This window comes from Sorangium sp. So ce204, assembly GCF_051526795.1.
In the GTDB taxonomy this organism is placed as follows: Bacteria; Myxococcota_A; Polyangia; order Polyangiales; family Polyangiaceae; genus Sorangium; species Sorangium cellulosum_B.
In genome coordinates this window covers 4,354,216-4,469,558 of record NZ_CP150317.1, presented here as the reverse complement: position 1 = coordinate 4,469,558, position 115,343 = coordinate 4,354,216, and the positions used below count along the sequence as shown (strand labels likewise).

Sequence of the window (115,343 nt, the reverse complement as noted above, 5' to 3'; positions counted from 1 at the left end):
TGCCGGACGCGGCGCTGGTGCCCGCGCCGCTGCCGCTGCCGCTGGACGCCGCGCCTGTCGCGCCGCCGCCCGTCCCGGCGCCCTCCCCGCCGGCCCCGTCCGAGCCGGTTCCGGGTTCACCGCTCGATCCGCATGCCAGGTGAGCGGCAGCGAGCGAAAAGCAAATCAAGAAAATAGGTCGTCTCATGCATACCTCGCGCGGCCCCTCATCGTCCGGTCGGCGCCTCGCCTCCCGGCCGTGAGCGGAATGGTGGCCTCGTTTCTCACCCAGGTTGTGAGAGCAGGGCGAAGTCAGTCATGAGAATTGCACGGGACGCACGATTTCTCGGGCGTTGAAAATTTACCGCCACGCACCTGAGGACAACGGGCCCGACTGGCCCGAGCCCCTTCAGGGCAGCAGGTGCTCGCGCTCGAACGGTTCGCCGCGAGACCTGTTGTGGCGGGGATGGGGGCTCCTGCCGTGAAAGCACGCGGAGGCGCTCGCGGCGCCTCTAGAGCGACAAACGGGTTGAAACCACGAGAAAAAGCAGGAATTTCACAGGGAGGCGGGGAGGCGGGGAGCGAGAGACGGCAAGAGGGAGAGAATCATTTTTTTCTTCCTCCCCGCCTCCCCGCCTCCCTGTGAAAATTCTCCGGGTTTCAACGTGATCGTTGTTCTAGGTCTGCCGAGCGACCGTGAGGACGCGGAATGTCTGGTCGGCGGCGGCGCCCGGCTTGCGCCGGGAACCCCACCCCACCGCGGCCCGGTAGCTCCCGAGCAGCCCGGACGCCTCGAGGCGTCCCTCGTCCACGGCGGCCGGCCGCTCCGCTTCCGGGGCCACGTAGAGCGCGTCTACAGGGCAGTAGGCCTCGCACATGAAGCACGTCTGGCAGTCGCCCTGCCGGGCGATGACCGGCGCGCCGCCCGGGACGCGGTCGAACACGTCGGTGGGGCAGACCTCGACGCAGAGATTGCACCCGATGCACCGGGCATCGCTGACGAGCTCGATCATGGCGCCTGCGCCTCCGCCGCGGCCGCGCCGCGAGGCCTGCCGCACCTCCCGCCACAGCCCATCGAGCCTGTCGAGCGAGGCCACGAGCCCCCGCGCGGTGCGGAAGAGGTTCTTGTCGTACGGGAACACCTCGTCTTGCACCGACCGGATCACCCCCTCCGCGTCGAGCGGCCTCGTCCCGCCCGCCGCCGGGAGCGCGGCGCGGCCGGCCCCCTCGACGACCCGCCGGCCGGCGCGCGGGCCGACGCTGCGCGCGAACAGGGCGGCTCCCTCGCCGGCCCACTGGCCCGAGGAGATGGCCCAGGCAGCGTTGTGGCTGCCGCCGCCCGTGAATCCGCCGCAGATGAGCTCTCGCGTCGCGGCGTCGCCAGCGGCGTAGAGCCCCGGCGCCGATGTGGCGCAGCCGTGGCTGGTGATGCGGATCCCGCCCGTGCCGCGCACGGTGCCCTCGAGCCGCATCGTGACGGGGAACCGCTGCCGGAAGGGGTCGATGCCGGCGCGATCGAAGGGAAGGAAGAAGTTCGGCTGGGCCGTGCGCATCCACGCCTGAAGCGCCTCGTCGGCCTTGTCGAGCTGGGCGTAGACCGGCTGCGTGAGGAGGGTCTCCGCGATCACGGACCGGCCGCGCTGCGAGCCGGCCCCCTCGATGACGCGCCCGTCCTCGTAATAGAACGTCGCCCAGTTGTAGAAGAGGGTCTTCGTCACCGACGCGAAGGCCGGGGCGATCGCGTAGGCGTGTCGGCGCCCGCCTCGGCGGCCATCAGCCCTCCGTCGCCGGTGAGGACGTTGGTGCCGAGCGCCTTGCTCAGGAACGCGCAGCCGCCGGTGGCGATGACCACGGCCCCGGCCCTCACCACCCACCTGTGCCCGAGCTGCCGGCAGATGCCGGACGCCCCGGCGACCACGCCGCTCGCGTCGACGAGGAGCTCGATCGCGGGGCTGTGATCGAGGATGCGGACGCCCGCGAGCTTCACCCGCTTGCGCATGAGGCGCATGTACTCCGGGCCTTGCAGGCTGCGGCGGACGGGCTGCCCGCTGTCGTCGACAGGAAACGGATAACCCCAGGTCGCGAGGTCGTTCACGCTGGCCCACGTCCTGTCGAGCACGCGGTCCATCCAGCCCCGGTCCGCGAGGAAGCCGCCCAGCCCCTCTCGGCTGGCCTTGGCCGCCTCGCGCATCTCGGGGACCGGGGGCACGTACCACACGCCGACCCCCGAGGGCGCCGTGGCGCCGCTGCTGCCGCAATACCCCTTGTCCGCGAGCACGACGCGCGCGCCCTTCGCCGCCGCGGCGAGCGCGGCCCAGGTCCCGGCGGGCCCGCCGCCCAGCACCAGGACGTCGGCCTCCAGCGCCAGCGTGTCGCTCCCGTCGAGGACGCGTCCGACCTCGCCCTCAGGCTCCAGTTCCTCGCTCATGATGGGAAGGCTCCCTTGTTCAGGCCAGCTGCCTTGTCCGCCCCACTTCGCTTCGCTGTGATTGCGATTGCAGCCGACATGCCATGGCCCGTTTCCCCGCGTCGATCCGGCGGGCGGCGCCCTCGTTGCTGAAGAGACACCAGGGGCTGCTGCCCAGGTGCTGCTCCGGGCGCACCTCCGCGGCACCTCGAGCGCGCCAGGGCGGCCCGGGCCCGGCTACTGAAGCCGGAACCCCATCGCCAGCAGCGCCGCGCGCAGCCGGTCGCGCCCGCGCAGCGCCTGGGCCGACTCGACGCGCGCGGCCGAGTGGCGGCTCCAGCTCCCCTGCACGCCCATGCGCTCCTTCGCGTAGAAGCGGTCCATGAGCTGGTCGTAGGCCTCGATCGCGCCGACGGATCGCTCGAACGCGCCGTACTGCTCGTTGTGCAGGACGACCTCCCGCGGGAGCCGCGGCTTGATGTTCGCGGGGACGCTCGGATCGGGCCAGCCCACACACAGGCCGAACGTCGCGAACACCTGGGGCGGCAGGCCGAGCTCGGCCGCGACCGCTTCGGGGTGGTTCCGCAGCGCGCCGATATACACCGTGCCGAGGCCGAGCGACTCGGCCGCGACGAGCGCGTTCTGGGCCGCGAGCGCCGCGTCGACCACCGCCATGACGAACATCTCGAGGTAATCGAGCCCCTCGTGCCCCACGCCGCGGTGGCTCGCGACGTCGCCGAGCCGCCGCAGATCGGCGAGCCAGACCAGGAACAGCCGCACTCGCGGACATGCGCCTGGCCGCCGGCGAGCTCCGAGAGGCGCCGCCGCCGCTCGGCGTCCTGCACCGAGAGCACGCTCCAGAGCTGCAGGTTCGAGGAGCTCGGCGCCGACTGCGCCGCGGCCACGAGCAGATCGAGCGTGCCCTCCGGGAGCGGCTTCTGCGCGTACCGGCGCACCGATCGATGGCCGAGCAGCGACTCGATCACCGGGTTCCACTGCTCGAAGCGGGGCGCCGCCCCATCGCTTCCGTATCGCTCGCCAAGGTGCTCGAGGGCGCGGTTGCTCATCGGATCTGCTCCTTCCAGACTCATCCAATAAAACGGATGAGTATTCCGCAAAAACGGACATGTCAACAGCGCGCGCACAGCTGCGCTCCAGGTGTGGCGAAAAAGCGGAAGGTGACGAGCTCCGCTGCCTCGTTTTCGGCGCATGCGGGCCTGATTTCCGCGGCCCGATCGCGCTCAGGGCGGTTGTTCGCCGGCGATGGCCCGGTCCTGGCTTTGCGCCACGATCATGAAATATTCCGTTGTAGCCATAGCCGGGGTTGGCCTCGCCGTGCTCACGACGGGGTGTGGCAAGGAGGAGCGTGCGCTCGCGGAGGAGCGCTCGGCGCAGCCGGCGGTGGTCGACGTCGACAGGCGCGTGGTCGATCCGCCGCCCGTGGCGACCGAGCTGGCGGTGCCCGGCGATCTGCCGGCGTTCGTCGTCACCGGGCCGGGCGGCGCGTGTCCGCGGATGGTCTTCCTGCACGGCATGTGCGGGCACGGGCTCGGCTACGTGCAGGCCATGCCGAAAGCTGCGCGGGAGCACGGCGGGGTGCTCGGGCTCCAGGGCAACGTCCCGTGCGGAGCCGACGGCGTGTTCAGCAGGTACTCGCCCGACCCCGAGGAGCAGGACGGTCGCATCCGGGCCGCCCTCGCGGCGTGCGGCGGCGAGGCGGAGGACCTCGTGCTCATCGGCACGTCACAGGGGGCGTACATCGGGGAGCGGCTCGCGGAGCGCTGGCCGGAGCGGTACGCGCGGCTCGTGCTGATCGGCGCGCCCACGACGCCCTCGGCGGCGCGGCTCCGGGGCATCCGGGGCGCGGTGATGATCAGCGGCGAGCTCGACGCGAAGCACCGCATGAAGGAGGGCGCGAGCGGCCTCGTGGCGGCGAAGATCCCCGCGATTTACCGGGAGATGCCCGGCGCGCACCACGGCGAGATGCCGGACGCCGAGCGGGTGATGGACGAGGCGCTCGACTGGCTCGACGCGAACGCGCTGCCGCCGCGCCGCCCGGCGCTGCCATGAGCGCCGCGCTGCCCCCCGGGCGATCTGCTCGGCGAGCTCGACCAGCTCTTCCTCGACGCCTACGCCGCGCGCCGGGAGGCCGTGCTCGCCAGCATCGAGCCGCGCTCCTCGACGAGGCGAGCGCGGCCGGCGGCGTCGCGCCCGAGGCGCTGGCCGCGTTCACGCGCGCGCAGACCGAGGACGTCCTGCGCAACGCCGAGGACGCGGCGCGCGGGGCCCGGGCGGCGCGCCGCCGGCTCACGCCGACGTGATCCCCCCCGTCGCGCCCGTGGCGCCCCGCGGCTCGCCCTCTCCCCCGAGCGCCACGCGCGCCCGCGGGAGGTACCGCCCGCCCTCCAGCGACGTCAGCCACTTGACGAGCCCCTCGCGCACCACGCAGCGCAGGTCCCAGAGCTTGCCGGCCTCGGAGGCCGAGACCAGCGCCCGGAGCGCGATCGTCTGCGCCGTCGCGTCGACCACGACGAGGCCTGCGACCTTCCCGTCCCAGTTCGCGTCGGCGGCGCACAGCCGCGCGACCTCCGCGCGCATCTCGTCGACCGGAACCGTGTAGTCGGCGTGGACGAAGACCGTGCCGAGCAGATCCGGCGACACCTTCGTCCAGTTCTGGAACGGCTTCTCGAGGAAGTAGGTGATCGGCACGACGAGCCGGCGCAGATCCCAGACCTTCACGACAACGAACGTCAGCGTGATCTCCTCGATCCAGCCCCACTCCCCCTCGACGATCACGGTGTCGCCGATGCGGATCGGCTGCGAAAAAGAGAGCTGCAGGCCGGCGAGCAGCGTGGCGATCGACTTCTGCGCCGCGAAGCCGACGACCACGCCGGCGATGCCGGCGGAGGCGAGCAGCGAGACCCCGACCTTCCGGACCACGTCGAACTGGAGGAGCATCAGCGCGACGGCCACCACGCCCACGAGCACGTTGGCGATGCGCCGCAACATGGCGACGCGGGTCTTGCTGCCCCGGACGAGCGCCATGTCCGCGGCGCTCGCGGTCAGGCGCTCGGTCACCGTGTCGCCGGCGAAGCGCACGATGCACGTCGTGAGCCACGCCGCGGCGGCGATGAGGAGGGTCTGGAGGAGCGTGTCGACGACCTCCTGCGCCGGGGCGGCCAGGCGCAGCGGCCTGACGAGGCCGCTCGCGAGCGCCAGCGTCAAGAGCGCGCGCAGCGGCGTCCGGATCCCGTCGAGGAGACGGTCGTCCCATTGCACCTCCGTCCGCCGCACGAGCCTGCCGACGGCGACGGAGACGAGGCGGCCGAGCAGCAGGCCGCCGAGCGACGACGCGGCGATCGCCGTCACGAGGCCGAGCCACTGCCAGGCGGCGAGCCCCAGGAAGCGCACCCGGGAGAGCACCGCCGGCAGCCGCTCGGCGATCGGCCCCGGACCGAACGCCTCGTGGAGCTCGGGCACGGCCGCGACCGTCGATCGCGAGACGAGCCAGATCGGCGCGCCGCCCGGGCCGGCCGCGCGGCTCATGACGATCGGGATCGCGGTGTCCCCGAGCGGGATGCGCCCGACCTCGTCGCGGCCGGGCCCGTCGGCCGGGGCGCCCTCGGGCTCGTCCGAGAGCTCCTCCCACACGTTCCAGAACCGCTGATCGAGGACGAACGTGAGCTGCGCGGCGAGCTCGGGCCCGCGCTCCGCCTGCGCGGCGCGCGGGATGGCGGACAGGTCGAGCGCGTACGCCGCGACGTCGTGGCGCCCCTCGCGCGCGGCGTCGACGAGCAGCCGCAGGGCGCGCCGGGGCGTCGAGCGGTCCGCATCCGCAGGCGCCGGCGGCAGGCCGTCCTGCGGCCCCGCGGCGGCGCGCGTCGAGATCATGAGCAAGGCGACCAGCAGCGCGAGCAGCGCCGCCATCGCGATCCCCGTTCGGGTTCGCTTCACTTCGTCAATCTCCGGGATCTGGTACCGAGCGCGCGGCGGCGGGACACGCGCGCGTCCCGCGCCGAACCGGCCGGGATGCTTCGCGCAGATTGCTTTGAAGTCAAACAAACTCGAGCGCGCCGCCGACCGCGGTCACCCCGGCGGCGCGCCGCCGCCGACCGCGGTCACCCTGGCGGCGCGCCGCCGCCGACCGCGCTCCGGCACCGCTCGACGTCTTCCCAGAACGTCGGATACGTCTTCGCCACGCAGGCGGGGTTCTCGATCGTCACCCCGGGCCGGCACAGCCCCAGGATCGCGAAGCTCATCGCCATGCGGTGGTCGCTGTAGCTGTGCACGAGCGCGGGCGTCAGCGGGCGCGGCTCGATGCGCAGCCAGTCGTCGCCGTGCGTCACCTCCTGCCCGAGGCGGCGGAGCTCGGCGACCGTCGCCGCGAGGCGGTCCGTCTCCTTGATCCGGATGTTCGCCACGTTCCGGATCGTCGTCGGCCCGTCGAGCAGCGGCGCGATCGCCGCCAGCGTCATCACCGTGTCCGAGATGTGGTGCATGTCGACGTCGATGCCGCGCAGGCGCCCGTCGCTGCGCACCGTGGTGGCATCGGCCTGCCGGCTCACGCGCGCGCCCGCCTGCTCCAGGAGCTCGACGAACCGGTAGTCCCCCTGCAACGCCCCCTCGGCAAGCCCTGGCACGGTGATGGAGCCGCCCGCGGCCGCGGCGAGCGCGAACGGATAGCTCGCGGACGACGCGTCGGGCTCGATCGGGTACGCCCGCGGGCGGTACCCCGCGGCGGGATGGACCGTGAACCCGCCCGCGGCCTCGTCGATGCGACCGCCGAAATCCGCGACCATGCGCCGCGTGATCTCGACATAGGGGCGACTGACCAGCTCGCCGGCCACGCGCAGGTCGATGGCGGACTCGGCGAAGGGGCCGGCCATCATCACGGCCGAGAAGTACTGGCTGGAGCGATCGCCGCGCATCGTCAGCGTGCCGCCCTTCAGCCGGCCGCCCCGGATCCGGAGCGGCGGGCACCCGGTCGCGCACTCCACGTCCGCCCCGAGCTGCCTCAGCCCGTCGACGAGATCGGCGATTGGGCGCTTCGCCATGTGCTCGTCGCCGACGAGCACCACCTCGCCGGGCACGAGGCACGCGAGCGCCGCCAGGAAGCGCACCGTGGTGCCGCTGTTCCCGATGAACAGCTCGCGCTCCGGCGCGCGCAGCCGGTGCCGCCCGCCCTTCACCACCAGCGTCGTCGGCCCGGCGTCCTCGATCCCGATCCCCAGCGCTTCCAGGGCGGACCGCATGTGCCGCGTGTCGTCGCTATGGAGCACCCCCTCCAGCGTGCTCTCACCGTCGGCGAGCGCAGCCAGCACGAGCGCGCGGTTCGTGATGCTCTTCGAGCCAGGGACCCGCCAGCTCAGATCCGGCGGTGAGGACAGCGGGGTGATGGGCAGAGGACCGGCAGGGATCATGAGGGCGGCGGACTATAGCGGCGCGCTTCTTCGTGCGCCACGGGCTCATCGCGTCGCGCGACGGAGCCCGGATCACACGAATCTTCGCGCCGCCGCGCCGCCGCGCCTCACTGCGGCGCGTACGCCTTGAACTCGCCGCTCGCGTGCAGCAGCGCCATGAAATACAGCATGCCGTCGTAGTAACGGTACTGCCCGCTCGGGGGAGCGAGGTCCCAGAGCGCCTGGACGAAATCGGCGGACCGCGGGTCTTTGGCCGCCAGGCTGGCGACGGCGTTCATCGCGACGAGCCCCGAGGAGTGGTCGGCGCTCAGCGCCTCGCCGTCGAGGGTGAACTGGTTCCCGTACTCCGCTCCTTGCGCCTCGAAGAACGCCTGGATCCGATCGCTGAGCTCCTGCTGGCGCTCATCCTTGGCCCACCACGCCCAGTCGACGGACCAGTTCATCGCGGTGCGCCACGCGTCGAAGCGGAAGTCCACGGACTCGGGCTTCCAGGACGCCGCCTTGGGCGTGCCGTCGAAATTCGCGTAATCGGGCGTGAGCCCCGTCTCCGGGTGGGCCGCGAGGTGGAAATAGCCGCGGCTCACCTCGGCCGCCTCGCTCCAGAAGGCGCGGTCCGCCTCCGGACCGTACTTGGCCCAGATCTCGTAGAAGGCCGGCAGGTGATAGGACGGATCGGTGTGGTCCCCGTTGGTCTCGAAGTTCCCCGTGTCCGGCGTGAAGCGGATCTGGTGGTTCTCGGTGTTGAAGAGCGTCGACCCGGTCGTCGTGCGCGTCTCGCCGTTCCCGAAGGACTCCCCGGTGATCTCCGGTCGGTTCTTCATCAGGTCGAGCAAGCGATCCGCCTCCGCCCGGTAATTGTAGATGCCCTCGCCATTGCCCCAGCGCCCCGACGCGAAATAGAGCGCCGTCGCGAAGTACTCCTCGCCGTCCGGCGCCGGCATCTCGTCGAGCGGGGTGCCGTCGAAGCTCATCTGCCACGAGAAATACCCGTACGCCGGGTGCGTCTCGTCGGCGTGGAACATGTAGGTCTTCGCCCAGTTCCAGAGCGCGTTGAACTCCGCCTGATGGTCTGTCTGGACGGCGATCATCATGCCGTAGCTCATGCCCTCCGAGCGCACGTCCTCGCTCGCGATGTCGCGGATCTGCGCGAGCGGGCCGTTGTCGTTCTCCTCTTGCTCGAAATAGACGGCCTCTTCGGCCGGATCCCCCTTGAAGAGATGGTCCCAGGCGGCCGCGATCTTGGCATTCACCTCGTCCTGCGTGCGCCCGTTCTCGACGAAGAGGTTGCGGTACTCGCCCGTATCGACAGCCCCGCTCCCGCCAGGCGTCGACGCGCCGCCCCCACCGTCGCCGCCCCCGCCCCCGCCCCCGCCCCCGCCTCCGCCATCGGCAGAGCCGCCGGTCCCCCCTGCCCCGCCCGTGCCCGAAGACACGCTCCCTGCACCGCCGGAGCCACCGTCGTCATCGCCGCACGCGACGGCCGCCAAGAGCAGACCCACCGAGAGAAACCGCAGCGAATTCCGATTCATAAGATAGACCTCCTGGTGACGAAGCCCAGCGTGATCCCCGTGGATCGGGCACCGTTCAGGCCGCCTCGCCGTGCAGGACACGCCATGATCCGACGCGCGCAACAGCGCCGCGGCTTGGTTGCGAACACCCCAGCTCAGGACGAACGCGGTTTGACAGTGAGGCTCACGACCGCGTACGCGAGAGCGCCCGGGGCGTCACGCGATGAACAGTGACCATGGAATAATTGTGGTTCTCTGTAAAGAGAATTCACACACCGCTTTCCTCGCCCCAATCGCCGACCGCCGCCCACGACATTGTCGCGGTCGATCGCGCCAGCCCGAACCGCCCAGCCCGATCGAGCGCGATGACGCCCCCGGTGATGTCGAGGCGCTCCGCCAGGTGCGCGATGATCCCGCTCGCCGCGTCGACCGCGCCGGTGCCCGCGCGCATCCGCTCCACGGCCGAGTGCGCCACGACGAGCCGGATCATCCCCTCGCCGTGGCCGGTCGTCGACACGGCCCCGGCCTCGTCGTCAGCGTACGTCCCTGCCCCGATGAGGGGCGAGTCCCCCACCCGCCCGACCCGCTTGTTGACCGTGCCGCCCGTGCTCGTCGCCGCGGCGGTGAGCCCGCCCTCGTCGAGCGCCACCGCGCCGACCGTGTTGCCCGCCCAGGACGTCGCGCGGATGCCTTGCTGGGCCGCCGCGAGCGCCTCCCGGGCCGCCTCCGTGACGAGCGCCGCCTCGCCCACGGGCGTGAACCCCTTCATCCGCGCGAACCGCGCGGCGCCGTGCGCGGCGTACAGCACGTGCCGGCCGTCCTCCAGCGCCGCGCGCGCGATCGCGATCGGCTCGGCGAACTCCGAGAGCGCGCAGACCGCGCCGGCCCTGAGCCCGCGGCCCTCCATGATCGACGCGTCGAGCTCGACGTGGCCCTCCTCGTTGAGGCACGCGCCCGTGCCCGCGTTGAAGAGCGGATCGTCCTCGAGGACGCGCACCGCGCGCTCGACCGCGTCGAGCGCGCTCCCTCCCGCGGAGAGCACGCGTGCTCCCTCGCGCGCCGCGCGGAGGCACCCCGCCGCATGCAGCGGCCGCCGCTCCGGAGCGACGTTGCCCGCGCCGCCGTGGACCAGGACGGTGCGCCGCCCGCCGCGCCCGCCCAGAGAATGGATGACGTGCTTCACGACCGTGGAACCCTACCGCGGCGCGCGCCCGGAGGTCCACGCCCAGCCGACGCTCACTCGGGCGGGAGCGCGCTCCGCTTGGCCTTGAGATCGTAGGTCATGCCGCACGGCAGCGCCGCGACCACCGGCGCGACGCTGAGCTCTCCGGCGACGAGGTCCTCGCACCGCGACCCCGCCGTGGGCACGAACTCGAAGGACATCGTCGCCTTGAACCCCGCGACGTCATCCCCTCTGCCGCCGAGCTGCCCGAGCGCCCGGTCGCGGCGCTCGACGGAGCACGGCGGCCCCGGCGGCGCGTCGCCCGCGCGCATGTCCACCACCACGCGCCCGTCGATCGAGAAGCTCACCTCGTCGTCGTCGATGACGCCTGCGATCACGCTGGCGCCGTTGTTCCAGTACAGGGCGCCGTCGCCGCGCGCGAGCGCGACGTCGAACTCCCACAGGCGCTTCGCGCCGAGCGCCCCCTCCCCGCACGTGTTCGCCGTCTGTGTCCCCACCACGTGGAACGCGCCGAGCGCGGTCCCCCGCTCCGGCGCCTCCTGATCCCCGAAGGCGTCGGCGCACGCTGGAAGCAGGGGCAACGCCGGCAGCAGCGCGAGCAGCAGCATCCGCATCGAGCCCGCGTACCAGACGGGCACGGCGCAGGACAAAAAAGCGCTCGCGGGCAATGGAAATAAAAACGGGTCGGGTGCTTCGTTCGCACCCGACCCGTCCCGTGGGCCTCTACCGGAGGCCTTCTGGACCCCGCTTGATCCCGCCTGTGCGGCGCCCCCCCTGTCCCATCGCGACGAGCGTTCAGCCCCGGAGCGCCGGTGAGAATCGTTGCCGGAAGACCTGAGTCTTCCTCGATTCCCTCTCTGCCGGCCTCGCGGAGGTCGCGATGGCAGTCAACAGGTTATCGAGCGCCGGACCTGGCCGAGCGCGGTAGCGTTTTGCAAGGCCCCGATGACCCTGCGTCCACGCTCCACGAGGGTCAGCCGTTCCCAGCCTCCGGTATAGAAGAGCCACTGGTACTGTGCATGGTGTCCATCCCTCCTCCGGCTTGCCGGCACCCCGCGCCGGATCGAAAGAGATCGTCCGGCATGGCAAGGGTGTTCGATTGCGGATCAGCGGAGAGCCCGCCGATCTGGTGTCGACCCCAGCACCGTGGTGCTCCACGGCAGGACCATCCTGGAGCTGATGCTCCGTCCGAGGCCGAGGACCAGCGTATCACCGCTGTTCAGGCGAGCAAGGGGCTCACGCACCGAAACATCGAAAGTGATTCTCTTCCATTCCATCCATGTCCACCCACGGTCCACGCACGGTCCACCCACGGTCCGCATCGTCCCACCGCTCCCACCGCGTCTCGCAGCGCAGCCGGGCAGGCGTCGAACGTCGAGCGTCGCCGCACGCCGCACGTCGCACGTCGCACGTCGCACGCGGCCAGGCAGGCGTCACCGGAGGGAGCAGCCAGGCAGGACGAGGCGCAAAGCGCGTCTCCAGGGCGAGGCGCAGAGCGCTCCAGCGAGACGACGTGCCGGACGCAAGCGCGCAGCTGCCGGAACAGGTCCGGTGGAACGAGGGCGAGGACATCGCGCGGCGGGCCGGCGCGCCGTGACCGGCCCCGCGCGCGTCAGACGTGTGCGAACCAGCTCGCCTCCTCGCCCTCCGGCAGCGCCGTGGCGAGGACCGCGAGCATCGCGTCGATCTCTTCCTTCGTGTGGACCCCGCTGCGCAGGATGGCCGCCGGGCCGTCGCCCCCGGGCACCACGACCGACTCCACGGCGAGCGCGGTGTTGACCCCGTAGCCGTAGGACGCCAGCGTCACGACCGCGGTGGCTTCGCGGTCGTCGAGCAGCCGGCGGATCGTCAGCGTGCGGCGCACGCGCTCGCTGTCCTCGGCCCACGACGCGAGCCACGCGCGCGCCGCCTCGTCGAGGCCGACGAGCACGAGCTGCGCGGGAGGCAGCGCGTCAGGATCGGCCGCGGCGACGGCGGCGCGGTGGAAGCCCCGCACCTCCCGGCACCAGAGCGGCGGCGCACCGTCGACCCGCACGAGAAAGCCGTAGGGGCCTCGGGCCCCCTCTCGCTCCGAGCCCCCCGAAGAAGAGGAAGAGAAACTGTCGTTCGACACGAAGGGAGACGATACACGAGCTCTGCTCGGCGGAGGAAGCCCGCTCAATTGCGCAGCATGTCGAGCCGACACGGCTCCGCCCCGGTCACACCTGTCACACGCACGCCACCTGGGTACGCCCGCCGATGCCCATGGCGGCCACAACGAGAGCGCCACACTCCTGGGATTTCGGCTAAGGTGGCGCCGCCTCCCCCGTGGAGCCCGTCCGGGACGGGGTGCGTCCTGCACCTACGGCGTCGCCCCGGCCGACGGGCTCCAGCCCGCAGCGACGGGTCGGGGCGGCAGCAGCGCCCGACGCCGGGCGTGCTGCCGCGGAAGGCCGGCGAAGAGGCCCGCCGGCGCGTCCCGCGTCACCTCGATCCCGATCCGAACCGCAGGCAATGAAGCTCACGTCACAACAAGTCATCGAGATCGTCATCGCGCTCTGCGCCTACTTCGGCGTCGCGTTCGCGCTCAACTGGTTCGTCCCGTCGCGGCTCCGCGTGCTCGCGCGGTACAGCACGGTCGCCGCGGGCATCGCGCTCTTCTTCCATGGTCTGGACCGGTACATCGACGAGCACGCTCGCGCCGTGGACATGGCGAAGGTGGCGATCGCGATGGGCGCCGCGCTCTGCGTCTTCTACGAGACGCACCGCGAGGGGATGCGCCGGCCGATCGCGGAGCGCTGGAAGCGGTTCGCCGGCGTGGCGCTCGGTGTCGCCGCCATCATCGCGTACTTCAACGGCTTCCGCTTCGGCTATCCCAAGTATTACCACCGCTGGGATCAGTTCCATTATTACATGGGGGCCAAGTACTTCCCGGAGATGGGGTACGACGGCCTCTACAAATGCGCGCTGATCGCGCAGGACGAGCTGGGGCTCGTCACGTACACGAACGAGGACACGGGGCGGCAGGTCAAGCTGGACATGGCGAAGGAGGTTCGCCACCCGGACAAGAAGATCCGGAACCTCGGTGGCGACAACCTCCTCATGCCGGCGAGCGAGGTGCTCAGCACGCCCGAGATCTGCAAGGCGCACTTCTCACCGGAGCGCTGGGACGCGTTCAAGGCCGACGTGCAGTTCTTCCGGACGGCCTCGGACAAGGGCTACTGGGAGGACATGCAGAAGGACCACGGCTACAACCCGCCGCCGGTCTGGACGATCATGGGTAAGTTCTGGGCGGACCTCCAGCCGGCCAGCACCCGCTACCTCCAGTTCCTCGCCAGCTTCGATATTTTCTATCTGCTCGGGATGTTCGCCGCCCTCTACTGGGCCTTCGGGTGGCGGGTCTTCGCCGTCGCGGCGATCTTCTGGGGCTGCCAGTCGTCGGCGCCGTTCTACTGGACGGGCGGCGCGTTCCTCCGGCAGGACTGGCTCTTCTACCTGGTCCTCTCGGCCTGCCTCATCCGGAAGCGCTACTTCAAGCTCGCGGGCGCGAGCATGGTCTACGCTGGCCTCCTGCGCATCTTCCCGGGCCTGCCCGTGATCGGCTGGCTCACCGTCGCCGGGATTCACCTCGTCCGCCACAAGCGCATGGCGAGGTCGCACGTGCAGGTGCTGATCGGCGGCGTGCTCGCGGCCGCCGTGCTCATTCCGGTGAGCATGAAGGTCTCGGGCACGGACTCGTACCGGCAGTTCTACGAGCACACGCTCAAGGTGCACGACCAGACGCCGCTGACGAACCACATGGGCCTCCGCGTGCTCGTCGGCCACGAGCCCGGCACGGGCGTCGAGTCCGGCCGCATGAAGTACACGAAGGACACGAAGCTCGTCGATCCGTTCGAGGTCTGGAAGCGGATGCGCAACGAGCGCTACGCGAAATACCGCTGGATCGCCTACGGGATTATCGCCGCGACCCTGGCGGGCTTCGTCTACGTGTGCCGGCGGGTCCGCTCGCTGTGGGTGGCCCAGTGCCTCGCCCAGATCTTCGTCATCCTGCTCTCGCAGCTGACCTGTTATTACTATTCATTCATGATCTTGAGCGCGCCGCTCACCCGGGTGAAGCGCCAGATCGAGGTACCCCTGTTCGGCCTGGCGGCGCTCAGCCAGTTCATCTGGATCACGTTCAACTACAACGACGACAAGTACACGGTGCTCACCGCTGTCTCACTCGCCTTCTGCTATTACCTGCTCTGGATCTTCTCGGGTAAGACGATGCCGTGGGCGCGGCAGCCCGAGCCGGCGAGCGAGGACGGCGGAAAGCCGACGGCCCAGCAGGCCTGAGGCGCTCGCCTCCCGCCGGGTCGCCACGGCAGCGCCTCCCATGCCTGGAAGTGCCTGGAAACAAACGATGACAGAAGTAGAGCGAGAGCATCCCGACGAGCGAAGCGACGTCCAGGGAGACGAGGCCCGGCCCAGCGATCCCGGGGCGGCGGGCGACCGGGGGAACACGCCGGCTCCGCCGCGCGGCGACGACCGGGCGGTCCACGCTTTCCGGAAGGTCCCGCGGACGGGCGTCATCTACGTGACGACCGAGGCCGCGCGCCTGGGCTTTAACCCGGGTCGGGACTCCGCGTCCGCGGGTCCCTCCGAGCCGGGCGCCGACGAGGGGACGGACGGCTGGTGCAACCTCGGGCAGGGCCAGCCGGAGACGGGCCCGCTCCCGGGCTCGCCCGCGCGCTGCGCGGCGGTGCCGATCTCCGGAGACGACCAGGAATACGCGCCCGTGGCCGGCCTCTGGGAGCTGCGCGAGGCGATCGCGTCGCTCTACAACCGCGCGTACCGGCGGGGCATGCCGTCGCGCTACACGGCCGAGAACGTGGCGGTGTCGGGCGGGGGTCGCATCGCCCTCACCCGCGCCGCGGCGGCGCTCGGGCAGATCAACCTCGGCCACTTCCTCCCCGATTACACCGCCTACGAGGAGCTGCTCGACGTCTTCCGGCTGTTCTCGCCGATCCCGATCCTGCTGGAGGGCGAACGGGGCTACTCGTTCTCCGTCGGCGACCTGCGCCGCGAGATCCTGGGCCGCGGCCTGAGCGCGATCCTCGCCTCGAACCCCTGCAACCCGACCGGGAAGCACGTGCGCGGCGAGGAGCTCGCCGCCTGGGTCCGCACCGCGAAGGAGCTCGATTGCGCGCTCCTGCTCGACGAGTTCTACTCGCACTACATCTACGGGATGGGCGACGTCGCCCCGATGGAGAGCGCCGCGCGCTACGTCGAGGAGGTCGACCGCGATCCGGTCGTGATCTTCGACGGCCTGACCAAGAACTGGCGCTACCCGGGCTGGCGCGTCACCTGGACGCTGGGGCCGCGCGAGGTCATCGAGGCGGTGGCGAGCGCCGGCAGCTTCCTCGACGGCGGCGGCTCCAAGCCGATGCAGCGCGCCGCGGCAGAGCTGCTTACCATCGAGCACACCCGCGCCGAGACGACGGCCATCCACCGGACGTTCTCGCGCAAGCGTGAGATCATGCTCGACGGGCTGCGCAAGATCGGCGTCACGGTCGACGCGGAGCCCGAGGGCACGTTCTACGTCTGGGGCTCGGTCGCGGATTTGCCCCCGGGGCTCTCCGACGGCTACGGCTTCTTCCGGGCGGCCCTCGGGGAGCGGATCATCGTCGTGCCGGGCGAGTTCTTCGACGTCAACCCCGGCAAGCGCCGGGCGGGGCGGCCGTCGCGGTTCCGCCACCACGTCCGCTTTTCTTTCGGCCCGAGCGAGGACGTCCTCGTCCGGGCGCTCGGGCGGCTCGAGCGCATGGTAGGCGAGCGTCGCCGGGCCTGACACCGGCGGCGCCGCGCAGGGGAGCGGGAAGACGGGGCCGAGCGCCAGGTCTTGTCGCGCTGCACGTCTTCCGACATGGTGGGGGAGCGCGTGGCCAAAGATCCGTGGAGTGATTGGAACGACGACGACCCCGGTAACTTCCAGCCGGGCGATACGATCGGCCCCTACGAGCTGCTGTTCCCGGCAGCCGTGGGCGGCATGGCCGCCGTGTGGGCTGCGCGGCTCAGGCGGCCCAACGGCTCCGTCCAGATCGTCGCCGTCAAGCTGCTGTCGGACGCGATGCGCGGGGATGACGACGCGCGGGCGATGTTCCTCGACGAGGCGTGCACCGCGTCGCGGATCCTCCACCCGAACGTCGTGCACATCCTCGCGTACGGCGAGGTCCGCGATCGGCCGTACCTCGCGATGGAGTGGATCGACGGCGCCCCGATCGCGAAGATCTTCTCGAACCAGAAGGCGAAGCGCGCGCTCCTGCCGCTCGGCTGGGTGCTCCACGTGATGATCGACGCGTGCGCCGGGCTGCACGCGGCGCACGAGGTCCGCGACGACACGGGCGAGCTCCTCAACCTGATCCACCGCGACGTCACGCCGGAGAACGTGATGGTGACGTTCGACGGCATGGTCAAGGTCGTCGACTTCGGCGTCGCGAAGACGCGGGCGCGCGCGCAGACCAGCCGCGTCGGCGCGATCAAGGGCAAGACCGGGTATTTCTCGCCCGAGCAGGTCATGGGCGGGGCGCTCGACCGCCGCAGCGATCTCTTCTCGATGGGCGTGCTGCTCTACCTGCTGGTGACGGGCCACACGCCGTTCCGCGGCAAGGGCCCGCTGGAGGCGATGCAGCAGATCGCCAACCGCAACCCGCAGCCGCCGCGCGAGATCATGCCCGAGGTCCACCCGGAGCTCGACCGCATCATCATGCGGGCGCTCGCCAAGAACCCGAACGAGCGGTACCAGACGGCCGCGGAGCTGCGCCGCGATCTCGAGCAGGTGAGCGCCGCGGTCCGCGAGAGCTACACCGACAAACAGGTGGGCCAGCTCGTGCGCGATCTGCTCCCCGGGGTCGCCGAGGCGCGCAAGGAGCGGATCGATCAGGCGCTCGACGAGCTCGACCGGATCCTCGCCGAGCGCGCCCACCCTCAGAAGCCGCAGGCCTCGCGCCCCGAGGACGCGACCGAGGTGATGCTGCGGCGCATCTCCATGCTGCCGATCCTGCAGGACGGCCCGGAGGCGACGGAGGGCGGGGGCGCGGCCGACGCGGCGCCCCCCTCGTCCCCGGCGGGCCCCGCGAGCTCGCGCATGTCGGGGCCGGCCAGCTCGCGCATGTCGGGACCCGCAAGCTCGCGCATGTCAGGACCGGCCAGCTCGCGCATGTCGGGGCCGGCCAGCTCGCGCATGCCGGCGCCGACGAGCCCGCGCCGCGCGAACGCCGACCCGATGCGCAAGTCGAATCCGGACGCGACGCGCAAATCGACGCCGGATGCGACGCGCAAGTCGAACCCCGACGGAGCAGGCTCGCCGCTCGATTTCCCGGCGGGGCTTTCGCCGCTGCCGCTGCTCCCGCCGCCGCTGCACGTCGGGCCGCCGGTGTCCCCGGGGCCGGCGGCTTACGTCGGTCCGGCGGCGCACGCGAGCGGCCCCACGAGCGCCGTCGCGTCCGCGCCCGAGCGCCGCGCGTCCCCTCCCGCGAAGGGGTCCTTCGTGCGCGTGGCGTTGCTCGCGCTGATCGTCCTGGGCGTGGTCGCGGCCGTTGCGTTCCTGCTGCTCGCGCGTTCCGGCCGCATATCGCTCGGCGGTGTGGTGGTGCCTTCCGCCAGCCCCAGCGCGTCCGCACCGGCGGTGCAGGCGCCCGATGCCGGCGCCGATGCCGCGGCGACGCCGAGCGCGGCAGCGACGGCGTCGACGGTCGCGAGCGACGCCGTCGCGGACGCCGCGGCCCCGAGCGATGCAGCCGCGGCCGAGCTGATCGCCGACGCGGCCGCCCCCGCCGACGCCGCCGCCCCGGCCGACGCGGCCGCGGATGCCGCGGTGCCCGCCGATGCAGCCGCCCCTGTCCCGGGCGGGCAGCCGGCGTACGTCCCGGGCGCCGTACCCGCGCCCGGGACGCCGTCCCCGGGCTCCTCGGTCACCCCTGCGCCGCGCGTCCCAGGGCCCCTGCCCGCGCCGTCCGTCACCGGGTGGCCTCCGCCACGGCCCGCGAGCCAGCCCGGACTGCCGGCGACTCCGCCCGCCTCCACGCTGCCGCGCGGGCCCGTCCCCGGCCAGGCGCCGCCGCGGCCGCGCCCCGCTGCGCCCCCCCTCGACCTCGCGCCGCGGTAGCGCCTTCGGACCGGGCGCGGCTGCCTCCCCCGCAGCCCGCGCGGCCGGCGCATCGCTCAGTCCTCGTCCGGCTTCTCGGGCTGCGCCTCGTCGGGCGGCGGGGGCGGGGTGGCGCGGGCCGCGGCTTTCTTCAGCGACGACTCGGCGAGCGACACCAGCATGGCGAGGTTCACCGGCTTCGAGAGCAGGAAGATCGCGTGCCGTCGCAGCGCGCGGATGCGCGCCTGCTGCGACTCATCGGCCGTCACGACGAAGACGGGCGTGTCGCGGTTCAGCGCTCCCTTGGCCGAGAGCGACTCGAGCACGCTGAAGCCGTCGATCAGCGGCATGTGCAGATCGAGCACCACGAGATCGAACTTGCGCGCGGAGAGCCGGCGCAGCGCCGGCGCTCCGCCGTTCGCCTCCTCGACGTCGCCCAGCGTACGGAGCGAACGCGCAAACATGGCTCGGATCGCGGCGTCGTCGTCGATGACGAGGATGCACGTCACAGCGTCATGATCGCACGGACGCAGGAGCGCAGGAAGCCCGCCGCCAGCCCCCGCATCGCCCGGAGCGCGCGTACGCGACCGTGCGCAACGCCGGTGGCGCGCGCAGCGCAGACGGACGCGTCGCCAGCGCAGATCCCGCGCTCAGCGGCGCGGGTCGAGACATGGACGCCACGTACGGGCTGCGGTAAACGCGGAGCTATACGTCATCGACCCCGCGCACCGCAAAGGAACGATCCCATGGGCAAGTTCACCCTCACACACGAGATCAACTGCAACCTCGAGACGTTCTGGAAGCTGTTCCTGGACAAGACGTTCAACGAGGAGCTCTACAGGAAGGAGCTCGGGTTCCCCGAGTTCACGATCACGGAGCAGGTCGAGACGGCGACGGAGATCATCCGGAGGTCGGCCGGGAAGCCGAAGATGAATTTGCCCGGCCCCGTCGAGAAGCTGCTCGGCTCCGGTTTCCGCTACACCGAAGAGGGCAGGCTGAACAAGGCGACGAACGTGTGGACCTTCAAGCTGACGCCCAGCACCCTGGCCGACAAGATGCGCAACGAAGGCGTGGTGCGCGCCGAGGCCATCGGCGACAACAAGGTGCGTCGGATCGCCGAGATCACGATCGAAGCGAAGGTGTTCGGCGTCGGCGGCATGCTCGAGAGCAGCGCCGAGAAGGAGCTGCGGCAAGGGTGGGAGGTCAGCGCGGTCTTCATGAACAAGTGGATCGCCCAGGGCAAAGCGGCTTAGCCGGGCTGGAGGCGATCGGCCGGTCCCTGCCGCGCGCCGCCTGGGGCGCCTGACGCCGGCGCTGCCCGACGAACGGACGGCGACGCCGACGAGAGGGGGATGAGAGGGGATCGCGAGCGGCCGTCTCGCGGCCTCCATCTCGCGAACGAGCGAGGGCGCACCCCTGCACGTCCAGGGTCAAAGCGGGAGATCTGCGGCTCCGGCTCTTGCTGCGGTGGCGTACGGGAACCAGGGCCACGGCATGGAGCACGTCGTCATCATCGGTGCCGGCTTCGGCGGCCTCTACGCGGCGCGGGCGCTCCGGCGCGAGCCGGTGCGGGTGACCGTGATCGACCGGCACAACCATCACACGTTCCAGCCCCTCCTGTATCAGGTCGCGACGGCGGGCCTGAGCGCGAGCGACATCGCCACGCCCATCCGCCACGTGCTGCGCAAGCAGAAGAACACGAGCGTGATCCTCGCCGAGGTGAAGGCGATCGATCCCGTCCAGAAGCGGGTGATCTTCGAGGACGGCGAGCTCGGCTACGACAAGCTGATCGTCGCGGCCGGGGCGTCGCATTCGTACTTCGGGAACGACGCGTGGGCGGCCGTCGCGCCCGGGCTCAAGACCGTCGAGGACGCGCTCGAGATTCGCCGGCGCGTCCTCCTCGCCTTCGAGGCGGCCGAGCGCGAGCCGGATCCGGCGCGGCGGAGCGCCTGGATGACGTTCGTGGTGGTGGGCGCGGGCCCGACGGGCGTCGAGCTCGCCGGCGCCCTCTCGGAGCTCGCGAGGCACACGCTCGTGCGCGAGTTCCGGCGCATCGATCCGAGCAAGGCCCGCATCCTCCTGCTGGAAGGGGCCGGGCAGGTGCTGCCGTCGTACGTGCCGGAGCTCGGCGAGAAGGCGCAACAGCAGCTGGCCGCGCTCAACGTGGAGGTGCGGACGAACTGCCGCGTCACCGACATCGACGAGGAGGGGGTCTCGATCGGCGACAAGCGGATCGAAGCCAGGACCGTGCTCTGGGGGGCCGGCGTGGCGGCGTCCGCGCTCGCCCGCAGCCTCGGAGCGCCGCTCGACCAGGCAGGGCGCGTGCTGGTGGCGCCGGACCTGACGGTGCCGGGTCACGAGGACATCTACGTGATCGGCGACCTCGCGTCGGTGAAGCAGGAGGACGGGACGCCCGTGCCCGGCGTGGCGCCCGCGGCGATCCAGGGAGGGCGCCACGCCGCGCGCTGCATCGCGCGCACCCTGCGGGGGCTGCCGCGGCTGCCGTTCCGGTACAACGACCGGGGATCCCTGTCGACGATCGGGCGCGCCGCGGCGGTCGCCGACTTCGGCAGGCTGAAGCTCTCCGGGTTCCTGGCGTGGCTCGCGTGGCTGTTCGTCCATATCCTCTTCCTGATCGGCTTCCGTAACCGCTTCCTGGTGCTGTTCTCGTGGGCCCTGTCCTACGTGACCTACGAGCGCGCCTCGCGGTTGATCACGGGCGAGATCCCGCCGCTCCTGGAGGACCACCACGCGCCGGAGCTCGAGGCGCGCATGGACGGTGGCGCCGTGAGGCGGCACCCGCCGATGGAGCCCGCGCGCACGCGCGCATAGCCGCCGCCCGGGAGCACACACGCAGCCCGCCGGCGTACTGCGCTCGTCTGGACCTCGGCGACGGAGCTGCGTTAGCGTCGTTGACCATGACGACCCATCCCGGACAGGGCGCCTCGACGCACCCATGGCGAGCGCTCCTCGCCAGCGCAGCACCCCTCGCCGCACTCCTGCTCAGCGCCCCCTCCGCCTTCGCGCAGGCGCCTCCTGCGTCCTCGCCGCGCGCAGGCGCCGAGCCGCAGCCCGCGCCTCACGGGGCCCCTGCGCCGTACGGCGCGCCTGCCCCGTATGGGCAGCAGCCCGGCTACTACCCGCCTCCGGGATACGCGCCGCCCCCGGGATACGCCCCGCCCCCGGGATACGCCCCGCCCCCGGGGTACGCGCCGCCTCCGGGGTACGCGCCGCCTCCGGGATACGCCTCGCCTTCCGGCTCGTATCCTGTTGGCCCGAGGATCATGAACTACGAGGAAGGGCAGGCCGTCCCGGAGGGTTACCGCGTCGAGGAGAGGGCGCGCCGCGGCCTGGTCATCGGCGGCGCCGTGACGTTCGGCGTCACCTACATCCTCTCGGCGATGGTCGGGCTCGTGGCGGAGAGCGCTGACAGGGCGAGCGGCGGAAGCGGCGAGAGCTACCTCCCGCTCTACATCCCGCTCGCCGGCCCCTTCATCACCGTGGGCACCGCGGATGCGAAGGGCGGCGGCGTCTTCGTCCTCATGGTCGACGGGCTGGCGCAGGTCGCCGGGGCCGCGATGTTCATCGGCGGCCTCGCCGCGCCGGAGAAGAAGCTCGTCCGCAACGACGTCGCCCTGTCGGTGAAGCCGATCGTCACGGGCGACACCGTCGGGCTCGGCGTCTCCGGCTCGCTCTGAGCGCGCGCCGCCCGCGGCCAGGCGTCACGGCGCGACGGGCGGCGTCTCATCCATCGTCTTGACGGCGCGCTTGGCCCTGCGGCGCACGTCGACGTGCAGCGACTCGTCGAAGTTGATGGCCGAGAACGCCGCCCGCGCCTCGATGTTCTTGCCGAGCGCGGCGTACGCCTCGGCCTCGTTCCACCGGAGCTTCCAGTCGCGCTTCGCGAGGTCCGAGAGCTTCGCGGCGTCGGCGATGATGTCCGGGTACCGCTGCTGCTTCCCGAGCTCGGTCCAGTACTCGGCCCGGAGGTCGTCGTCCCCGGGCGCGAGCGCGACGGCCGCCGCGAAGCCCGCGAGCGCGTCGTCGATCCGACCTGCGACCAGCTCGGCGCGGGCGAGCGAGCGGCGCGCGCCGGCGCTCTCGGGGTGAGCCGCGACGAAGGCGGCGAGCGCGGGGATCGCCTCGTTGACCTTCTGGATGTCCGCGGGATCGCTCGGCCAGAACCGGAGCGAGAGCGCCGCGAGGTCGCCTGGGTCGCTCTCCAGCGCGCGCTCGACCGCGGCGGGCACCTCCGCGCCGCGGCCCGCCTGGGACAGGCACTTGGCGAGCTCGACCCAGGCGCCCGACGAGGACGGCGCCGCCGCGGCGAAGGCCTCGGCCGCGGCGAGCGCCTCGTCGGTGCGCCCGAGCGAGCGGAGCGCGGCGATCCGCGCGAGGTGCGCGCGCTCGCGGCTCGCCCCTTCGCTCGAGGCGGCGACGGCGCGCTCCGCTGCAGCCAGCGCGACGTCGTGGCGGAGCTCGCGCTCGTGGTAGGCGAGCTGCTCGAGGTAGAAGGCGCCGTCGCGCGGCGCCGCGTCCCACTGGCCCGCAAGGTACTCGAGCACCGCGTCGGAGCGCACGTAGACGAGCGAGGCCGCGTCGCGCGGGTTCTCGTAGATCGGCAGGAGGACCCCGAGCTGGACCATCGCGTCCAGCGCCGGCTGGCAGTCGGGCTTCGCCTCGAGCGCGAGCACCATCTCGTCGAGGGCGGCGTCCTTCTTCTGCATCGCCAGGTGCACTTGCCCGACCGCCACGTGGTAGTCGGCGTCCCCCTGGAACGTCTTTCGGATCGCCTGGAAGCTCTTCAGCGCCGCGGGGTGATCGCCCATGTTCGCCTGCGCCGATGCGAGGTTCAGCCGCGCGGCGTGATCGTCGGGATCCATCGTGATGATGCGCTTGAGCGCCGAGATCGCCTTCTCGTAGTCGCGCTCGCCGAACGCCTTCTGCGCGCGCTCCCAGACCGGAGCCTTGTCGAGGAACGCCTCGAACTGCGAGACGAGCGTGCTGTTCTGCTTGCGCCAGACGCCGCTCTTGCCGGGCTCGGAGTTCGTGAGGAAGTCTTTGATCCACTTGCGGGCGGCGTCGATGCTGAGCCCCTTGTCAGCCAGCCCCTCGAACTCCCCCCGAGGCACCGGCATGCGCGCGGGGATCCCCTGCCGGCGCGCCGTGGTCTCATCCAGGCCGATCAGCACCCAGTCGCTTTGCTCGCTCATGATCCAAGGACGGTAGCCGCCGTGCCCCGCCGGGATCAAGCGACGTCTCGGCGCGTCGGGCGCGCTCGCGCGCTGCCCCGCCAGCGCGCGCAGCGGCGCTTCAGGAATAGAACCAGGCCAGCAAGACGAACGCCATGAAGGCCGCCGCCGCGACGGCGAGCGCGAGCGCGCGCGGCACGCCGAGGAGCATCGGCCGGAGGCTGGCCTGAAACGCGACGGCGTCCGCGGCGGTGGGCGGGCCCATCGCGTCGCCGGCAGCGTCGACCCGGACGGCGAGCGCGGCGGATGGCGCGCATGCCGCGTCGCTCCTCGCGGGGTCGGCGCCCATGAACGGCTGGGCCGCGCCCGCATCCCAGGGCGTCGGCGTGCGCCGATGCGGGGCCGCGCTCGCGTCCCCGGGCGCCGGAGTGAGCCGATGCGGGGCCGCGCTCGCGTCCCCGGGCGCCGGAGTGAGCCGATGCGGGGCCGCGCTCGCGTCCCCGGGCGCCGGAGTGAGCCGATGCGGGGGTGCGCCGAAATCCGAGGGCCGCGACGCGGTCGGTGACGCCAGGTGCTCGAGGCCGAGCTGGGCGAGGATGGCCCGCTGCTCGTTGCCCCACGCGAGGGGCAGCGCCGTCGCCTCGGGCGCGAGCGTGAGCGGCGCGGACATCACCTTGTGCATCGCCCGCTCGAGCGCGAGCGCCTCGTCGAGGCGGTGCGACGCGCGCTCCGGGGCGGCGCTCGCGGAGAGGCGCAGCGCCTCGGTGGCCATCTCGGAGAGGTGAGCGGCCACCTTGGCCAGCGCCAGCTTGCGCTCGGCGTGGGCGACCGCGAAGCGCGCCTCCTCGCGGAGCCGGAGCGCCTCGGTGGTGAGGCGGTCGACCTCCGCGTGCAGCGGCCTCGCCACGCCCGGCGCGCCGTGCGCCGTGAGCGGTGTGTCGGCGTCGTGATCCACGGAGAACGCGGCCACGGGAGAGATCGAGGGCGTCGCCTCGTTCCCGGACGTCGCGCGCAGCTCGTTCCCCGACACCGGCAGCGGCTCGCTGTCCCGATCGGTGAGGGATCCGTACGAGGGCAGTCTGCTGCGGCGCCGTCCTCCGCTCGAGCTGGAGGACCCGGGGTCTGCGCGCACCCTGCCGCTGCTGCCGACGACGACCGTCGCCTCGTCGGCCGTCTCGGAGGCCATCGGTCCACGCCGGCCGAGGTCGTCGTCCGCGGCGTCCGCCTCGCGCGGCGTGAGGCCGGTCGGCGACGGGGACAGCGTCGCGCGGCGCGCCTCGATGTCGGTCGCGTCGTCGTTCTGAGCGCGCGCGCCCCCGCCGCCGCGGAGCCGACCGAGGGCGTTCGCCCCCCTGCCCCGCGGATCGGCCGAGGGCCGGCGCGGGATCGCCTCGGCTGTCGAGAGCGAGGGGCGCGGCGCCTTGGCGACCCCGGCGAAGCCGCCGGTGACGGCGCGCTCGAACCAGCGCATCTGCCTCATCGCGTTGCGCCGCACGAAGCGCCCGAGCGCCTCCTCGTTCCCCTCGTGGTACCCGTGGCTGTGCAGCCAGCCCTCCAGCCGAGCGAGGATCTCGTCCGCGCTCTGGAAGCGCGACGGCGGGTCCCTCTCGAGACAGCGCATCACGATCGACACGAGCTCCTTGTCGATCTTCGGCCGGAGCTCCCGCAGGTCGGCCGCGGGCTGCGTCGACATGCTCCGCAGGAGCTCGTAGTCGCTCGTCGACGGCCACGGGTGCTTGCCGGTGAAGAGCTCGAACAGCACGACGCCGAGCGAGAACAGGTCGGAGCGCCTGTCGGCGGGGCCCCCGCGGGCCTGCTCCGGCGCCATGTACGTCGTCACGCGCCGGCGCGCCCCGACGGCCGTCGTCATCACGCGGAGCGACGATTTGGCGAGCCCGAAATCGGCGATCTTCACCTCGCCCTGGAACCCGACGAGCACGTTGCCCGGCGTCAGATCGCGGTGCACGAGGTTGAGCAGCGCGCCGGCAGGCGAGCGGAGCTCATGCGCCGCGCTGAGCCCGCGGCAGAGCGTCGCGCCGACGTGGACGACGAGCCGCTCGGAGAACATCTCGCCGGTGTCGAAGACGGTCTTCATGAGCCGCGCGAGGCTCACGCCCTGCACGAGCTCGACGGCGAAGTACCACCCCTGCTCGTCCGTCCCCCAGCCGGCGACCTCGACCACGTTCGGGTGCTTGAGCGCCGCGGTCGTGCGCACCTCGTCGAGGAACCGCGTGGAGACGTTCTGATCCTCGGCGAAGTGCGGGTGCAGCCGCTTGACGGCGAGCAGCTCCCCAGGCCGGTGCGGACCTGCCGACCTGCAGAGATCAACGCGGGTGGTGGCCCCGGATGCGATCTCGGCAAGGAACTGGAGCGAGAGCGCAGCCGGCGCGGGCTCGGGGAGCCGAGACATGCACGGAGAAGTCTAGCGGGCGACGACCCCCACCGGAAAGAGCCTCAGAGGCCCGCGCGCACCGCGGCGATCGCGGCGGCGACCCCGGAGGGGGTGGCCTTGAGGTGCACGTCCAGGTGGTCATCCTTGGTCTTGAGCGCACGGACACCGAGCACCGGCGCGCAGATGCGCAGCGCCCGCACGACCGTCGGATTCCCGCTGAGGGCCGGGATTTTGAGGAGATCCAGGGTAATCCTGTCACCCTTGGCGTCGATCAGCGCGGCGGGCCGCTTGGGCATGAAGGAGACGAGATCGCCCGGCTTGTTCAGGTCGATCGCCCCCGAGCCGATCAGCCCGGCGATCGGCGAGGCCTCGTCGCCCATCACCTGCAGCTTGAGGTCGGCGATCCGCAGGCCGACCTGGATCGCGTCCGCGCGCACGTCGAGCTCCTCGGCGAAGGCCGTGAACGAGGCCCGGATCGGGGCGCCCATGATCTTCACGGTCAGGGCGAGGCGCAGGCCCGGGGGCGCGGCCTCGATCACGATGTCCTTCGGCGCGCGCTTGCCGCCGCTGAGCTCTCGCGCCAGATAGCGCAGCGCATCGATCGGGACGCCGAACCGCAGGCGGAGCGCGCCGCGGAGCGCCCTCGCGAGCTCCTCGGGGTGCGCCTTGAGATAGCCACCGGCGTGGCGAAGCAAGACCTTCGGATCGGGCTTGGGCATCGTTGGGGGCGCTACGATTGCCCGGAGTCGAGCCAGCGCGCAAGGGGCGAGCGCGGTCCGCCGGGAGGCCCTCGACGACCGGAGGTCGCTGTTCGAACGGGGGCGACTCGGTCACACTCGGGCCCGATGCAGACCAGGATCCTACTTGTCATGGCGACAACAGCGCTCGCGATCGGCTGCGGATCGGCCGACGCGGCGCTCGATTGGACGTCGAGCGGAGGCGGGGGCGGTGGCCAGGGAGGTGATGACGATGGCCGGGGCAGCGATGGCGACGGCCAGGACAGCGGCGGGGGCCAGGACGATGGCGGCGGGGGCAAGGGCGATGGCGGCGGCGGCGCGCTGAGCGGCGAGGACGGCGGTTCGAGCGGCGGCGAGGCGCCGGGAGCCTCCTGCGACCCACCTCCGGCGTGCGATGCGGCGCCGCCCGATCCGGGCGAGGAGCTCGCATGGAATCACCCGTCTTCGTACCTCATCGCCGGCGCTGGGAGCCCCAACCACCGCGGACGCGACCTCTACCTGACGCCGGACGACCCGCAGTGGATCATCGGAAAGTTCGCCTACGGGATCACGGACAAGGACCTGAAGGACGAGCGGGTCGACATCTATCTGCTCCGCGGCTGCGGCGGCGCGTGGGAGCGCCTCGGCTCGGCGACCACGACGGAAGCGGACTCGGCGCACCGCGCGGTCGAGGGGGTCAGCGATGACGGCGGCCGCGTCTACTTCGAGATCCCCGCGGCGCAGCGGCTCGGTCCGGGCCGGCACCGGGTCCACCTGGTCGTCCGCGGCGACCTCTCGAGCACCGACCTCTTCATCGAGGTCGTCCCGCGGGGCACGCCGATGTTCGTCAGCGACGTCGATGGGACGCTCACCGGCACGGAGACCGAGGAGTTCACCTCGCTGCTCCTCGGCGAGCTGCCCGACGCGCACGCGCACGCCGCGGCGGCGCTCCACCGGCTCGCGTCGAAGGGCTATCGCCCGATGTACCTGACCGCGCGGCCGGAGTGGCTCGTCCAGCGCACGCGCGATTTCCTCGAGGCGTACGGCTTCCCGCCTGGCATCGTGCACACCACGCTGAGCCTGACAGGCGCGACGGGCGACAGCGCCGTGGAGTACAAGACAGCGGAGCTGGAGCGGCTGTTCGACGGAAGGGAGATGCTGCCCGCGTGGGCCTTCGGCAACACGGCGACCGACGCCGAGGCCTACGACAACGGGGGCGTGACGCCGGTCGCGCGGCGCGTGTTCTACCGGTTCGACGATGAGGCGCACGGCGGCCGTCGCATCGACGGCTACGACGAGCTGTTCGCCGAGATCGACGCGCTCCCCAGCCTCTGCGATTGATCCGCCCCGCCGGCGCGTCGCCCCGTCAGCCGGACGCCTGCTCGGTCCGGGCGCCGCTCGCCGGCGCCTCCGACGCGGCCGCGGCGCCGGCCGGAGGTTCGACGCGACCGCCGATCGAGCGGAGGAGCTCGCTCACCGCGGCGTGGGCGCGCTCGCGCAGCTCGTTGACCCGCGCGCCCTCGCGGCCGTCGGGGCGCACGGCGATCGGCGCGCCGACCCGGACGCGGACGATCCGCAGGGTGCCGTCGCCGGTGTCGAGGGCGCCCTTCTTCATGAGGAGGTGCGTGCCGTCGATGGCGACCGGCACCACGGGCACGCCGGCGCGGACGGCTGCATAGAAGCCGCCGTTCTTGAACTGCCGGAGGATGCCGTCCTCGCTCCGCGTCCCCTCGGGGAAGACGAGCAGCGGCTTGCCGCTCTTGAGCACCGCCTCGAACCGCGAGATCGCCTCGACCGCGGCGCGGGAGCCGACCGTGCGATCGACCGGCACGTGACCCGCGAGCCGGAGGTGCCAGCCGAGGAATGGGATCTTCATGAGGGAGCGCTTGGCGGCCCACTTGAAATCGCCCGGCAGCACGGCGCCGAGGGCCAGGATGTCAAGAAGGCTCTGGTGGTTGGAGCAGTAGACGAACACCCCGGGAGGGACGTTCTCGAGTCCGCTCGCCTGGATCTCGATATCCAGCCCTCGCGCGCTCGCCTGACACCAGCGTCGCATCGCCCAGAGGCTCGCCGAGCGCTGCGGCGTGAGGGGGCCCAGCGTCAGAGACACTGTGCCGTAGGCCATTGTCCTGAGGGTGAAAGGGACCCACTGGCGCGTCGCCAGCCATGCGCTCCTGAGATCCATACTACAGCGCTTACCACTCTCCATGTCGGGCGAAAACGCGTAGCCTCGTGCGCACCGGCGCGGCGTGCAAGCGGCGTTGCTCGGCTCAGGATCGCCGGCGCGCGGTCACGGATCGAGCGGCGGTGTGAGCAGCCCCCAGCCGACCGTGGCCGGCCGCCCGGCGCGCTCGAACTTGACCGTGAACAGGCCTGTCTCCTCGGCGCTCTGCACGACGGCGGGCCGCAGCGCGCCGACCCATTCGGCCCAGACGCTCGCCCCGATCTTGAGCTTCGGCTTGACGGGGAGCGGACGGAGCGCCGACTCGTCGGCGAGCAGCGCGGCGCCGCCATAACCGAGGGCAAACCACCGCGCGGAGCTGCTGGACAGCGACGTCAGGACGGCGCCCGGCTCGGCCGGAGGACCGCCGAGCCGCGACACGAGCAGCACGTGGCGCCACGTCTCGCCGTCCTTCCATGCGGCGAAGTTGCCGGGGGCGAGCCCCGCGGTCTGCACGACGAAGCGAACGCCCTTGAGCTGCGCGAGCGGGGTCCGCGGGTCCATGTCGGTGTAGCGGACCTCGATCTTGTCCTTCACGAAGCGGGTGAGGACGGCGTGCTTCATGACGCCGTTCCACTCCGTGAGCAGCGGGTCGTGGGGCCGGAGGCGGGGCGCGTCGGGCACGGGGATGACGTAGCCCGGGTGAACCTTGTACGACGGTCCCCCCCTCCCCTCGACGATGAGATCGTCGCCGTCGAAGCCGACCACGGTCGCCGCGTACAGCACGAGCGTGGACCCGAGCTTGGCCCCGGCGAGCATCCGGTCCGAGAAGGTGAACACGCGGCGGCCTGGCTCGAGCTTGATCGGGTACGGGGGGAGGCCGAGCGGGTTCGACGCGTGCGCCGCGCCGGTCGGCGCCGAGGTCTCCGCGAACGCAGGCCGCGGCAGCGCGGCGACCGGCGGGCTCTGAGAGGGCATCGGCGTCGGGGTCGATACCGGCGTCGACTCGCACGCGGCCGCGAAGCTCGCTGCGAGGAGGCAAGCGAGCGCCGCGAGCACGCCGCGGGAACGCGGCGCTCGTTCCCCGAGGCATCGCATCGCGCGGCGCTCGCGATCCTTCGAGGTGGCGCGACGCAGCCTGCGGGACCCGGCCCCGAGACCGCCGGGACGTCGGTCAGCCATCGCGGGCGAGCATGGACCGCGAAACGGACGACGGCGAGCAGAAAGGGACAGCAGAACGACTCGATGAAGCGCCGGCGTCAGACCTGACCGCCCGCGTCAGAGCCGGAGAAGGAGGGCGCCGCGGTGCGGCGGAGCACCCCGCTCCTCGCGACGCGCTCGGCGCCTCTGCGCTACCCTGCGGCGCGATGAAGCGCGCGTTCAGCGTCGATGAGCTCAAGCAGACCGCGCCGCGCCTCGCCGTGGAGCGCCGCGCCGTGCGCTTCCAGGACGTCGACGCGGCCGGGATCGTCTTCTATCCGCGGGTCCTCGAGTATTTCAGCGACGCGTACATGATCGCGCTGAAGGAGCGAGGCATCGACCTTCCTGCGATGATCGCGGGCGGCACGATCAAGCTGCCGCTCGTCCACGCCGAGGCGGATTACCTCCTGCCGCTCCGGTTCGGTGACACCATCGAGGTCGAGGTGCTCGCGCCGAAGCTCGGCGACACGTCGTTCACGGTGGGCTACCGCGTGACGACGGCGGGCCGGGTCGCCGCCATCGGGCAGACCGTGCACGTGTGCATCGACGGCGCGCGCTTCACGCCGTGCCCGCTCCCGGACGATCTGCGCAGCGCGCTCGCCTAGCCGCGCCGAGCGGCGGCCGCCGGACGGCGCGCCGGGCGCTAGCGCGGCGGGAACGGGGCGAGCGCGGCCGCGAGCTGCGCCGCCGCGCCCGCGCGATCGAGCTTGCCGGCCGCGGTGAGCGGCAGCGCCGCGACGGCGCAGAGGCGCCGCGGGCGCTTGTGCGGGGCGAGCCGCGCCGCGACGACGGCCGCGAGATCGCCGAGCAATGCGGGGGAGGGCGCGGCGCCGCCCGCCTCGCAGGGCGAGGCCTGATCGGGGACGATCGCCGCGGCGACGACCTGGCCCCAGCGCTCGTCAGGCACGCCGAACACCACCGCGCCGGCGACGCCCTCGCAGGACGCGAGGACCTGCTCCACCTCGGCGGGGTAGACGTTCTCTCCGCCGGTCACGATGAGATCGCTGCGGCGCGCCGCGACGTGCAGCCGCCCGGCGGCGTCGAGCGCGCCGAGATCGCCGGTGCCGAACCACCCGGCGCCGTCGACCGAGAGCTCCGGCGCGCGGTCGGGGCCGCGGTAGTAGCCGCGGAACAGCGCCGGGCCGCGGATCTCGATGCGGCCCACGCCGTCGCTGCCGGCGCCCTCGATGCGGAGCTCGACGCCGGCGATCGGGGAGCCGGAGCCCGGCTCTGTCGCGCGCGGATCGCGCGGGCGCTGCGCGGTGACCTGCGAGCACGCCTCGGTGAGGCCGTACGTGGTGAGCGCGTGGACCCCGCGGCGCGCGCACTCGTCGAGCGCCCGCGCCGGAGCGCCCGCGCCGCCGACGAGCACCGCGCGGAGCCGGGCGAGGACGTTGTCGCGATCGGCCTCCAGCAGCGCGAGCAGCATCGTCGGCACCACGGAGAGCAGCGTCGCGCGGTCGCGGGCGATCGAGGCGAGCACCGAGGCGGGCTCGAAGCGAGGCGCGAGGATGACAGCGCGGCGCGCGAGCAAGCAGCGGGTCACGATCGAGAGGCCGCCGACGTGGCAGAGCGGAAGACAGAGCAGCCAGCGATCGTCGTCGCGCACGCCGAGGTTGGCCGCGCTCCCCTCGGCGGCGGCGAGGAACGCGCGGCGCGAGAGCACCGCGCCCTTGGGACGCCCGGTGGTGCCCGAGGTGTAGACGATCGCGAGATCGCCGGAAGCGTCCGGCGGAGGGACGCGCGCGGCCTCGGCGGCGCGCGCCCCGCGCTCGCGGAGCGCGCCGATCTCCGGCGCGGCGTCGTCGAGCAGGGCGGCGAGCGCAGGCTCGCGCAGCACGAGGTCGGGGCGCGCGTCGTCGATCAGGAGGCCCGCCTCGCCGGCCGTGAGACGTGGGTGGATCGGGACGAGCACGGCGCCGAGCGCGAGCAGCGCGTGGAGGACGACCACGGTCCCGAGCGCGTTCGGGGCGACGAGCGCCACGCGGGCTCCCTGCCCTATCCCCGCCCGGGCGATCCGGCCGGATACGGCCGCGACCGCGGGCGCCAGCTCGCCGAAGCGGAGGGCGCCGCCGGGGCCGACGCCGAGGGCGGGGACGTCGATCGCGCGCTGCGCGTCGTCCTCGGCGCCGCCGAGGACGATCGCGGTCCGAGAGGCGATCTCGGGATCGCGCACAGCATCGAGGAGGCTCAGCCCGTCCATGGCCGGATGCCGAGGCCGGGCTGATCGCTGGCCGCGACCAGGCCGCCCTCGCGGAGCTGCGGGATCCGGATCGCGGGCCACGCCTCCAGGCCGGCGTGCGCGTCGAGGCCGCACGCGAGCGGCGCGCGCGGCAAGGCGAGCGCGAGCTCACACGAGGCGGCGAGCGCGATGGGCCCGTCGAAGAGGTGCGTCACCACGGCGTCGAGGCCGCGCGCCTGCGCCCGGCAGCCGAGCGAATGCGCGCGCAGCAGGCCGAGCATCGCGGGCTTCAGGATGAACGCAGCGCAGCCTTCCGCTTCGAGCAGGCGCTCCGGCATGCCCTCGACCGCGAGCGACTCGTCGGCCGCCCACGGGACCTCGCGCGCGCCGAGGTGGTGGAGGAGCTCCGGCGCGACAGGCTGCTCGACGAAGCGCGGGCCGAGCGGCGCGAGGAGCGCGAGCCGACGGGGCGCCTCGTCGAGCGACCACGCCGCGTTCGCGTCGAGCCGGAGCTCGACGCCCGGGTGCTCCCGCCGCAGCGCGCGCAGCGCCTCGCGGTCGCGCGCGAAGCCGTCCTCCCCGCGCGAGCGGAGCTTCACCTTGATCGCGCGGACGCCGCGCACGACGAGCGCGCGAGCCCGCGCGAGCATCTCCGGCAGCGGCACCGAGGTCGTGAGCAGCCCGTTGACCTGGACCTCGGCGTAGCGCCCTTGTCCGCCGAGGCACGCCGACATCGAGAGGCCGATGCGCTGGCCCAGCAGATCGAGCAGCGCCGTCTCCAGGGCGAAGCGCGCCGCCGGGAGATCGCGCAGCCGCGATGACAGCGGCGCGAGCGCGCGCAGAAGCGCGGACACCGTCGCCGTCGACGGAGCGCCCTCGGCCGGCAACTCGATCGCGCCGAGCGCCCCCGGCAGCTCGGCGAGCGCGCGCTGGTCCTCGTCGGCCGTGTCGGGTGAGAAGCCGGGGAGCGGCGTGGCCTCACCCAGGCCGACGCGCCCCTCGTCGTCGGTGAGCGACAGCACGAGGCCGCGGCGCGCGCCATCGAGGATCCGGGACGCGAGGCGGGCATCGACGACGCGCATGATCCCTACAGCTGGGCCGCGAGGCCGAGCGAGAAGAGCAGCGCGTAGGCGAGCAGCAGCTTCGCCGTCCCGGCGAGGCAGTCGTTGAGCGGCCGGCCGTCGGTCGTCGCCAGCACCCGGAGCAGGCGCACCGCGCGAGGGAACGTCGCGAGCACGAGGAGCGTCCACCGCCGGCCTTCGCCGACGGCGAGCGCGACCGGCACCGCGTAGGCGGCGGCGAAGAGCATCGCGTATTCGATGACGCCCGCGCGGCGCCCGAGCCGGACGGCGAGCGTGCGCTTGCCGGCGACGACGTCCGTCTCGCGATCGCGGATGTTGTTGACGACGAGCACGGCGGTGGCGATGGCGCCGATCGGCACGGCCGCGGCCCACGCGAGCGGCGGGACCGAGCCGAGCTGGACGAACGCCGTACCGCAGACGGCGACGAGGCCGAAGAACACGAACACGAAGAGGTCGCCGAGGCCGTGATAGCCGAGCGGGTACGGCCCCCCGGTGTACGCGACACCAGCGAGGATCGAGACGACGCCGATCACCACGATGGGCCACCCGCCCACGAACGCCAGGTACACCCCGAACGGCAGCGTGAGCGCGATCGTGACGAGCAGCCCGGCGCGCACCTGGCGCGGGGTGAGCAGCCCCGCCTGCACGGCGCGCGTGGGGCCGAGCCGCTCGTGCGTGTCGGCGCCCTTCTCGTGATCGAAGACGTCGTTCGCGAAGTTCGTCGCGATCTGGATGAGCATCGCGCCCGCGAGCGCCGAGAGCGCGGGGCCGAGCCGCATCCCGCCGAGCGCGTAGGCGACGGCGGTCCCGACCATCACCGGCGCGAGCGCAGCGGTGAGCGTCGCCGGCCGGCACGCGAGGAGCCACGCCCGGAGCGAGCCGGGGCGCACCCCGCCCGCGGCCGCCGCGCCCGCCACGCCCGTCGCCCGATGCGCCGCCGCGGCGCTCACGCTCCCCTCCCCGGCTCGCGGAGCCCGCGCGCCCTCGCGGCGGCGCGAGCGCCCCCGCGCTGCGCGGCGCCCTCGCCGGACGCGCCGCGCGCGACGTCGTCGGGTGCCGGACTCGTGTTCGCGTTGACCTGGCTCATGATCGTGGATCCCTCTCGGCAAGCTCGGGGTTCTCGGCGCGCGCGCCGCTCATGGAGTCTGCAGATCGGCCGCCGCGCCGTCCGCGGCCGGCGCGCTGCCCAGGGCCGCGACGTCGCGACGAACGTCGGACCAGAGCCGCGCCACGCGGGCGGCGCCGTCGTGGGGCGGCACCACCGCCTCGATCAGCGTCGCGCCCGCCCGCTGGTACCCCGCGGCGAGCGCGCGGGCGAGATCCCCGGCGGTGCCGGCGCGCTCGTAGGCGAGCCCGAACATCGCCGCCGCGGGCGCGAAATCGAGGTGCTGCGGCATCGTGAAGCACCGCTCGAGCAGCTCGGCGCCGCGCCTTGCGATGGGGAGGTGCTCGAAGATGCGGCCGCCGTCGTTCTGGACCACCACGACGACGAGCGGCGCTCGGCCGTCGCCCGCCGCCTTCGCGGCGAGGAGCAGCCCGGTCAGATCGTGCAGCAGGCTGAGATCGCCGAGCAGCAACGTGACCGGCGCGGCGGCCGCCACGCGCGCGCCCGCCGCCGCCGACACGAGGCCGTCGATCCCGCTCGCCCCGCGCTGGTGCAGCACGCGCAGCGCGCGCGCCGACGGCGGGCAGTACGTGTCGAGGTCGCGCACCGGCATGCTGTTGCCGATCGCGAGCAGCGAGCCCGCAGGGCACGCGCTGGCCACCATCCGGGCGACGGCGCCCTCCGTCAGCTCCTCCCCGGCGCAGGCCCGCGCGGCGTGCGCCGCCGCGATCTCGCCGGCGCGCGCGAACGTCGCGGCCCAGTCCCGCCGCCCGCGCCCCAGGCTCAGCGCCGCCCCGGCGAGGCGCGCCGCGAGCGCCTCACACACCTCCACGGGCTCACCCATGACGAGGGCAGCCGCGGCGCTCGTCGGGTCGTTCCAGCCGTGCGCAGAGACGACGACGCGGCGGGCGCTCGTGTGCTCGGCGATGTAGGTCGCGTAGCCGGCCGACGTCGGCGGGGCGCCGAGCTCGAGGATGAGGTCGGGCGCGTTCGCCGCGCGGAACTCGGGCGCGCGGAGGAACGAATCGAACGACGCCGGCATCACGACGCCGTCGGTGAGGCCGCCGAAGCAGATCTGGCTCGTGCCCTCGGCGAGCACCGGGAAGCCTGTCGCGCGCGAGAGCGCGAGCACAGCGCGGCGCGCGCGCGCGTCGTCCTCTCGGCTCTCGGCGGGGCCGCAAACGATGAGCCCCCGCTCCGCGCGCGCGCAGCGCGCGGCGAGCTCCTCGATCGCGCGCCCATCGACCCCGGCGCGGGCCGACACGACCCGCGTGCCGGCGCGGCGCATCAGCGCCTCCCACTCTGCCTGCCATGGCTCGGGCCCGGCCGCGTCGACAGGCTCGAGCGGCTTGCGGAAGCGCGCGTTGATGTGGACCGGGCCCGGCGTCGGCGACAGCGCGCGCGTGACCGCCTGGGCCGCGATGCGCGTCACCGCGCGCAACGCGAGGGGCGACGGATCCGGCAGCCCGAGCTCGGCGAAGTGACGGACGTGGTCGCCGAAGAGCTTGGTCTGATCGATGGTCTGCGCGGCCGCGGCGTCGGCGAGCTCCCACGGGCGGTCGGCCGTGATCGCGATGAACGGGGTGAAGCTCTGGTGCGCCTCGATGATCGCCGGGAGCGCGTGCGCGCCGGCGGTGCCCGAGGTGCAGACGAAGACGCTGGGCCGGCCGGTGACGCGCGCCTGCCCGAGCGCGAAGAACGCGGCGGTGCGCTCGTCGACGACGCTGTGGCAGCGCACCTCCTCGCTCTCCATCGCCGCGATCGCGAGCGGCGTGGAGCGCGAGCCGGGGCAGAGGACCAGGTCGCGCACCCCGGCCTGCGCGAGCGCGCGGACGAACAGCTGCGCCCAGGCAGAGTGGAGGTTCGACCCGCCCATCACCGCCCCCCTAGGCCCTCTCTGGCGCGCACCTCAGGCCCCCTCGGGCGTCGCGACGAAGAGGCACACGACGCCCATCGTGAGCGGCTCCACGCGGAGCACGCGCAGCCCCGCGCCGCGCATCAGCTCCGCGAACTCGTCCGGCGGCGGGAACCTCGCGATCGAGTCCTGCAGGTACCGGTACTCGTCCTTGCCGGAGATCGCGCCGCCCACGTACGGGACGACCGTGTGGATGTGGAAGCGCGCGAGCTTGCCCATGAGCCCGCTGCGCGGCTCGCTGAGCTCGAGGATCGCGATGCGCCCCCCGGGCCGCGTGACGCGCGCCATCTCGCGGAGCGCCCGCGCACGATCCGGGACGTTGCGGATCCCGAACGCCATCGAGATCGCGTCGACGCTCGCGTCGCCGAGCTGGAGCTGCTGCGCGTCGCCGACCTCGAGCTCGACCCGCCCGGCGAGCCCCGCGGCCTCCACCTTCCGGCGGCCGACGCCGAGCATCCCCTGCGACGGATCGACCCCGATGACCTTCACCTCGTGCGCCCGCGCGATCGCGATCGCGAGATCGGCGGTGCCGGTCGCGAGATCGAGCACCGTCGCGCCGGGCGAGAGCTCGAGCGAGCGCACCGCGCGCCGCCGCCAGCCCTGATCGAGCCCCAGCGAGATGACGCGGTTCAAAAGGTCGTACCGCTCCGCGATGCCGTCGAACATCTCGCCCGTGCCGAAGCGGCGCCCGCCGCGCGGCGCCTGATCCTGGCTCGCCTCGCTCATGTCCCGCCCCCCGCCTGGTGCACCGCGCGCGGCGCCTCGGCGCGCTCTGCGGCGAACCGCTTGCCTTCGCCGGACGGCGGCGCGGCGGACTCCCCGCCCGCCGTCGACGTGCCGCCGATCGCGCGCTTCCGCTCGTGGAGCCGCATGTGGCCTCGCTGGATGCCCTCGCTCGCGAGCGCGCGCAGCGCCGCCAGGTTGGACGCCAGCCCGACGGACGCCAGCACCACCGCGAGCTCGCGCGCGCTCTTCGCGCCGACGAGCTGCAGCGCCGCGCGCACGCCGGCGTGCACCTCGGTCGCGCCGCCCACCGTGCCGACGGCGAGCGGCAGCTCCGCCCGCCCCACGAGCCCGCCCGGGATGCGCTCCCACGTGCTGAGCGGCCGGTACCGGCCGCCGATCGCCGCGTAGGCGTGCGCGCCCGCCTCGATGGCGCGGAAGTCCTGCCCGAGCGCCACGGCCGCCGCGTCGAGCCCGTTCATGAAGCCCTTGTTGTGGGTCGTCGCCCGGTACGGATCGAGCTCCGCGAAGCGGCTCGCCCGCGCGATGCCGCTCGCCACGTCCGCGCCCCCGATCGCGTCGTCCGTCACGGTGGCCGTCACCCGGACGAGTCGGCGGACGGTCAGGTTCGAGAGGATCCGCAGGCCCAGCGTCCCGCCGGCGATGCGCTGCACGAGCGGCGCCACCGCCTCTGCGACGGTGTCGACCAGGTTCGCGCCCATGGCGTCGCCGACCTCGACGTAGAGGTGCACGACGAGCACGCCGAGCTCCGCCGAGAGGACGCGCACCTCCAGATCGCGGCAGCCGCCGCCGCGCGCCACCATCCTGGGGATGGCCGCGTCCCCGGCCGCGAGCAGGCTCGCGCGGGCCGCCTCCAGCCGGGCCGCGGCCGCCTCCGCGTCCGGCACGTCGTCGAGCTGGACCTGGGCGGTCATGATCGGCGGGTCCGCCTCGCCGGAGAAGCCGCCCGACCGCCGGACCATGCGCGCCGCGTTCGACGCGGCGGCGATGACGCTCGGCTCCTCCACCGCCATCGGCACCAGCACGTCGCGCTCGTTCACGCGGAAGTTCAGCGCCAGGCCGAGCGGGAGCGCGTGCGTCGCGATGACGTTCTCGCACATCCGATCGGCCACCGCCGTCGGCAGCCCGCCCCCGCTGGCGAGGTGCGCGAGCGCCTCCTCGTCGAGCAGACCGAGCGCCTGGATCGCGCGGAGCCGCTCCTCGAGGCACCGCTTGTAGAAGCCGCTGATCCGGCTGGACACGTGTTGGCTCATCGGGTGTCTCCGCGCGCCGCGCGCGCTCGCGAGCGGCGCGCGCTCCGCGCACCGCATCAAGGGGTTCGTCATCGCCGCTCACCGCTTCCGCCGGGGCGTCGACATCGCGACCCCCTCCAGCGCCGCCTTCGCCGGGCTCTCCGGGAGCGGCTCGATGCTCCGCACCGCGTCCCCGCAGAGCCGGGACGCGAGCTCCAGGCAGTCGTCCACGACGCGCTCCTCGACCATGATCCGCGCGATGCGCCGGCCGAGCTCCGGCTCGACGGCCGTGTCCTCCGACGCGCAGTGCGCCTCGAGGGCGGGCGTGAGCTCGCGGTCGCGCTCCATGGCGAGGAGCAGCGGGTACGTCATCTTGCCCTCGCGCAGGTCCGTGAGCAGCGCCTTGCCGGTCGCCTCCGGGTCGCCGGCGAAGTCGAGGACATCGTCGACGAGCTGGAACGCGACCCCGAGGCTCGTCCCGAAGCTCTCGAGCGCCTTGCAGAGCGGCTCGCTCACGCCGCCCGCGCGCGCGCCTGCGAACATCGCCCAGCGGAACAGCGACGCCGTCTTGCCGTCGACGATCTGGAAGTACTCGCTCGTGCTCGTGCGCACGCGGCCCCGCGACGCGAGCTGGAGCGCCTCGGCCACGACCATCTCCTTGATCACGAGGAGCACCCGCTCGAGCACGTCGGTCATGCCGACCGCCTGGATCTTGGAGAGCGCGTCGAGCAGGAGGTAGTCGCCGCCGAAGATCGAGGCGGCGTTGCCGTAGATGACCCGCGCCGCGTCCGCGCCGCGCCGGCGGTCGCCGAGGTCGACGACATCGTCGTGCAGCAGCGTCGCGTTGTGGACGAGCTCGACCGCGACCGCGAACGTCCGCGCGGCGTCGTTGAAGCCGCTCCCGATGTGGGAGGCCAGCGCGACGCAGATGGGCCGCAGCCGCTTGCCGTTCAGGCCGAGCAAGTGCCGAGCGCTCCGGTGCGCCGGCGTCTCGCCGTCCAGCCCGACCTTCTCGATCTCGCGCTCGATGTCGCCGAGGTCCCCGTCGAGCAGGCGCCTCAGCTCCGCGAGGCGCGCGGCGAGCGCGTCGAGCCCTCGCCCAGCGCACATGCCTCCGAGGCTCGAGACGACATCGCTCCGCTGGACCGTCCCAGTAAACGTTGTAGTCGCAGTCATCCCATCTCCACCTGGAAGCACGAGCGCACGCTGCGCCCCGCACCGCGCGGGGCCCCCCGTGACGGCCGAGCTCTCCGAAATCACGGTCCCGCTAGGCGCCTCGCCGGGAACGCACGGCGCGGATGGGGAACCGGACCAGATCCCCGAACCGCGAGAAATCCACGGTCCTGCTCTTGATGAACCCGTCGAGCGCCGCCTGCGCGACGATCACGAACGAGAGGAGCCGCTCCACCCGATCGAGGCTGAACCGGGCGGCGTCGGTGGGAGGCAGGCCCTCGAGCAGCGCCGAAGCCCGCTCGAGGCGCTCCCTCACGGAGTCGGCGATCAGCCGCTCGCGCTCGGCGAACACTTTGGAAATCATCTTCCAGAAGTCCGTCTCGGCCTCGAAGAACTCCTTCCGCTCTCCCGGTTTCCATACCCTTCGTACTACACCCCACCTTTGCAATTCTGTCAGCGACATACTCATTGCGCCGGAGGAAACCTGCAGCCGCTCGCCGATCTCGGCGGCGGAGAGGGCTCCGCCCTCGATGAACAGGACGGTCCAGATCCGCCCGAGCACCCGGCGGAAGCCCCAGTGCTCGATGACGTCGCCGATCGCGTCCGCCGCGAGCAGCTCCGCCTGGCGATGGATGTCGCTTGCGTGGCTCATGAAAGTTTCAAAATTCTTTGAAAGAACTGTGTGGGCCTACTTGCGCCGGCGTCAAGACATTCCCGACCGTTCTCGCCACGCAGCGCGGACGAGGGGGTCGGTTCCTGGCTGGCGCGGGGGCGCGCGGGTCACTTCCTAGGCCGCGCGCCGCGCGGCCTGGGGCGTCGAGCGCCGGGGTGCTCCTGTGCAGGGTTCGCGCGCCGCGACCGCGAGCCTTCGGCCCGGGGCCATTCGGGCCTCGCGGCGGTGCGTGGCGTGAACCGCTCTCGACGGCGCTAGCTCACGCCCGGATCCGGTCCATGAGATCCCGGTTTTGCCGGAGCAGCGCCTCGGGCATGCGCGAGCCGAACGACTCCAGGAACGCCTCGCGATCGCGCGCCTCCTCCAGCCACGCGTCGCGATCGATGGCGAAGAGCTCACGCATCGCCTCGTCGTTCACGCCGAGGCCGCTCGTGTCGAGCTCGCCGTCCGTGGGCATGATCCCGACCGCGGTGTCGTGTCCCTTCGCCTCCCCGCGCACACGCGCGACGATCCAGCGCAGGACGCGGAGGTTCTCGCCGAAGCCTGGCCAGAGGAGCGCGCCCGCCTCGCTCTGCCGGAACCAGTTCACGTGGAAGATCTTCGGGAACGCCGCGCGGTTCTCGCCGAGCTCGATCCAGTGCCGGAAGTAATCGCCCATGTTGTATCCGCAGAACGGGCGCATCGCCATCGGGTCGCGGCGGACGACCCCGACCTTCCCGGTGGCCGCCGCGGTCGTCTCCGAGGCCATCGTCGCGCCCAGATAGACGCCGTGGGCCCAGCCGCGCGCCTCGCAGACGAGCGGCGCGAGCCGCGCGCGCCGTCCGCCGAAGACGATGGCCGAGATGGGCACGCCCGCTGCGGCGTCGAACTCCGTCGAGATGGACGGGCACTGGCGGGCCGGCGCGGTGAACCGGCTGTTGGGATGCGCCGCGGGCTCCTTGCTGTCGGGGGTCCACCGGCGTCCCCTCCAGTCGGTGAGCACCGGCGGCGCCGGACCGTCGAAACCTTCCCACCACGGCGTCCCCTCCGGCGTGAGCGCCACGTTCGTGAAGATCGAGTTCTGGGCCAGCGTCGCCAGCGCGTTCGGGTTCGTCCTCGAGCTCGTCCCCGGCGCCACGCCGAAGAAGCCCGCCTCGGGGTTGATCGCCCAGAGCCGGCCATCCCGGCCGATCCGCAGCCAGGCGATGTCGTCGCCGACGGTCCACACCTTCCACCCCTTCTGGGACGCGGGCGGCACGAGCATGGCGAGGTTCGTCTTCCCGCAGGCGCTCGGGAACGCCGCGCAGACGTACGTCACCCGCCCTTCCGGGTCCTCCAGCCCGAGGATGAGCATGTGCTCCGCCAACCACCCTTCGTCGCGCGCCATCGTGCTCGCGATGCGCAGCGCGAAACACTTCTTCCCGAGCAGCGCGTTGCCCCCATACCCGGAGCCGACGCTCCAGATCAGCCGCTCCGCCGGGAAATGGCAGACGAAGCGGCGCTCGGGGCTCAGGTCCCCGAGCGAGTGCAGCCCCCTGCAGAAGTCGTCGGAGCTGCCCAGCGCATCGAGCGCGACCCGGCCCATACGGGTCATGATCCGCATGCTCGCCACGACATAAGGGCTGTCGGTGATCTCGATTCCAACCTTCGCCGAGGGCGATCCCACTGGGCCCATCAGGTACGGCACGACGAACATCGTCCGCCCCTTCATCGCCCCGTCAAACAGCCGTCCGACCCGCTGCGAGGCCTCGTCCGGCGACATCCAGTTGTTCGTCGGGCCCGCGTCTTCCTTGTCGCGAGTGCAGATGAACGTGAGGTGCTCAGTCCGGGCGACGTCGGTCGGGTCGCTCCGGTGAAGATAGCAGTTGGGGTATCTCTCCCCGTCGAGCGCGAGGAGCGTCCCGTCGCTCAGCATCCCCTGGATCAGCGTTCGGTTCTCCGCCTCGGAGCCGTCACAGAAAACGACCCGATCAGGCCGCGTCTGATGGGCGACCTCGTCCACCCACGCTGAAAGTTTCCGGTTTTGCATACGACTGCGAGCCTAGCCTGAGCGAGAACCTCCGCCAAGTCACAGTACTATTGTAATACTTCGCCAAATCTGGATGTTCTGGCAGAGAGCGTGGCGTTGCAGCCAGCCGGCGTTCACGCGTCGGATGGGCTCAGTTCACGCGAGGCGAACGCAGGGACGTTCGGCTATGCTGGAGACGTGCAGCGTGTCGTCGACCTCCCTGATCGGGGCAGACTCATCGTCGCCACCGATTTACAGGGCAATGTCGCGGATTTCGAGCGAATCGCCGAGATCTTCGAGCAGGCGGCGACCGGCCGTGACGGCGCGGTCCTCGTGATCACGGGCGACCTGGTCCACGGGCCCGAGCTCGACGAAGGTGAATGGCCCGACTACCTGGGCTCGTTCTACCGGGGCGATTCCGTGACCTTGCTGAAAAAGGCGAGGAGTCTCGCGGAACGCCACCCCGGGAGGGTTCACTACCTGCTCGGAAACCACGAGCACGCGCACGTGGGAGGTCCGGTGGTGGCCAAATTCTTCCCGGACGAGGCGCTGCGGCTCGAAGACCTCCTCGGCCCGGAGGACACGCTGGCGATGCGAAGCTGGTTCCGCGGGTGGCCGTTCGTGGCGGCCGCGCGCGCGGCCCGGCTGGTCATGCTGCACGCGGCGCCGCACGCCCGCATTCAGAGCCGGCAAGATCTCGATCGGCTCCCGCTCGACGGGTTCCTCGACGTGCCGCTCTCGGAGATGAGCCTGCACGGGACGCTCGGCGCGCTGCTCTGGGCGCGGAGCACCTCGAGCGAGCGCGCCTATGCCTTCCTCCGCGCGATCGACCCGGACGCTCGCGTGGCGATCTACGGGCACGACGTCGCGCGCGAGGGGTACGCCACCGAGCGCGAGCCGCTGCTCTGCCTGTCGACGAGCTTCGGTTGCTACGACGGCGACAAGCTCTACCTGGAGTGGGATCTCGCCGAGCCCGCGGAGAGCGCGGCCGACGTCGCCTGGCGCGGGCTCCGGTCGCTGTACCCCGACGCGCCGCGCGTCCACAGCGACCCCTGAGCGTCCCGACGAGAACGTCACCAGCGCGCTAGCGACCGAGCTCCTCGACGAGGGCCGCGACGCCCTGGTCGATCTCGGCGTCGGTGAGGTACGGCGCGGGGCCGATGCGGAGCACGTCACGCCGGGCGTCGACGAGCACGCGCCGGGCGCGGAGGCGCTCCACGACGTCGCCCGCTCGCGCTGAGCGCACGGCGACGAAGCCGCCCCGGCGCTCGGGCTCGCGGGGCGAGACGACGTCGCCGCCGCGGCCCGCGGCGTCGAGGAGACGGAGGATGCGCCCGGTCTGCCGGAGCGATATCGCGCGCAGCCGCGGGACGGTGAGGCCGAAGCGATCCCAGTGCGCGATCACCGCGGCGGCGCGGTAGAGCGCGGAGGGGTCGAACGTGGAGCCCGCGAACCGCGCGCCCCCGGGCGCGTACGCGACGCCGCCGCTGCTGCCCGCGAGCGAGCCGAAGTCGGCGAACCAACCGGTGAAGACCGGGCGCAGCCCGCAGCCGTGCGGGACGCGCATCCAGCAGATCCCCTCGCCCATCGCCGCGTACTTGTAGCCCCCCGCGACCGCGAAGACGTGAGGCGCCGCGCTGCCCCACGCGAGCGGGACGACGTTGAACGCGTGGTAGGCGTCCACGAGCGGGACGGCGCCGATCTCGGCCGCGCGCGCGACGACCTCGTCGAGCCGCGGCACCACCGTCGCGCTCTCGAAGAGCACGGCCGAGATCGCGAGCATCGAGGTGCCCGGCCGGAGCGCGGCGAGCAGCCGGTCGGCGAGCGCGTGGCGCGGCTCGACGCTCACCCAGTCGATCTCGACGCCCTCCTCGGCGAGGCGGGCGAGCTGGCGCCTGAGCGAGTGGAACTCGCCCTGCGTGGTGACGATCCGGAGCCGCTCGCGCCGAGGGAGCGACGTGATCAGCCGGTAGACGAGCTCGTGGGTGTTCTGGCCGAAGGCGATGGCGTCGCCGCGCTCGAAGCCCATCCGCTCCAGGATCGCCGCGCCGACGGTCGAGAGCCTCGGCAACACCGCGGCGTCCCACTTGCCGTCGACGAGCCGCGCGGCGTCGTCGAAGCACGCGGCGAGCGCGTCGCGCGCCACATCCGGCCAGGCCTGGTGCGAGTGCCCTGTGAGCAGGATGCGCGGCGCCGCGTCCCCCGCCGGCGCGAGGAAGCGCGAGTACGCCGCGCGAAACGCGTCGAGGTCGAGAGAGAAGCCCTGTTCCACGTCTCCTCGCATTCCAGCTCTTCAGCCGCGGCATCGCGCGGCGAACACGCGGGGCGACGAGGCCCCGCACGCGCTGCCGCTTAACCCACTTCGATGCCCACTTCCACCCAGTCGGTCCGTGGGGTGCGGTGCGTTGCGCAGGATGCGCGGATTGCGTCCTCGACGCGCGCGGCGCGGCCTGGGGCGCTCTGCCATCTGCCCAACGCGCGCGCCGACGGCCCAGGCGGCCGGACGCGAGAGGACCGGCTGCTGCACGAGATCGAGCATCAACGGGGCTGGTTCATCGCCCCGCCATGTCGTGCTCGCCGGGGCGAGGCGGCGGAGCGCGCGGCGGGGGCGCGCCTCCGGCCGGTCCGATCATCGTAGGGGGAGGTAGCTCTCTCGGAGCCATGCGGAGCGGCACGCGCTTCCAGATCGAGGTGGGAGGTTCCATGACGGGCGAGGATTGCTGCGGCGTGGGAGGGGGGCCGGCGCGTCGGCGCGCTAGACTGCGCAACTTGCCGATGCGACCGCGCGCGGAATACCTCGAAGGGCTCGTCGACCTCACGTCCCACGACGACCCGAACGTCCGGCGCGCGCTCTTCCGGCAGACGATCGCCTCGCTGGCGCTGATCGATGCGCTCGATGGATCGACCCCGCTCGACTCCCTCAGCCCGGATGGCCTGCTCCGGAGCGTCCAGACCGCCATGGCCGACGGGCTGCTCGACGATCTGAGCTGGCTCGCGCCGGCCGCGGCGAGCGTGGCGCTCTACGAGATCGCCGGGGCGCTCCCGCTCGGGCCGGAGCGGCGCGAGCTGGGCAGGCGCGTCCTGGGACAGCTCTACGCCGGCAACGCAGCGACGTTCGTCGCCCTCGCGACGCGCATGGCGGCCGGCTCGGCCCGCGGCCTGTCCGGGGCAGGGATCCGCGCCCGCGTGATGCTCTCGCTCTGGCTCCCCGCCGGCACGGACATCCCGGTCGAACCGCTCGCGCTCCTGCTCGCCTCGCGGCGCGAGCTGTCGCGCGACTGGATCGCCGCGCCGTCGACCGGCTCGCTCCCGGAGCGACGGCTCGCCGCGCGCCTGCTCGAGCGCGCCGCCCGCGAGGCGACCCGCCGGGCCACGCAGGGCGACGACCTCCCGCTCCGGCTGTTCCGCAACGTCGGCGACGGGCGGCGGCGCGACCTCGACCGCAGCGCCGACGGGATCGCGCTCGCCTGGCAGACGCTCCTCGCCGATCGCGAGCCGCTCGTGTGGCGCCACGTCGCCGCGGCGCGAGGGCTGCTCGCCGGGGTGCTGCCCGACTTCGCCGAGGAGGTGCGCGCGCTGCTCGCCCAGGATCTCTCCCCCACCGAGTGGCGGCGCGGCGCGGCGTCGCTGGCCGCGAGCATCGCCGTGGATCCGGACGGCGCGCTCGGACGCGCGATCGATCTCCTCCGGAGCCCGCTGCTCGCCGCGGACCCGGGCATCGCCACCGCGATGGCCTGGGGGCTCCCCGTCGCGGCCGACGCGGAGCCCGAGGCCGCCGACGCGCTGCTCGACGAGATCGCGCGCACGTCCCCGATGGCGACCGCCGAGGCGATCGTCGAGCTCCGGCGCGAGCTGCGCGGCGTGATGAGCCGCGGCGAGCCGCTCGGCGCCCGCGCCGCGGCGCGCTGCGCCCGCGCGCTCGAGGACGCGCTCGAGGCCCCGCCCAGCGCGCACGTCCGCGACGACGGGCTCGCGGCGCTGGCGCGCGTCATCCACCGCGACCTCTCGATGGACAGCGCCGGGGTGGCGCTGCTGCGCGGCGCGCTCGACAGCGCCGTCGCGGCGTTCGTCGAGACCGGCCCGCGCGACGCGCACGGCCGCGCGCTCGAGGCGTACGCCCTCGCGACCGAGGTGGTGGGCGCGCTCGAGGAGATCGAGCTCTGCGAGCACGACGACGCGCAGAGCACCGCGGCGCGCAGGGCCGCGGTGGGGCTCGTGCGCGAGCTGGACGCCGAGCTGCTCGGCTCCGGCCTGCTGAAGAGCCTCCTGCTCCTGAACCGGCGGCCGAGCGAGGACGCGACCGGGGTCGCGTCCCTCGACGATCTCGACGAGCGGCTGGCCCGCTGGCTGCTCCGCGCCGAGGGGCCCGCCGCCCGGGCGAGCGCCTCGCCGCCCCTGCACGTCACCGTGCACCAGCGCAACCTGCGCGCGCTCATCCACCTGATCGACGGCGAGAGCACCGACTTCGGCAGCGAGCCCGAGCTCAAGGCGCGGGTGCTCGCCCGCTGGACGGGCGCCATCGGCGTGCTGCTCGACCGGCTGCGCGCCGAGCGCGGCTCGTCGCTCCGCCGCGCCATCGCCGCCTCGGTCGCCCGCGGCCTCGACGCGCTCGTGCGCGAAGGCGCCGCCGACGCGGCCGACATCTTCTTGCACGCGGCGATGCGCGGCGGCGACCCCGACGACCTCGACGTGCTCGGCCAGGCGAGCATGCACCCGGACGTCGCCCAGCTGCTGCGCGCCTACGCGCGGTTCGCGCGCGGCGGGCGCGACGGCGGCGCCCGCGCGCGCGCGCCGGAGAGCGACGCCGCGGCGTCGCGCCGGTCGACCCGGCAAGCCGGCCTCGACGCGGAGCTCGCCGAGGCCGAGCGCGCGCGCGTGGCGCTCGAGCGCATCGCCGCCATCGAGGCGCTCGTCACGGCGCTCCCTGCGGGCGCGTCGCAGCGCACGGAGATCGTGCGGGGCGCGCTCGCCCGCCTCGCGCGCGCGCTCGGAGCGATGAACGCGGCCCGCGCGCTCAGCGCGCTGACCGGCGCGGGTGACGGCGACGCGGACGCCTCGCCGCTCGCCGCCCTGGAGGAGGCCCTGACGCGCCTCGCCCAGCTGACCGCGGGCGCGCGCCGGCGCTGCGGGGAGCACCCGGCCTCCGCGCCCTCCGGCGCGACCGAGCCGCTGCGCCTCGCGATCGAGGTCGCGCTGCAGCAGGAGGAAGGCGACGCGGAGCCGAGCGTCGCCGCGCCGATCGAAGCGCTCGTCTCGGCCGCGCGCGCGAGCATCCCGAGCGCGCTCGCCGATGTGGTGGCCCTCGTCGTGCCGCGCGTCCTGCTGCTCCCGGTCCGGCGGCAGAGCGCGCCGAGCGGGGTCGCCCTGCCCGAGCAGCCGCTGCCCGCGTGGCTGCCGAGCCGGCGCACGCTCGGCGGCTTCTACGTGCATCGCCAGCTCGGCGGCGGCTCGCTGGGGACGGTGTTCGTCGTCACCCGCACCGAGGAGCGACACGATCCGTCGGCGGAGCGCTTCGCCCTCAAGGTGCCGGAGTACGATCACACGGCGGCCAGGAGCGTCTCGGAGGCCGACTTCCTCCGCCTGTTCCGGGAGGAGGCGGGCGCGCTGCTCTCGCTGCCCGATCACCCGAACATCGCCCGCTTCGTCACGTTCGACGCGGGCGCGCGCCCCAAGCCGATCCTCGTGATGGAGCTCATCGAGGGCATCCGCTGCGACAAGCTGCTCGACGCTCGAGGCCTCACCTCGCGGAGCGCGGTGGCGCTGCTCGACGGCATCCTCGCCGGGCTGGAAGCCATGCACGCCGTCGGCGTCGGGCACCTCGACATCAAGCCGACGAACGTGATCCTGCGCGGGGGACGCGAGCCCGTGCTCGTCGATTTCGGCCTCGCCGGCCGCCACATCCGCCCTGGCTGCGCCACTGGTTGCTACGGCGCCCCGGAGATCTGGGGCGTCGTCCCCGCCGGGGTCACGCCCACCCCGCTCACGGCCGACGTCTACAGCTTCGGATGCGTCGCCTACGAGATCCTCACCGGCAAGACGCTGTTCGACGCGCCCACCGAGGTCGCGCTCATCACGGCGCACGTCACCCACGACGGGCTCCCCGCGCCGATCAAGCGCATGGCCGACGATCCGAGGACCGCGGACATCGCGGCGTTCATGTATGCATGTTTACGACACAACCCGAACGATCGCGCGACCGCCTCCTCCCTGAGGGAAATGCTGCTGCGGATCACCGGCCAGCTCGCTGACCTGAGATGGCCGCTCGACGACGAGCGGGCTGCCAGGCCCAGCATCGGTGGACCTCGGAAAGTCCATACAGGAAATTCCTGATGCGTTTTTCCTCTGAATCCTGTCGGCTCAAAGAAGGATTTAAGCAGTAGGTTGTTTCTCGGCGGCGCGTTCGGGGGGGCCGCGTATCAGGCCGCCATGGCCCCCGGGTCAGCGCTGCTCGATCCCCATCGACGTCCCGGCGCACCCCGGCGGCCAACCTTTCTCGATCGCGGCTGAGCGCTGGAGTCGCGCCCCGCGATGCTCTAAGGGCGGCGTCGTTGATCTCTGCGCTGCAACCGCCTCACGACGAGGCCGAGCTCCGGTGCCGGGCGGCCGCGCTCGCCGGCCTGACGCTCGCCGATCTCGCACGCGCGCTCGGTTGCGCCGTGCCCCGAGGCGGCGTGCGCACGAAGGGCGCCGCCGGCGCGCTCGTCGAGCGCGCGCTCGGCGCGACGGCCGGCTCGACGTCGAGGCCCGATTTTCCCCACCTCGGGATCGAGCTCAAGACGATCCCCGTCGAGGTCACCGGGGCGCCGCAGGAGTCGACGTTCGTCTGCTCGATCTCGCTGGCGGACGCCGATCGTGCGGAGTGGGAGACGTCGCGCGCTCGCGCGAAGCTCGCCTGTGTGCTCTGGGTCCCGATCATCGCCGCTCCGGGCCGGCCGAGCGAGGAGCGACGGCTGGGCGCCCCGCGGCTCTGGCGGCCGACGGACGCGCAGGAGCGCGTCCTGCGCGCCGATTTCGAGGACCTGATGGGGCTCATCGGCATCGGCGCCGTCGAGGCGCTCACCGCGCACGCGGGGCGCTGGCTCCAGGTGCGGCCGAAGGCCGCGAGCGGGCGCTCGCGGACGCTCGCGTTCGGGCGCGACGGGGAGATGATCGCCGCGCTGCCGCGCGGCTTCTACCTGCGCCCCAGCTTCACCGGCGCGATCCTCGGCGATCCTGCCGCGATCCCGTCGTGACCGGAGAGCCCCCGCCGCACACGGGCAGCCCGGCGCGCGTCACTTGCAGGGGACGACCTTCTTGGAGCCGTCCGGCATCGTGGCGGTGCATGTCTCCAGCGAGAGATCGTCGTTCACGGTCGGCGTGACGGTGCGCGGCTGCGCCGGCGCATCCACGGCAGCTCCCCCAGCTTCCGTGGGGCGCGTGCGCCCTCGCCCGCCCGCGCCGGCGCGCGGCGGCTTGCCAGCGCTGGCGCTCGGCGACGTCGTCCCCGCTGCGGACGGCCCGCTCCCCGCGTCCGCCGCTGTCTCGGTCGAGCTGGCGCCCGCGTCCGATGCGCCTGCGTCCACCTCGCTCGCGCTCGCCGCGCTCGCGCCAGCGTCAGCGTCAGCGGCCGCCGCGGCGGCCGCAGGGGCAGCGACCGTCGGGATCGCGGAGGCCGTGTCTGGCGCCTGAAGCGCCGTCGCTGCCGGCGCGCCGGGAGCCGCTGTGTCGCCTGACGAAGGCGCGCCCGCCGGAGCGGTCGCCTCGCTCCCTCCCACGGCGAACCGGCTGCGCTGAAACTGGAGCGCGCCCCACGCGCCCACGAGGACGGCGACGGCCCCGACCCCCACGTAGAGCAGCGTGCGCCCGCGGCGCGGGGCCTCTTCCTCCACCGGAGGCGCCGAGTTGCCCGTGCGCGCGCCCCTGTCGCTCACCGACGGCCCGCCGCTGCTCGCGCGCGAGGCGCGCGACGTCCGCGTCATGGCCGTCCGCGAGGCCGGCGGAGGCAAGTCGAGCTCCACGGCGTGCTGGCGAAGGATCGCGCCGATGGTCGTGCGCGTGCTCGGCGCGGCGTACGGCGCGAGCGCCTGAACGAACTCCGCGATCGACTGGAAGCGATCCTCCGGCTCGCGCGCGATCGACTTCTCGATCACCTCGACGAGGCCCTCCGGCACCTCGGGGCGGAGGTCCTGGAGCGCCTCGGGCGGCGATGTGTAGATCTTCGCGCACAGCTCGGGGAAGCTGTCGGCGACGTACGGCGGCCTGCCGCCGATGATCTCGAAGAGGCACACGCCGAGCGCGTAGATGTCGGTGCGAGGATCGACGCTCTTCGAGGAGCGCATCTGCTCGGGGGACATGTACAGCGCGGATCCGAGGATCGTGGTCGTCTGCGTGAGCGAGACGTTGCCCGTGTCGCCGGTGAGGATCTTCGAGACGCCGAAGTCGAGCACCTTGATGTGCGGCGCGCCGTCCGGGCGCTTCGTCAGGAACAGGTTCGCCGGCTTCAGATCGCGGTGGACGATCCCGAGCGCGTGCGCCTCCGCGAGCGCCTCGCACGCCTGGACGATGTGATCGATGCACTCGCCGATCGCGAGCGTGCCCGCCTCGGCGGCGTGGCCCGCGAGGTCCACGCCGTCGAGCAGCTCCATCACCATGTACGGCTCGCCGCTGTCGAGGGCGGCCACGTCGAGCACGCGCACGACGTGGGGCGTCTGCAGCTTGGCGACCGTACGCGCCTCGCGCATGAACCGCTCCGACGCCTCGGTGTACGACATGAACTCCGGGAGCAGGAACTTGATGGCGACACGCGTATCGAGATCGAGGTGCAGCGCCTCGACCACGAGGCCCATGCCCCCACGGCCGATCGTGCGCTCGACGCGGTACTTGCGCGCAATGACGGTGCCAGGCGCAATCGTGTAGACGTTGTCAGCCTTCGGTTCCCCCGGGCCGAGCGGAAACGCAGCCGTCTCCGGGCCGACCGAGACTTCTCCTTCGGTCGAGTCCGGCTCACCAGAGGAGGGCGCCATCGAGCTAAGGTATACACGTCGCGCTTCTCCGAAGCGATTCCCCTCACGCCGCAGGAATGCAAAGAGCTGCGAAAAACCACCTCCCAGGTGGGACCCGGGCGCGGAACAGGCGGAACCAAGCGCAGCCCAGGGCCAGCCTGCGCGCCTCACGCACCGCGGACGACGCGCCCCTGCGGTCCGTTTGTGAGCGCCGATGACCGAAAGGCCGTTCCTTCAGGTTCGGCTCAGCGGTCCGCCCGCGCTCGTGGCCTCTCGATGCCGGTTGACAGCGGGCTCAACGGGTGCGCGCCGGCGGAGTCCGTGATCGGCGCATGTTCGCCGTCGAGGAGGTCCGGTGCGGTCCCTCGGTGCCGTGCGCCGGGGTTTGCCGCGTCGCCTTGAGGTTGCCGAGATCGGCCTCGATCTCGACGCCGAGCGCGCGGCAGCGACGGATGAGCCGCTCCAGATCGACCCCCGCCTCGATCAGCAAGCCCGAGGGGGGTGACGGATCGACGAACATCTCGGCCGCCGGCCTCCGCGTGCGGAGCAGCTCGCGGATCTCGGGATCCTCGATCCAGAGGAAGCCGGAGGCGCCGACGAAGCTCGCCTTGCCGATGACGACGCTCGCCTGGATGAGCATGCGCGAGATGGTGTCCGGCAGCGGCGCGACCGCCTCGATGCGAGAGCGCAGGGCGTCGCTGTCGAGGCCCACCGACAGCGCGCGCGCGATCGACGGCGGCGTGAGCAGGAGATCGACCTGATCGCCGACGCGGCCGATTTCGGCGAACGACGAGAGCCCGAGCACGGCAGCGACCTTGGCGCTCAGGCCGACGCGCAGCGCGTGCGCCTCGACGAACTTGCTCTTGCTGTTGTCCGAGCTCGGCGCGGAGCCCGCGAGGAGCGCCCGCCCGCGCGGCGTCAGCCGGAGCGCCAGCTCCGCGCTGGCCACGTCCTCGGCCCCGCCGAGATCGATGATCCCGAGCGCCGGCAGCGACTCCAGCGCGATCCGCCGCGTGATGTCGGGGACCTCCGGCGCCTCGACCGAGGCGCGCTCGGCCCAGCGACGGACCAGCCGCTCGACCCCGGCGATGCGCTCGTCCGCCGCCAGGTAGCCCTGCAGCGACTGCCAGGGGACCCAGCGGCCCTCGCCGAGGTCGTGCAGCGCGTCGAGCACCATCTCGCGGAGCGCGCCGATGGGGCTCGCGTCGCGGTTGTCCGACGCGACCCGGAGCACCTCCCGCTCGGCGCGCGCTTCATCCCACGCGCCGCCGCGGCGCCACGTCGTGAACAGGAGCGGCGTCAGCTCCTGCACCTGGAGCGAGCCGGGCGGCGTCGCCGGCGACGCCGCCGATGCGTCCCAGAGCCCGACGGCGCGCGACAGCGCCGCGACGAGCGCGACGCCCTCGACGTCCCGCCCGAAGCGCTGCGCGAGCCGGACGAGCAGCGAGCGCGGCGTCCCGACGCCGGGGCGCACGTCGCTGCCGGGCTCGCGCACGCAGTACGCGAGCGCCAGCGCGAGCATCCCGGGATCCGAGGCGAAGCGAGCGCGCCGCGGGGCGTGATCCTCCTCCAGGACGAACGACCGGATCTGCTCGCGCCGCTTCTCGCGCATCCGGCGGCGATCCGCGCCGACGATGGCGGCCACCTCGGTCGGCACGACGTGCCGGTTCGGATGGATCGGGATGAGGAAGGCGCGGCGCTCGAGCGCGAAGCCCGCGCCGCGGCGGCTCGCCGTCACCCCGCTCGCGCTGCGCAGGCGCATCGGCTCCCGCTCCAGATCGAGGAGTTCCTGCGTGTCCACCTCGCCGCCGACGGCCTCGATGGACTCGAGCAGGCGGCGCTCGACGGGCGCGAGGCGATCGATCTCCTCGCGGAGCCGCTCCGGATCGCTCAGCGTCTCCCACGCGTTCTCGAGGGACAGCGCGATGGGCGGCGTGGCCGGGCGGCCGAGGTAGTGCGTCGCGATCGCGCTCATCGTCTCGAAGGGCGCCTGCGCGAGCAGCGCCCTGATCGCCCGGGGGTCCTCGCTCTCCCAGCTCTTCAGCTGGACGAGGAACGCCGCCGGGAGCACGAGCTCGATGCCCTCGTCGGTCTTGCGCGCGTAGACGACGCCACGGGCGATGAGCGGCTCGAGGCCGGCCGGGAGCGAGGGGACGACGAGCACGCCGCCCGCCTCGGCGATGCGATGGAGCAGCTCGCGGCTGGCGGTCGGGAGCCGCGACGGGTCGCGCACGTCGGGGAGGCCGACCAGCGCCCGCGCCGCCTGAGAAGGCGCGTCGATGCGCTTCGCGGCGTCGATGCGGATCCCCATGCGTGTGATGAGGCCCTTGAGCTCCGACTCTGGGAGGGCGCGGAGGATGGCGTCGAGCCGCCTCGGCGACTCGTCGAGCTCAGCATCATCACTGCTCGCCATGCCTCCCGATTCGCGTGTCACCCGACCTTGCTCCTCATCTGCAGGATGCTCCCGCCCTGACTGCCGTCCGTTGGTCGTGGTCATGCGCTCGACTTGATCTCCCGGATATCCGATGACCCGCGTTAACCAACGGAATAGTCAGCCTCCTACCGTACACCAGGATGCTCGTCCAGCTTCAAGAAATCGAGCACTTTCCTCCTCCGAACACAATTTTCTCCGATCGCAATTTCGCTCGCTGGGCATCGCGGCGCCTCCTTTTCGTCTGTTCGCGTCTGTTCGCGTCTGTTCGCGTCTGTTCACCCCGCTTCACCCCGCTGTGGTTCACGTCGTCCTCGCACGTTCCTCGCACGTTCCTCGCACGTTCCTCGCAGGGTCACGCGCTGTTCGCCCGATTCGCCTCAGGCATCTCAGCCGCGCATCTCGCGCGCTCGTCTCGTGTACCGCGACCGCACGCAACCGCACGCAACCGCACGCAATCACACGCGCTCGTACGCAATCGCAGGCGGCCGCGGGACAGCGTTCGCGGTGCCGTGGTGCGCCACGCGCGCCTTCGCCTCACGCGACGCTCGACACGATTTGCCCCTCGCTCGACCTTGGCGACGTCCGCGACGTCGGCCGCGCGACGTCCGCCCCGCGATTCCGCCTCGGCGTGGCTGGCCCCGCCGCGTGAATTCCGTCGCACGCCACGCTCATGCCGGCCCGATGCCGCGCGCCTGCCGTCCTCGTCCGGCGGAGCCGACCGGTTCGCTGGATCGCTCACGAGGAAGGCTCGGCGACGAGCCGCGCTTGCCTTCCCGCGGGCCCACGTGGGAACGTCGCATACCTCCTTGATTTCCCGCCCCTGTTCGAGGCGCACCATGCTGTGCTCCACACCGCACGCCCGAAGCAATGAGCCCTCCCCCCCGCGCGCACGCCCGCAGATCGACGCCATCAGGCGACTCCTGAGTGACTCGGCGCCGTTTGCGCCCATGGCGTCGAGTGGAGACCCATCTTGATTCTGCGCGACCCAGTCCACGGCTTGATCGAGTTCGAGAGCGGCGAAGCGGCCATCGTTCCGCGCTTGCTCGGCGCTAGCGAGGTGCAGCGGCTGCGGCGCATCCGTCAGCTCGGGCTGACGTCGCTCGCCTTCCCGGGCGCCGAGCACACCCGCTTCTCGCACGCGCTCGGGGCCGCCCACGTGATGCGCCTCCTGATCGCGAGGCTCCGCCAAATCGATCGCGACCTTCCGTTCTGGCAGAGAGTGACCAGCGACCGCGCGCGCGACGCGATCGCCGCAGCGTTCCTGCACGATCTCGGCCACGGCCCGCTGTCGCACCTCTTCGAGGAGGCCATGCCGGGGGCGCTCCACCACGAGCGCTGGACCGAGCGCATCCTGCTCGACCCGTCCTCGGACGTGCACCAGGTGCTCGTGCGCCAGGATCCCTACCTCCCGCGGCGGGTCGCCGACCTCATCGGCGGGCGGCACGAGCTGCCGTACCTCGCCAAGGCGGTGAGCGGCACCTTCGACGTCGATCGCTGCGACTACCTGCTCCGCGACGCGCACGCGACGGGCGTCAGGTACGGCGAGTACGACCTGCCATGGCTGCTCCGCAGCCTCAGGTTCAGCGACGTCCAGGTGGAGATGCCCGGCGGCGGCGCCGCGTCTGCCCCGCCAGCGCCCGCGCTCGCCATCGACGGGACGAAGGGGATGAGCGCGATAGAGTCGTTCCTGCTCGCCCGCTTCTTCATGTTTCAGCAGGTCTATTTCCACAAGACGACGCGCAGCGCGGAGTGGATGATCGGCGCCATCCTCCGGCGCGTCGTCACCCGCCTCGCCGCCGGGGACCGGATCCCCGAGGTCCCCACGGCCGTCGCCGCGATGGCCGTCGGCGAGATGCCCACCCTGGCGCAGTACCTCGAGCTCGACGATCAGGTCCTGCTCGGGGCCATCCACGCCTGGGAAGCGGCGCCCGATCCCGTGCTGTCCGATCTCGCCCGCCGCCTGCGCGTACGCTCGCTCTTCAAGTCGGTCGAGCTGTTCCCGGAGCCCGGCGAGTCGCCGGCCGAGCGCGACGCCCGGCGCGCGTCGGCGCTCGAGACCGTGCGCGAGATCGCGCAGAGCGCCGGGCTCGACCCGGAGGTGTACGTCGGCGTCGACGTCGCCGAGGACACGCCCTACGCCGAGGACGCGTCGCTCATGGTCGTCTACTCCAAAGGGCGCCCGCGACGCCCCGCCGAGGTGTCCTTCTTGCTGGATCGGCTGCGCAACGAGACGATGACACGCACCCGGATCCTCTTCGCGCCCGAGCTGCGGGATACGGTGCGGGAGGCGCTGATACGCTGATGACCACCAGGGACAAGGCAGCCCGTGGATCGTCCGAGCCCACGCGCCGCGCCATCGCCAGAGCGCTCGCCAGCGTCGCAGCGCTCGCGGTGCTCGCGGCGGCGTCCACGGCGCACGCGGAAGGCGACGGCGCGTACGGCCGGCTGGACGGAGACCTCGATCTGCGCGCGGGCGCGGGCGCCTCGTTCGCGGACGGCGGTCCGGCGCTCTGCGCGCGCGGCGCCGCTGTGTACCTCTCGACCGCCGGCGTGTACGCGCACTACACCGACGCGCTCGGCGCAGAGGGAGCGCCCGTCGCGCGCTCGATCGCGGGCGGCGTCTTCATCCAGCCGCTCTTCCTCGCCCGCTATGCGAGCGATCTCGAGCGCAGCGCCCCCTGGCTCGACCTCTTCATCGACTCCGTTGCGCTCGGCGTCGGCTCGTTCTGGGAAGCGCCGCCCGGCGCCGGGCTCGCCGCGGAGCCCGGGCTGGAGCTCTCGCTGTCGCTCGACGTGCCGCTCCTGGGAGACGCCACGGGCCCGTTCCTCGGCCTGCGGGGCGCGCTCCGCTTTCGCGGGCCGGAGCTCTCGGGCGACGACGGCCCGCGCGACGCGCAGCGGGCGCTCCTCTCGGTCACGCTCGGCTGGCATCACGTCCTCCGCGCGCACCTCGTCGACGCAGGCGACCGCGCCCCCGCCCAGGGGGCGGCGCAGCGCGGCGTGGTCGGCGCGAGGACCCGCTGAGCGCCGCGCTCGACGAGCTGCGCGCGGCGCTGGTGGCCGCGTTCCGCGCCGGGCTGTCAGAGCTCGACCCAGCTCGGCTCGTCGAGCGCGCGCTCGACGCCGAGGCCGGAGCGCACCGCGGCCGCGTGTTCGTGATCGCGGCGGGGAAGGCGGCGCCCGGCATGGCCCAGGGGGCGCTCCGCCGCTGGGGTGACAGGATCGCCGGAGGGCTCGTCATCACCGTCGCGGCCCCGGCGCTCGCCGCGCGCGGTGAGACGGCATCGCTGGCCGACCCCGAGGAGGCCGCGCTGCGCCCGCTGCGCGTGATGCGCGCGGCGCACCCCATCCCCGACGCGCGCAGCGTGGACGCGGCCGAGGCGGCCCTCGCCATCGCGGCCGCGCTCGGGCCCGAGGATCTCTTGATCGCCCTCCTCTCCGGCGGCGCCTCGGCGCTGCTCGCCGCGCCGCCTCCGGGCGTGTCCCTCGCGGACAAGCAGGCCGTCGTCGCCGAGCTCCTGGAAGCAGGCGCGCCGATCCAGGACGTCAACCTCGTTCGCCGCCACCTGTCGCGGATCAAGGGCGGGCGGCTCGCGGCGGCGGCCCCGGCGCGCGTGCTGACGCTGCTCATGAGCGACGTCGTGGGTGGACTCCCGCACGACGTCGGCTCGGGCCCCACCGTCCCGGACCCGACGCGCGTGGACGAGGCGCTCGCCGCGCTCGATCGCTGGGCCCCTCGGTTCGCGCGGCTCGCGCCCGCGTTCAGCGAGTCGCTGAAGCCAGCGGACGCGCGGCGCCTGGAAGCGCGCGTGCTCGCCGATCCGGACGAGCTCGCGGAGCGCGTGGCGGCGGCCCTCGCCGACAGGGCAGGCCTCCGCGCCACCGCCGCCCCCGCCGAGGACGGCGACGCGCGCGCGATCGTGGAGCGTCGCCTCGCGCTCGCGCGCACCCTCGCTCCCGGCGAAGCGGCCGTGATCCCATGCGAACCGACGCTCGCCCTGTCGGCCCACCGCGGCGCCGGCGGCCGCGCAGGATGGATCGCGCTCGCCGCCCTGCGCGGCTTGCCGCCGGACGTCGCGCTCCTCTGCGCGGCCTCCGACGGCGTCGACGGCAGCTCCGGCGCGGCGGGAGCGGCCGTCGCCCGCGCGGCAGCCGCCGCGATGGACGACCGCACGATCGACTCGGCGCTCGCGCGCTTCGACGACGCCGTCGTTCACCGCGCGCTCGGCACGCGCGTCGAGACGGGCCCGACAGGTCACAACCTCACGGACTTGCACATCGTCGCGCGAGACTTCCTCGGAGGCGCGCGTGTGCGCTGACGCGGCGGCGCGCGCCGCGGCGCGGCAGCGCGCGTGAGCTCACGCGGCGGCGCGGGCCACGAGGCGAGCTCACGCGCGCAGGCGCGATGAGCGGCACCGCCCGCCGCAGAGGCGGCGCGCCCTCACTGCGGCTCGGTGACCGCGGCCGTGGTGTCGCCCATCGCCTCGCGCACCGCGAGCGCGAGCGCGCAGCTGTTCGCCTGCCGCTGCCGTGCGTCGAGCACGCTCCCCTCGACCGAGGGCGTCCCGCCGATGAGATTGCCGCTCGCTTCGCGGCGCACCCGCAGGATGGGCTTGCCGTCCGACAGCCGCCACACCCCGACCCGCGCCATGTGCGGCACCCCGAGCAACGCCTCGGTGCTCGCCGCTCCCTCGGCCGGCTCGTCGAGGACGAGGAGGTAATACTGCGCCCGCGTGAGGAGCTCCGCCGCGAGCGGAACATCGTCGCGCATCGTGTCCTCGAAGCTGGACTCCAGCAGCCGCAAGCGGAGCTCGCTCGAGGCATCCTGTGCGTCACGCACCCACTCGTCCGAGAGGACGTGCATCGTCCGGTAGGCGACGCGCAGGTTGAAGGGCTGCGCGGGCCTGGAGCAGCGCTCGGCCTCGTTGCAGTACTCGCCCGCGGGGCAGTCCCGCGTGCGCTTGCACTCCGCGCCGGCCAGCGGGTTCGGGTTCGGCACACGCAAGAGACACGCGGTGAACGCGTCGCGGAGCGACTGCTGCGCGTTCTTCCGGACGGCGTCGACGCCCGTGGCCTCGTCTACCCGGAGGCGCAGGTAAATGCCCGCAAGCTCGCGGAAATTCCACGTTTTGAGCGCCTCCCGATCCACGAGATCGGCGCCGGCGCTCCGCGCAAGATCGAGGGTCCAGCCCTCCACGCGCTCGCGCATGGGGAACCAGCGCGGGCCGAGCTCGACGGCGACCGCGCGCTGGCGCGCCATCAGCTTCTGGCGCGCGCTCTCCATCTGCCCCTGCGACCACTTCCAGTGGAGGATCGCCGAGACCGCCAGGACGAGGGCCGTGTAACCCCAGAACTTCGCCGGGGGCCAGCGCATCTTGGAGCGCGCCTCGCGCGCCTTGTAGACCGACGGCAGGCCGCGCTCGCGGGGCGGCTGTTCAGAGGACATAGCGGAGGCTCCACGCAGGAGGCCCCAGCCCGATCACCCGAGCAAGGCAGCCTCCTCCACGCGAGCCGCGTGGAGGCGAAGGCCGCGCCGAGCGCGCCGCTGGAGCCACCACGTTCCATGGTGACCGAGGCCGCCGGGGGTCGCCCGGCGTGCCCCATCCTTCTGTGCTCGATAGGTCAAGAAGCGGGGATCACTGCGACTTCGGGAGCTTGCTGACCATGAAGCTGACGTTCGGGTAACCGGCGAACGCCGCGGTCTGGAACACGCTCTTCACGACCAGCGCGGGCACGTTCTGATCGACCTGGAGGATGCACACGCCGGGGAACGGCTTGTTCGGCTGCACCTGCTTCCACAGCTCGCGCTTGTTCTTGAGCAGGTTGAAGAGCTCGTCGATCTTCTGAAGCCGCCCGAGCTCCTCGATCGCGCGGGTCGATCCGGCCAGGGCGCCGTCGACGAGGATCTGGTTGCCGTTCACGGCGACCATCGGCGCGTCGATGACGTCCTCGACGTTCTCCGCCTTCGGGAGCTTGACGTTCTTGTCGACGGCGATCTCGCCTGACGCCGAGAAGGACATCAGGAGGAAGATCACGGTCACGACGAGGAAGTCGATGAAGCTCACGAGGTTGAGCCCCGCGTTCGGGCTGCGAGCCCCGTGTCCGGACACCTTGTTCCACACGAACCGGAGCGGCACGCCCTTCATCAGCCGGCGGCCCGGCTGGTGGATCACGTGGGCGTGCGGGTTCTTGTGGTGCTTCGGATTGAACCTATCCATGTGCGCGCTCCTGCCTCAGCGGACCGAGAACGTCATGTTGAACACGGGGACCTGCTTGTTCCCATCGGGCAGCCGCATCTCGCGCTTGGGCGCGTAGAGCGCGTCGAGCACCGCGACGATCTCCTTGAAGGGCGTCCGGTTGTCGGTGTGGAGGATGGCCTGGTCGAGCTTCTTGTCGCTCGGATCCCGGTGGCCGCCGTGGGTCTTCCACTCCTCCTCGATCCGCTTCGCCAGCTCGGGGTAGCGGACGATCTTCGAGCTCGCGTCGCCGATCTCGACGGGCGACTTGTTCACCTTGACCTCGTTGACCACCGTCGCGCCCTGCTTCCACACGAGCCCGAACTCGCTCTCGCCGATGTGCAGGTTCAGCACCTTCTCCGGCGTCTGCGGGGTGAGCTCCTTGTTCGGGTCCGGAGGGCCAGGGACCTGGGCGTCCGCGTTCATGCGCGAGTTGGTGACCCAGACCGCCGTGATCAACAGGAATGCAATCGTGACCATCAGCAGGTCGATGAACGGGATCATGTTGATATCGCTGTTCGTCGACCGCTTCTTGCCGCCACCGTCGCCGACGTCTACGCCGCCCATATTGCCTTCCCAACGTGAGCCTGAGCTCACCTATCCAAGTTGTTCCGGGGAACGCCCTGCCCGCAGCTCGCGGTGGGCCACCATGCTGGGTCTGACTTCGTCGCTCTTCCGAAGTTCCCGGGGCCCCGGCGGCGGAAGCCGCCGTCCGGGGCTTCGAGGCGCGAAAGCGGGCCCAGGCGGCATCGCGCGCGGAGGGCGCTCGACGACCCGGGCCCGCCGAGGACCATCAGGCAGCCGCCTGACCTACTGCTGCGACATTCACCTTCTGACGGTTCGCGACGACGAGGTTGAGGATCTGCACCGACGCCTCGTTGATGTCGTCCTCGATGTGCTGCGTCTTGCCGTTCAGCACGGCGAAGCCGATGAGGCCGATGATGGCCACGCCGAGGCCGAAGGCGGTGCAGTTCATGGCCTCGGAGATCCCGAGCGCGAGCACGCGGGCCTTCTGGCTGGGGTCGACCGACTCGCCGGCGACGGAGCCGAACGACTTGATGAGGCCCGTCACCGTCCCGAGGAGGCCGGAGAGCATCGCGAGGTTCGCGAGCAGCGCGAGGTACGAGGTGCGCGCCGAGATCTTCGGCAGCTCGCGGAGAGCCGCCTCGTCCATCGCCGCCTGGACCTCCTCGTCGGGACGGTTCACCTTGACAAGGCCGGCCTGGACGATGCGGGCGAGCGGGGCGTTCGCCGCCGAACACATCTTCACGGCCTTGGCAACGTCACCCGCCAGGATGCACTTCTGCATGGTGGCGAGAAAGACGTCCTTGTTGATGGACGAGCCGAACAGGTAGAGGGCGCGTTCGACGATGATGCCGATCGTGAGGATCGACCAGAACAGGATGGGCCACATACCCCACCCACCCTCTTTGAAAGCTTCATACGCTCCGTGCATTGCTTCTGTCCTCCAGTTCGCCTCGCGTCCCCGGGATGAGGTTTCGCGCAACTCGATCGGTTCCCTTTGTCAGACTCGTGTTGCCGAGGGGCGGCAGTCTTTCACTCACACGTAAAGACGGATGAGAGGCCTGTTTTGCTTGGCGGCGCTGGCCGTGGACGGCGTGCTGCTGTCGCTCTCTGGCGAGATGCCCACGGGACGCTAACCGAGCGGCGCTGACCTCTGCAAGAGTCCTGATCGTCTCTTCTGGTGCCGGCGCGCGGCGCCGTCCCAGCTCTCCCACCTGTCGTCCAAGACTGACTTCGCGTCGTCGCGCCAGGGGCCCTTTCATGGCTCTGGGCGCGGCTCCCCGTTCACCGCAGAGCGTGCCGCCTTGTGGCCGAGCTACGCCGACGCGCCCGGGGGACTCGCGCATCTTCGCGATTGAGACCCGGCGCCGTCAAGAGAGATTTGGCCACACGTGAGCGCTCTGATACGGGCAAAACTTTACAACAATCGCGGGGTTATGTCATGATCGGCCGGGAGCGATGCGGGCCGACCAGCGGCAGATGCCGCGAATTTCAGGGGGCGCAGCGCCCGCATGACCGCCGCCGGCCCGACAGCGCGCCGCGGCAGTGCGAGCCGCGTCACCCGAGAGCGAGCGCAGCGGCTCATCCGCCCGGACGACGCGGCGATGGCAGAGCACGGCAGCCCGCTCAGACGCCCGCAGCCGGAGCGAATCAGGGGTCTCCGGACCACCCTGTCCGGCCTCGACGCGGACGGCGCCCGTCCGCGTGGCCGGAGCGAGCTCGCCGTGAGATACGCTGGTTCTTGCGGCGATTTTCGGCGATCTCGGCCTCGCGGCTCGGGGCGCGGCAGCATCGCCGAGCTTGCGCGCGGGATCGGGCGGCAGTTATAGTCGCCGCGCCTGGAGATTGTCGGGCTTCTGACGACGCTGAGAAAGGGACTTCGAGGATGCGTCATCTGCTGATGTTGGCGGCCGAGGGTGGTGGCGAAGGTGGGATGTGGGAGGCCATCAAGCACAATCCGACCTTCCTGATCGCGAACCTGGTCGTCTCCGCGGTCGTGGTGACCATCATCATCGAACGAACCGCGTTCCAGCTGGGGCGCTACCGCGTGAACTCCAAGGAGTTCTTCGCGCAGGTCAAGAAGCTGGTGGCGGCCGGCAACATCGACCGCGCCATCAAGCTCTGCGACGCGAGCGACTACCCGATCCTGCAGCTCGTCAAGGCCGGCCTGACCCACGCGAACAAGGGGGCCGACGAGATCGACGCCGCCCTCAGCGAGAAGCTGTCCGAGCTCAAGCCCGCCGTGGAGAAGCGCATCGGCGCCCTGTGGTCGCTCGCGAACATCGCGACGCTGATCGGCCTCATCGGGACGGTCTCCGGCCTGATCAACACGTTCGCCTCCATCGCCGCCCAGGGCCTCTCGCAGGCCGACAAGCAGCGGATGCTCTCGAACGGCATCGCGGAGGCCATGTACAACACGGCGTTCGGCCTCGCCATCGCGGTCGTGTGCATGATCGCGCACGTGCTGCTCCACACCCGCTCCAAGAACATCCAGCACGATCTCGAGTCGACGACCGAGCGCGTCTTCAACCTGCTCACGATCAGCAGCAAGCCTGGCTACTAGCCCATGGCGGACCCGCAAGACGTCCCGCTCAGCTCGGCGCAGCGATCGAAGATCCGGCGCCTATCGCAGCCCAAGGAGCCCGAAGCCGGGGAGGAGGCCGGCGAGCTCAACGTCGTCCCGTACCTCGACATCATCACGAACATCCTCATCTTCGTGCTCGCCAGCGTGTCGGTGACATTCGTGTCGTCGATCGACACGACCCCGCCGTCCATCGGCGGCGGCAAGGTGCGCAGCGAGCTCTCGAGCAAGGCGTTGAACCTCTCCGCGTTCATCACCAGCCAGGGGATCTCGCTGAAGACGTCGAGCGGCAACATCGCGACCGGCTGCCAGGACGTGGGCGGCGGGGTCACGGTGCCGAAGGCGAACGACAGCTATGACTACCCCGCGCTCACGGCGTGCGCGAAGCGCCTCAAGAACGCCCGCCCCGAGTTCAAAGAGGAGACGCAGGTGACGATCACGGCGAACCCGGGCATCGACTACAAGACGATCATCGACGTGATGGATGCGCTGAGGAGCGACGACGGGGAGGTGCTGTTCCCGGAGGTCCACTTCGGGGTGGCCCGATGAGCGCCGATCAGCGACCTGCTCCGCGGCCGAGGGCGACGGTCGTCCGCTACAAGGCGGCCCTCCGGAAGGCGATCCGAAGGAACCGGCGGGAGCCCGAGATCGACTTCCTGAACATCACGGCGATGCTCGACCTGATGACGATCATCCTCGTCTTCTTGCTGAAGAGCGTGGGATCGTCGGCGGCATCCATCCCGCAGTCGAAGGACCTCACCCTGCCGAAGTCGGTGATGCAGGCCGAACCTTCCCAGGAGGGTGTCGTCGTCATCGTCTCGAAGTCGCAGATCCTGGTCGGCGAGGATCCGACCCCGATCGTCATGCTGCCCAACCGCGAGCAGCTCGCGCAGTCGGGCGTCGACGCAAAGTACAAGCGCAGCGGCCCGAACGATCTCTACATCGTGCCGCTGGCGAACGCCCTGTCCCACGCGCGCGAGACGGACAAGGCCATTCGCGCGGCGAAAGGGCTCGATCCGTCGTCGTCGGAGGCGATCATCGTCGCCGACGCAACCACGCCGTACCGCCTGCTGATCGAGGTCCTGTTCACCCTGGGGCAGAGCGAGTTCGGCAAGTACCACCTGATGGTCCTGAGCGGCGGCCGCAAGCCGTAGCCCCCTCCCCCGCCCTGCGGTGCCGGAAGGCCCCGCGAGGGCCACTCCGAGCGCCGCCATGGATCCACCCGTGCCCCCATGAGGGCGCGCTCCACTGCGCCCCCTCATGGATCGGCCCGGTGCTCCCCGACCGGCGCGCTCCCCCTGCGCGCCGTCGTTCTCTCATTCCACCGCGAACAGCTCTTCCAGGTCGGCCTTGGTGAGCTTCTTCGCGCCGCCCGCGTCCTCGCTGAGGACGGAGGCGACGAGCTGACGCTTCTTGTCCTTGAGCAGCAGGATCTTCTCCTCGATCGTCCCCTCGGCGATGAGCCGGTAGGCCGTCACCACCTTCGTCTGCCCGATGCGGTGGGCGCGGTCGGTGGCCTGCTGCTCGACCGCCGGGTTCCACCACGGATCGAAGTGGATGACCGTGTCGGCCGCGGTGAGGTTCAGGCCCGTGCCGCCCGCCTTGAGGCTGATGAGGAAGACCGGCACGCTCGGATCGTTCTGGAAGCGGTCGACGCGCTCCGCCCGGTCCTTCGTGGAGCCGTCGAGGTACTCGTAGGCGACACCATCCTCTTTCATCGCCTTCTCGATGAGCCTCAGCATCATCACGAACTGGCTGAAGACGAGGACCTTGTGCCCGCCCTCGACGGCGTTCGCGATGAGCTCTCGGACCGCGACGAGCTTGCCCGAGTCGTCGTCGCCGAACTCCCGCGGCAAGCCGAGCAGCCGCGGGTCGCAGGCCGCCTGCCGGAGGCGGGTGAGGCCGGCGAGGATCTGCAGCTGGCTCTTCGCGAGGCCGACGCGCTCGACCTCGCCGAGGACCTGCGTCCGCACCTCGCGCGCGACCTGCAGGTAGAGCGCCCGCTGCTCGCCGGTGAGATCGCAGATCTGATCCATCTCGATCTTCTCGGGGAGATCCTTGGCGACCTCCTGCTTCGTGCGGCGCAGGATGAACGGGTGGATGGCGGCGCGGAGCCGCTGCGCGGTCTTGTAGTCGCCCGCCTCGATCGGGCGCGAGAAGCGGGCCTCGAACTTGTCGAGCGAGCCGAGCAGGCCCGGCGAGACGAAGTCGAAGATGGACCAGATCTCCGAGAGCCGGTTCTCGATGGGCGTGCCCGTCAGCGCGAGCCGGCGCTTCGCGCGGAGCCGCTTGGCCGCCGCGGCGGTGGCGCTCATCGGGTTCTTGATGTGCTGCGCCTCGTCGAGGATGGCGTAGCTCAGGTCGAGCTGCGCGAGGAAATCCTCGTCGCGACGGAGGAGCGCATAGCTCGTGATCACCACCTCCGCGGCCTTCACCTCGTCGATCTGATCCTTGCGATCGGCGCCGTGCCAGAGGGCGACCGACAGCGACGGCGCGAACCGGGCGAGCTCGCGCTCCCAGTTCGTGACGACGCTCGTCGGGGCGACGATCAGCGCGCGCATGTGCTTCTCCTCCTGCTTGACGGCGAGCAGGAGGGCGAGCGTCTGGACCGTCTTGCCGAGGCCCATGTCGTCGGCGAGCACGCCGCCCGAGCCGATGTCATGGATGAACTTGAGCCACGAGAGGCCCGCCTCCTGGTAGGGGCGGAGCGTGGCCTTCAGGTTCCTCGGCCGCTTGGTGCTGCCGATCTCGTCGATGTTGCTGAGCTTCTGGAACAGCTCGCGCGCGGAGGCGGTCACGCTCGATCCGCTCGCGTGCTGGAGCAGCTCGTGCACCCGCCCGGCCTGCGCGAGCGGCAGCCGGCCGTTCTTGCCGGCCGCCATCATCAGCTCGACCTCGCGATCGAGCATCGCGCGCACGGCGTCGGGATCGAACGCGGCGAACGACCCGTCCTCGAGGCGGACGTAGCGCTTGCCCTCGGCGAGGCAGCGGCGCAGCTCGTCGCGATCGACGCCGATGCCCTCGCTCTCGAAGCTGAGCTTGACGTTCAGCCAGTCCATCCCCGAGGTGACCTTGGCGAACACGCCGATCGGCCTGCCGCGCACCTGCGTGTCGACGAGATCCTCCGGGACGAAGAGGTCCCAGTCGTCGGGGAGCTCGGCGAGCCCCTCGGTCCAGAAGGTGAGCGCCTGGTCGCCGTTCGCGATGAAGCCCTGGCCCGTCTCGTCCGGCTTGAGCCCGAGGGCGAGCAGCCTGCTCGCCGCCTCCTGCTGCGCGGCGATGTCCACGCGGATGCAGCGGGCGCGCTTCATCCCCTCCTCGGGCGGCTGCACGAGCACCGGGGGCGACATGCCGTCGGCGCGCACCGCGACCTCGGCGTCGCCGTAGGCGGCGGTCAGCGTGACGCGCGCCTCGATGAGCGAGCCGCCTGCGCGCATGCGGAACGTGGGCACGAGGTCGACGACCTCGGCGATCTGGTTGAGGTCGGGCAGCTCCGCGCCGACCTCGAGCGCGATCTTGGGCAGCCCCTGCATGATGATGCGGGCCAGCTCGCTCATCGGCTCGCCGATGGTCGGCGAGCGGAGCAGGCGGCGCATCGCCGCGGGGGAGACGCGCTTGTCGATGCGGCGCGCGAGCCCCTCCTGCGTGTCGATGTGCCAGCCCGGCCAGCCCTCGAACCACCCGCCCTGCAGCAGCGAGAAGCGGCGCTTGTCGTTCCCCCGCTCGAAGCTCGTCTTCACGATGATGGTGTCGCCGCCGACGGTCTCGAGATCGAAGCGCGGCCGCAGGCTGTCGTCGCCGAAGCGGAGCTGCATCAGGGCCGGCTCGAGCAGCACGCGCTGGCCCTCGAGCAGCGGGAGCAGCTCGGCCACGTCCTCGCCGCGGATGTCGACGGCCGGGTGGCGCGGGTTGCCGCTCTCGAACCGGGCGAGCAGCCGGAGCGCGTCGCGATCCGGCGTCGGGTAGAGCGCCTGCCAGGCGAGCGCCGCAGAGGGCAGCACCGGGACGCGCGCCTCGGCGTCGAGGACGGTGACGGTCAGCGCCCCTTGCCGCACGTGGAGGCGGAACTCCACGCGCCGTGCTCCAGTGACGCCCTCGGGCGGAAGCCAGGCGCCGATCCCGGTCTGCTTGGCCGTCGCGTCCAGGATCGGCGCCGCGAGGGCGACGGGTGAGCCCGGCGGCCCGTGGGAGCCGACGACGGTCGGGACGGGCGCCGCCGGCGTGATCGCCAGGCGCCCGCGGCGGTCGCGACGGCGCACGCGCTTCAGGGCGTCACCGCCGGCGTGGGCGGTCTGCGGGACGAGCGCCGGGATCGGCGGCTCGCGCCGCGGCTGCGCGCCGCGCGCCTGGTCGCGGATGCTGATGAGCAGCGCCGCGACGTGCTTGCAGTGCTGCCCAGCCTTCTGGAACGCCGGACAGGAACACTGCGACTGGATGCCATCGGGGGATAGCTCGACCTTGACCGGATACGGCTCGGAGTCGGCGGCGCGGACGGTGCCGCTCGCCATCGTCTCGTTGATGGAGATGTCCTCGACGACGCGGCGGCGGAAGTACTCCAGCCCGCGGAGGAAGGTGCGGGCGCCAAGCAGCCTTCGCAGGCCACGATCGCTGAGGGTGGAGAGTGCGTCGGAGATCGGAGGCGGCACGTCGTGGGCTCGGGATACGGGTGCGGCGGTGATTCGCCGGGATGGGTCGGGTGAACGGGATCTCTTGGCAAATCCCGCTGGGTGAAGAACCGTCATCAGATGAAGAACGGCAAGAACACGATGATCACGGCGGGGAGCATCTTGATGAGCACGTGGATCGCGGGACCGGCCACGTCCTTGAGCGGATCGCCGATCGTGTCGCCGACGACGGCGGCACCGTAGGTGGGGTTGTCCGCCCGCGCCCCCGTCTCGTCGACAAGGTAGCGCCCACCGTGCGCGCCGGTCGCGATGTACTGCCTCGCATTGTCCCAGATCGCCCCGGTATTCCCCAAGAAGAGCGACCCGAGGACGCCTGCGACCGTCCCGGCCATGATCAAGGCCGCGACTGAATCGGCCGCGACCAGAGGATTATCTTCCGTCCTTGCAAAGCGCAAGGCAAGTCCCACGACGACGGGCACCACCGCGGAGACGAGGGCTGGCGCGATCATATGGCGCAGCGCGGCCCGAGAGACCATCTCGACGCAGGGCTCGTGGTCGCCGACGAACCCCGGCGGGCGGGCGCGGGCCTGGCGCCTCACCTCGTCGAGGACGCGCCGGCCAGCCTGGAGGACGTTGCGAATGCAGCGGCCGGCCAGCCAGAAGACAAGGAGGATCCCCACCAGGGCGCCGAGATAGACCTCGGGCCGGTCGAGGCGCAGGACCATCGCGGTCGTCTCGCCGCGGATCGGCGCGCTCGACGTCAACGCGCGGCGCCGGGACTCATCGAGGTAGCCGGCGACGAGCAGCAGCGAGGCGAGCGCGGCCACGCCGGCCGTGTACGCCTTCGTGAGCGCCTTGGTCGTGTTGCCGACGGCGTCGAGCACGAGGGTGCGGCCACGCACGTCCGGCCGCTCGCGGGCGACGGTCACGGCGACGATGCCGCCCGCGTTGTCCACGATGGGGCCGAACGCATCCATGGCGAGGACGTACCCCGCGGTGCCCAGCATCCCCATCGTCGCGACCGCGGTGCCGAACAGGCCCCCCCCGGCGAGCCCGGAGCGGGCGCCGAGCAGGTAGGAGCCGAAGGTGGCGCCGACGACGACCAGGAGCGGGAGCACCGAGCTCTCGAGGCCGATGGCGAGCCCGCGCAGCACCGCCATCGCGGAGCCGCTGCGGGCCGCCTCGGCGAGCTCGCGCACCGGGCGGTGCCGCTGCTCGGTGTAGTACTGCGTGACGTGCAGCACGGCGATGCCGGTGACGATGCCGATCACGCCGCAGGCGAAGAAGATGACCCAGTGGGCGTCGAGCAGCCACTTGGCGGCCCCGGCGATGCCGACGGCGTGGAGGGTGGCCGTGACGTAGAGCCCCCGCACGAGGGCGTTGAAGGCGTCCTCGCGGTCGTCGGTCTTGACGACCATCACGCCGAAGAGCGTCGCGATGAGGCCGAACGCGCGGCTGACGAGCGGGAAGAGCACGACGGCGAGGGCGCTCGGGAGCCCGGCGTTGTTGCGGAAGAGCATCGCGCCGACCACCATGGCGCCCGCGTTCTCGGCGACGGTGGAGGCGAAGACGCCGGCCGCGCGCCCGGCGCAGTCGCCGACCGTATCACCTGCCAGATCGACGATCGTGGCCGGGTTCTGGAGGTCGTCCTCGTCGAGCCCGACCTCCGCGCCGGCGAGGTCCGCGCCGAGGTCGGCCGCCTTGGAGAAGGTGCCGCCGCCGAGCTGCGCCATCAGGGCGGCGAAGGAGGCGCCGAGCGGATAACCGGCGATGACCCAGGGGATGGTCGGGGCGAGCGCGAGCGCCTCGGCCGGCTCGGCGCCGAAGCCGCCACGGAACGCGAGGACCGCGGCGAACAGGCCGCCGAGGCCGAGCAGGCTCATGCTCGCGACGAAGAGCCCCGACACGGCGCCGCCGCGGAGGGCGATCTGCAGCGCGAGATCGAGCGAGCGGCGGGCGCCGCTCGCGGCGCGCACGCTGGTGCGGGGCGCGATCCAGGCGGCGACGCGGCCTGTCGCGACCGCGCTGGCGGCCCCGACCGCGAACGAGAGCGTCAGCCAGACACCGAGCTCCAGCGCTGGCACCGGGTTGTTCTCCCCGGTGCGCCGGAGGAGGCCGTAAGCGAGGAAGATGGCGCCTCCGAGCATCGCGGAGACCGCGCCGATCACGCTGCTCTGGCGGCGAAAGTACGCCTCCGCGACGCCCTGGATGATCGCGGCGACGCGCTGCATCTCGGGCTCGACCGCGGGGCGCGCGACGACCCAGCGAGCGAGGTAAGCCGCAAAGGCGAGCCCGAGCAGGCCGCCGCTGAGGATGAGCGCAAGCTCCGTCATGACGGGCGGACCGGGCGCGCACCGTGGACGCGCTGCCTCGGCCGGTGAGGGATGATGCGGGTGATTGCCGCGGTGTCGACGAGGGCGCCGCAGGAACCCGCGCTGCAGCGGCGCACGCCTTCCCTACTCCGGCCAGGATGGCCGCGCAAGCGAAGAAGACGCGCGCGGCCAGGTCATTTCAGGTCCTTCGCGTCGCGTCCGACCACGTGGTCCAGCCGGGTCTTGGCGACGAGCGCGCCGACACGCGCGTTGAGCTGCTGGAGCCGCGCGCGCGTCACCTCGCCCTCGGCGTCGACAACGTCGACGCTCGTGGCCCGCCCTGCCCGGAACAGCTCGGATCGGACGCGCATCGACTCCGCGGCCGCCGCGAGCTGGCGCTCTGCAGACTCGATGCTGCTCGCGGCCTTGCTCAGCTCGGAATACGCCGAGACCACCTCGAGGCGGAGGGCGTCGCGCAGCGCGGCCTTCTGCTCCGCGATCTGCGTGGTGCGGGCGTTCGCCTCGGCGGAGGCGCCCGCGGTGGTGAAGATGTCGTTGACGACCCACGTGGCGCGGACGCCCGCGGACCACGTCGCATCGAACCTGTCCTGAGCTCCGAAGACGCGCTGGTTGGGGTTCGCGTAGGTGAGATCGGCGAACCCGTCGAGCCGCGGGAAGTAGCCGGCCCGCGTGACCGCCTCGGCCTTCTCGAGCGAGTACTGCGTCTCGTCGAGCGCGCGGATCTCGAGGCGCCTCTGGAGCGCCTCCTGGACCAGCGCCGGGAGCGCCTCCGCGGGCGGCTTCGCAGGCGCGCTCCCCATCACGTCGATCCCCAGCGTGAGCGGCCTGTCCGGCGCGGCGCCGAGCGCGATACGGATCTGGTCGTCCGCGACCATGAGCGCTGCCTGCGCCTCATTGAGCACCTGCTCCGCGCCGGCCACCTGGGCCTCGAGCCGGAGCACGTCGGCGCGCGAGAGCAGCCCGACTTCGAAGGTGCGGCGCGCGTCCTCGACGTGCGCCCTGGCCTGAGACACCGCCTCACCTGCGACGACGACCTGCCCCTTCACGCGGACCCAGTTGAAGAACGCGATCTTCGCGTCGGCGGCGGCTTGCAGCGTCTCCGCCTGCAGCTCGAGCTTCTTCGCGCTCTCTGCGTGGGACGCAGCGGCGTATCCCTGCGAGATGCGGAACACGTAATCCGAAATGGGTACGGCGAGGCTCGCCGTCAGGGAGTAGGAGTTGACGGACGAAGGGAGGCTGAGCCCAGGAGAACGGCTGAGGGTCACGAAGCGGCCGCCGCCGTCGACGACACACTGCCCCGCAGCGTCTGCGCAAGGCGCGGTGGAGAGGGGTCCCTCGCTGAATCCAGACTGCCCCGGGCCGTTGGTCACGCCGACGACCGGCGCCCCCGCGCCGAGGGCCGGGGTCTCGACCTCCGACAAACGCGTGTAGGTGGCCGTGAGCGTCAGCCGCGGAAAGTAATTGACCATGGCCTGGTCGACCTTCGCAGCCGCCGCGCGGAGATCGGCCTGCTTGGCCCGGAGCGACGCGCGCGTCCGCAGCGCAGCCTTCGCGATGTCGTCCGGCGTCAGCCCCCCCGGCTGCGGCGCGAGCGCCGTGGCGAGCGGATCGGCCTTCGGCGCCGCCGGCGGGGCCGCAGCGACAGGAGCGCCCGGGGGTTGCGGCTGGCCTGCGGCAGGAGGCGCCGGGGCGGGCGGCGGGGTGACCGGCTGCGGAGCCGCCGGTCGGGGAGCGGCCGGCTGCCCCGCGGCCGGTGAGGCGATGAGCCCGAGGGCGAGCAGCCCGGCGAGCGTCGAAGCCAGCGAGATGCTGCGTCGAGACGAGGGTGCGGTGCTTTTCATGACCGGTCGGTCACTTATGGGCGGCGAGAGCACCCGTCAAGTCACAGGCGATCCCACGCATCGCGTCTCGGCGATGGCTCGCCTCGCGGTCTGGCGAAGGTGACCGGCAGCCCGCGCTCTCGGCCCACGGGGTGCTTGCGCCCAAAGGACCACGTCATGGGCCGGCCGCGCAGGACACCGTCCGGGACCACGCCGGACCCGATGGTCTGGTGCGCTCGTCATGCCGTGCCGCAATGGGCCACGACAGCAGGGACGGCGTCACCGATGCGCATCACGGGACCCGCGCCAGACGCGCCACCCAACCCCGGCTCACGCGCGTTGTGGACGGCAAGACTACGTCGCTCTCTCCGCGGCAACACATATTGCCGCGCGCGATCGGATGGAAGAACATCGAATGAAGTGGCCGCCATCTTGCTTGGCGGCGGACCGGAGGCCCTCATGCATAGACTGCTTGCGTCGCGCCGCAGCTTCTCCCCGTTCCTCGCCGTCCTTGTGATTGCATCACCCTTTGCCGCCTGCGCTCCGTGGGAGCTCGGTGAGGACGACACCCCCGACATCGGCGATCCTGGGAGCGTCGCGGTCGCGGCGGAGCCGCCGCCCGCCATCAGCGGCGGAACGCTGGCCGTGAGCAAGAGCGCCCTCCGCGCGGTGGCCGCGGATCCGGATCGCGACCGGGTGTGGATCGTCGATCTCCAGGCGCAGAAGCTGACCGCGGAGATCGCCCTGCAGAAGGGCGACGAGCCGGGCAGGGTCGTCGAGGACGACGCGGGTCGCTTCCACGTCGCGCTCCGCCGCGGCGGCGCGATCGTGACCGTCGACGCGGACAGCGGGACGATCGTCGACCGGCGCGACGTGTGCCCGGCCCCGCGGGGGGTCGCCTACGATGCGCAGGCCGACGCGATCCATGTCGCCTGCCTCGGCGGCGAGCTCGTCACGCTCCCGGCCGGTCCCGGCGCGGCGACGCGCCGCCTGAAGCTCGATCGCGACCTGCGCGACGTGGTCGTGGACGGGGACCGGCTCCTGGTCAGCAAATTCCGGTCTGCCGAGCTGCTCACCATCGGGGCGGACGGCATGGTCATGGAGCAAAAGAAGCTCCCGAAATTCAACCTGTTCGGGCAGGAGTTCGCGCCGACCGTCGCCTGGCGGACGATCAAGCTGCCGACAGGCGGTATCGCGATGGTCCACCAGCGCTCCTTGATCGCGCCCGTCGAGATCGTGGAGGGGGGCTACAGCTCCGGCGGGTGCGATGGGAGCGTCGTCCACGGCACGGTCTCGGAGGTCGGCACGCCCGACTCCGACGGCCAGCCGAACCTGGCCGCTGCCCTCCCCTCCGCGACCCTGCCGGTCGATGTCGCGGTGTCCGATGACGGTCTCTCGTATGCGGTCGTCGCGGCCGGCAAGAGCGAGATCCTTATGACCAGCCGCGCGAACCTGAACATGACCATGGATTCCTTCGAAGGAACCTGCGTCGAGGCGGAGCAGCGCGTGGTCGTGGAAGGCGAGCCCACGGCCGTCGCGTTCGCCGGCGGCTCGGTGGTGGTGCAGACCCGCGAGCCGGCGGGCATCCAGGTCCTCGGGGCTCCCAACAGCGTCGGCAACCGCGTCGCCAAGGTCATCACGCTCCCCGGGGAGAGCCGCAGGGACACCGGCCACGAGATGTTCCACCGGAACGCTGCCGGCCCGATGGCGTGTGCGTCGTGCCATCCGGAGGGAGGCGAGGACAGCCATACCTGGCACTTCAACCCCATCGGACCGCGGCGCACCCAGTTCGTCAGCGGCGGCATCCTCAACACGGCCCCGTTCCACTGGGACGGCGATATGTCGGGTATCGAGGCCATCATGGACGAGGTCTTCGAGCGGCGCATGGGCGGCATGCACCAGGGGCCGCGCCGGGTGAAGGTCTTCGCCCGGTGGATCGACAGCCTCCCCGCTCCGCCGGTGTCGTCGGCGCCCGACGCAGAGGCCGTCGCGCGCGGCGAGGCCCTCTTCCACGACAAGGCCGTCGACTGCGCGAGCTGCCACGCGGGCGCTCAGCTCACGACCAACGATTCGTTCGACGTCGGTACGGGCAAGGCCTTCCAGGTGCCGTCGCTGGTCCGCATCGGCGCGCGCGCGCCGTTCATGCACGACGGATGCGCGCCGACGCTGAAGGACCGGTTCATCAACCCCGCCTGCGGCGGCGGCGACCGGCACGGCAAGACGTCCCAGCTCTCGGACGCCCAGATCGACGATCTGGTCGCCTACCTCGAGACCCTCTGACCCCTTCCGGCGGGATTTTCCGCCGATGAGCCCGCCCGATCGCGCCCCTTCACCGCGAATGATGTAACGAGCGCCGAGCCGCGATATGCTGGCGCGGCGTGAACGTCGCCGAAAAAGTCGCCACCCTCGAAGCGCTCCTCCACCGGGTGCAGCGGAACGCCGCTGCGCCTCGCACCCGGGCGCAGCTCGCGGCCTCCGCCGAGCTCGTCCCGCATCGCGGCGAGGCGCCCGGCGCCATCGCCAACGACACGGCGGGCGCGGCCTCGCCCGACCCCAGGTTCAGCTCGCCGGCGAACGAAGCACGGCCGGCAGCGGCGGCCAGCGCGGTCGCCGCGAGCGGACCGTCTGCGCCGCGCGCCATCGAGCCCGTCCTGGACGACGTCGGTGGCATCGACGCCTTCAGCCCGGCGGCCGCGCAGGCGTCGCAGACCGCGGCGGCCAGCGCCGCGAAGCAGCCGGCAGCGGCCGCGAAGGCGCCACAGCAATCTCCGGCGAAGACGCCGCAACAGCCGCCGGTGAAGACGGCTGCAGCCGCCACGCCCGCGGCGAGCGGGGTCAAGGCCGCGGCCGCCAAGCCGGCAGCGGCGACGCCGGCGCGCAACCCTGCGCCGCCTCCCAGCTCACCCGGGAAGCCGGTCGCGAGGCCCGCCGCCTCGATCGATCTCCCGCGGGCTGACGCCGGCCCCCCGGCCGGTGCTCAGGAGACCTTCCGGCCGCCCGCGGAGGCGGCCGAGCTGAAGCCGAGAGAGGCAGCCAGGACCGCGGCCAAGGTCACGGCGCCTGCGGCCAGGTCAGCTGCCCTGGGCAAGGACGCGCCCACTGCAGGCCCGGCGGTGCCCCCGGCCCGGGGCTCCAGCCCGCGCGCAGAGACGAAACCGTTCTTCCCTCACGAGGACGTCGCTGCGCGGCCGAAGGTTGCGGAGAGCGACAGCGAGCTCTCGTTCGCAGGGCTCCTCCCCGACGAGCCGGAACCCGGCCAGAAGCCCGCTGCAGCGCTGAAGCTCCCGGCCGAGCGCAGGGCGGCGCCGGATGCCGAGGCGCGCGCGGAGCGCCGATCTCGGCCCGACCGCGCGGAGGTACACGCCACGACCGCGTCGGCCGCCGCGGACGACGCCGCCACGCTCGAGGCGGTCACCGCCCGTGGGCCGTCCTCTTCTGGTGAGCCGGTCACCCCCAAGGCGCCGGATCCGATCGCCGCCGCCACGCGGCGCGCGATGGGGGAGCCTGCCACCGAGCGAGAGTTCAGCCGCGAGATGGTCGACGACGAGCCGACCGTGATCCGCGGCATGCTCGAGGACGAGCCCACCGTCATTCGTTCTCGCCCCGAGGGCCTCGAGGACGAGGAGACGGCCGTCCGTTCCGCGCGGTCCGAAGCCCAGGCCATCGCGCGCTCGGTCGCGGAAGAGGCCGGCGATGCGTCGCCCGGAACGCTGTCGAGAGACGCGGGCGACGAAGCGGATCGCAGGTCCAGGCCGAAGGCGGCCGATCGCGATCTTCTCCCGAAGGTCATCACCAAGGACCCGCCCCTCCCGGCCGACAAGGACGTGAAGCCTTCCGACCACGTCACGGCGCGGCCCGCCGCGGACGCCGGCATCACCGTGCGACCGCCGCCGCGCCCGCGCTCCCGCGTGGGCATCGTGATCGCCGCGGTGGCGCTCCTCGTGGGCGGCGCGGCGGTCGCGTACCGGCTCAGCGTGTCTGACCCCGAGCCCGCGCCCCTCCCCAACGTCGACACGCCTCCGGGAGCGACCCAGGGCGCGACCGCGCAGCCGCCGGCCACCGCGCCGACGCCGACCGCCGCGCCCACCGAGACGGCGCCCGCTGCGCCGTCCGCGGCCGAGACCGCGACGCCGGCAGCGAGCGCCGCGCCCGAGGCGAGCGCCGCGCCCGAGGCGAGCGCTGCGCCCGAGGCGAGCGCTGCGCCGGCCGCAGGCAAGGCCGAGGATCTGCCGCCGAGCCGGGGCCACCTGACGGTCAATTCGCCAGAGCGCGCGTCGGTGTATGTGAACGGCTCGCTCGCCGGAAGCACCGGAGAGACGCTCGACGTGCCTTGCGGGACGCGTTACGTGCGGCTCGGCAAGCTGACGACGGAGAAGACGTCGGATCCCTCGTGGCTCTCCGCCGGCCAGGCGGTCATCGTCGGTTGCCGCAAGCAGACGGTCGTGTCGATCACGCCCTCCGCGGCGAGCCCGGCGCCCGACCGCGCCACGAAGCGGAAAGGCAGCCCCGCCGGCACCGCCACCCCGGACGGTGAGGGCGCTGCGCCCGCGCCCGCTGAAGAGACCGCGCCTGCGCCGGATCCCGCTCCGTAGAAACCCGCGCCCCCGGCCGGTCCGGTCGGGGCCTGCTCCCTAGGGGTCGCGCTCCTGCCCCATGCAGAGGGGCAGGAGCGCGGTGCTAGGCTCCGCGCCCGATGGATTCCGAGACGACTCCCCTTCCCCACGAGGCCGGCGCCGCAGCTGGCGACGCGGCCTCGTCGGCGTCCGTCAGGGTAGCGAGCTCCGGTCCCTTCCCTCTGCGCAGCCCGGCAGGGGGAGCGCCCCTCGACGGCGTGGCAGCGACAGAGCTCAGCGCCCTCGCGACGATCGTCGCCAGCGCGCGGGCGGCGCAGATCGCCTGGGCGGAGGTCCCGATCAGGGAGCGCGCCGAGCTCATCGCGCGCGTCAAGAAGCGCCTGCTCGCGCGGGCCGAGGAGATCGCGACGCTCGTGCACCGCGAGTGCGGCAAGCCGCTCGAGGAGGCCGCGCTCGCTGAGGTGCTCCCGAACGCGGATCTCATCGACTACTGGACCCGGTCCATCGAGGAGCTGCTCGACGACCCCCCCGTCGCGCTCGACCCGCTCGCCTACCCCGGCAAGGTCGGGCGCATCCAGAGGGATCCGCGCGGCGTCGTCGCGCTCATCACGCCCTGGAACTACCCTGTCGCGATCCCGCTGCGCACGATCGTGCCGGCGCTGCTCGCGGGCAACGCCGTCGTCTTCAAGCCGAGCGAGGTCACGCCGCGCTCCGGCGCGCTCGTCACGTCGCTGTTCGACGGGCTGCTCCCGGACGGCGTCCTTGCCGTCGCGCAGGGCGGCAGCGACGTCGGCGCCGCGCTCGTCGGGGCCGGCGTCGATCTCGTCGTCTTCACCGGCAGCGTCGCCACCGGCAAGAAGATCGCCGTCGCGTGCGCCGAGCGCCTCATCCCGACGTCCCTGGAGCTCGGCGGGAAGGACAGCGCCATCGTCCTCGGCGACTGCGATCTGGAGCGCGCCGCGCGCGGCGTCCTCTGGGGCGCCTTCACGAACGCCGGACAGAACTGCGCCTCCATCGAGCGCGTCTACGTCGAGCAGGCGATCGCGGACCGCTTCATCGCGCGCGTCATCGCGCTCACGGGGCAGCTCCGGGCCGGCATCGACGTCGGCGTGATGACGACGGCGCGGCAGGCGGCGATCGTGCGGCATCAGCTCGAGGCGGCCGTCGAGGGCGGGGCGGAGATCCTCGCCGGCGGCGCGCCGGAAGAGGGCTCGCTCGCCTTCCCACCGACGGTCCTCAAGGTGGAGCGCGAGGACACGCCGCTGCTCCGGGAGGAGACCTTCGGCCCCGTTCTTCCCATCCTCGTGGTGAAGGACGCCGAGGAGGCGATCGCGCGCACCAACGCGTCCCGCTTCGCGCTCACGACCAGCCTCTGGACCCGCGGCTACGAGCGGGCCCACGCGCTCGCGCGACGGCTGCGCTCCGGCGTTGTGACGATCAACAACCACGGCTTCACAGGCGCGCTCCCGGCCGCGCCGTGGACGGGGGCGGGAGACAGCGGCTACGGCGTCACGAGCAGCCCACACGCGCTCGCGGAGCTCACGCGGCCGCGCTTCTTGCTCGAGGACCGCAGCAGGGCGAAGAGCGAGCTGTGGTGGTACCCTTATACGCCCGCGCTCCGGACGGTCGCCTTCGCGATGGCGCGGGCGCGCGGTGGAGCCGGATGGTTCGGCCGCGTCAGCGCCCTCGTCGAGCTCGTCGCCGCGCTCGCGAGGCGCCTGCTCGGTCGCTGATCCAGAGACCCATCGAACGAACGCATGCGCCCTCTGATCCTCCTCTCCAACGATGACGGCTACTCGGCGCCGGGTCTGACCGCGGTGCGGGACGAGCTCGCCCGGCACGCCGACGTGGTGGTGTGCGCCCCCGCGGTCAACCAGAGCGCGACGAGCCACTCCCTGAGCCTGCACCGCGTCCTCCGGCTGCTGGAGGCTGCGCCCGGCGTGTTCGCGGTCGACGGGACGCCCGCCGACTGCATCTACGTCGCCCTCCACGCCGGCACGCGCGTGCTGCCGCGGCGCCCCGATCTGGTCGTGTCGGGCATGAACCACGGGCTCAACCTGGGCGCCGACATCTTCTACTCGGGCACCGTGGCCGCCGCGCGCGAAGGAGCGCTCCGCGGCGTCCCCTCGATCGCGCTCTCCGCCGATGCAGGCGCGTCGCTCCCGGCCGCAGCGGCGCTCGGCGTCGAGCTCGCCCTCGCCCTCCACCGCGCCGCCGGGCAGGAGGGACGCCGGCCAGCGCCGCTGCTCAATGTCAACATCCCTGCGGGCAGCAGCTGGCCCGTGCGGGCCACGCGCATGGGCGCGCGCCTGTACACCGAAGAGGTGATCTTCCGCCGGGATCCGCGCGGGCACGAGTACCTCTGGATCGGCGGCGCGGGCGTACGCCACGACCTCGTCCCCGGCTCGGACACCGAGGCCTACGACGCAGGGGCCGTCAGCGTCACGCCGCTGACCCTCGACCTCTTCGCCGCGCAGCACGAGGGCATCGCAGCCCTCCTCGCCGCGGAGCTCAACGGCGGCCACGTCACCTGACGTAGCTCGCGTCGCGGCGCGTGGAGCGCTTTCCGGCTCGAATGCGCTCGCCTACGCTCGGCGTCATGTTCAATCACGACGCCCTGCCCTCCGAGCACGCGCTCCGCTATCTCAAGGCGCACCTCCGGAACGTCCCGGATTTTCCGAAGCCCGGGATCCTCTTCAAGGACATCACGCCGCTCCTCGCGGATCCGCGCGCGCTCCACATCACGCTGGATCTCCTGGCCCAGCGCTTCGTCGGCGAGCACGTCGACGTCGTGGTCGGCGTCGAGTCCCGGGGCTTCATCTTCGGCGGCGCGCTGTCGGCCCGGCTCAACGCCAGCTTCGTGCCCGTGCGCAAGCCAGGCAAGCTCCCGGCCGCGACCGATCGCGTGGCGTACGCGCTCGAATACGGCACGGCAGAGCTCGAGATGCACAAGGGCTCGATCAGGCCGGGGGCCAGGGTCCTGATCGTGGACGACCTGCTCGCGACCGGCGGCACGGCCGCGGCCGCGGCCGAGCTCGCGCGCAAGCAGGGCGGCGAGGTCGCCGGCTTCGCCTTCGTCGTCGAGCTCGATTTCCTCGGCGGTCGTGCGCTCCTCGCGGAGCGCGCCGGCGACGCGGCGCCGGTCTTCTCGATCGTGCACTTCGCCGCGGGCGAGTGAGCGTTCACTCCTGGCCCACGCCGACCTGCAGCTTGCGCGCGACGGTGCGGCTCGCGGTCGTCGCCCGGGTCGGCCCGCCGACGGGGAACGTGATGACGACCGCGCCTGCCCCGCCCTTGGTGATGCCCCCGCCGTGCGCCCCCACCAGCTTCCCCAGGCTCGCCGCGTCGAGCGAGGCGCCTGCGCCGCGCAAGGCGTCGATCGGCCCCACCCCTGGCAGCGCGGCGAGCGCCCCGCGATCGACCGCCGACATCTCGGCGAAGAGTCCGGACGCATAGACGAGCGCCGTCGCCGCCGTGGCCGGATCCGAGCCGCGGAACCAGGCGCCGGCGTCGTGGTAGGGCAGGTGCGCGCAGCGCGCGTACAGGGCGCCCAGCGCCGCGGCGGCCGCGTCGGCCATGCGATCGCCGAGCGCGACGAAGCGCGCCCGGTGCGCGGGATCGAAGTATGCCCGCGCGTATCCGCCGGAGAAGCGCGCGGTGATGGCGCGCCACGACGGAGAGCGCCTCGCCTCCTCCGCATCGAACCCGGGGACGATCTCCACGACCCCGTCGGTGATCGCGGCGAGCTCGGCGTCGGCGCCCGCCGTCAGCTTGCCCTGCGCGATGAGCGCGCCGAGCCCCACGGACTCGGCGGTCAGGGCTGCTGGTTCCCCGGCGCCGGCGGCGACCTCCGCTGCAGCGGCGCCGCGCGGCGTCGCCAGCCAGAGCTCGGCGACCCAGCCCGCGAGCTCGAAGGGCCCCATGGAAGCCCCGGCGTAGATCCGCTTGCGCGCGGCCTCGCAGGTGCGCGCGTTCCGCGCCGCGTCCTCGCCGGCGGTCGTCTCCGGCTCCGTGGGCGAGGCGGCCGGGGCCTCTCGCGATCGGAGCATGCGCGACGCGAAGAGCGCGCCGACGACCACCAGCGCGAGCACGCCGACGGGGATCACGAGGTGCCGCGCCGGCCGGACCCGGGCGGCCGGCGCTGGCGGCGCGAGCGAGCTCACCGATCGGTGCGCCTGAGCGAGCCGCCGCGCGATGTCGGACGCCTTACGCGTGCGCAGCTCTTGTGGCAGGAGCGGCCACTGCTCGACCAGCTGCTCCAGATCGATGGCCACGGGCGCGCCGCGCCCACGCAGCGCGATCTGGCGTCCCTGCACGCTCACCGAGCCCGATGTTCCAAACAGGCCCAGGGCCTCCTGTACGGCCGCCTCGATCTCCCGCGCGCTGGGGTCGTCCACGATCGCAGGGTAGCCGGATTTGCCGCCGGCATGCCGCCGCTTCTTCACGCCGCCCGGCTGTCACGGTCGCAGGCGCGGGCGGCGATGGAAATGCCGCGGAGGGCCGGCGGACATGGCACATTCCCGCGCGTGCAGAAGACGCGCGTCTACCTGTCGCCGGGCATGTTCGGCTTCGCGACCCTCGCCTCCCTCGAGTATTTCGAGCACTTCATCCGCGCGATCGAGGAGCGGTTCCGCGATCGCGGCCGCATCGTCGAGATCCACGTCTGCGAGGTCCACCCGACGGCCTCCATCCTCCGCCGGGCGGCGAAGCTCGCCCGCCTCGTGGACGAGAGCGCCGGGGACGACGGCGGCCCAATCCACATCGTGGGCCACTCGACCGGAGGCCTGGACGCTCGCCTCGTCGCTTCGCCGACGGCGCGGCTCCCCGGGAACGCTCACCGCCGGCTCGGCTGGACGAGCCGGCTGCGGTCCGTCACCACCATCAACACGCCGCATTTCGGCACCCCGCTCGCCGCCTTCTTCGCCACGGTGAGCGGCCAGCGCCTGCTCTACGCCGTCACCGCGCTGACGGTGGCCGGCCTCAAGCTCGGCGCGCCGCCGCTCGCGGCCGCGTCGGCGCTGGTCGCCGCGTTCGGCCGGGCGCAGCTCGGCTTCTTCGAGATCGAGCTCATCGATCGCGCGGTCGAGAGCTTCATCCGCGTGCTCGACGACGCCTCGAGCCGCGAGCTGCGCGCCTGGCTGAAGCTCTTGCGCGACGACCAGGGCGCCATCGTCCAGCTCATGCCCGAGGCGATGGATCTGCTCCACGCCGGCCTCGAGGACCGCGCGGGCTTGCGGTACCAGAGCGTCGCGACGTACGCGCCGCGCAACGCCGTCCGGGACTGGGTATCGGCGCTCCGGTCGCCGTGGGGAGCGATGTCGGCTGCCATCTTCACCGCGCTGTCGAACATCACCGCCCGCCTGAACGAGCACTACCCTTGTCGCTCCCATGACGGCTCGATCGAGCAGAAGCTCGCGCGCGTGCTCGGGGAGCTGCCGCCGCCGGACGCCAACGACGGCGTGGTCCCGCTGGCCTCGCAGGTCTGGGGGGAGCTCATCTGGGCCGGCAAGGCCGACCACCTGGACATCGTCGGCCATTTTCCGGGCAAGGGCGGGCACATCGACTGGCTGGCGAGCGGAGCCCGCTTCAATCGCCTGCGCTTCGACGCGGTGCTCGACCGCATCGTGACCGGGATGGTGGCCGGCGAGCAGGGCGGCCTGACAGCGCACGCGGCGGCCCCGCCGCGCCCGCTCGCGGAGGCGCGCGCATCGGAGCGCGGCGCGGACGCGGGGCAGAGCGGCGCCTCGACGAGCTCGGGCGGCGAGCCCGCCGCGTGAGCCGCGGCGGCGCGGCGCGCGCTCTCGATCTGATCACGGCGGAGCTCATCGAGTGCCGGCGCTGCCCGCGGCTCGTGGCGTGGCGCGAGGAGATCGCGCGAGAGAAGCGGCGCGCTTACCGGGACCAGACCTACTGGGGCCGCCCTGTGCCGGGCTTCGGCGATCCGGACGCGCCGCTCGTGATCGTCGGGCTCGCCCCGGCGGCGCACGGCGGGAACCGCACCGGCCGCATGTTCACGGGCGATCGATCGGGTGACTTCCTCTACGCGGCGCTCCATCGAGCGGGGCTCGCCTCGCAGCCGACGAGCAGCTCGCGCGACGATGGGCTCTCGCTCCGGGGCGTGTTCATCACCGCCCCCTGCCGCTGCGCTCCCCCGGACAACAAGCCCACGATCGCCGAGCTCGCGGCGTGCCGCGGGTGGATCGACCGAGAGCTCGCGGCGCTGCATCGGGCGCGCGTCTACCTCGCGCTCGGCAAGATCGGCTATGACGCCGTCGGCGCGCTCGCCCGCTCGCGCGGCGCGTCCGCGGGGGATCGCGCGGAGGCTCCCCCGCGCCTCCCGCCGTTCGCGCACGGCGTGGAGGCGGCGATCCCCGATCCGCGCGGCGGCGCCGGGGCGGCGCTGCTCTTCGGCAGCTACCACGTCAGCCAGCAGAACACCCAGACGGGGCGGCTCACCGGCGACATGTTCGACGAGGTCCTGCGCCGCGCCGTCAGCGCGGCGAGGCTTCGCGCCCCCGAGCGATCCGGACGTTAGTCCTGCTTCGACAGGAGCTTCTGCAGATCGCCCGACTGGAACATCTCCGTCAGGATGTCAGAGCCGCCGATGAACTTCCCGTCCACGTAGACCTGCGGGATCGTCGGCCACTGCGAGTAGTCCTTGATGCCTTGGCGCAGCGAGGGATCGGACAGCACGTTGACGTCCTTGAAGTCCACGCCGCACTTTTTAAGGATGTCGACGGCCCGCGCCGAAAATCCGCATTGCGGGAAGGTCTTGGTGCCCTTCATGAAGAGGACGACGCGGTTGCTCTCGACGGTATCCTTGATCGCCTGGTGGATGTCGCTCATGGCTCGTTCCTGATCTCCCGCCGCGAGCGGGATCGCCCATTGTTCAATCTACACAGAAGCGGCGCGTGACTGCCGGGCCGCGCGCCGTGGCGTGCCGGCGGGGCTCGCGATGGGACCGCGCTGGGCTCGCCAAGCGGACCACGTGACCGCCCCGCCCCGCGCGCGGTCGTGAACGGGGTTTCTGGTGTCGCCCTCCGCCCGCGTCAACTGGGCTGGAGCGCCGCAGGGGTCCCATGGAGGGCTGCATGGACCGGTGGTTCCTCGGGCGGGTGCGCCGACGGCTTGGTGCGTCTTCGCGAGGGACGGGGGGCGGCGGGCGGCGCCGGCCAGGCTCAGCGCATCCATCGGGGGCTCGACGGCCGCGGCCGTGCGGGGAGGCGGCGGGCAATCGACACCGCCGACACCGCCGACACCGCGCGCGTCCGCCCGCGAACACGGAAACGTCGAACGCTGGTCGACAACGTGCTCCAGGACCTGTGTACCCAGGCCGCGGCGGCGCCGCTTCCCGCTCGCTGGACGCGCCTCGCGCCATCTGCACCGCAGCGTCTGGCCTCGCGCCGCCAAGTCGTTGTAGAACACGCCCCCACCTCGGCCGTCTTACCGACCGTGACCAGCGGCCGTGAGCCGCCGCGGGTGCGGCAAGCGTCCCATTGTCGCGGCCTCACCCGCACAACCCTGAAGGAGCCTCGTATGCGCTTGCACGTCCTCATCCCAGCGGCCCTGCTCGGCCTCGCGCCCCTCGCCTGCGGCGGCAGCGACCCGGAGCCGAACAACCCGTCGCAGATGCAGAACCAGTACGGGGCGTCAACCCAGTACCCCCCCGGACAATACCCGCCCGGACAATACGGTCAGCCCACCCAGCCGGGCCAGTACGGCCAGCCCACCCAGCCGGGCCAGTACCCGCCGCCGGCCACCACGACCCCCGCCCCGACGCAGACGGCGCCGACCGCAACGGGCACGAGCACCGGCCAGGCGACCCCGATCGCGCCTGCCGCGGTCAGCGCAGCGACCCCGATCCTCACCGCCATGGCGGCCTCCGAGGTCCAGGGCATGCAGCCGGAGGGCGGCGCGTTCGCCGGGCAGTTCCAGGACGGCCAGACGCTCGAGCAGCCGTTCAATATCCAGCCGGGCAAGTGTTACTCGGTGATCGGCGTGGGCCTCGGCGTCCAGGAGCTCAACCTGCAGATCGTCGCGCAGCCCGCGCCGATGCTGCCGCCCGTGGTGCTCTCCCAGGACAACACCACGGGACCGAACGCCACGCTCGGTGGCAAAGGCACTTGCTTCAAGAATCCGCTCCCCGTGGGCGGCCCCGCAAAGGCCATCATGACCGTCCGGGGCAGCGGCCTCGCCGTCGCCCAGATCTACGTGAAGTAGTCGCGTCCCTGCGGGCCGGCGCCGTCTGCCTCATCGAGGCGCGGCGCCGCCGCTCGCGCCTCGGGACCTCCGTCGTACGTTTGCCCCTCCACTGTTCGCCGGGGGAGATGCAAGGTACACTCCAAGGGTGAGCTTGCCTTGGAAGTACTCGGCTCCCTGGATCGCCATCGTCGGACTGGCGGCCTGCTCTTTTCGTATGGCCGATGAGTCGGCGGACAGCCCCGAGTTCCCCGGGGACGCCGCTCGACCCACCGTCCTGGCGTTCGAGGAGGACGGCACGCTCCAGCTCGTGCCAGGGGAGCTGCGCACGGTCTGGGTCACGGGACAACCGCCGGCGCCCTACGAGGTGAGCTTCACCCTCCTCGGCGAAGCTGCAGGTGCATGGGTCGACCGCACGACGGCCGTCGCGGACGAAAATGGCAGGGCCTCGGTTCAGCTCCACGCGTCGACCCTGGGAAGCACGTTTCGGCTCCGCGCCGCGACGAAGGGCGGGCCGTCCGCGGAGCTCGGCGTTTCGGTGAGCGCGGATGGCTTCGGCACGCTCCGCGTCATCCCGGTCTACGAGGGGACGCGCGTCGCGAAGGACTGGACGGCGAGCGTCGTCGCGGAGGCCACCTGCGAGGAGCTCGCAGCCGCTGCGCCCGAAGCACCCGTGGGCGCGCTCGTGGCGCACGGCGGTCCAGACGAACCGGTGGTCGTCGAGGGCGCGCCTGTAGGGCCAAGCCTTACCGTCGCGCTGCACAGCGGTCGGATCATGTGGGGTTGCGTGGGCGAGCGAGAGCTGCAGGCTGGCTCAGCGCGCGACGTCTGGGTCCCGATCAAGGACCTGCCGATCGACATGGCGGCGACGCGCCTCGACACGAAGCTGACCCTCGTGACGGCGGAGGGGCTGACCGCGATGCTCGAAGCAGCGACCGAGCAGCTGCTCGACGCGTTCTTGCCTGCCGGCGCGGAAGCCGCGTCCCTGCTCGACGCCATGCAGCGCGCGGCGCCGCCGGACCAGGCGCGCGCGTTTGCCGCGCAGCGGATCGAGCGTGACTGGGACGCCGCAGCACAGGCGCACCTCGCCGCGCTCCCGCTCCCCCTGCGCGACAGGTGTCGTGGATGGGCGCGTACCGGGCTCGCGGGTACGCCGCTCACGCTCGACGGCCAGCTGAGCGGCGTGGCAGACATGCAGGGACGCGCGCTCTTCGAGGCGAGCTGGCTCGGCAGCGTGACCTCTGACAACGCGGGCGGACCACCGGCACATTTCATGTCGTGGAAGGCGGATCCCGGCGACGTGCTCCGGCTCGCGGGAACGCTGACATGGTCGCCAACCCGAACCATCGGCGGAGTGACCGGGCTCGGGGTCGCAGCGGAGGCGGACGCGGAGTCCGTCCCCGCGGCGCTCGCCATCGCCGCAGAGTGCGAGGCGCTCGGCGAGCTGCTCGGCGGCTACTCCGACTGCACGAGCGACTGCATGGCGATGCTGTGCGCTGGCGGGCTCACGCTCCTGTGGCGCGCTGGAACCGAGGCGTCGGAGACGGCCGGGATGATCGGCGAGATCGTCGTGAACGCTTCAGGCCCCGCGGAGCTCAACAGCTCCGCCGCGCCGATCGCATGGACGGCCGACTGGCTCGGGACCATCCGCTACGGAGAAGGCGAGGAGGTCGCCGTCGAGGGACGGGTGAACGCGGTTTCGCCGGAGGCCATCACCCGCTAGCGGATCATCTTGCGGCGTCCTTCGGCTCGCAGCGCAACCGCCACCTCCGGCCCGTTGCGCGCTCGGTCGCAGCGAGCGGGATCGCGCTGGCGCCGACGGCGTTCTGCTTCTCGGGTGCCTTCGAGAAGGCGCCCTGCAGCCTCACCGCCATCGCCTCGACGCACGCGCTGCCTGGATCCAGGCGAAGCCGGAACTCGGCGCCGTCGACGGAGGGAGCGCTTCCGCCGAGATCGAAGCTCGGCGAGCCCTCCAGGCTCGTGTCGAGGAGCCAGCCGTCCTGACCCGGAGCGCAGCGCTCGATCCGCGTATCCGCGAGGTCCTTGCGGCCGAGCGGCACGGCCTCGCCGAGCGCGCCGGTCTCGCGGTCGATCGGGAGCACGTGCCAGGAGCCGGCGCGCACGCCAGGGTCGGGAGCCGCCGAGATGAGCAGGCCGACGCCGCCGCCCAGCGCACGCCGGACCAGGCGCGGAGGATCCACGCCGTAGCCCGTGCGGCCAGGGCGATAGTAGGTCGCCAGCTGCCGCGCGATCCCGAGGTCGGCGCGCCACAGCGCCACGACGTCGTACGAGCCGCCGGGCGTCACGAAGAACCACGTCTCGCCGAGCCGCACGGCGCCGTTCGGAAACGGCCGGAGGAGATGGCCGGCGCGGCCTGCGCTGTCGCGCAACGGAAGGATCGGCAGCCCTTCAGAGGCTGCGAACAGGCTGCATCCGGCGCCCCGACACACGTGGGTCAGCGCGGCCCGTCCGCCAGGATCGAGGTACGCGCCCCAGGACGCCGCCCCCTGAGCCACCACCCCGAGCGCCTCGGCGGCCGACGCCTCATCCGACCAAGGCGAGGCGCTCACGCCGCTGGAACGCACCCCGCCATCCGGGTCGAAGCGATCGTCGAAGCGGAGGAGCCAGCGCCCGGCGCGCGCCCAGTCCGCGCCTCGCTTGCCCCATGCGTAGGCGCGCATCGTCACGATGTCGTACGGAGCCCCGTTATCGAGGCCGATCTCGTCGGCCCCGCGCTTGGGCGGCGGCGTGTTGCGGAAAGGAGCCCACGGCGACGTCGGTGTCTCCGTCGACGCCGAGCGCGTGACCGACGAGGCCGGGCGCGCTCTCTCGGCGCGCGCGGAGGGCGCGGCGGGAGGCTTGTCCGAAAGCGGCGGCGTCGAGGCGCCGAGGGCCTCGCAGCGCATCGCGATCGGGCTCCCCGCGCGGAGCGGCGTCTGGAGCACCGGCGGCGGCTTCGCCTCGGCGAGATCGTCCGGCAGCGCCGTCTTGCCCCAGCCGACCCGGATCCAGCCCCTGAAGACGCAGCCGACGGGGCCGCACGCGCGCGTCCTCGACGCCGCGGTGTCGTCGTCCCGCTCCGGCAGATCGAGCGAGCGCCAGGTCATGCCGCCGTCCGTCGACTCGGCGGCGCGCTCGCCTTCTCCGAGGGAGAACGCGAACCGACCGGACAACAGCGCGCCCGTGCCGTCCTGGCGCGGCGCCCCCGCGGTCACCTTCCCGCTCTTCGCGTCGATCCGGACGCCCACGATCGGACCGCCCGCCTCCACCCAGCCGCCGATGACGCCGGGCTCACGCTCCTCGAACCCTTCGATCCACATACCGCGCTGCAGATCGCGCGCGGTGCTGCGCGGCTTGGGCGGGAGGATCAGCGGGACGGTCGTGACGTCGCTCCCCTTGAGCAGCGTGAGCTGCCCCGACGCGTCCAGGCGAGGCGGCGAGAGGACGGCGATGCGGCCGTCGGACAGCGCGACGACGCGCTCGATGCCGACGTCTCGCGCGGGCGCGCGGACGTGGATCTCGCGGGCGCGCCCGTCGGCGGCGACGACGCAGTACGCACGCCCGGTACGCACCGCGCTGTCTTCGCTGCAGGAGCCGCGGATCACCAGCGCGCCGTTGCCGCTCGCGACCACGAAGCGGGGCTCGTCGAAGCGCATCAGCCGGCGCATGCCGAGCGGCGGCTGGAACGCGTACAGGGTCGTCGGCCCCTCGCGCTCGCCGCACACGAACCCGAACGACGCCCCCGCGCGGATCGCATGGCAGGCCGCCTCTCGCTCCGGATAGGCGTCGGGCGCGACGTCGATGACCGCCCCGTCGCGCAGCGAGACGCGCGCCAGGGCGCCGCCGCGAGCCACCACCGCGGTCGCGCTCGAGTCGGGCCACCCGTCCTCGACCGCGGCGCGGAGCGGGCGCCTCCCGAGAGGCCCCTGGGCGCGCGCCGGCGGCTCGTGCACGTCGTCGGAAGCCTCCAGCGTGCGGTACGTCACGCCGCCGCGCGCATCGACCGCATAGAGCCCGCTCGCGGTCATGACGGCAGGATCGCCGCCGACGACGGCGACAGAGGTCGGCCGCGCGTCGATCTCGACCTCACGCCAGGTGGCCCCGGCGTCGAACGTGACGAGCAGGCCGCGCAGATCGGCCTCGACCAGGGCGCGCCATCCGTCGGCGAACGCGATCTGGCCGTACGTGCTCGCCGGTGGGAGCGGGCCGAGCGGCATCGCCGCGCCCGTCTGCGCGTCGATCGCGAGGAGCCGGTGGCTGTGCGAGAGCCGCGCGTAGAGGCGATCGAACCCCGCGAGGATCTCGTTCGCCTCCGACGGAAGCTGGACGAGCGGCTCGAGCGGGGCGAGCCACGCCTGGGCCCGCCAGAGCTGCGCGCCGCCGCGGTTCGAGGCGTGGAACAGGTACCCGCCGCCCAGGCGCGTCGGCAGCTTGAGCGAGGTGACCTGACCTGACGGCAACAGGTCGGCGGCGCGCTCGAGCGATCCATCGTCGTGCGCGACGACGCGCATGCGATCGATGAGCACCCGCTTGGCCCCCGCCTCGCTGGCGACCACGCCGCGCTCTCCGACGAGATCCGGGAGCAGCCGCGATGGAGTGACCATGGTCACGAGCGCCCCCTGCGAGGATCGCCCGCCCGGAGCAGGGCGCGACGCTTGCCCGGAAGCGCTGCGATCGCTCGACGCCTGTCCTCCGGAGGGCGCCATCGCCGCCTGTCCACCGCACCCTGCCGCGCTCGCGCAAAGGAGCAGCGCCATCGCGGAGCGCCGCGCCGCGCCCGGCATCCGCCGAGGAACCGGCGCGCGCAGCCGCCCGTCGGGCTCACTCATGGCGGACGATGCTAGCGCGGCGGTCCAGGCGCCGCACCGTCCTTGCGACCGCCCACGCCAAGGTTCAGCCGCGGCTCGCGTCGCGCGTGTCTGCAGCGGCTGGCTCACGCCGGTCGCGCATCGCACGCCCAGCGCCGGAGCAGCCGCTGCACGCGCGGCTCCGGCGACGAGGATCTCCGCTCACCGATCGGACGACGGCCGACGCGCGTTCACTTGCCCTTTGCGGAGCACTGCATCGCGCACATCAGATCGCCGACCGCGCACCCGCAGCCGCCGCGCTTCGCGGGGGCCGGAGCGGCCGGCGCCGGGGCGGCCGCAGCAGGCGACTGCTTGCCTGCGGTGCCGCCGCCGGTGTTCGGTCGCGGCGACGGCCTCGTGTTCGGACGCGCCCCCGCTGCCGTCGGCGCGGCGCTCGGCGCGGCGCTCGCGACCGGCTCCGCCGTCGCGGTCGCCGACGCCGTCGCCGACGCGGTGGGCGCGGGCGCCGGCGCCGTGTCGAGGGGCGCCGGCGTCGCCGGCGCGGCGGCCGTGGTCGGCGCGGTCTCGACCGCGGTGGGAACCGGCGTGCTGCCCCCGCCCTTCATCAGGAAGAAGACACCTGCGATCGCGATGCCCGCGATCGCGATGCCCGCGGCGATGATCAACGGGGCGCGGTTCTTGGAAGGGGCCTCGCCGACGTTCGGCGGCGCGACCGACGGCGCTCGCGCCGTGGTCACGATCGGCGCGCTGAGCTGGAACAGGCCGCCATCGTTGGCGACGATGCTCGCGACGGGCGACGGCGCTCGGACGCCGGCCCCCGACGCGAGGGCCTTCAGATCGATGAGGCCGGAGTCGTCCGACGCGCTGACGGCCGCCCGCGCCGGAGCCGGAGCGGCGGCCTTCGCCGTGAGGGCGCTCAGCGAGAACAGCATCGAGTTCTCGTCGCGCTGGCCAGGCGCGGCGCCGCTCTTGAAGAGCGGAGCGCTCGTGGCCACGTCGTCGGAGCTGGGCCGGTGCGCCTCGACGCCCGGGCTCGCGCCGAAGAGATCCTGCGTCGGACGCGCCGGATCGCGACGCACCGCCGCTGCTCGAGGAGCGGCCGCCGCGACCGACTCCACGCCCGGCGAGGTCTGCCCGAGGGCCGCTCCCCCGCTGGGCACGGACGTCGACTGCACCGGCGCCGCCTCCTGCGCGGCCACCGAGGCAGGAGCGCTGCCTGCATGCAGGGCCGCGACGATCGTGTCGATCTGGCCGAGCGGCTGCCAGTCGGCCATGCCGTCCGCCCAGACGTACGTCTCGGCGTTGATCACCCCCGACTGGTAGCTCGTGACGATCTCGGCCAGCGCCATCGAGCGCTGATCGCCGTCCGCCACGTTGACCAGGTACGTCGTCCCGTCATTCGGAACGCTCGTGCCGGAGACCGGATCGGCGACCCCGCCGTTGGTCGTCACGCCCGAGCTGTTCACGAGGATCGTCGCGCCGCATTTGCGGCACTTGATCTTGACGGTTCGGCCTTGGACCTTCTCGTCCGAGACGGTGTATTTCGACTGACAGGACTGGCAGGTGATCTTCATTGGGGGCTGGCCCGCTGGGGTGTAGTGCCGGCGAGGCGTCGCGTAGAGTTTACCTTGATGCCGCGCCGGTGGCTCGCTCTCTGACGTGCCAGTCGCGCGTCTGATCTCGCAGCTCCGCTTTACGATAGCCGAGGTCGTCGTCCCTTCGTAAAGCACAAAGGGACGGACCTCCGACGGGACCGTTGTCGGGGTGCGGCGCAGCAGCGCGCAGGTCGGGCTCCGGAGTGCGACCAGCCGCCTCGCGGCGCGGCTCGGGCGCCCATCCGCGCGGGGAGGCGCCTCACACTCGACGCGCCCGCGAGGCCCGTGATTGCTGCGGTACTGCGAACCTGCGGTGTGGCGGTGTGAGCTCGCGGCGCGGCGCGCTGTGGCCTCGCGGCGCAGAGCGGCAAGGAGGCCCCGTCAGGCGTCGCCGCGCACGGAACCGAGCTCTTCCAGGACGGGCTCGTCGGTGACGACCGGCACATCGTCGACCGGGTCTTGCGGCTCGGCGCTCTCGCTGTGCCCCTGGGCCTCGTGGCTCCCCACGTGCTCCCCGTACGCCTGCAGCTTCGAGTACAGGCCGCGGCGGCTGATCCCGAGCACGCGGGCGGCGCGCTGTTTGTTGCCGCGCACCGCCTCGAGGGTCAGCAGGATGAGCTTGCGCTCCGCGTCCGCCAGGCGCGTTCCGACCGGAAGGCGCAGCACGAGCGGGTGCTCGGCCGCTTCGCCGGCGTCCCGCGACGGCTCGGCCTCGTGCGTGCCCGTCTCCCCCGGCCTCCGCGGCATCGAGGCCGGGCCGATGGAGGACGGCACAGGCTGCGCGCCGACGTGCGACGGCACGGGCTCGGAGGGAACCACCAGGTCGGCGGCGTGAACGATCGGCACCGAGAGCGGCTCGGCCGGCTCGGCAGGGACGACGGGCGCCGCCACCCTCGCCGACGGGATGCTGTCATAGGAACGCCGGCCCGAGCGCCGCTCGATCCGGCCCTGGCCGAGCTGGACGTCGTTGGCCGAGACCAGCTCGTTCGAGGCGAAGAGCGCCGTCTGCTCGATGACGTTGCGCAGCTCGCGGACGTTGCCCGGCCAGTCGTGCTCGGCCAGCCGCTCGACGGCGGCGTCCGAGAGGCGGCGGGCCGGGGTGCCGTAGCGCTTGGCGAACTTCAGCAGGAAGCGCTCGGCGATGGGCAGGATGTCCTCCCTGCGCTCGCGCAGCGGGGGCAGCGTCACCGTGAACACGTTGAGCCGGTAGTAGAGGTCCTCGCGGAAGACGCAGTCGTCGACGAGGTCGAGCAGGTCCTTGTTCGTGGCGGCGACGACGCGGACGTCGGCCTCGATCTCCTTGCGGCCGCCGACGCGCGTGAACCGGTACGTCTCGAGCACGCGGAGGAGGCTGACCTGCACGGCCGCGTCCATCGTGCCCACCTCGTCGAGGAAGACGGTGCCGCCCGCCGCCGCCTCGAACTTGCCCTCCGCGGCCGCGAACGCGCCGGTGAACGAGCCCTTCTCGTGGCCGAAGAGCTCGCTGCCGATGAGCTCGCGCGGGATCGCGCCCGTGTGGACCGGCACGAACGGGCCCGCGCGGCGGCGGCTCCGGTTGTGGATGGCGCGCGCGACGAGCTCCTTGCCCGTGCCGCTCTCGCCGACGATGAGCACGGGGGCCATCGTCGCGGCGACGCGATCGATGCGGGTGAAGACCTCCCGCATCCGCGGCGAGCCGCCGATCATCCCCTCGAACACGAGCTGACCATGGAGGGGGTCGTCGTCGTCGAACTCGGTCGGCGGCGACGAGAGGAGCTCGCGCACGAGCAGCACGAGGCGCGCCGGATCGAGCGGCTTCTGGAGGTAGTCGGCCGCTCCCAGCTTGAGCGCGTCGACGGCGCTTGTGATCGACGCCGCGCCCGTGACCATGACCACGTGGGGCGGCGGCGCCTTCGGCTCGGGCCCCTCGAGCTCGCCGGGCGAGAGCCGGCGCATCAGATCGACCCCCGTCATGCCCGGCAGGTTGAGATCCGTGACGAGCACGTCAGCCGGCGTCCGCTGGTGGATCTCGAGCGCTTGCTCGCCGCTCGACGCAACGACGACGTCGAGCCCTTCATGGCGCAGCACCGCCTCGAGGATGGCCGCCTGGTCGGGCTCGTCCTCGACGAGGAGCACACGGCCGTGATGGCTGTGGCTCCGATGCGGCGAGCGCGCTTGTCCGCGCGGAATTGCAGCTGAAACTGCGTTCGGTCCCAAAGCTTCCCTCCCAGCTCGGCGGACGGACGGCTCGGCCCCGTGCGAGTTGAAACGTGCCGTTAAACTTGTACCTCGCGGGGCCTCGTATCAACTCGGGAGTTGCCTCCTTCTCGGGTGCAAAGCCCCCCTCACATGCCGTCCGCGACATGCCGTGCCTGCCCGACGGATGCGGCGCCCCTGGCTCACTGACTCCTGTGGTGACACGCCGCCGCGCGCCTCACCAGCGCTCGATGATGCCGCATGCGATGCGATCGGCCAGCGCCATGCACGTAAGCATCGGATTCACCGCGGGACTTCCAGGAAAGATGCTCGTGTCAGCAACGTACACATTGTCCAGATCGTGGCAGCGCCCCTCCTCATCGACCACCCCGTCCCGCGGGCGCCTCGACATCCGCGCCGTACCGAAGGCGTGATTCGCCGCGGTGATCGTGTCGCGCCCGTCGAGCCGTTTGCTCTTCAGGATCTCGGCTTCTTTCGGCGACGTCAGCTCGTCAGGCACGCCGTGCAGCCCGGGCAGTATCGACGAGGCCCCCGCCGCCCAGCAGATGTCGGACAGGATGCCGAGACCGCGCTGGATCTTCTCGACGTCGCGCGGTGCGTAGTCGAATCGCACATCAGGGTCCCAGCTGCCGCGCTTCGGGCGCACCGTCCCGCGCGACTGCTCTGCTGCAATGATGACGTCGAACGGCGCCATCCGGTTGTATGTCCGGAGATGACGCTGGTAGTCGTGCCCGAGGCCGGGAAATCGCGCGGCGAGCACGGCCGGAGGCGACCAGAGGACCTCCAGCTTGATCCCTTGCTCGATGAAGTGGAGCGAGTGATAGCCCTGGGTCGCGCCCTCCCATGGATCGATGGGCTCAGGGAACACCGCCATGATGGCGAGCCCAGGGTGGAGCTGCAGCTCGTTGCCCACATGGCCGCTCGACCCGGCGGCGCCGCTGCGGAGCAGGATGAGCGGGGTCGCCATGCAGCCGGCCGCGAGCACGACGAGCTCCGCCCGTATCTCGACGGGCGCCCCCTCGCGCCAGGTGAACGGCTCGATCGTGCGCCCGCGCATCCCGGCGGCGCGCCTGCCCGAGAGCAGCAGGTGCTCGGCGCGCACGCTGGTGAAGACGCGCGCGCCCGCCCGGATCGCGGCGGGGACGTACGAGACGTCGGTCGACATCTTTGCGCGGTTGCGACACCCCGTGAAGCATTCGCCCGAGCCGCGGCAGCCGCGCACGTTGCGGTGGGTCGGCTCGCTCGACAGCCCCAGCGCGTCGCAGCCGCGCTTGAAGCGCAGGTTGCGCTCGCCCTGCACTTCCATCGGCGTGGGTGAGACGCCGAGCAGGCGCTCGACGCGATCGTAGTGGGGCAGCAGCGCGTCCAGGGTGAGCGAGGACGTGCCGGTCCGCTCTGCCCACTTGTCGAACACCCAGGCGGGCGAGCGCGCGCAGATGGCCGAGTTGACGACCGAGCCGCCCCCGAGCGCGATCGCCTGCATGGTCGGGATGAGCATGCGCCCGCGGGCGGCGCGCATCCCCCCCTCGCGCAGCGTGCGCGAGAGCGACTCGCCCGGCTCCTGGCGGAAATCGTCCACCCCGAACGGCGGCCCCTCCTCGACGAGGATCACGTCGCGCCCCGCCTCGGCGAGCTCCTTGGCGACGACCGCGCCGCCCGGACCCGAGCCGACGACGAGCACCTCGCACGACGCCCGCACCTCGCCCTCGTAGTCGGCGAACACCTTCACCTGCGAGCGCGGCTCGTCGGGCGAGAGCGGCTCCACCGCGCCCCTCGATCGGAGCGTCACCTCGGAGAGCGAGCGCCGCTCGCCGCGCTCGCGGCCCACGGCGCGAGGCGGCTCCGGGAAGACGGGGAGCTTCACGCCGTCACCCCCGGCGCGAGCGACGGGGGCGCCGCGGCGGCGGGCTCACCCGCCGCTCTCCCGGCGGCGCGGCGCTCGAAGGGCGTGGCGCAGCAGGCGACGCCGATCGCGCCGGCGACCTTCTCGTTCGCGAGATACCCCATCGAGAGCATCGTCCGCAGCGAGAGGAACGTCACCCGCCGGAGGTAGATGCAGCTCTGCGCCATCGACGCGAGCGCCGCGATGCGATCGGCCTGCGGGAGGCGCGTGAAGCGTGCGCGGCGCGGCCCGAAGACCCAGGGCGAGAGCTCGACGAAGTGGAACAGCAGCCGCATGTAGGGCCGGAGAGGCCGCGGTGTGCGCGCGACGTAGCGGTCCACGTACTCGACCAGCCCGGCCTCCGTGCCGGAGACCGGGATCGGGCCCCCGGCCGGGAACAGGGCGTCAGCGCAGGCCGCCACGATGGCCCGCTCCTTCACGGACAGCGCGGAAGAGGGCGCACCAGGGGCCGACGCCCTGCGCACGAGGAAGACGGCGGCGAGGGCGAGCGCCGCCAGGACAACGACGGGACCGATCACGGGCAGGTGCGCAACGAGCTCGCTCATCACTCGACTCCTTCCTTGTCAGCACGGGAAGCCGTCGCCGCGGCTGCCTCGACAGCGTAGCCCTACAGCCAGAGTGCGCAATTTCGTTCGCACTGCGTCCGGGTGTTCGCACACCATCCTGTCCCGATTTACGCAGCTCGACGTTGTGGCTGTGACAATCGCGGTATCGTCGGCGCCCGATGAGCGACGAGCCCGTGACCGCAGGGGGGAGGAGCGAGGAGGTGGGACACGACGAGTCCATCGACGGCGAGGAGCCGTCCGGAGCCGAGCGCCACAGCTCGCCGGCGCGCGATCTTCGAACCTGGCTCGCCGGCGCTCCCCTCCCCGCCTCGCTGGAGCTCACGCTCGGGCTGCTCGCGCCGATGGTGATCACGATCGCGGCCGCGCTCCGCGTCGCGAGCTTCACGATCGACGACGCGTACATCTCGTTCCGGTACGCGGAGAACCTCGCGAACGGAAACGGGCTCGTTTACAACGTGGGCGAGCGCGTCGAGGGCTACACGAACTTCCTCTGGACGGTGCTCCTCGCCGCGGCGGTGAAGCTCGGCGCGGCGCCGGCGGCTGCGGCGAAGGTGCTCGGCGCCGCCTGCGCCGCGGGTGCGCTCGTCCCGACCTACCTCCTCTCCCGGCGGCTGCGTCCGTTCTCGAACGTGCCCTGCCTCGCCACGTGGCTGCTCGCGATGAGCGTCCTCTTCTCCGGCTACGCGGTGTTCGGGCTGGAGACGCCGCTGTTCCTCCTGCTCACGCTCGCGGGGACCGAGCTCTTCTTCCGCGAAGAGGACGCCGCCGGCGACGACAGCGGCGCTCGGCCCGCGCTCGTCTCCTCATGGTTCCCCTGGTTCCCCTGGTCCGGCGCGGTGTTCGCGCTCGCCGCGCTCACCCGCCCGGAGGCGCCGCTGTTCCTCGGGCTGCTCGTCGTCTGGCACTCGGAGCAGGCGCTCTCGCGCCGGAGCGTGCTGCGCCTTGTCGCGTTCGCGCTCCCGGTCGCCGCGCACCTCGTGTGGCGGCACAGCTACTACGGCGCGTGGCTCCCGAACACGCTCGCCGCGAAGACGGGCGACTTCGCGCAGCAGATCCAGGGCGGGGGCGACTACGTCCGCAAGTACGCGCAGCACGCCGGCGCCTTCCTGTGGCTCGGGATCCTCTCGGTCGCCTCTTCCATCGTCCACCGGCGCCGGAGCGGCCTCGCGATCGCGTCGATCGCGCTGCTGTTCGGCGTGTACGTCGTCGCGGTGGGCGGCGACTGGATGCCTTACTTCCGGTTCCTCGCGCCCGCGGAGCCGTTCGCGTTCCTGCTCGCCGACGACGCGGTCCGCGCGATCGCCGCGCGCCGCGAGCGCGTGGCGTCGCTCGCGATCGCGGCGTTCGGCGCGATCACGATCGCGACCCGCGCCGGCGAGCTCGCGCGGGCCCAGCGGAACCTCCTCGTCAACGACAAGGGCTTCTGGGACGACGCCGCGGGGCGCTCCGCGGAGTGGCTCGTCCAGAACGCGGAGCCTGGCCCCATCGCGCTCGCCGACATCGGCTACGTCGGTTACCGCACGGGCTTCCCGGTCGTGGACATGCTCGGGCTGCTCAGCCCCGAGGTCTCCCGCCTGCCTGGCGCGTACACGCACAAGGTCGGGGCCGGCTACACCGACGCGATCTTCGCGAAGAACCCGCGTTACTTCTTGCTCATCTCCTCCGGGATCGACTGCAAGACCCCGACGGTGCCCTCCTCCCGCGCCTCGTACGACGACCCCAGGTTCAAGGCGGACTACAGGCTCCGCCAGGTCATCGCCCTCCGGAAGGGCGGCGCCTGGTGCATCTACGGGAAGACGTCGTATCCCTGACGGGCGCTCCGGCGCGCGCGTCGCCGGAGCGCGCGTCTCACCTCGCGCTTCGCCTCGCGGCCCCTTCGCGCCGCGCCTCACGTCCGCGCCGGCGCTCCACCTCGCTCCGCTTCCGCGTCGGCCGCGCGGGCCGCCCAGAAGGCGCGCACGTCCTCGATGCGGTCGGTCCGGCGCGCGTCGGGCAAGCTGTCGAGCAGCACGCGGCCGTAGCCGCGCGTGCGGATCCTCCGGTCCAGGATCGCGACGATGCCGCGATCGGTGCGCGCGCGGATCAGCCGGCCGAAGCCCTGCTTCAAGGTGATCGCGGCCTGCGGCACGCTGTAGGCGATGAACGGGTTGCCGCCGCCCTGCTCGATCGCCGTGCACCGGGCCGCGACGACGGGATCGGTCGGCACCGCGAACGGGAGCTTCTCGATGATCACGAGGCGCAGGGCCTCGCCGGGGACGTCCACCCCTTCCCAGAAGCTCATCGTCGCGACGAGCACCGCGTGCCGCTCTGCGCGGAAGCGGCGGAGCAGCGCGCCCTTCGGCGCGTCCCCCTGCACGAGCAGCGGGGCCTGCCGCCCCGGAGCGCCGCCGTTCGCCCCGGCCACCGCCGCGGCGCGCCCGAGCCGGGCGCGGAGGGCCGCGGCGAGCGCGTTCATGGCGCGGATCGACGTGCAGAGGAGGAACGCGCCGCCGCCCGTGATGCCGATGAGCTCGGCCGCGCGATCGGCGGCCCGCTCGACGAACGCCGCGTCGGTCGCCTCGGGGAGGTCGCGCGGCGTGTAGAGCAGCGCGGCGGTCGGGTAGTCGAAGGGCGAAGGGACCTCGAGCTCGTCGACAGGGACCGACACGTCCTCGTCGAGGCCCATCCGCGAGCGGAGGAAGCGGAACCCCGCCCCGGCGGAGCCGCCCGTCGTCAGCGTGGCGCTCGTCAGCACCACGGCGCCGATCCGCTCGAAGACGTGCTCGCGCAGCATGTCCCCGACATCGACCGGCGACGCGCCGAACGAGACGGCGCGGCCGCGCACCTCGACCCACGTGACCTGGTTCGTCGCGGGGTCGACGATCCGCGCCGCGTCGTCCCGCAGCTGCGCGGCGCGGTTGCCGACGAGCTGCACCGCCTCGCTGATCGCGTTCGCGCTCGCGTACGCCGCGAGCGCCTCGAGGTGGTCGTCGAGGCGGTGGTACGCGTCGAGCAGCTCGCCGGACCAGGCGTCCCTGGCGAGCGGGCTCCGGGCCTCGCCGCGATCCCCGCCGCCGGCGGCGCCGCCCAGCGACGCGAGCCGATCGAAGAGCGCGTCCGCCGACTCGCGCACCACGGCCGTGATCGCCGTCCCCTCGCCCCGCCCGAGGATGCGATCGGCGAGGCCCGACGCGATGAAGGCCCGGTCCGCGTCGCGCAGCATCGAGTCGACCCGCGCGCGAGAGACGCGGACGCCGAAGAAGCCCGTCGCGATGTCCTCGAGCTGGTGCGCCTCGTCGAAGATGACCGCATCGTACGGCGGGAGCGCGCCGGCGCCGGCGAAGCCGCGGCGCGCTCCGGCGATCTTCAGCGCGAGATCCGCGAAGAAGAGGTGGTGGTTGACGACGAGGAGGCGCGCCGCCTCGCTGTCGCGCTTCATCCGCGTGACGAAGCACCTCTCGAAGTGCTCGCACGAGGCGCCGAGGCGCGTCTCGCTGGACGACGCGACCTCTCGCCAGAGCGGATCCCCCTCGGCGAGGTGGGCGAGCTCCGCGACGTCGCCCATCTCGGTCTCCTGCGCCCACGCCTCGATCAGCGGCAGCGAGCGCCCCGCGATCCCGGCGCCCGCGCCGGGGCTGGTCCGGAGCTCGCTGAAGCGCCGCAGGCACAGGTAGTTGCCGAGCCCCTTCACCAGCGCCGCGCGCGGATCCAGCCGGAGGTGCTCGGCCACGAGCGGCAGGTCCTTCGTGTAGATCTGGTCCTCGAGCGCCTTCGTCGCGGTCGAGACGACGACCTTGCGACCGCTCAGGATCGCGGGCACGAGGTAGGCGAGCGTCTTGCCCGTCCCGGTGCCCGCCTCGCAGAGGAGGATGCGGTCCTCCGCGAGCGCCCGCTCGACGGCGCTCGCCATCGCCACCTGGCCCTGTCGGTCCTCGTACCCGTCGAGGCCGCGCGCGAACGGGCCCGAGGGCCCGAGCAGGCTCGCGGCGCGGTCCAAGGGCATCGCGTACCGCTCAGCGCGGCAGGGCGGTCTTCTCCAGCGAGAGGGCGAACCCCACCTCGCTGACGGCGAGCTCGAGCGACGCCACGCGCTTCTCGAAGTGGACCTCGCACCACGTATCGAGCGTCCGCTCGGCGTCGCCGGGGTCGCGGACGTGGCGGAGGGCGGCCTCGGCCTCGGCGTAGCCATGCGCCACGGCGGACTCGGCCATCCTGCGCGCCCGCTCGAAGAGCTGCTCGTCCGCCGCCCCCGGGAAGTCGTTGCGCTGGGCGCGCACGACGAACCCGACCCGCAGCGGCTCGGCGCCCACGACGATCCCCGAGTCCATGAGGAGGTTCTCCCGCACCCGCTCCGCGACCTGCACGGCGTCGCCCCGGGTGCGGTAGACCTCGAATCCGGCCTGGAGCAGGGCCTTCTTTATCTCCGCGGGTGTCGGCATCTTCCGCTGGTTTCCGGCTACCCCCAGCTGTCAGCAGGAACATCCATCGCAAAATTGCGGGTGCCTCGTCAAGCCGACAGCGCCGACCAGGTGTGGCGCTCTGGCGCGCCGGCGCGCCCCCGTGGGCTCAGGAGCTCGATCGCGGCGACCTCGAGGGGCCTCCTTCCAGGCCCCCCAGACCGTTGATGCCCTCCCGATCCTCCAGACCATCGAGGAAACACACCCCGACGATCGATCCATCGGGCTCGTCCTGGACCCACATTATCCTACCTGGACGCGGGCTTCTGCCGTCGAGCCAGACCGTCAGCTCGGTACCGGGATCGAGTGAATTTTCTATCACCACCCTGAGCCCGCCGACGCTCACGTTCAGCGTCCAGCCGGCGACGGCGCGCTGGCCGGTCTCCAGGCGTACCCGTTCGCTCAGCTCGCGGCGTGGGCTCCTGCGACGGTTGGCCAGGACCTCAGGTGGAATCTGGAGTGACGGGGGAGTGAGGGTTCTGCGTCGAATCACGAAAGAAAATTACAAGCACACGCCGTACCCGGGGACAGAAATGTGGGCTCCGGTCGATATTCAGTATGGACGGGAGCGGCGTCCTGCGCGGTGCACGAGGGTGCGCCCTCGACGGCGGCCCTCAGTGCGCGTCGGCGTGATCGGGCTGGTGGCCGGAGCCGTCGCTCGGCTCCTCGAAGACGGAGACGGGCTCGAGCAGGGAGAGCTGCTCGCGCTTGATGCCTACGCCCTTGTCGGAGAAGAAGAGGTCGTTCTCCTGAAGCCGCGAACGCACACGGGCGATGAACAGGATGGGCATGCCTGCCTGCGTGTACCCGAGCTGCACGAGCGTGCCCTTCGGCCAGTTGCCGCCGTCGAACGCGAGCTCCTTGCGAAGCGTGTAGAACCCTTCGGCGGGGAGGCGCTGCAGGGAGTCCGCCCACGTCGTGCCCCGGAACGCGACGGCAGGGCCGTGGAAGTGCCAGCGGTTGTGAACGTTGTGGTCGGGCGTCGTGACCGTCGGCAGACCGTTGTCCGAGTGGTTGTGGAAGGAGACGATGGTGCCAGCAGGCACCTTGTCCTCGTTTCCGGGGAGCGGCTTTGTCGTCAGGTAGAGGCCGCAATCAGGGAGGTGTGACTTCGAGCTTGCCATGGCATCTGCCCCTAGCCCCGCTCCCGACCGCCGTAAAGACACGCCGTCGACGCTGTGCTATGCCGCGCCAGGCCAAGGCGGGAGGCCGCTCGAAGAGCGAGCGGCGCACGCCCCGGGAGCGAGCCCTTCGTGAACAGACTGAGCCAAATCTTCGGCGCCGCCATCATCATCGCGATCGCCGTCGTCTTCATCGTCGAGTTCCGCCCGAGCGCGGGCCCCGTGCAGTCGGCCGCGAGCACCTGCGCCGTCGAGGTCCGAGGCAGCTGCATCTCCTCGCTCGACTTCAACGCGTCCAGAAACCTGCTCGCGATGCGGAGCCCCGACGAAAACCGCCTCCGGGCGATGGGTTACCGGCGGCTCACGGCGGAGGGGCTCTATGAGCGGTGGCTCCTCAACGAGGACGCGAAGCGCCTCGGGATCACCGTCTCGGACGACGAGCTCACGGGCGAGCTCGTGGCTGGCAGGGTGCATGTCTCGCTCCCGGCGGACAAGATCCGCCAGGTCGGTTACGCCCTCAGCCTCCGGGAAGACCTCATTCGCTACCTGGACGTCCGCAACCGGCAAACGAAGAAATTCGACAGCAAGCAGTACGAGAAGCAGATCCGGAACATCGCGAAGATGAGCCCCACGGACTTCCGCGATTACCAGCGGAAGGAGCTCATCGCCGCCCGGATGCGCGACCTCATCCGGGCGCGGGTCCGGGTCGGCGAGAACGAGGCGTTCGAGCAGTTCTCGCGCGAGAAATCCACGAGGACGCTCGCCTATGTGCGCTTCGACCGGCGCTTCTACAGCGATCTCATCGTGGACACGTCGGAGAAGGCGATCCAGGCCTGGGCCGACAACAACAAAGAAGAGCTCGACAAGGCCTGGGAGGGGCGGAAGGCGCAGTATCAGCCCGAGTGCCGCGTCGCCCGAGTCCTCGCGGTCGAGGTGAGGCCCGAGGAGGCCGAGCAGGGGCCGGAGGCGGGCAAGGCCGCCGCGAAGGCGCGGATCGAGGGCGCGGTCCAGCGCCTCAAGAAGGGCGAGAGCTTCGCCGACGTGGCCCGCAGCGCGAGCGACGATCCGAGCGCGGCGCGCGGCGGCGAGCTCGGATGCGTGGCCAAGGGGCGCCTGAGCAAGCCTGTCGAGGACAAGCTCTTCGAGATGAAGGCGGGCGATGTGTCGGACCCCATCGAGACCGAGGACGGCTTCCACGTGATCAAGCTCGAGCAGATCGCGAAGGACGCCGAGGCCGAGAAGATCGGCCGGCAGGAGACGGCGCGCGACCTCTACATCGCCCACGAGTCGGAGCGGCTCGCGGCCGAGGCCGCGAAGCAGGTGCTCGCCGCCGCCGCGGGCGGCAAGTCGCTGGAGGACGCGCTCGCCGCGTACATGGCCCAGCTCACGCCGGCGAACTCGAAGGAGGGTGGCGCCGCGCCGGGCGCGAAGGCTGGCGGCGGGGCCGCCGCGGCGAAGCAGGACGGCAACAAGGACGCGGGCGCGAAGGAGGGTGGCCAGGCCGAGGCCGGGGAGGCGCGAGCTCCCTACACGATCGCGACGCACCCGAACCGGCCCACCGTCGAGACGAGCCTGCCGTTCAACGTCTCCGGCTCACCCATCGCCGACGCGAGGGACAGCACCGAGGCCGCGCGCATCGCCTTCCAGCTCGACAAGCCGGGCGACCTGCCCAAGGACGTCGTGGCGCTGGCGAACGGTTATGCGGTGATCCAGCTCAAGGAGAAGACCTCTGCGAGCCAGGAGCAGTGGGACAAGGATCGCGAGTTCTATACGTCGGCCATGCGCGCCGCGAAGCAGAACGACGCGCTCATCGGGTACGTGCGCCGGCTGAAGTCGACGATCGGCAGCGAGGTGAAGTACGACCAGAACCTCCTCAAGGAGTCCAAGCCAGCCGAGGACGGCTCCGGCGAGCCGCCGCTGCCGCTCGAAGAGGGGGAATGACGTCGCTCCCCCTGCGTGACGCGCGCGACGTCGTCCTCTCGAACGGCCTCAAGGTCGTCCTCGTCCCGCAACCGCACGTCCACCGGGCGGTCGCCTCGCTCTACCTGCGCGTCGGCTCGCGGTTCGAGAGCCAGCAGAACAACGGGATCTCTCACTTCCTGGAGCACATGGTGTTCCGGGGGACGCCGACGCTGCCGACCGCGCACGCGCAGGCGCTCGCCTTCGAGCGCCTCGGAGGGACGCTCTACGCGGCGACCCACGTCGACCACGGGGTGATGAGCATCTCCGTGCCGCCGACGAACCTCGATCCGGTGCTCGCCCTGCTGGGCGAGGTGACCACGTCGCCCAGCTTCACCGCGATCGAGGTCGAGCGCGGCATCGTGCGCGAGGAGATCCTCGAGGACCTCGACGACGAGGGGCGCGACATCGACGCGGACAACAACGCGCGCGCGCTCATGTACGAGCGACACCCGCTCGGGTTCACCATCACGGGCGACATCGAGGCGCTCGATCGCTTCGACGAGCCGATGCTGCGCGCCCACCACGCCCGGCACTACACGACGGCGAACGCGGTGCTCTGCCTCGCGGGGCGGCTCGATCCCGAGGCGTGCGCGCGGGCCGCCGAGCGGCACTTCGGCGCCATGCCGCGCGGCGAGCAGGTGCCCGCCGCGCCCCCGCCCAACGGGCAGAAGAAGCCGAGGTTCCGCTTCATCGAGAACCAGTCGAGCCAGACCGATCTGCGGATCGCGTTCCGGGGCGTGAGCGAGCGCGATCCGCGCGAGCCCGCCGTGGAGATGCTGCTCCGCGTCCTCGACGACGGCATGTCGACGCGGCTGTACGAGCGGATCTGCGATCGGCTGGGCCTCTGCTACGACGTCTCGGGGATGTTCGAGGCCTACGAGGACGACGGGGTCGTCGACATCGCCGCGGGCGTCCAGCACGACCGCGCGACCGTGGTGGTCCGGGAGATCTTCGCGTTGCTCCGCGAGCTCGCCGAGGTCGGCCCGCGCGAGGACGAGCTCGCCAAGGCGCGCGACCGCCACCTCTGGTCGGTGGAGGCGATGCTCGACGACGCCGAGGCGACCGCCGGCTTCCATGGGCTCGCCGCGCTCGCCGACATCACGCGCACCCCGGAGGCGCGGCACGAGGAGCTCGCCCGCGTCAGCGTCGCCGACGTGCGCGACGCCGCGCGCGCGCTGTTCCGACCGGAGCGCCTCACCGTGGTGGCCGTGGGCCTGCTCCGCTCCTCGGAAGAGGCGAAGCTGGAGAAGGCCGTCCGCTCGTTCGGTTGACCCAGCGCGAGTCAGGCGCCGCGGCGCACCACGACAGCGGCGATCGCAGAAGAAGCGGAAGGAGCCCGGAAGGAGGCGGCCGCTGAAGGGCGCCCCCCGTGCGCACCGCTGGCCACGGCTGCCCGCCGCACGGGAGCCTGCCTCGGCGCGCGAGCCGAGGTGCCCGGGCACACATGTCAGCCGGGCTCTCGAGGCGAACCGGACGCGTTCAGGGCCTTGCTCAAACTATTTGCATCTATGCGCATCAACACATATACATGAGCCATGGTCTCGGTCACAGAGACGCCGGCTCAACCGGAGGAGGCGGTGGCGCGGTGCGAGCTGTACCGGCTGCTGGCGGATCCGGTGCGGGTGCGGCTCCTCGGCCTGGCCGCGGCGGAGGAGCTCGCCGTCGGAGAGCTGGCCGAGCTGCTCCGCGAGGGCCAGCCGAAGATCTCGCGCCACGCGGCCGCGCTCCGTGAAGCGGGGATCCTGCTCGCCAGGCGCCAGGGGACGTGGACGCTGCTCCGCCTGGATCCGCGCGCGACGACCGATCCCGTCGTCGACGACGCGGTGCGCGCGGGCCAGCGCGCGTGCGCGGCGGACGGGACGCTCGCGCGCGTCGAGGAGGTGCTGGCCGCGCGCGACGCCGAGACGCGCGAGTTCTTCGCGCGCGGCGGGCGGCCGTTGCGCCCGGGGCCGCCGGCCGAGCTCGCCGCCTACCTCGCGGCGCTCGCGCCGCTCCTGCCCCATCGGCGGCTGGCGGTCGACGCGGGCACCGGCGACGGGGCGCTGCTCGAGGTGCTGTCGCCCGTCTTCGATCGCGTCGTCGCGCTCGATCGCGCGAGCGCGCAGCTGCAGCTCGCCGGGGAGCGCCTGCGGCGGCGCAGCCTCGAGAACGTCGAGCTGGTGTGCGGCGAGATCGACGGGCCCGAGGTGATCCGGGCCGTGGCGCGCGCGCTCGGCGGCGATCCTCCGGAGGCCGGCGAGGCGCTCTCCGGGGGCGCCGACGTTGTCTTCGCGGCGCGCGTGCTGCACCACGCGCCTCAGCCGGCGAAGGCGATGCGCGCGCTCGTCGAGCTCGCGCGGCCGGCCGCGCCCGGCCGCGGCGACGGCGCTCACGCCCGCGGGGGCGCGGTGTGCGTGCTCGACTACGAGGCGCACAACGATCAGGCCCTCCGGGAGCAGGAGGCGGACATCTGGCTCGGCTTCTCGCCGGGCGACCTCCGAGGGCTCGCCGAGGAGGCCGGGCTCTCCGGCGTCGAGCTCCGGCGGCTGCCGTCCGCATGGCAGGGCGAAGGCCCGGATCGACACCTGGTTTGGCAGCTGCTCGTCGGCTGGCGCGGCGCGCGCTCAAGCGCATTCACCGAAAAGGCAAAGGGACACCATGACTGCTGAGAAGAAGCTCTCCTACAAGGTCGCCGACATCACGCTCGCGGACTGGGGTCGCAAGGAGATCCGCATCGCCGAGAAGGAGATGCCCGGGCTGATGGCGCTCAGGGCGGAGTACGGCCCGACGCAGCCGCTCAAGGGCGCGCGCGTCGCCGGATGCCTCCACATGACGATCCAGACAGCGGTGCTGATCGAGACGCTGGTGGCCCTCGGCGCGGAGGTCACCTGGACGAGCTGCAACATCTACTCGACGCAGGATCACGCGGCGGCGGCGATCGCGGCGGCCGGCATCCCGGTCTTCGCGTGGAAGGGCGAGACCCTCGAGGAGTACGACTGGTGCATCGAGCAGCAGCTCTACGCCTTCAAGGGCGGCAAGGGGCCCAACATGATCCTCGACGACGGCGGCGATCTCACGATCGTCGCCCACGAGAAGCACCCGGAGCTCTTCACCGGCGCCGACCCGATCCGCGGGCTCTCCGAGGAGACGACGACCGGCGTGCACCGGCTCTACGAGATGCACCGCGCGGGCAAGCTGAAGGTGCCCGCGATCAACGTCAACGACTCGGTGACCAAGAGCAAGTTCGACAACCTCTACGGTTGCCGCGAGTCGCTGGGCGACGGGATCAAGCGGGCCACCGACGTGATGTTCGCCGGCAAGGTCGCCGTCGTGTGCGGCTACGGCGACGTCGGCAAGGGGTGCGCGCAGTCGCTGCGCGGCCTGGGGGCGCGCGTGATCATCACCGAGATCGACCCGATCTGCGCGCTGCAGGCGGCGATGGAGGGCTACGAGGTGAAGCGCCTCGAGACCGTCGCCCCGGTCGGCGACATCTTCGTCACGGCGACCGGCTGCGCCGACGTCGTCCGGGCGGAGCACATGATCGCGATGAAGGACGAGGCGATCCTCTGCAACATCGGGCACTTCGACTCGGAGATCCAGATCGCGTGGCTCGAGAAGAACCCCGAGATCAAGGAGGAGAACATCAAGCCGCAGGTCGATCACTTCGTCTTCCCGGACGGCAAGCGGCTGATCGTCCTCGCGCGCGGCCGGCTCGTGAACCTCGGGTGCGCCACCGGCCACCCGTCGTTCGTGATGTCGACCTCGTTCTCCAACCAGGTGCTCGCGCAGATCGCCCTGTGGACCGAGAAGCACACGATCGGCGTCCACCTGCTGCCGAAGAAGCTCGACGAGAAGGTCGCGGCGCTGCACCTGCCGAAGCTCGGGGTCGAGCTGACCCAGCTCACGACGGAGCAGGCGAAGTACCTGGGCGTCCCCGCCGAGGGCCCCTTCAAGGCCGAGAACTACCGCTACTGAGCGGCGGGCTTTCGGCGCCTCCGCCGCTGGGGTAGGCGGCCGATCGATGGATCCTCGCCACAGCAAGGACGAAGCCCAGCGCCACCTCGACACCTACGCCTCGACCTGGGGCGAAGATCTCGCCCTCCGCGTCTACACCTCCCGCCTGCTCGGCGCCGATCCGTCGCTCGTCCTCCACGGGGGCGGGAACACGAGCGTCAAGAGCACGGCCGTCGACCTGCTCGGCGATCGCGTGGACGTGCTCTTCATCAAGGGCAGCGGGTGGGACCTCGCGACCATCGAGCCGCGCGGCTTTCCGGCGTGCCGCCTCGCGCCGCTCCAGCGCGCTTGCGCGCTCGAGGCGATGACCGACGAGCAGATGGTCGCGCTGCTGCGCGGCCAGATGCTGGATCCGGCGAGCCCGACGCCGTCGGTCGAGGCGCTGCTGCACGCGATCATCCCCGCGAAGTTCGTCGATCACACGCACGCGGACGCGGTGCTCGCGGTCATCGATCAGCCCGGCTCGGCCGAGGTCGTCCAGGCGATCTACGGGGACGGCGCGCTCTTCGTGCCGTACGTCATGCCGGGCTTCGCGCTCGCCCGCCGCGTCGCCGAGCTCGTCCGGGAGCGCCTCGCGGGAGGGGCGCTCCCGTCGCTGATGATCCTCGACAAGCACGGCGTCTTCACGTGGGGAGACACCGCCGAGGAGAGCTACACGCGCATGATCGACGCCGTGACGCGCGCCGAGCGCTACATCGCCGAGCGCAGCGTGATCGCCTCGCACCCCACGGTCGTGGCGGATCCGGACCTCCGGGCCGCCATCGGGCCGGTCGTCCGCGGGGCGCTCGCCCGCGCGTCGGGGCGCCCCTGGGTCTGCACGCTCCGCACCGGCCTGGAGCTGCTCGCGTTCTGCGCGCGCGACGATCTGGCCAGGGTCTCGCAGATCGGCTGCGCCACGCCGGATCACGTCATCCGCACCAAGGCGCGGCCGCTCGTCATCCACGGCCACGACATCGCCGACACGGCGCGCTTCCGCGCGACCGTCGAGCAGGCCATCGCCAGGTACGTGGACGAGTACCACGAGTACTTCCGCCGCTCCTGCGCGGCGCGGGGCGTCGTCCGCGACGAGCTCGATCCGTTCCCGCGGGTGCTGCTGTTCCCCGGGGCGGGCGCGCTGTGCGTGGGCGGCACCCGCGCCGAGGCGGAGATCGTCGCGGACGTCTACGCCCATACCGTCTCCGTGATCGAGGCCGCCGAGGCGCTCGGCGGGTACCAGCCGGTCCCGGAGCTCGATCTCTTCGACATGGAGTACTGGAGCCTCGAGCAGGCGAAGCTGAAGCTCGGCGCGGGGCAGCGGGGCCCGCTCGATCGGCGGATCGCGCTGGTCACGGGCGCCGCCTCGGGGATCGGCCACGCGACGGCGGCGGCGTTCCTCGCAGCGGGAGCGCACGTGGTGCTGGCCGATCGCGACGAGGAGTCGCTCGAGAAGGCCGCCGCCGAGCTCGGGGGCCGCTACCGCGGCCGCTGCATGAAGGTCGCCTGCGACGTGCGCAGCGAGGCGAGCGTGCACCGCGCGTTCGCGCAGAGTGCGGCGCACTTCGGCGGCGTCGACGTCGTCGTGTCGAACGCCGGCCGCGCGTTCTCTGGATCCCTCCACACGTCCGAGGGGCACGAGGCCCTGTGCGCGTCGCTCGAGCTGAACCTGCTCGGCCACCAGAACGTCGCCCGCGCGGCGGCGCGGGTGCTGCTCGCGCAGGGCTCAGGCGGCGCGATCCTGTTCAACGCGTCGAAGAGCGCGTTCAACCAGGGGCCCGATTTCGGCCCCTACGGCGTCGCGAAGGCGGCGCTCGTCTCGCTGATGCGCCAGTACGCCGTGGACCTCGGGCCTCAGGGCATCCGCGCCAACGCCGTGAACGCCGACCGGATCCGCACCGCGCTCTTCGGCGCCGGCTTGCTGGAGGCGCGCGCACGCGCCCGCAACGTCTCGGTCGACGACTACTTCCGCGACAACCTGCTCCGGCGCGAGACCACCGCGGCGGACGTGGCGCAGGCCTTCCTCTACCTCGCGACCGCCGAGGCCACGACGGGCTGCGTCGTGACCGTCGACGGCGGGAACGCCGCCGCTTTCCCCCGCTGAGCCGGTCGGCTCAGCGCCCCTACGCGCTCGCCCCGCCGCCGCCCTCGCCGAGCGCGGCCTCGTCGAGGGGCTTCTGGGCGTCGAGCCGGATCTTCTTCCAGTCCCCCGAGCGGAACTTCCACACCATGATCGCGGCGAGGAGGACCACGTAGACGACGCCGGCGCCCCAGATGCCCATCAGGCCGAAGCCGAGCGTGATGCCGAACAGCCACGCCAGCGGGACGAGGCAGGTGAAGTGCAGGATGAGCTCCACGACCATCACGAACATCGTGTTGCCCGCGCCGAAGAGCGCCTGCGTGAGGATCATGCCGACCGCGACGAGCGGCGTGCAGATGCCCATGATCTGGAGCGGCCGGAGCGCCGCGGCCTGGACGAGCTCGCTGCTGCTGGCGAACGCGAGGATCTGCGGCGCGAAGATCGCCTCGAGCAGGCCGACGACGCCGAAGATCGCGAGCCCCAGCCGGACGCTGGTCCAGCCGAAGCGCGCGGCCTTGTCGCCGTCCTTCTCGCCGAGCGACTGCGCGACCAGCGTCGCCGTCGACGTGCCGAAGGCGAGGCAGGCGGTGAACGTGAGCTTCAGGATCCCGACGATCACCGTGGTCGCGGCGCCGTACACCGGCTCGGCGCGGCCGCCGGGACAGAGCGGCGAGACGACGCCCGCCGGCGCGACCTGGTCGAGCTTGCTGGCGATCGCGTAGAAGAGGGCGAAGCCCGTCATGATCGCGACGGTCGCGACGGCGCTCGGGATCGACAGCCGGAGGATGGACCAGACGAGCGGGGCCGACAGCTTGCTCGTGGCGAACGGGCGGTAGCGGCGCCGGTACTCCGGCAGGAGCGCGTACCCGAGCATGATCGCGAGGCCGACGTAGGTCGAGATGAAGCCGGCCATGCCCGCGCCGGCGATGCCGTACTTCGGGATGCCGAGCGAGGCGTTGCCGAAGATGAGCAGGAGGCAGAGCACGATGTTCAGCCCGTTCATCGCGAGGGCCGAGACCAGGTGGATGTGCGTCTTGCCGATCCCGTCGAAGAACGCCTTCAGCGCGAACGTCGCCGCCATCGACGTCACGCCGAGCAGGCGCCAGCCGAGGTAATCGAGCGCCGCCTGCCGCGCGTCCGGCACCTTGATGATGACGGACAGGATGTACGGCATCGTCAGGTACCCGATCGCGGAGAACACGACGCCGGCGACGATCGCGAAGAACAGGGCGTTCGCGAGGACCGCGCCAGCGTCCCCGGGGCGATTCTCGGCGAAGCGGCGCGCCGTGAACGCCTGCGTGCCGACCGAGATCGCGCTGAGCGAGCCGCCGAACAGCCACAGGACGATCAGCGACGGCAGGAGCGCCGCGTGCGCGTTCGAGGACTCGGGGCACGGCAGGTGCGCGAAGAAGACGATGTCGACCTCGTTGACGATGCTCTGGGTGAGCATCGCCGCCACGGTCGGCAGCGCGAGCCGCAGGATGGCGCGATGGGGTGGGCCCGAAGTAACGGCGTTCGAACCCGGCGCGGACAGGGCGATCTGAGCCATCGCAGGCTGCGCGGTATACAACGCCGCAGCCCACGCGCGAGCGAAATGCGCCGCGCGACGCGCGGCTATTCCGCTTTCGCGACCCGGGACCGGCGCTTGTGACGGCGCCGCTTCGCCTCGCTGCGATCCTCGTGCGCGTCTTTCGCCGCCGTGTCAGCCTCGCCACGCGCGGGCGTCGCCGCGGCCGACTCGCGCGCCGCGGACGAGGACGATCGCTCGCGCGCCTTCGGCTCGCGCTTCGCGACCTCGCGGGAGGCGCGATCCGCCGCGCCGCGCGCCGCAGGTTTGCCGGCCTTCGGCGCCGGCGCGCGCGCGGTCATCGCCGAGGCACGCCGGGCGGAGTCGCCCCTCGCGGGCGACTTCGCCGCGTCGCTCTTCGCGACGGCGGCCTGCGCAGGCGGCGCGGCTCCCTCTCGGGGCGCGGCGGCATCGGAGCCGGCGGCGGGCACGGCCGCGAGGGCCGGAGGCGTGGCGCTCCCCTGCCCTGCCGCGCTGGCCACCGCGAGCGCTGCCGCGACGGACGCCGGCGCGTAGGAAGCTGCCGCGAGCGCGCCGCCCGCCGGCGCCTCCGCGGCTGCCGCCGGCGCCTCCGCGGCTGCCGCCGGCGCCTCCGCGGCGACCGCCGCCGCCTCCGCGGCGACCGCCGGCGCGGCGGGCTGCGCCGCATCACCCGACGTCGCGGCCGCCTCGCCCGCAGCGCCGACGAGCGCAGCGACCGCGGGGACACGCGCCACCAGCTCGCGCCCCTTGCCGACGACCAGCACGCCCGCGAGCGTCATCGCGGCGGCGACCGCGGCGAACCCCATCGCGCGGCGGCGGGTGCGCGCGCGAGCAGGTCGCCCCAGCGCCTCCAGGATGGCCTTCCGCATCTCGGCGGCGCTCTGGAAGCGGACGCTCGGGTGACGGGCCAGCGCGCGCATCACCAGATCGTCGACGAAGGTCGGGATCTGCCGGGTCGGCGCGCGCTCGCGGAGGCGCTCGGGGCTGCCCTTGATCTTCGCGTCGATCAGCGCGACGAGGCTCTGCTCGACGAACGGCAGGCGCCCCGTGAGCATCTCGTAGAGGACGCAGCCGAGCGCGTAGAGATCGGCGCGCCCGTCGATGCGCCCCGACGCGGCCTGCTCGGGGGCCATGTACTCGGGCGTCCCGACGATCGCGACCGCGGCCCGGGCCGGCCCTTCGCCGGCGCCCGTCTCGTCCGCGACGCCACAGGCCTCGCCGCGATCGTCGGAGAGGCGCTTCGCGAGCCCGAAATCGAGCAGCTTCAGGCCGGCGTCCGCGAGGGAGAGCGCCCCCTCGGCGCCGCGCGGGCGCGTCATGAAGAGGTTCTCGGGCTTGATGTCCCGGTGAACGAGCCCCTCGGCGTGCGCGAGCTCGAGCGCGCTCAGCACCTTGGCGGCCATCGCGAGCGCGTCCCTCCAGTCGATCGCGCCGCCGCGGACGAGCAGGGCGTCGAGCGTCTCGCCCTCCAGGAGGTCCATGGCGCAGAACAGCCGGCCGTCCGCGGCCATGCCGAAATCGTGGACCTTCACGAGGTGCTCGTGGGAGAGGCGCGAGAGGACGCGGGCCTCGCGGCGGAAGCGGCTCGCGATCACGTCCGTCGCCGAGTGCTCCGCCGAGACGACCTTGAGCGCCACGCGGCGCCCCAGATCGACGTGCTCCGCCTCGTGGACGGTGCTGCTCGCGCCCGTCCCGATCTCGCGCAGCAGCCGGTAGCGCGTCCCGGGCAGCGTGCCGTCGTCCACGCGCTCGGCGGAGGCCATGGCCTCGGCGCGCGGGCTCACCGGCGTCACGGCCGTGGCGCGGTGGGCCTTGGCGGCGGCGACGAGGGCCGCGAACTCGCCGCGCGAGCGCCCCGGCTCGCCAGGGAACAGGCGCTGCATCAGGTGCGCGGCCCGCGCGCGCACGCCGCGTTCGCCGCCGGGCAGGGCGACCGCCGCCCCGAGGAGCGCGGCGAGGTCGCGCGCGGCGGCGCGGCTCGACGGGTACCGGGCCTCGCGGTCGAAGGCCGTGAGCCGCCCGATGGCGGCGTCGAGCGCCGACGGGGCCCCGAGCGACAGCGCGATCGGCGGCGGGTCGTTCTGGTTGCGCGCGACCGCGGCCATGTGCGTCTGCGCGTCGCCCTGGAGGAACCGGCGCCCCGCGCACAGCTCCCAGAGCATGATCCCGAGCGCATAGAGATCGACCCGCGCGTCGCCCGGGTCGCCGTTGGCGACCTCCGGCGCGACGTAACCCGGCTTCGCGAAGACGACGCCCGCGACCGTGTGGCAGCGCCGGTTCTGGCCGCGGGCGGTGCCGAAATCGATGATCTTCACGTCGCCGGCGAAGCCGAGCATCACGTTCTGCGGCGACAGATCGCGGTGGACGATGGCGAGCGCGGCGCCCGACGGGTCCCTGCGCTCGTGCACGTGGGCGAGCGCCTCGGCGATCATCGTCGCGATCGCGACCGCCTCCGCCCAGTCGAAGCGATGCCCGAGCTGCACCGCGCGGGCCCGGACCTCGCCGAGGCTCCGGCCCTCGACGTGCTCGACCACCGCGTACGGCTCCCCCGTCGCCGGGTCGACGTCCGCCTCGATGACCTGCGCGACGCCGGAGTGCTGGAGCTGCGCCTGCACCCGCGCTTCGTCCAGGAAGCGGGCGATGTAGCTCGGATCGGACGCGTGCTCGCGGCGGATGATCTTCACGACGACGGGGCGCTCGGCCCCCTCCAGCCCGGTCGTGGAGGCGAGGAACACCTCCCCCATGCCTCCCCGAGCGATGCGTCGCAGGAGCACGTAACGGCCGAGCGGCCGGGGAACATCGTCCGCAGCGAAGCCGCTCTTGGTGGGCTCGTGCGAGGGCGGAGGAACCGGGCGAGGCACGGTCGCGGAGGAGTTCGCCATGAAGCGAACCTACCGGATGTAGGACAAGGTGGGCCAAGTTCACGCGAACCGCTGCGCGACGCGGAAACCGGCCGCGCTGCTGCTGGCGCCGGTCGCTCGAACCACCGTTTCGACACAGGGGATCTCCAACTTATCCACAGGGTTATCCACACCCTGTCGACAAGTGGCATCCTCCGGGCGGTACCCTGGAGAAGCGTCGGGATCCGTCCAGGAAGACCTCGAAGTGTCGCATTCCTGCGGGGATCCGGGCCATTGCTCTCCCTGCACGCCTCGGCTAATCCTTGCGAGGGATGTCGCGACACGCTGTCCAGCGCCTGATGACCGTGCTGACGTTCGCGTTGGCGCTGGTCCTGCCGCTTACAGCGAGCGCTGCGATCGTCCCCGTGTGCGAGGACGACCGGATGACGATCGTCGCCCCGCCGGACGAGCCGTCGTGCACCGTCTTCACCAGCGTCGACGACGCGACGGGCGAGACGAGGTACGCGCCGATCTGCGATCCCCGCGGAGCTTCCTCGGTCGCTCCGCCCCGCACCCTCCCGATCACCGACGCGCGGATCGACGCGGCGCCAGGCTGCGCCACGGGCGATGGCGGGCCGATGGTCGGGCCGAACTCGCGGCACCCCGGCCCTGTGAGCGAGCTCTCCAGCGCCCCGCAGCAGGCGTTGCTCCTTCCCGACCTCGTCCTCCCTGCCCCGTACGCGTCGGTCTCGCTCTTCTCGTTCGCGGCGGTCCCCGGAGGACCGCGTCCCGGCGTCGCGCAGGGCGTCTACCACCCGCCTCGATGAGGCGAGCTCGCCGGCAGCCCGCACGCGATCGCGCCGCGTGGTCTCTCGTGGACCGCAGCTCTCGGCGCGAGGGCGGCGCTGCCGCGAGGTCCGGAGCGCTTGCCGGTCTGACCCGAGCCTCCTAGGCGCTGGTCCGGTCCCACGTCGCGCAGGCTCGCCCTCTCGAGGGCGAGGTGCCAGCCGCGCTCGTGGCCGGGCGCAGGCGCCGGCGTGAGGGTCGAGAGCGGCCCTGGCGCTCCGCCGGGGGCTGCGCCGCGCGCACGCGGCGGCGGCTCCCTCGGCCCGGGGTGGCTCGCCGCCCCGGGAGGTCACGATGGGCGATCTTGTCGCGGGCGCTGCACCCGGTGCCGCGCCCGCGTTGAAGGAGGGGCCCGCCTGGCGGAGCCCCACCACGTTGAGAGAGGAAACATCATGAACAAGGGAACAGCCATCGTCGGCTTTCTTCTCTGCTTCATCGCAGGGATGGGGCTGATGTGGAGCATCGATCGGAGCGCCGGCTCGCGCGGGCATGAGATCTCGGCGGTCCACGAGGACGGTCAGCCGTGGACCGACGAGGACGCGGCGGTCCCGGTGTCGTCGAAGGACCCCATGTGGGGCACGCGGGCGGCGCCGGTGACGATGGTCGTCTTCAGCGACTTCGAGTGTCCGTTCTGCACCAAGGTCGAGACCACGATCAACCAGCTCAAGGACAAGTACGGTCCCGAGAAGCTGCGCATCATCTGGAAGAACAACCCGCTCCCCTTCCACAAGAACGCGCGCCCGGCGGCGCTCGCGGCCGAGACCGTGTTCCGCCTCGGCGGCTCGAAGGCGTTCTGGAAGTTCCACGAGCTG

82 protein-coding genes and 2 pseudogenes (2 of these 84 only partly in view) are annotated in these 115,343 nt (G+C 72.4%); 35 read left to right on the top strand and 49 right to left on the bottom strand.

Annotation, left to right across the window (positions count from 1 at the left end):
• The 4 genes and pseudogenes from WMF22_RS16665 to WMF22_RS16650 all read right to left on the bottom strand — a co-directional run.
• Positions 1-187, bottom strand: the start of a protein-coding gene (locus WMF22_RS16665) for a rhamnogalacturonan lyase (RefSeq protein WP_437300051.1). It extends 1,862 nt beyond the left edge of the window; the window shows 187 of its 2,049 coding nt (coding positions 1-187); it begins with the start codon at positions 185-187; its stop codon lies beyond the left edge, outside the window.
• Positions 188-656: 469 nt separating this feature from the next.
• Positions 657-992 carry a 4Fe-4S binding protein gene (locus WMF22_RS16660; protein ID WP_438037260.1) on the bottom strand — a complete coding sequence of 112 codons (336 nt, stop codon included), beginning with the start codon at positions 990-992 and terminating at the stop codon, positions 657-659.
• A 33-nt stretch (positions 993-1,025) separates the two neighbouring features.
• A pseudogene (locus tag WMF22_RS16655) lies at positions 1,026-2,407 on the bottom strand (FAD-dependent oxidoreductase); the annotation flags it as partial.
• Between the two features lie 216 nt (positions 2,408-2,623).
• Positions 2,624-3,453, bottom strand: a pseudogene (locus tag WMF22_RS16650) (NADPH-dependent oxidoreductase).
• Positions 3,454-3,679: 226 nt separating this feature from the next.
• Here WMF22_RS16650 and WMF22_RS16645 point away from each other — a divergent pair.
• Complete coding sequence (locus tag WMF22_RS16645; RefSeq protein WP_438036331.1) at positions 3,680-4,456, top strand: alpha/beta hydrolase; 777 nt, start codon at positions 3,680-3,682, stop codon at positions 4,454-4,456.
• A 237-nt stretch (positions 4,457-4,693) separates the two neighbouring features.
• On the opposite strand, the gene WMF22_RS16640 is transcribed toward WMF22_RS16645, so the two are convergent.
• From WMF22_RS16640 to WMF22_RS16615, 6 genes are all read right to left on the bottom strand, one after another.
• Entirely contained in the window at positions 4,694-6,340 is a 1,647-nt protein-coding gene (locus WMF22_RS16640; protein WP_438036330.1) for a mechanosensitive ion channel family protein, read from the bottom strand.
• Between the two features lie 164 nt (positions 6,341-6,504).
• Entirely contained in the window at positions 6,505-7,806 is a 1,302-nt protein-coding gene (gene aroA, locus WMF22_RS16635; protein WP_438036329.1) for a 3-phosphoshikimate 1-carboxyvinyltransferase, read from the bottom strand.
• A gap of 107 nt (positions 7,807-7,913) precedes the next feature.
• The gene (locus WMF22_RS16630; protein ID WP_438036328.1) at positions 7,914-9,335 is read right to left on the bottom strand and encodes a glycosyl hydrolase family 8; all 1,422 of its coding nucleotides are present in this window, start codon (positions 9,333-9,335) and stop codon (positions 7,914-7,916) included.
• Between the two features lie 247 nt (positions 9,336-9,582).
• Positions 9,583-10,497: an isoaspartyl peptidase/L-asparaginase gene (locus WMF22_RS16625; protein WP_438036327.1), complete on the bottom strand. Its 915-nt coding sequence runs from the start codon at positions 10,495-10,497 to the stop codon at positions 9,583-9,585.
• Positions 10,498-10,550: 53 nt separating this feature from the next.
• On the bottom strand, positions 10,551-11,135 hold the full coding sequence (locus WMF22_RS16620; RefSeq protein ID WP_438036326.1) for a hypothetical protein: 585 nt from the start codon (positions 11,133-11,135) through the stop codon (positions 10,551-10,553).
• Positions 11,136-12,109: 974 nt separating this feature from the next.
• A complete protein-coding gene (locus WMF22_RS16615) occupies positions 12,110-12,532 on the bottom strand; it encodes a hypothetical protein (protein ID WP_044964995.1) in 423 nt (140 codons plus the stop codon).
• Between the two features lie 458 nt (positions 12,533-12,990).
• Between WMF22_RS16615 and WMF22_RS16610 the strand changes: the two genes are divergently transcribed.
• From WMF22_RS16610 to WMF22_RS16600, 3 genes are all read left to right on the top strand, one after another.
• On the top strand, positions 12,991-14,811 hold the full coding sequence (locus tag WMF22_RS16610) for a hypothetical protein (protein ID WP_437300041.1): 1,821 nt from the start codon (positions 12,991-12,993) through the stop codon (positions 14,809-14,811).
• 67 nt (positions 14,812-14,878) lie between these two features.
• Positions 14,879-16,306, top strand: a complete 1,428-nt coding sequence (locus WMF22_RS16605; RefSeq protein WP_438036325.1) for a pyridoxal phosphate-dependent aminotransferase — start codon at positions 14,879-14,881, stop codon at positions 16,304-16,306.
• Positions 16,307-16,396: 90 nt separating this feature from the next.
• Positions 16,397-18,622, top strand: coding sequence for a protein kinase domain-containing protein (locus WMF22_RS16600; protein ID WP_437300039.1), 2,226 nt, complete (start codon positions 16,397-16,399; stop codon positions 18,620-18,622).
• A 56-nt stretch (positions 18,623-18,678) separates the two neighbouring features.
• Here the strand turns inward: WMF22_RS16600 and WMF22_RS16595 are convergent, their stop codons facing one another.
• Complete coding sequence (locus WMF22_RS16595) at positions 18,679-19,110, bottom strand: response regulator (protein WP_437300038.1); 432 nt, start codon at positions 19,108-19,110, stop codon at positions 18,679-18,681.
• A gap of 237 nt (positions 19,111-19,347) precedes the next feature.
• On the opposite strand from WMF22_RS16595, the gene WMF22_RS16590 reads away from it, so the two are divergent.
• From WMF22_RS16590 to WMF22_RS16580, 3 genes are all read left to right on the top strand, one after another.
• Positions 19,348-19,854, top strand: a complete 507-nt coding sequence (locus WMF22_RS16590) for a DUF2505 domain-containing protein (protein ID WP_437300037.1) — start codon at positions 19,348-19,350, stop codon at positions 19,852-19,854.
• A gap of 241 nt (positions 19,855-20,095) precedes the next feature.
• On the top strand, positions 20,096-21,433 hold the full coding sequence (locus WMF22_RS16585) for an NAD(P)/FAD-dependent oxidoreductase (protein ID WP_438036324.1): 1,338 nt from the start codon (positions 20,096-20,098) through the stop codon (positions 21,431-21,433).
• Positions 21,434-21,519: 86 nt separating this feature from the next.
• Positions 21,520-22,299, top strand: coding sequence for a hypothetical protein (locus WMF22_RS16580; protein WP_438036323.1), 780 nt, complete (start codon positions 21,520-21,522; stop codon positions 22,297-22,299).
• Positions 22,300-22,323: 24 nt separating this feature from the next.
• Here WMF22_RS16580 and WMF22_RS16575 read toward each other — a convergent pair whose 3' ends face one another.
• The 3 genes from WMF22_RS16575 to WMF22_RS16565 form a co-directional block, all read right to left on the bottom strand.
• Positions 22,324-23,814: a tetratricopeptide repeat protein gene (locus WMF22_RS16575; RefSeq protein ID WP_438036322.1), complete on the bottom strand. Its 1,491-nt coding sequence runs from the start codon at positions 23,812-23,814 to the stop codon at positions 22,324-22,326.
• Positions 23,815-23,914: 100 nt separating this feature from the next.
• Positions 23,915-26,203 (bottom strand): protein kinase domain-containing protein, encoded by a 2,289-nt coding sequence (locus WMF22_RS16570; protein WP_438036321.1) that lies wholly within the window; start codon positions 26,201-26,203, stop codon positions 23,915-23,917.
• Between the two features lie 44 nt (positions 26,204-26,247).
• Complete coding sequence (locus tag WMF22_RS16565; RefSeq protein WP_437300032.1) at positions 26,248-26,904, bottom strand: hypothetical protein; 657 nt, start codon at positions 26,902-26,904, stop codon at positions 26,248-26,250.
• 150 nt (positions 26,905-27,054) lie between these two features.
• Between WMF22_RS16565 and WMF22_RS16560 the strand changes: the two genes are divergently transcribed.
• Entirely contained in the window at positions 27,055-28,242 is a 1,188-nt protein-coding gene (locus tag WMF22_RS16560) for a lipin/Ned1/Smp2 family protein (RefSeq protein ID WP_437300031.1), read from the top strand.
• Between the two features lie 25 nt (positions 28,243-28,267).
• On the opposite strand, the gene WMF22_RS16555 is transcribed toward WMF22_RS16560, so the two are convergent.
• Together WMF22_RS16555 and WMF22_RS16550 are read right to left on the bottom strand one after the other, a co-directional pair.
• Entirely contained in the window at positions 28,268-28,957 is a 690-nt protein-coding gene (locus WMF22_RS16555) for a lysophospholipid acyltransferase family protein (protein ID WP_437300030.1), read from the bottom strand.
• Positions 28,958-29,191: 234 nt separating this feature from the next.
• Positions 29,192-30,040 carry a hypothetical protein gene (locus tag WMF22_RS16550; protein WP_437300029.1) on the bottom strand — a complete coding sequence of 283 codons (849 nt, stop codon included), beginning with the start codon at positions 30,038-30,040 and terminating at the stop codon, positions 29,192-29,194.
• A gap of 389 nt (positions 30,041-30,429) precedes the next feature.
• Here WMF22_RS16550 and WMF22_RS16545 point away from each other — a divergent pair, with 389 nt between their 5' ends.
• Positions 30,430-30,867 (top strand): acyl-CoA thioesterase, encoded by a 438-nt coding sequence (locus WMF22_RS16545; RefSeq protein ID WP_437300028.1) that lies wholly within the window; start codon positions 30,430-30,432, stop codon positions 30,865-30,867.
• A gap of 38 nt (positions 30,868-30,905) precedes the next feature.
• On the opposite strand, the gene WMF22_RS16540 is transcribed toward WMF22_RS16545, so the two are convergent.
• The 10 genes from WMF22_RS16540 to WMF22_RS16495 all read right to left on the bottom strand — a co-directional run bounded on the left by WMF22_RS16540 (position 30,906) and on the right by WMF22_RS16495 (position 42,376).
• On the bottom strand, positions 30,906-32,465 hold the full coding sequence (locus tag WMF22_RS16540; protein ID WP_438036320.1) for a class I adenylate-forming enzyme family protein: 1,560 nt from the start codon (positions 32,463-32,465) through the stop codon (positions 30,906-30,908).
• Positions 32,453-33,526, bottom strand: a complete 1,074-nt coding sequence (locus WMF22_RS16535) for a mandelate racemase/muconate lactonizing enzyme family protein (protein WP_438036319.1) — start codon at positions 33,524-33,526, stop codon at positions 32,453-32,455. The genes WMF22_RS16540 and WMF22_RS16535 overlap by 13 nt, the downstream gene beginning before the upstream one ends.
• A 5-nt stretch (positions 33,527-33,531) precedes the next feature.
• Positions 33,532-34,443 carry a 1,4-dihydroxy-2-naphthoate polyprenyltransferase gene (locus WMF22_RS16530; RefSeq protein WP_437301569.1) on the bottom strand — a complete coding sequence of 304 codons (912 nt, stop codon included), beginning with the start codon at positions 34,441-34,443 and terminating at the stop codon, positions 33,532-33,534.
• Positions 34,444-34,472: 29 nt separating this feature from the next.
• Positions 34,473-34,613: a hypothetical protein gene (locus WMF22_RS16525; RefSeq protein WP_437300025.1), complete on the bottom strand. Its 141-nt coding sequence runs from the start codon at positions 34,611-34,613 to the stop codon at positions 34,473-34,475.
• 49 nt (positions 34,614-34,662) lie between these two features.
• Positions 34,663-36,507 (bottom strand): 2-succinyl-5-enolpyruvyl-6-hydroxy-3-cyclohexene-1-carboxylic-acid synthase, encoded by a 1,845-nt coding sequence (gene menD / locus WMF22_RS16520; protein ID WP_438036318.1) that lies wholly within the window; start codon positions 36,505-36,507, stop codon positions 34,663-34,665.
• A 33-nt stretch (positions 36,508-36,540) separates the two neighbouring features.
• On the bottom strand, positions 36,541-37,272 hold the full coding sequence (gene ubiE, locus WMF22_RS16515; protein ID WP_012235642.1) for a bifunctional demethylmenaquinone methyltransferase/2-methoxy-6-polyprenyl-1,4-benzoquinol methylase UbiE: 732 nt from the start codon (positions 37,270-37,272) through the stop codon (positions 36,541-36,543).
• A complete protein-coding gene (locus WMF22_RS16510) occupies positions 37,269-38,543 on the bottom strand; it encodes a hydroxymethylglutaryl-CoA reductase, degradative (RefSeq protein WP_438036317.1) in 1,275 nt (424 codons plus the stop codon). The genes ubiE and WMF22_RS16510 overlap by 4 nt, the downstream gene beginning before the upstream one ends.
• Before the next feature lie 78 nt (positions 38,544-38,621).
• The gene (locus WMF22_RS16505) at positions 38,622-39,698 is read right to left on the bottom strand and encodes a polyprenyl synthetase family protein (RefSeq protein WP_437300022.1); all 1,077 of its coding nucleotides are present in this window, start codon (positions 39,696-39,698) and stop codon (positions 38,622-38,624) included.
• A 91-nt stretch (positions 39,699-39,789) separates the two neighbouring features.
• Entirely contained in the window at positions 39,790-40,347 is a 558-nt protein-coding gene (locus tag WMF22_RS16500; RefSeq protein ID WP_012235639.1) for a GbsR/MarR family transcriptional regulator, read from the bottom strand.
• Positions 40,348-40,627: 280 nt separating this feature from the next.
• Entirely contained in the window at positions 40,628-42,376 is a 1,749-nt protein-coding gene (locus tag WMF22_RS16495) for a phosphoenolpyruvate carboxykinase (GTP) (RefSeq protein ID WP_438036316.1), read from the bottom strand.
• A gap of 177 nt (positions 42,377-42,553) precedes the next feature.
• On the opposite strand from WMF22_RS16495, the gene WMF22_RS16490 reads away from it, so the two are divergent.
• Positions 42,554-43,411: a metallophosphoesterase gene (locus tag WMF22_RS16490; RefSeq protein WP_437300019.1), complete on the top strand. Its 858-nt coding sequence runs from the start codon at positions 42,554-42,556 to the stop codon at positions 43,409-43,411.
• A gap of 28 nt (positions 43,412-43,439) precedes the next feature.
• Here WMF22_RS16490 and WMF22_RS16485 read toward each other — a convergent pair whose 3' ends face one another.
• Positions 43,440-44,639 carry a kynureninase/PvdN C-terminal domain-containing protein gene (locus tag WMF22_RS16485; protein ID WP_438036315.1) on the bottom strand — a complete coding sequence of 400 codons (1,200 nt, stop codon included), beginning with the start codon at positions 44,637-44,639 and terminating at the stop codon, positions 43,440-43,442.
• A 491-nt stretch (positions 44,640-45,130) separates the two neighbouring features.
• Here WMF22_RS16485 and WMF22_RS16480 point away from each other — a divergent pair, with 491 nt between their 5' ends.
• Positions 45,131-48,685: a protein kinase domain-containing protein gene (locus WMF22_RS16480; protein ID WP_437301568.1), complete on the top strand. Its 3,555-nt coding sequence runs from the start codon at positions 45,131-45,133 to the stop codon at positions 48,683-48,685.
• 218 nt (positions 48,686-48,903) lie between these two features.
• Positions 48,904-49,587 carry a DNA mismatch repair endonuclease MutH gene (gene mutH / locus WMF22_RS16475; RefSeq protein WP_437300017.1) on the top strand — a complete coding sequence of 228 codons (684 nt, stop codon included), beginning with the start codon at positions 48,904-48,906 and terminating at the stop codon, positions 49,585-49,587.
• Between the two features lie 39 nt (positions 49,588-49,626).
• On the opposite strand, the gene WMF22_RS16470 is transcribed toward mutH, so the two are convergent.
• Both WMF22_RS16470 and WMF22_RS16465 read right to left on the bottom strand, forming a co-directional pair.
• A complete protein-coding gene (locus tag WMF22_RS16470; protein ID WP_438036314.1) occupies positions 49,627-51,357 on the bottom strand; it encodes a serine/threonine-protein kinase in 1,731 nt (576 codons plus the stop codon).
• Positions 51,358-51,631: 274 nt separating this feature from the next.
• Entirely contained in the window at positions 51,632-53,749 is a 2,118-nt protein-coding gene (locus WMF22_RS16465; protein ID WP_044964985.1) for a hypothetical protein, read from the bottom strand.
• A gap of 991 nt (positions 53,750-54,740) precedes the next feature.
• Between WMF22_RS16465 and WMF22_RS16460 the strand changes: the two genes are divergently transcribed.
• Genes WMF22_RS16460 through WMF22_RS16450 form a run of 3 tightly spaced genes read left to right on the top strand, consistent with a single transcriptional unit; the run spans position 54,741 to position 58,089 of the window.
• A complete protein-coding gene (locus tag WMF22_RS16460; RefSeq protein WP_437300015.1) occupies positions 54,741-56,072 on the top strand; it encodes an HD domain-containing protein in 1,332 nt (443 codons plus the stop codon).
• Positions 56,072-56,794 (top strand): hypothetical protein, encoded by a 723-nt coding sequence (locus WMF22_RS16455; protein WP_437300014.1) that lies wholly within the window; start codon positions 56,072-56,074, stop codon positions 56,792-56,794. Before WMF22_RS16460 ends, WMF22_RS16455 begins: the two co-directional genes overlap by 1 nt.
• 32 nt (positions 56,795-56,826) lie before the next feature.
• On the top strand, positions 56,827-58,089 hold the full coding sequence (locus WMF22_RS16450; RefSeq protein ID WP_438036313.1) for a DUF4147 domain-containing protein: 1,263 nt from the start codon (positions 56,827-56,829) through the stop codon (positions 58,087-58,089).
• A 122-nt stretch (positions 58,090-58,211) separates the two neighbouring features.
• On the opposite strand, the gene WMF22_RS16445 is transcribed toward WMF22_RS16450, so the two are convergent.
• From WMF22_RS16445 to WMF22_RS16430, 4 genes are all read right to left on the bottom strand, one after another.
• Positions 58,212-59,216, bottom strand: coding sequence for a hypothetical protein (locus tag WMF22_RS16445; RefSeq protein ID WP_012235628.1), 1,005 nt, complete (start codon positions 59,214-59,216; stop codon positions 58,212-58,214).
• 190 nt (positions 59,217-59,406) lie between these two features.
• Positions 59,407-59,988, bottom strand: coding sequence for an ExbD/TolR family protein (locus tag WMF22_RS16440; protein WP_020735583.1), 582 nt, complete (start codon positions 59,986-59,988; stop codon positions 59,407-59,409).
• Positions 59,989-60,003: 15 nt separating this feature from the next.
• Positions 60,004-60,573: an ExbD/TolR family protein gene (locus tag WMF22_RS16435; protein ID WP_437300011.1), complete on the bottom strand. Its 570-nt coding sequence runs from the start codon at positions 60,571-60,573 to the stop codon at positions 60,004-60,006.
• Positions 60,574-60,799: 226 nt separating this feature from the next.
• Positions 60,800-61,420: a MotA/TolQ/ExbB proton channel family protein gene (locus WMF22_RS16430; RefSeq protein WP_231864858.1), complete on the bottom strand. Its 621-nt coding sequence runs from the start codon at positions 61,418-61,420 to the stop codon at positions 60,800-60,802.
• A 1,011-nt stretch (positions 61,421-62,431) separates the two neighbouring features.
• Between WMF22_RS16430 and WMF22_RS16425 the strand changes: the two genes are divergently transcribed.
• From WMF22_RS16425 to WMF22_RS16415, 3 genes are read left to right on the top strand one after another with little or no spacing between them, the layout of a single operon-like run.
• Positions 62,432-63,094 carry a MotA/TolQ/ExbB proton channel family protein gene (locus tag WMF22_RS16425; RefSeq protein ID WP_272098212.1) on the top strand — a complete coding sequence of 221 codons (663 nt, stop codon included), beginning with the start codon at positions 62,432-62,434 and terminating at the stop codon, positions 63,092-63,094.
• Positions 63,095-63,097: 3 nt separating this feature from the next.
• Entirely contained in the window at positions 63,098-63,661 is a 564-nt protein-coding gene (locus WMF22_RS16420; RefSeq protein WP_012235623.1) for an ExbD/TolR family protein, read from the top strand.
• Positions 63,658-64,266 (top strand): ExbD/TolR family protein, encoded by a 609-nt coding sequence (locus tag WMF22_RS16415; RefSeq protein WP_437300010.1) that lies wholly within the window; start codon positions 63,658-63,660, stop codon positions 64,264-64,266. The genes WMF22_RS16420 and WMF22_RS16415 overlap by 4 nt, the downstream gene beginning before the upstream one ends.
• A 162-nt stretch (positions 64,267-64,428) precedes the next feature.
• Here WMF22_RS16415 and WMF22_RS16410 read toward each other — a convergent pair whose 3' ends face one another.
• The 3 genes from WMF22_RS16410 to WMF22_RS16400 form a co-directional block, all read right to left on the bottom strand.
• Positions 64,429-67,758: an SNF2-related protein gene (locus WMF22_RS16410; protein ID WP_438036312.1), complete on the bottom strand. Its 3,330-nt coding sequence runs from the start codon at positions 67,756-67,758 to the stop codon at positions 64,429-64,431.
• Positions 67,759-67,853: 95 nt separating this feature from the next.
• Positions 67,854-70,070: a sodium-translocating pyrophosphatase gene (locus WMF22_RS16405; protein WP_438036311.1), complete on the bottom strand. Its 2,217-nt coding sequence runs from the start codon at positions 70,068-70,070 to the stop codon at positions 67,854-67,856.
• Between the two features lie 173 nt (positions 70,071-70,243).
• Positions 70,244-71,911, bottom strand: a complete 1,668-nt coding sequence (locus WMF22_RS16400) for a TolC family protein (protein ID WP_437300007.1) — start codon at positions 71,909-71,911, stop codon at positions 70,244-70,246.
• Between the two features lie 438 nt (positions 71,912-72,349).
• Between WMF22_RS16400 and WMF22_RS16395 the strand changes: the two genes are divergently transcribed.
• The 5 genes from WMF22_RS16395 to WMF22_RS16375 all read left to right on the top strand — a co-directional run bounded on the left by WMF22_RS16395 (position 72,350) and on the right by WMF22_RS16375 (position 79,642).
• Complete coding sequence (locus tag WMF22_RS16395) at positions 72,350-74,170, top strand: c-type cytochrome (protein WP_437300006.1); 1,821 nt, start codon at positions 72,350-72,352, stop codon at positions 74,168-74,170.
• Between the two features lie 98 nt (positions 74,171-74,268).
• Positions 74,269-76,482 (top strand): hypothetical protein, encoded by a 2,214-nt coding sequence (locus WMF22_RS16390; protein WP_437300005.1) that lies wholly within the window; start codon positions 74,269-74,271, stop codon positions 76,480-76,482.
• 101 nt (positions 76,483-76,583) lie between these two features.
• Positions 76,584-78,197 carry an aldehyde dehydrogenase family protein gene (locus tag WMF22_RS16385; RefSeq protein WP_437300004.1) on the top strand — a complete coding sequence of 538 codons (1,614 nt, stop codon included), beginning with the start codon at positions 76,584-76,586 and terminating at the stop codon, positions 78,195-78,197.
• 24 nt (positions 78,198-78,221) lie between these two features.
• Positions 78,222-78,998 carry a 5'/3'-nucleotidase SurE gene (gene surE, locus WMF22_RS16380; protein WP_438036310.1) on the top strand — a complete coding sequence of 259 codons (777 nt, stop codon included), beginning with the start codon at positions 78,222-78,224 and terminating at the stop codon, positions 78,996-78,998.
• 41 nt (positions 78,999-79,039) lie between these two features.
• Positions 79,040-79,642 (top strand): adenine phosphoribosyltransferase, encoded by a 603-nt coding sequence (locus WMF22_RS16375; RefSeq protein ID WP_437300002.1) that lies wholly within the window; start codon positions 79,040-79,042, stop codon positions 79,640-79,642.
• 4 nt (positions 79,643-79,646) lie between these two features.
• On the opposite strand, the gene WMF22_RS16370 is transcribed toward WMF22_RS16375, so the two are convergent.
• Positions 79,647-80,909 (bottom strand): hypothetical protein, encoded by a 1,263-nt coding sequence (locus tag WMF22_RS16370; RefSeq protein ID WP_438036309.1) that lies wholly within the window; start codon positions 80,907-80,909, stop codon positions 79,647-79,649.
• Positions 80,910-80,990: 81 nt separating this feature from the next.
• Here WMF22_RS16370 and WMF22_RS16365 point away from each other — a divergent pair, with 81 nt between their 5' ends.
• Together WMF22_RS16365 and WMF22_RS16360 are read left to right on the top strand one after the other, a co-directional pair.
• Positions 80,991-82,241: an esterase/lipase family protein gene (locus WMF22_RS16365; protein ID WP_437300000.1), complete on the top strand. Its 1,251-nt coding sequence runs from the start codon at positions 80,991-80,993 to the stop codon at positions 82,239-82,241.
• Positions 82,238-82,999: a uracil-DNA glycosylase gene (locus WMF22_RS16360; protein WP_438036308.1), complete on the top strand. Its 762-nt coding sequence runs from the start codon at positions 82,238-82,240 to the stop codon at positions 82,997-82,999. The genes WMF22_RS16365 and WMF22_RS16360 overlap by 4 nt, the downstream gene beginning before the upstream one ends.
• On the opposite strand, the gene grxD is transcribed toward WMF22_RS16360, so the two are convergent.
• Positions 82,996-83,310 (bottom strand): Grx4 family monothiol glutaredoxin, encoded by a 315-nt coding sequence (gene grxD, locus WMF22_RS16355; protein WP_437536647.1) that lies wholly within the window; start codon positions 83,308-83,310, stop codon positions 82,996-82,998. The two genes, WMF22_RS16360 and grxD, sit on opposite strands and share 4 nt — an antisense overlap.
• A 690-nt stretch (positions 83,311-84,000) precedes the next feature.
• Here grxD and WMF22_RS16350 point away from each other — a divergent pair.
• Positions 84,001-84,684: a hypothetical protein gene (locus WMF22_RS16350; protein ID WP_437299998.1), complete on the top strand. Its 684-nt coding sequence runs from the start codon at positions 84,001-84,003 to the stop codon at positions 84,682-84,684.
• Between the two features lie 127 nt (positions 84,685-84,811).
• Positions 84,812-86,386 (top strand): hypothetical protein, encoded by a 1,575-nt coding sequence (locus WMF22_RS16345; protein ID WP_437299997.1) that lies wholly within the window; start codon positions 84,812-84,814, stop codon positions 86,384-86,386.
• A gap of 4 nt (positions 86,387-86,390) precedes the next feature.
• On the opposite strand, the gene WMF22_RS16340 is transcribed toward WMF22_RS16345, so the two are convergent.
• The 5 genes from WMF22_RS16340 to WMF22_RS16320 all read right to left on the bottom strand — a co-directional run bounded on the left by WMF22_RS16340 (position 86,391) and on the right by WMF22_RS16320 (position 95,710).
• Positions 86,391-89,492: a hypothetical protein gene (locus tag WMF22_RS16340; RefSeq protein ID WP_438036307.1), complete on the bottom strand. Its 3,102-nt coding sequence runs from the start codon at positions 89,490-89,492 to the stop codon at positions 86,391-86,393.
• A gap of 209 nt (positions 89,493-89,701) precedes the next feature.
• Positions 89,702-91,045, bottom strand: coding sequence for a zinc-ribbon domain-containing protein (locus WMF22_RS16335; protein ID WP_438036306.1), 1,344 nt, complete (start codon positions 91,043-91,045; stop codon positions 89,702-89,704).
• A gap of 402 nt (positions 91,046-91,447) precedes the next feature.
• Positions 91,448-93,181 carry a sigma-54-dependent transcriptional regulator gene (locus WMF22_RS16330; protein ID WP_437299994.1) on the bottom strand — a complete coding sequence of 578 codons (1,734 nt, stop codon included), beginning with the start codon at positions 93,179-93,181 and terminating at the stop codon, positions 91,448-91,450.
• A gap of 298 nt (positions 93,182-93,479) precedes the next feature.
• Entirely contained in the window at positions 93,480-95,126 is a 1,647-nt protein-coding gene (locus WMF22_RS16325) for a GMC family oxidoreductase N-terminal domain-containing protein (RefSeq protein WP_438036305.1), read from the bottom strand.
• Positions 95,123-95,710, bottom strand: a complete 588-nt coding sequence (locus WMF22_RS16320; RefSeq protein WP_437299992.1) for a gluconate 2-dehydrogenase subunit 3 family protein — start codon at positions 95,708-95,710, stop codon at positions 95,123-95,125. Before WMF22_RS16320 ends, WMF22_RS16325 begins: the two co-directional genes overlap by 4 nt.
• 179 nt (positions 95,711-95,889) lie before the next feature.
• On the opposite strand from WMF22_RS16320, the gene WMF22_RS16315 reads away from it, so the two are divergent.
• Entirely contained in the window at positions 95,890-97,542 is a 1,653-nt protein-coding gene (locus WMF22_RS16315; RefSeq protein ID WP_437299991.1) for a hypothetical protein, read from the top strand.
• Between the two features lie 77 nt (positions 97,543-97,619).
• On the opposite strand, the gene WMF22_RS16310 is transcribed toward WMF22_RS16315, so the two are convergent.
• The 4 genes from WMF22_RS16310 to WMF22_RS16295 form a co-directional block, all read right to left on the bottom strand.
• A complete protein-coding gene (locus WMF22_RS16310) occupies positions 97,620-99,713 on the bottom strand; it encodes an ATP-dependent DNA helicase (RefSeq protein WP_437299990.1) in 2,094 nt (697 codons plus the stop codon).
• Positions 99,714-99,723: 10 nt separating this feature from the next.
• Positions 99,724-100,149 carry a hypothetical protein gene (locus tag WMF22_RS16305; RefSeq protein WP_437299989.1) on the bottom strand — a complete coding sequence of 142 codons (426 nt, stop codon included), beginning with the start codon at positions 100,147-100,149 and terminating at the stop codon, positions 99,724-99,726.
• Positions 100,150-100,276: 127 nt separating this feature from the next.
• Complete coding sequence (locus WMF22_RS16300) at positions 100,277-100,660, bottom strand: PilZ domain-containing protein (RefSeq protein WP_437299988.1); 384 nt, start codon at positions 100,658-100,660, stop codon at positions 100,277-100,279.
• A 121-nt stretch (positions 100,661-100,781) separates the two neighbouring features.
• Positions 100,782-101,291 (bottom strand): hypothetical protein, encoded by a 510-nt coding sequence (locus WMF22_RS16295; RefSeq protein WP_012235598.1) that lies wholly within the window; start codon positions 101,289-101,291, stop codon positions 100,782-100,784.
• A gap of 129 nt (positions 101,292-101,420) precedes the next feature.
• On the opposite strand from WMF22_RS16295, the gene WMF22_RS16290 reads away from it, so the two are divergent.
• The 5 genes from WMF22_RS16290 (at position 101,421) to WMF22_RS16270 (ending at position 109,320) form a co-directional block, all read left to right on the top strand.
• Entirely contained in the window at positions 101,421-103,229 is a 1,809-nt protein-coding gene (locus WMF22_RS16290; protein ID WP_437299987.1) for a peptidylprolyl isomerase, read from the top strand.
• Complete coding sequence (locus tag WMF22_RS16285) at positions 103,226-104,521, top strand: M16 family metallopeptidase (protein ID WP_437299986.1); 1,296 nt, start codon at positions 103,226-103,228, stop codon at positions 104,519-104,521. The genes WMF22_RS16290 and WMF22_RS16285 overlap by 4 nt, the downstream gene beginning before the upstream one ends.
• Before the next feature lie 264 nt (positions 104,522-104,785).
• Entirely contained in the window at positions 104,786-105,898 is a 1,113-nt protein-coding gene (locus WMF22_RS16280; protein ID WP_437299985.1) for an ArsR/SmtB family transcription factor, read from the top strand.
• Positions 105,888-107,204: an adenosylhomocysteinase gene (gene ahcY, locus WMF22_RS16275; RefSeq protein ID WP_437299984.1), complete on the top strand. Its 1,317-nt coding sequence runs from the start codon at positions 105,888-105,890 to the stop codon at positions 107,202-107,204. Before WMF22_RS16280 ends, ahcY begins: the two co-directional genes overlap by 11 nt.
• Positions 107,205-107,250: 46 nt before the next feature.
• A complete protein-coding gene (locus tag WMF22_RS16270) occupies positions 107,251-109,320 on the top strand; it encodes a bifunctional aldolase/short-chain dehydrogenase (protein WP_438036304.1) in 2,070 nt (689 codons plus the stop codon).
• A gap of 19 nt (positions 109,321-109,339) precedes the next feature.
• Here WMF22_RS16270 and WMF22_RS16265 read toward each other — a convergent pair whose 3' ends face one another.
• Both WMF22_RS16265 and WMF22_RS16260 read right to left on the bottom strand, forming a co-directional pair.
• Complete coding sequence (locus tag WMF22_RS16265) at positions 109,340-110,845, bottom strand: MATE family efflux transporter (protein ID WP_437299982.1); 1,506 nt, start codon at positions 110,843-110,845, stop codon at positions 109,340-109,342.
• Between the two features lie 65 nt (positions 110,846-110,910).
• Positions 110,911-113,727 carry a serine/threonine-protein kinase gene (locus WMF22_RS16260; RefSeq protein ID WP_438036303.1) on the bottom strand — a complete coding sequence of 939 codons (2,817 nt, stop codon included), beginning with the start codon at positions 113,725-113,727 and terminating at the stop codon, positions 110,911-110,913.
• A gap of 290 nt (positions 113,728-114,017) precedes the next feature.
• Between WMF22_RS16260 and WMF22_RS16255 the strand changes: the two genes are divergently transcribed.
• Entirely contained in the window at positions 114,018-114,512 is a 495-nt protein-coding gene (locus WMF22_RS16255) for a hypothetical protein (protein WP_437299980.1), read from the top strand.
• 411 nt (positions 114,513-114,923) lie between these two features.
• Positions 114,924-115,343, top strand: partial view of a DsbA family protein gene (locus WMF22_RS16250; RefSeq protein WP_437299979.1) — the 5' portion only. Its footprint extends 1,608 nt past the window's final position; 420 of the gene's 2,028 nt are visible here — the first part of the coding sequence; it begins with the start codon at positions 114,924-114,926; its stop codon lies off the right edge, out of view.

Coding starts and splice junctions, on each gene's coding strand:
- WMF22_RS16660 (WP_438037260.1), bottom strand. CDS start 992: ATGATCGAGCTCGTCAGCGATGCCCGGTGCATCGGGTGCAATCTCTGC.
- WMF22_RS16645 (WP_438036331.1), top strand. CDS start 3,680: ATGAAATATTCCGTTGTAGCCATAGCCGGGGTTGGCCTCGCCGTGCTC.
- aroA (WP_438036329.1), bottom strand. CDS start 7,806: ATGATCCCTGCCGGTCCTCTGCCCATCACCCCGCTGTCCTCACCGCCG.
- WMF22_RS16630 (WP_438036328.1), bottom strand. CDS start 9,335: ATGAATCGGAATTCGCTGCGGTTTCTCTCGGTGGGTCTGCTCTTGGCG.
- WMF22_RS16610 (WP_437300041.1), top strand. CDS start 12,991: ATGAAGCTCACGTCACAACAAGTCATCGAGATCGTCATCGCGCTCTGC.
- WMF22_RS16605 (WP_438036325.1), top strand. CDS start 14,879: ATGACAGAAGTAGAGCGAGAGCATCCCGACGAGCGAAGCGACGTCCAG.
- WMF22_RS16590 (WP_437300037.1), top strand. CDS start 19,348: ATGGGCAAGTTCACCCTCACACACGAGATCAACTGCAACCTCGAGACG.
- WMF22_RS16585 (WP_438036324.1), top strand. CDS start 20,096: ATGGAGCACGTCGTCATCATCGGTGCCGGCTTCGGCGGCCTCTACGCG.
- WMF22_RS16580 (WP_438036323.1), top strand. CDS start 21,520: ATGACGACCCATCCCGGACAGGGCGCCTCGACGCACCCATGGCGAGCG.
- WMF22_RS16575 (WP_438036322.1), bottom strand. CDS start 23,814: ATGAGCGAGCAAAGCGACTGGGTGCTGATCGGCCTGGATGAGACCACG.
- WMF22_RS16570 (WP_438036321.1), bottom strand. CDS start 26,203: ATGTCTCGGCTCCCCGAGCCCGCGCCGGCTGCGCTCTCGCTCCAGTTC.
- WMF22_RS16565 (WP_437300032.1), bottom strand. CDS start 26,904: ATGCCCAAGCCCGATCCGAAGGTCTTGCTTCGCCACGCCGGTGGCTAT.
- WMF22_RS16560 (WP_437300031.1), top strand. CDS start 27,055: ATGGCGACAACAGCGCTCGCGATCGGCTGCGGATCGGCCGACGCGGCG.
- WMF22_RS16555 (WP_437300030.1), bottom strand. CDS start 28,957: ATGCGACGCTGGTGTCAGGCGAGCGCGCGAGGGCTGGATATCGAGATC.
- WMF22_RS16550 (WP_437300029.1), bottom strand. CDS start 30,040: ATGCCCTCTCAGAGCCCGCCGGTCGCCGCGCTGCCGCGGCCTGCGTTC.
- WMF22_RS16545 (WP_437300028.1), top strand. CDS start 30,430: ATGAAGCGCGCGTTCAGCGTCGATGAGCTCAAGCAGACCGCGCCGCGC.
- WMF22_RS16540 (WP_438036320.1), bottom strand. CDS start 32,465: ATGGACGGGCTGAGCCTCCTCGATGCTGTGCGCGATCCCGAGATCGCC.
- WMF22_RS16535 (WP_438036319.1), bottom strand. CDS start 33,526: ATGCGCGTCGTCGATGCCCGCCTCGCGTCCCGGATCCTCGATGGCGCG.
- WMF22_RS16525 (WP_437300025.1), bottom strand. CDS start 34,613: ATGAGCCAGGTCAACGCGAACACGAGTCCGGCACCCGACGACGTCGCG.
- menD (WP_438036318.1), bottom strand. CDS start 36,507: ATGGGCGGGTCGAACCTCCACTCTGCCTGGGCGCAGCTGTTCGTCCGC.
- ubiE (WP_012235642.1), bottom strand. CDS start 37,272: ATGAGCGAGGCGAGCCAGGATCAGGCGCCGCGCGGCGGGCGCCGCTTC.
- WMF22_RS16510 (WP_438036317.1), bottom strand. CDS start 38,543: ATGAGCCAACACGTGTCCAGCCGGATCAGCGGCTTCTACAAGCGGTGC.
- WMF22_RS16505 (WP_437300022.1), bottom strand. CDS start 39,698: ATGACTGCGACTACAACGTTTACTGGGACGGTCCAGCGGAGCGATGTC.
- WMF22_RS16500 (WP_012235639.1), bottom strand. CDS start 40,347: ATGAGCCACGCAAGCGACATCCATCGCCAGGCGGAGCTGCTCGCGGCG.
- WMF22_RS16495 (WP_438036316.1), bottom strand. CDS start 42,376: ATGCAAAACCGGAAACTTTCAGCGTGGGTGGACGAGGTCGCCCATCAG.
- WMF22_RS16485 (WP_438036315.1), bottom strand. CDS start 44,639: ATGCGAGGAGACGTGGAACAGGGCTTCTCTCTCGACCTCGACGCGTTT.
- WMF22_RS16480 (WP_437301568.1), top strand. CDS start 45,131: ATGCGACCGCGCGCGGAATACCTCGAAGGGCTCGTCGACCTCACGTCC.
- WMF22_RS16470 (WP_438036314.1), bottom strand. CDS start 51,357: ATGGCGCCCTCCTCTGGTGAGCCGGACTCGACCGAAGGAGAAGTCTCG.
- WMF22_RS16465 (WP_044964985.1), bottom strand. CDS start 53,749: ATGGCGAGCAGTGATGATGCTGAGCTCGACGAGTCGCCGAGGCGGCTC.
- WMF22_RS16455 (WP_437300014.1), top strand. CDS start 56,072: ATGACCACCAGGGACAAGGCAGCCCGTGGATCGTCCGAGCCCACGCGC.
- WMF22_RS16445 (WP_012235628.1), bottom strand. CDS start 59,216: ATGTCCTCTGAACAGCCGCCCCGCGAGCGCGGCCTGCCGTCGGTCTAC.
- WMF22_RS16440 (WP_020735583.1), bottom strand. CDS start 59,988: ATGGATAGGTTCAATCCGAAGCACCACAAGAACCCGCACGCCCACGTG.
- WMF22_RS16435 (WP_437300011.1), bottom strand. CDS start 60,573: ATGGGCGGCGTAGACGTCGGCGACGGTGGCGGCAAGAAGCGGTCGACG.
- WMF22_RS16430 (WP_231864858.1), bottom strand. CDS start 61,420: ATGTGGCCCATCCTGTTCTGGTCGATCCTCACGATCGGCATCATCGTC.
- WMF22_RS16425 (WP_272098212.1), top strand. CDS start 62,432: ATGTTGGCGGCCGAGGGTGGTGGCGAAGGTGGGATGTGGGAGGCCATC.
- WMF22_RS16420 (WP_012235623.1), top strand. CDS start 63,098: ATGGCGGACCCGCAAGACGTCCCGCTCAGCTCGGCGCAGCGATCGAAG.
- WMF22_RS16415 (WP_437300010.1), top strand. CDS start 63,658: ATGAGCGCCGATCAGCGACCTGCTCCGCGGCCGAGGGCGACGGTCGTC.
- WMF22_RS16405 (WP_438036311.1), bottom strand. CDS start 70,070: ATGACGGAGCTTGCGCTCATCCTCAGCGGCGGCCTGCTCGGGCTCGCC.
- WMF22_RS16400 (WP_437300007.1), bottom strand. CDS start 71,911: ATGAAAAGCACCGCACCCTCGTCTCGACGCAGCATCTCGCTGGCTTCG.
- WMF22_RS16395 (WP_437300006.1), top strand. CDS start 72,350: ATGCATAGACTGCTTGCGTCGCGCCGCAGCTTCTCCCCGTTCCTCGCC.
- WMF22_RS16385 (WP_437300004.1), top strand. CDS start 76,584: ATGGATTCCGAGACGACTCCCCTTCCCCACGAGGCCGGCGCCGCAGCT.
- surE (WP_438036310.1), top strand. CDS start 78,222: ATGCGCCCTCTGATCCTCCTCTCCAACGATGACGGCTACTCGGCGCCG.
- WMF22_RS16375 (WP_437300002.1), top strand. CDS start 79,040: ATGCGCTCGCCTACGCTCGGCGTCATGTTCAATCACGACGCCCTGCCC.
- grxD (WP_437536647.1), bottom strand. CDS start 83,310: ATGAGCGACATCCACCAGGCGATCAAGGATACCGTCGAGAGCAACCGC.
- WMF22_RS16350 (WP_437299998.1), top strand. CDS start 84,001: ATGCGCTTGCACGTCCTCATCCCAGCGGCCCTGCTCGGCCTCGCGCCC.
- WMF22_RS16340 (WP_438036307.1), bottom strand. CDS start 89,492: ATGAGTGAGCCCGACGGGCGGCTGCGCGCGCCGGTTCCTCGGCGGATG.
- WMF22_RS16335 (WP_438036306.1), bottom strand. CDS start 91,045: ATGAAGATCACCTGCCAGTCCTGTCAGTCGAAATACACCGTCTCGGAC.
- WMF22_RS16320 (WP_437299992.1), bottom strand. CDS start 95,710: ATGAGCGAGCTCGTTGCGCACCTGCCCGTGATCGGTCCCGTCGTTGTC.
- WMF22_RS16315 (WP_437299991.1), top strand. CDS start 95,890: ATGAGCGACGAGCCCGTGACCGCAGGGGGGAGGAGCGAGGAGGTGGGA.
- WMF22_RS16310 (WP_437299990.1), bottom strand. CDS start 99,713: ATGCCCTTGGACCGCGCCGCGAGCCTGCTCGGGCCCTCGGGCCCGTTC.
- WMF22_RS16305 (WP_437299989.1), bottom strand. CDS start 100,149: ATGCCGACACCCGCGGAGATAAAGAAGGCCCTGCTCCAGGCCGGATTC.
- WMF22_RS16295 (WP_012235598.1), bottom strand. CDS start 101,291: ATGGCAAGCTCGAAGTCACACCTCCCTGATTGCGGCCTCTACCTGACG.
- WMF22_RS16285 (WP_437299986.1), top strand. CDS start 103,226: ATGACGTCGCTCCCCCTGCGTGACGCGCGCGACGTCGTCCTCTCGAAC.
- WMF22_RS16280 (WP_437299985.1), top strand. CDS start 104,786: ATGGTCTCGGTCACAGAGACGCCGGCTCAACCGGAGGAGGCGGTGGCG.
- ahcY (WP_437299984.1), top strand. CDS start 105,888: ATGACTGCTGAGAAGAAGCTCTCCTACAAGGTCGCCGACATCACGCTC.
- WMF22_RS16270 (WP_438036304.1), top strand. CDS start 107,251: ATGGATCCTCGCCACAGCAAGGACGAAGCCCAGCGCCACCTCGACACC.
- WMF22_RS16265 (WP_437299982.1), bottom strand. CDS start 110,845: ATGGCTCAGATCGCCCTGTCCGCGCCGGGTTCGAACGCCGTTACTTCG.
- WMF22_RS16260 (WP_438036303.1), bottom strand. CDS start 113,727: ATGGCGAACTCCTCCGCGACCGTGCCTCGCCCGGTTCCTCCGCCCTCG.
- WMF22_RS16255 (WP_437299980.1), top strand. CDS start 114,018: ATGTCGCGACACGCTGTCCAGCGCCTGATGACCGTGCTGACGTTCGCG.